The following is a 115,343-nucleotide window of genomic DNA, read 5'->3' as shown; positions in this document are numbered from 1 at the left end:
GCCCGAAACTTTTTCTTTTAAAAACCACATTCCAATCGACAGACTGGAATGTCTTTTTAAAATCATTATTATTTAGGTTCAATCCAGGGAAGTCCATTCCATGGCATTGTGTAAATAAAAGGAAGTCCTCCAATAGGTTGTTGCGGATTAGTTGCAATAGGAGGCTGGGGTTGAGGGATTGTTCCTGGGTTGCTTGGGGTAACAAATGCTGTTCCTCCGGCAATGGATCTCATTTGATTTCTCTTGAGTACTTTTCTAGTGATTTTCATGATAATTTTTTTTTGTTTAACATGACGAAAGTAGAGAAGAGTCTTAACAAAAAACAACTCCAACTAATAAGTGCGGAGGTTGAATAAGTAAGTGCGAAAGAAAATATTTTATTCGGGTTTCCCTATGGTGGAAAGGAAGTCATTCTTCTTGCGGTAGGAGACATCCAGAACGGATCCGTCGCTCATTACTACCTGTCCGCCTCTGCCTTTAATATATTCCTGAAGATGATTAATATTAATAAGATGCTTATGATGTATCCTGAAAAAATGATGTTCCATCAGAATGGGTTCAAACTCATGAAGCGTTTTGGATACCATTATTTTTGATTTATCGGCAAGATAAAAAAGGGTATAGCTCGAATCTGCTTCACAACGGATGATATTGGATATTTCTACCAACTTAAATCCCTGAAGGGTAGAAAGAATGATTTTGTTATCTTTAAGAAGAGTAGGATTGGGAGTCTGTATTTTTTTAATATTGTCCAGGGCTTTATTGACAGCAATCATAAAATCCATTTTTTTTATAGGCTTTAAAAGATAATCTGTAGCTCCATTTTTAATTGCCTGAATGGCAAAATTTTCGTAAGCTGTGATGAAAATAATCTGGGAATGAACTTCATTCAGCTTTGAGAGTAAATCGAAAGTGGTTCCATCACCCAACTGAACATCGAGAAACAGAATGTCGGGAGAGTTTTTGATAAGGTAAATATAAGCTTCTTCCACGGAGGAAGCCTGGAATTCAATATTGATTTCAGGAAATTCATTTTCCATAAGTAATGCAATATAATCTCTTCCATCTTGTTCATCATCAACAATACATGCTTGTATTTTATTTCTCATAAGGTTTTATATAAAGTTTGATTTGGGTTCCCTGTCTGTTGCTTTCCGGAAACGCATTGATTTCTAAAAATATATTGGTATCAAAAAGCTGTTTAAAAGTCTCAATTCTTTTATGAGAAAGCTTTACCCCAAAGGAGTTGTCTTTTTTCAAAGATTCCTGGTTGGGGATTCCTACACCATTATCTTCAATGGTGATGCATAAAGAAACATTCGTATAATCAAAGCGGATAAGAATTTCTCCTTTTCTGTCTTTTAACCCTGAAATGCCATGCTTTATCGCATTTTCCACAAAAGGCTGAATCAGTAAAGAGGGAATCGTCCAGTTAGGATCTACCTGTTCAGAAATAATAATTTTATAATCAAAAAGATCTTTTACACGAAGCTTTTCCATGTCAAGATACAATGTGAGATATTCAACTTCATCTTTAATAGGCATGAAGGTTTTTTCTGAATAATAAAGCGTTTTTCGGATCATCTTGGCGAAAATATCCAGATAGTTTTCTGTTTCTTGATAATCTTTTTTATACAATAAAAATTGAATGGAGTTCAGGCAGTTATAAATAAAATGAGGATTGATCTGAGCTTTAATAGCCTGGAGTTCAAGTTCGGCAATCTTCTTTTCATACTCCATTTTTTCCAGTTTCTTATTCCTTTTTTTATGCAGATAAGAAAATATAATCATCAATAAAGCTCCGATGATGAAGATGGCCAGTATCAGCCTGAACCACCATGTTTGCCAGAAGAGAGGCTTTATATAAAAAGTAAGGTCAGAAGAAGCATAGGATTGTTTTCCGTTATATCCTAAACCGTAAACCCGGAAGGTATATTTGCCTGGAGGAATAGAGTTGAAGATGACTTTAGAAGAATTATTGATTTGCCATGAGCTATTTAACCCTTCCAGCTTATATTTATAGCTTATTTTTCCCAATGAGGGATAATCAAGAAAGCTGAGATTAAAAATAACGGTATTGTGGGGATAAGCAGTCAGGCTTTTCTGCAGGTCGTAATGCTCATTATTTTCAATAGATACAGAGTTAATAACTACTTTTTTGTGAATGAATTTTTCCTGAGTCAGTAATTTTTTGATGGAAAATATTCCAAGTCCTTTAGAAGTTCCAATGAAGATGGTGTCATTTTTTATCACGCAACCGGCCACTGCATCAGAGGGAAGTCCGTCTGTCTGGGTGAAGTTATTGATATGTTGATTCTTTGCTGTCAGTTCAACTCTGGATATCCCTGAATTGGTGCTGGCCCAGAATGTATTTTTATTTTCTACTTCTATTTTTTTTACCTGGTCATTGATTAATCCATCATTCTTTCCGATTTTTCTTATAATTCCTTGAGTATTAAAAATAATAATCCCGTGGAGATTAGTTGCTCCCAAATAAGTATGATCATCTAATTTTTTAATATCTGTAAAATAGTATCCCTTTAAGAATAAAGTTTTTTTCCGGTTTCTGATATTGTATTTGTACAGATCACTGAAGCTGCCGATAAAGAGATTCTCTTTATCATAGGGAAAAACGGTGTATACCCGCTCCTGAAAAAGAGTGGTTGTTTTTTTAGTTTTTAAACTGTAGGTCAATAAGCCGCCAGATGTACAGAAAAATAAGGAATCCTGGGTGTAAGAGACAATGTTCTTTAAGGAACAATATATCTTTTTAGAAGTATTATTGGTCATATCATGAACAATAACTTTACCTGATAAACCGAAAATGGAAATATTACCTTTTAAATAAACCGAGATGTTTTCATCTTTATCACCCTTATCCAGGATAATATTTTGTATTTTATTGTTTTTGCTGATAAGAGCACCGGCAGATTGATTGTAGCCGAGAAGAATATTGCCGTTATCTTTTGCAATGGCTTTTATATACTCAGAATTACTTTTTACAGGCAAATTGATATGATTGGCAAAAAGGGATTTTGATATGAAAAATACACCATTATTCCGTGAATTGAACCATACGTTATCATCCTTGTCTACAAGAACATTATTGATCACATAACGGTCCAGTATTTTGATAGGCTTACCAAGGTTTATCTTTTTTTCAGTCAGTGATTGGTTGAAATATAAAACGCCTCCATTACTTATATTCAGCCATAGTTTATTGTTTTTATCAATAAGCCCGTAGAAAACATTCTCTTGTTTACCACAATCATAAGATAGAATCTTTTTTATACCTGAAGGAGCAGAAAGTTGATACACTTCAATTGTATTTTTATTTAAGAAGACAAAAAGATCATCCTTTTCACAGATCATACTTCCGGTTTCTGCTTTTAAATATTGCTTTTTTCCGGTGAGGATATTGTAGACAAGTATATTTCCCTGATGAGAATCATGCAAATAGAGATTGTAAGTATGCGGCTCAAACCTGAGCGTTGCAAAATATCTTTTCCCGTAATCTAATGGGATGGGGATCTTTTTAACTTTTCCGCTTTCATAGATGAAAATATTCTGAGGGTTTAAATTTCCATAAAGATAAAGTCGGTTTCCATCACGGGTAACTTTCGGAATAGAGCTTGAAAACTGATTTTTTACATAGTCATTGATGTTCAGATTGATAACACGACCGTTTTTTAAATAAGCAAAATCATTCAGAAAGGGAAGAATGAATACCTCGCCGTTGGGCAAAGGCTCACAGGATATAATATCAATATTCTTTAACCCTTCTTTCTTACCGTATTGTTTAAATTCTTTTCCGTCAAATCTGAATAAACCATTATCGCTGCCTATCCAGATGAAGCCATTTTTATCTTGTCTCAGATGATAGGTATAGGAGCAGTTTAATCCTTCCTCATCGCTATAGTTCACCATCCCGGGGATCTGTGAAGAAAATAATGAGGGAAAGAATAAAATTACAGATAATGTGAGGAAAGTAAATAAATTTTTCACATGATAATGATAATTTCGTAAATATATAATTTGATTGAGAATAATACAATGTTTGTAGTAGAATATTGAAAAAAAACAAGAGGAAAAAATTCGGATAATTTTGGACAATTTTGTACTTTTGTATGTTTGCTGAAATCATATATGTCACAAGAAATAAATCCAACCTACTCCGAAGATAATATCAGAACCCTCGATTGGCAGGAACACATCCGTTTGCGCCCCGGTATGTACATCGGGAAGCTCGGTGACGGTTCTTCCGCTGATGACGGTATTTATATCCTGTTAAAAGAAATCCTTGATAACTCTATTGATGAGTTCAGGATGAGATCAGGGAAAAGAATTGAAATAAAACTGGACGATGGTAAAGTTACCATCCGTGACTTTGGACGTGGAATTCCACTAGGAAAAGTGGTAGACGCTGTCTCAAAGATGAATACCGGTGGTAAGTACGACAGTAAAGCGTTTAAAAAATCTGTAGGTTTGAATGGTGTCGGGACCAAAGCGGTAAATGCCCTTTCAGATTACTTCAGAGTTCGTTCTTTCCGTGATGGGAAAATGAAAGTTGCTGAATTCTCCCGTGGGATGATCACTGAAAACTTTGATGAAAAAGAAACCTCAGACAGAAATGGTACTGAAATTTCTTTTATTCCTGATGGAGAAATCTTCCTGCATTTCAAATACAGGAAAGAGTATATCGAAAGAATGCTCCGTAACTATGCGTACCTGAATCCGGGACTTAAAATTCTTTTCAACGGAGAAACCTATTATTCTGAAAACGGTCTTAAAGACCTGTTGGAAGAAGAACTGGAGAGTGAGATTCTTTATCCAATTGTTCATTTGAAGGATGAAGATATTGAACTTGCTATTACCCATTCTGATAAATCACAGACTGAAACCTATTTTTCATTCGTGAACGGACAGAATACAACGCAGGGTGGAACACACCTTAATGCATTCCGTGAAGCATATGTAAAAACGATTCGTGAGTTTTTCAATAAAAGTTTTGATGCCTCTGATATCAGAAAATCTATCATTGCTGCGATCTCGATCAATGTAGAAGAACCGGTTTTCGAATCCCAGACCAAAACAAAATTAGGGTCTAATGATATGGGACCAAACGGACCTACCGTAAGAACATTCATTATTGACTTCCTGAAGAGTAAACTGGACAATTTCCTGCACAAAAATCCGGAAATAGCTGAAGCAATTCAGAGAAAAATATTAATTTCCGAGAGAGAAAGAAAGGAACTTTCAGGAATCCAGAAACTGGCAAGAGAGAGAGCAAAAAAAGTATCTCTTCACAATAAAAAACTTCGTGACTGCAGACAGCATTATAACGATCAGAAAGCCGAAAGAAAAGGAGAGAGCCAGATCTTCATTACCGAGGGAGATTCTGCATCCGGATCTATTACAAAATCCAGAGATGTAGAAACTCAGGCCGTATTTTCACTGAAAGGTAAACCATTGAACTGTTATGGTCTTACCAAGAAAGTGGTGTATGAAAATGAAGAATTTAACCTTCTTCAGGCCGCTTTAAATATTGAAGAAAGTCTGGAAGATCTGAGATACAATCAGGTAATTATTGCTACCGATGCCGATGTGGATGGGATGCACATCCGTTTGCTGATGATTACTTTCTTCCTGCAGTTCTTCCCGGATCTGATTAAAAACGGACACCTTTACATCCTTCAGACTCCGTTATTCAGAGTAAGAAATAAAAAAGAAACAAGATATTGCTATACAGAAGCAGAAAGAATAAAAGCACTAAACGAACTGGGGAAAAATCCTGAAATCACCCGATTTAAAGGATTGGGAGAAATTTCTCCGGACGAATTTAAACACTTCATTGGTAAAGATATCCGTTTAGAACCTGTAGTAGTGGGAAAAGACCAGACGATTGATCAACTTCTGGAATTCTACATGGGGAAAAATACACCGGATAGACAAACCTTCATCTTAGAAAACCTAGTGGTAGAAGATGATACTGATATTGATAAAAAAGAAATACTGAATGAAGTAGAAAATTAAAAAAAAACTTATAACTTAAAAAACTGGTTGTAAGAGCCATTGCAGACTGAAAAAAAGCACAATTTTGGATGAAGTAGGAAATTATAATACTTACACAGCCAAAAAAATAAAATGAGACTAAGTAACCGTAATAAAGCATCAATTTATAACTCTTTGAGTACACTGCTTTTGATGATTGCAGTGTTTGGGATAATTGCGTTTGTCGCTAATGAATACAGATTTCATGCGATGGGTAAAGAAAGTTATTTATTAATTATTGTTCCTGTTTTGCTGCTGATTATCTTTTATATCAGCGGAAGACAGATTTTTGAATACGACAGTGACGGAGAAGCTTTGAATTTTAAAAACAGGAATGTGATTCCCTTTTTAAACAAGCCTCTTCATGACGAATTTCCAAAATACAAACTGATAAAATATGATGTGGTCAGTATTCTCTTTTTCAAAAGATTATACATTACCGTTTCCAGTAAAAATAATGGTTCTACCATACTCAAATACCAGATCTCTTATTTGAGCAACAAAGAAGTAAACGATTTAAAACTCTCTCTGAACAAAGTAGTGAAAGCTAATAAAGAGAAAAAAGATAAAATAGATGACGACAGAAGAATATTCGCATGAGGGTGAAAGCTTAAAAAAAGTTTCCGGGCTGTACAAAGACTGGTTTCTTGATTATGCTTCCTATGTAATTCTGGATAGAGCTATCCCTTCAATATATGACGGTTTAAAACCCGTTCAACGAAGAATTATGCACTCCATGCGGGAGCTGGAAGACGGCCGTTACAATAAAGTGGCCAATATCGTGGGAAATACCATGAAATATCACCCACACGGTGATGCTTCCATTACAGATGCCATGGTGCAGATTGGGCAGAAAGAACTGTTAATTGATACTCAGGGAAACTGGGGAAATATTTATACAGGTGACTCTGCAGCTGCCGCGAGATATATTGAAGCAAGACTGACTCCTTTTGCCCTGGAAGTAGTCTTTAATCCTAAAACTACAGATTGGACAAAGTCCTATGACGGAAGAAATAATGAACCTATTGATTTACCGGTAAAATTCCCCTTGCTTCTTGCACAGGGAGTAGAAGGTATTGGAGTAGGACTTTCCACAAAAATCCTTCCTCATAACTTTAATGAACTTATTAATGCATCCGTAGCCTATTTAAAAGGTAAGAAATTTGAACTGTATCCGGACTTTTTAACAGCCGGTTATCTTGACGTTTCCGAATATAACGACGGTCACAGAGGAGGAAAAGTAAGAGCAAGAGCTAAAATTACCCAGACGGATAAGCATACATTAGTCATTTCTGAACTTCCTTACTCCAAAACAACAACGGATCTTATTGACTCTATTCTAAAAGCCAATGAGAAAGGAAAGATCAAAATCAAAAAAATTGAGGATAATACTTCAGATAAAGTAGAAATCCTGATTCATATTCATAATGATGTTTCACCGGATAAGACCATTGATGCACTGTATGCATTTACAGACTGTCAGGTGACGATTTCTCCGAATGCCTGTGTGATTGTAGGTGATAAGCCTATGTTTCTGAATGTATCCGATATTCTGAAAACCAATACAGATCATACCGTTTCATTACTGAAGAAAGAATTGGAAATAGAACTTCATGAACTTCAGGAAAGCTGGCATTTCTCTTCATTGGAAAGGATTTTCATCGAGAACAGGATTTACCACGATATTGAAGAGGTGAAAACCTGGGAAGATGTATTAAAAACCATTGATGCCGGATTAAAACCTCATACCAAACATCTTTTAAGAGCCGTTACAGAAGAGGATATTTTAAAACTGACAGAGATCAGAATCAAGAGAATTTCAAGATTCGATTTAGATAAGTTTAAAGAAAATATTGCATCGCTGGAAGGTAAAATAGAACAGGTAAAATACCACCTGGCTAACCTGATCGCTTATGCTATCGATTACTATTTAAATATTCAGAAAAAATACGGCAAAGACAAACAAAGAAAGACTGAACTTAGAATCTTTGATACTATTGATGCTACAAAAGTAGCCGTAGCCAATGAAAAATTCTATGCGAATTTCGAGGAAGGCTTCATCGGAACTTCTCTGAAGAAAGATCAGTATTTGTTCGACTGTTCTGACATTGATGATATCATCATATTCAGAAAAGACGGAAGTATGAAGGTGGTAAAAGTAGAAGCAAAAACCTTCGTAGGAAAAGATATTCTTCACGTTGCTATATGGAAGAAAAACGATAAGAGAACTGTGTATAATATGATCTACCGTGAAGGAAGGGAAGGACCATATTATATGAAACGATTCTCTGTAACCGGAGTTACCCGAAATACAGATTATCCTTTAGCTTCAGATAAAAAAGGTTCTGAAACACTCTATTTCTCAGCCAATCCTAATGGAGAAGCAGAAACTGTAACCGTGCTTTTAAAACCAAATCCTAGAATCAGAAAGAACAAAATGGAGATCAATTTCTCCGATCTTGCCATTAAGGGGCGTGATTCCAAAGGAAACCTGGTGACTAAGTACGCCGTAAAGAAAGTAGATATGAAGGAAGAAGGAGTTTCCACTCTGGCTCCTAGAAAAATCTGGTTTGATGATACAGTAAGAAGATTGAATGCCGATGTAAGAGGAACATTGCTGGGAAGCTTCAAAGGAGATGACAAAATCCTGACCATAAATACCAATGGTGAAGTAAAACTGGTGTCTTTTGACTTAGGTAACCGTTTTGATGATGAATATCTGGTATTGGAAAAATGGAGACCTGCACAGCCGATTACCTGTATCTATTACGACGGGGAAAAAGATATTTATTTCATTAAGAGATTCTTACTGGAAAATACAGTGAATGTACAGACTTTCATGCCTTCTGAACACCCGAAATCATTCATCGAAAATGTAATTGTTGCCAACGATGTTACTGCTGAAATTATTTTTGCGAAAGATAAAGGAAAAGAACGCGATCCGGAAACCATTAATATTGATGAATTTATAGCGGTAAAAGGAATAAAAGCCATTGGAAACCAGTTTACCAAGTTCAAAGTAAAAGCCATCAATATTACCATTCCTGAACCTGTAGAAGAAGAACCCGAAGTATATGAAGATCCGGAACCAACAGGAGATATGGATGAGGACGGAGGAATGATCGGAGATCTTTTCAAGGATGACGGGAATAATGAAAATGAATAGACTAAAGATGTCTGTTCATATATAACATAAAAAGAACACAATGGATATAGTTGTTATCATTATCATTGCAGCCACATGTATTTTTAGTTACATGGGGTTCAACAATACAGCATTATTTGAAAAATATAAATTCAATGTCGGAGCGATTGCGAATCGTAAAGAATATATAAGACTTATCAGTTCTGCGTTTTTGCATGCAGACTTTATGCACTTATTTTTTAATATGCTTTCCCTGTATTTTTTCCAGGGAGTAGTTATTAGTTTCTTTGGAGAAATAGGATTTTTGATTCTATATTTCGGATCAATGATTCTGGGGAATTTATTCAGCTTACAGATTTATAAAAACCAACCTTGGTATTCAGCGATTGGAGCATCAGGTGCGGTTTCCGGAATTATTTTTGCATCCATAGCGATGGCTCCGAATGAGATCAGTGTCAACTTCTTACCGGGATGGTTATTTGGAACACTGTATTTCGGGTATTCAGTGTATATGATGCTGAATCCTAAGCAGTGGGATAATCTGGGGCATGCGGCTCACCTGGGAGGAGCATTTTTTGGGTTGGTTTACTCTATTGTAATGCATCCGCAGCTGGCTATGAGCAATATTCTTTTCTTAGGAATCATGTCACTTCCACTCATCTATTTAGGATATGAAATTTTTGTAAGGAAACGAATAGGATAAAAGACTATTTTTAATTAAAATATCAAAACCAATGAACACATCAGAGTTAAACAGTTTCATCGTGATACTTATCTATGGTTCATTGGTTTTGCTTTCTCTGCTAAAGCTGGCCAATCCTTTACAGGTAAATCATAAAGCCAATTTCTGGTTTGGAATATTTCTCTTTCTGTGGTCTACCTTCTGGCTGGATGAAGTGCTGTTTCTGATCACCGGTTCAATTGTGGAGTTTCATTCCCTGTTCTGGGTTAGACTTATTCAGTTTTTTACTCCTGTGGTTTTTTACTTGAGTGTGCTGTTCTATACCAATCCATCTTTTACTTTTAAACTTACAGCGTTTAAGTTTTTAATCCTTCCGGTAGCTTTTCTGGTTTGTCTTATATTGATTAAACTGGGCTATGAAAAACCATTTGAATATCTCAGTATTATTCTGATCCTGATTCAGGCTCTCTTCTATACGGCACTTTCCTATATTACCATCAGGAAGCATCAGAAAAAGATCCAGCAGTTTTCATCTAATACGGAAGGAATCAATCTGAATTGGCTGGAATATATTATTCTGGTGCTTCTTATGGTGAATATCATCTATGTGATTTATAATCTGTTCTATGATCCAAAATCGCTGAATTTCTTTATCAATGCCGTCTTTTTATCCGTTATTTACTGGGTAGGGTATTATTCTCTGAAACAGAAGGAAATTTATCCTTTAGAAGAAAAACAAAGGCAGGAACTGATCTCTATTGATGAAGATTCCGATCCGGAAGAAGTAAAAAGAAAACTGATCTCTGATGAAGAATTACTAAAGATTAAAACCTCACTGGAAAGAATCATGGAACTCCAAAAACCTTATCTTGACAGCGAACTTAACCTTATCAAACTGGCTGAAATGCTGTCCGTTTCTACCCATCATCTTTCGTATGTGATCAATACAGGCTTTGGAAAAAATTTCTTCCAATATGTGAATGAATACAGAGTAGACTACGCCAAAAAACTTCTGAAAGAACCCAACAGCAAATTATCCATTCTCGGGATTGCTTACGAATCCGGGTTCAATTCTAAAACATCTTTTAATACAACCTTTAAAAAAGTGACCGGACAAACACCTTCCGAGTTCAAAAAATAAGTTCCGATTTATAAACTTTTACTTTTTGTGTTTTTAATTAATTGATTTGTAGTCGATTGATTGTTTTTGTTTTTCTGGGTTAAAATCGGTTCGTTCAGATAATCCGGAACATTCAAATCCACCTTTCCCAATAGTTTTGTACCATAAAATGTAAACTTATGGATACCCAAGAATCATATGCTGTCGTTACGGGAGCAAGCCAGGGACTCGGAAAATCATTCGCTGAACATCTGGCCAGGAAAAAGATCAATGTCATTCTTATAAGCCTTCCGGATCAGAATCTTAAAGAATTTTCCAGAGATCTGGAAGAACAGTACGAAATAAAAGCCCATTATTATGAAACAGATCTTTCAGTTCATGAAAATGTGATGAAGCTTACAGAATGGCTCAATAGTTCTTTTGATATTCATATTCTGATTAATAATGCAGGACTTGGCGGAACGAAGAAATTCACAGAAGCTTCTTCGGATTATATCAACACCATTCTACAGGTGAATGTAGCGGCCACTTCACTGATTACCCATCAGCTGCTTCCCAACCTTTTAAAACAACCCAAAGCCTATATTCTGAATGTTTCAAGTATGGCGGCCTTTTCACCCATCGGTTTTAAGACGGTATATCCAGCTTCTAAAAGTTTTATCCATTCATTTTCAAGAGGGCTTCATGAAGAATTGAAAGGGACCAATGTCTTTGTAAGCGTTGTAAATCCGGGAGCAATGAAAACCAATAAAGATGTTTGTGAAAGAATAGAAAAACAAGGCCTTATGGGAAGATTAACCCTTTTAAATCCTGATAAAGTAGCTTCATACTGCATCCGGCAATTGTTTAAAAAAGATTCCGTCATTATGGTGAACCCAATCAGCTGGCTGGTGATGAAAATTTTGCCCATATGGATCAAACTGCCATTAATGACTCAGGCTATAAAAAGAGAAATCGAAGCATGAAAAAAGTGTGTGTAACCGGAGCAACAGGGCTTCTGGGAACTAATGTTATCCTTAAATTATTACAAAATGGTTATTCTGTTACTGCTCTGGTGCGCAAAAAAAGCAGCTGGCTGGGCGAAGAAAACAAAAATCTGAAGCTGTTGGAAGCAGACCTGTCGTCCGATATCTCAGTACATCTTACCGATATTGACTGTATCATTCATATTGCGGCAGAAACACGCCAGAATCTCATCCGTTATGACGAATACAGAAAAGTGAATTATGAAGCGGTTGTGAATCTGTTTACCCATGCAGAATTGATGGGTGTAAAGAAGTTTTTATTTGTAAGTACCGCAAATACTTTAGGATTTGGAAACACAGCCTTCTGGGGAAGTGAAAAAGCACCACAGATTTATCCTTTTACCCATTCATTCTACGCCCAAAGTAAACAGGCCGCAGAAGATTATCTTTTAAAAAAATGTAAAAATACAGAGGTTATTATCGTTAATCCAACCTTTATGATCGGAGCTTATGACAGCAAACCGAGTTCCGGAAAAATCATCTTTTGGGCCTGGAAGAAGAAACTGATTTTCTATCCGAAAGGAGGGAAGAACTTTGTACATGTGGAAGATGCAGCCAACGGAATAGTAAATGCCGTTGAAAAAGGAAAGAATGGCGAAAAATATCTTTTAGCTAATGAAAACTTAAGCTACAGAGATTTTTTTAAGAAAGTAAACCGGATTACGGAACAAAATCCAATCATGATCCCCATCCCCAACAAGCTTTTGAGTTTCCTTGGATTAATGGGTGATGGTTTGAGAAAATTAAAAATAAAAACGAATCTGAGTTCTGCTAATATGAAAGCCCTGCGGATCTTTAATTATTATTCTAATCAGAAATCAATAGAGGAGTTGGGGGTTCAATACCAGCCGATTGATAAGGCGATTGAAGAAGCTGTACAGTATTTTATTGAAAATCCTGTCAGGAATAAAAAAACCAGCTCTTAAAAGCTGGTTTTATCAAATTATCTTGTTATCTTCTGAGTTACATTTTTATTGGAAATAACGCAGGCTTTACTGCAGTTATTGGCACTTGAAATATTAACCTGTACCAATGCCGGCAATGATCTGTATTCTTCCTTATTGTAAGGTGCTTCAGTACCATTGCTTCCGCCACCTTTAATATCATATTGTACCTGGGCTACTCCCGTGAATCCCGTTGCAGGTTTGAAAGAAAGTGCTCCGGTAGTGGGAAAATAAGTCCATGTTCCCTGGCTGTTGGTATAAACTCCGCCTGTTATATTGGGAATTACAGCTCCGTTGCTATCCAGAAAACGGAATGAATTAAAATCAAGGTTGTTATATGAAAGTGTTGGCGGATTCTGGCCATTTGCTGACGAATAAGCCGCATCATTAAGCAAAGGGTAATAGATTGACTTTATCCCTGGGCAACCCGCAAACAAATCATCCGTTACTTCCGCAGCATAAGGTCTTGTAACCCCTAAGTTTTTCAATAAATGGATATTTTTGGCAGCTCCGGTAGAAGCGGCAAATCCAATTCTGAAAGTAGAAGGTGCTGAGGTATCCAGCGTTCTTACCGTAGTGTTGGATATCGTAGTTTCAGTGTATTTCAGAGATGTTGGATAGTAATAATTATCAATCACTTTTTCTTTTACCGTTCCATGCTGTATTTCCAGGGTTATATTATAACCGCCGGCAGGATTGGGAACTAATGTAATATAGGCTTTACGGAATCTTGCATCATTTTCATTTTGAGGAATTGTTGTTCCTCCACTTTCAATGCTGAATTGCTGAAGAGTCGTATTTTTAATACCAATATATTTTCCAGTTGCAGGATCCAGATAAGCGGTTCGGTTGCTGCTGGAAGGTGAGGCATTGGTAGCTGTACTGTAAAGTAAAGGATAGCCATTATATCCTACCGGTTCAGCAGACGAAAGATATTGGTTTCCACGTTTACCTCTTAAAGATATGTTACTTCGTCCATCGGCTAATGTTACCCCAAATATTCCATTTCGAACCCTTTCACCCTGGTTAAAACTGGTTTTAAAATTTCCGTATTCATCCAGACCTATCCCCAGATAAGCACCTCTCAGTCCTTCTGTAGATTCTCCACCACGTACAAAACTATATCCTAATCCTCCACCAAAATATCCGAGATTAAGCTGGTCTTTAGGAATAGATCCATCTACTAAGAATATAGAAATCCCATCTCCTCCGTTGGTATTTCCTCCATAAATAGCAAATTCGAATTCAAACTTGATTCCCTGATCACTTTTGAAAATTTTATCTGCAAGGATAACTCCTCCCGAAATATTATTGACACTTCTGGTAAGTCTTAGCCCGTCTGTAGTAAACGTTGCATCATTCTGAACACCACTGGTAGCCACCTTATAGGCTTCCTGAGGCTGTAATCCCTGTGTGAAATTAACAAAGTACGGATAACCGGTTCCCTGTTCATTTTGTGCCTGAATATTTTGTGAGAAAATAAATAAGGAAAAAGTAAACAGAAATCTTTTGTATCGTAAAATTGAGCTGTTTTTTATCATCACTCAATTATTTAACAACGAAAACAATATTGATAAAAGAGCAGTCAGTTGCTGCAGCTTTTACATCATAAGTCATTACTCCATCATCAGAAATAGAAATATTACTGAATACATTAGGATCTGCATCTGTTACATAATAGTAAAGATCTTTACTGGATGGGAAAAAAGGTATTGCCGCAGGAGCGCTGGTACTCTTCGCTTTTGGGGAACCAAACTGAGTTTTATACAATGTATATAAATCTTTGGTTCTGCCATTGGCTGTGGTGGAAGTATCAAAAGAAACACTAGGCATATAAAACATTTTTACGGCATTACTGCTGATACAAAGCCAATCAGGTTTGGTAGGAGTTCCAATATTCTGACTTAAGCATTTCTTATCAGTATCATAGATAAGAAGCGAGTTGGCCGGATTCGCAATTGCATCTCTTTTTGCTGTGGTCAATCTAGGGATCAGCATCCCTTTATTTTGGCTGTAAACATCCAGAATTGCACTTTGATCAGGTGTGGATATGTTAATCCCTACTTGAGCGAAAGAAAATGAACTGGCAAAAATGATTGGTAGAAATAATTTTTTAATCATGATGTCTTAATAATTTTTTATCTGTGTGTATGTTTTTTTAGAGAAAAGAATATTTTTAGGCTTAATTCTACAAAGGCAATAGTTATCACTGACAAATTCATTAAAACAATGAATTGTTCTGCTCAAATAATAGCCAAATGAGACCTTTGGTTCAAAAGCTCATCAACAGATATAGCAAGTATACTTCATCAAGAAATATCTTATGCCTACCTGGGCGGTTAGTCGAAAAAATAAATTGATTATGTAGCCGTATAAGCTCTTAAATAAGTAAGATTCATATTCCCTCGTGTTTTTTGCAAATATACAAAGAAATATTCAGTAGTTTGTGTTTATAGAATTAATTCTAAACTTCTCTTAATAATTAACATATTTTGGTTTAAATTTTTACATAATTTGCAAATCAATAAGATTGTTTTTATTATGTAAATCTTTCTATTCTATTGAGAAATCTTAAAAAAGGATGATATTGAGGTGTAGATATTTTAAAATAAAGAAAAATATTACTATTTTTAATATAAAGGATTGAAAAAGAGTCTATTTTGAAAAATTATTCAATGCGTCATTCAGAGTGCTTACAAAATTGACATGCCTTGTTTTATTACTTTCAAAAATAAAATCTTTCATACTTTTACTTTCATATTTACTGAAATCCCCTACAATAGCTAATCCTATACGATAGTTTGAGAATTTTTGAAGAATTTCTCCGGCAATTTTGGTCTTTAAATCGAAGAATTCAGGGGTAATATTTCTTTCATAGAGAATCACTTTATCAAATCCCTGATAATAGATGTTTCCCATCAAATCCAGTCCGTCCTGTGCAGATTGGATAATGAGGTCATCGGAAATAATTTCTGCGATTTTTATATTATTAATTTCGTGAGATTGGATATTCATTTTGTTATTGAATTGTTTTTTTTATATCATGTAAAAAGTTTTCTAAAGGAAATGCATCTCCCTGATTGGTAAGTGCAATGATACAGCTGTTATGCTGCAGATCTCTCCAGAATAAGGCTTTAAAACCATTCAAACCACCTGTATGCATTGCGTTTTTTCTACCATTATTTTTCTCCAAAAACCACGCAAATCCATAGTTTGAAATCTGTCCGTCAGATAATTGAGAAGGGGTGTGCATAAGGGCTGTGTTTTCTTTACTGATAAGAGTATAATTTCTCAATGCCTGATCATATTGATAAAGATCTTCAGGAGTAGAGTAGATCCCGCCATCTCCGGTTGTTGCAATAGAATAATCATCAGGTTTTTTCTTTTCATTATATCCTAATGCAATATTCGGAATAATTGTACCTGGTTCATATACATGGGTATTGTTCATTTTTAAAGGAGTGATAATCTGCTCATTGATAAAACTCGGATAAGATTTTCCTGATACTTTTTCGATAATCTGAGAAAGAATAATATACCCGCTGTTGCTGTATTTAAAATTACTGTCAGGAACAAAATCAAGACCATTAAGATTGAACAGCCAGTTAATGACATCCTGATTGGCCAGTCCTTTTTTTGAAAATAGATTCTCATAATCTCTAATCCCCGAAGTATGATGCAAAAGCTGTCTGATCGTAATACTCTTCGCATATTCAGGAAGGGAGATGAATTGAGAAGCCTTGTCATCAAGTTTCAATAGCCCTTTTTGCTCTAACATTAAAATAGCAACAGCAGTGAATGATTTACTGAGAGATGCAATATAGAACGAAGTTTTTTTATCTGCTTTCAGTCTTTTTTCTATGTTACGGAAGCCCAGCGCTGTATCACAGACAATTTTGCCGTTTTTTACAACCAGAACAGAGCCGTTGAATTCTCCTTTATTGTAATAATCATTGACAACATCATTAGGCTGCTGCTGTTTGCAGGATATCAGTTGCGTAATCAGTGAAATAGCAATGAGAACATTGCCTGTCAAAGTTTTCATAGGTTAGATGTATAGAAGTAAAATTACTTATTTCTTTCCATAAATAAACCTGTCATTCTCTGATAAATCCTTCAATAATTGTGCGTTAGAAAAATCCTGATACAATTCCAGTGTTTCAGGACCCAGTTTCTGGTTAATCTCTAAAAACAAAAGACCATTTTCTTTCAAATGCTTTTTGGCATCTTCCGCAATTTTTCTGTAAAAGATTAAGGCATCTGAAGTAGGAGAGAAAAGAGCCATTTTAGGTTCAAATTCTTTCACGGAATCGGCAATTTCAATCTCTTCTTCAATTCCTATGTAAGGCGGATTTGAAATGATGATATCATAGTTTTCAGCCAGTTCAAAATGGAGATAATCAGCGTGAATGAATTGTATTTTCAATTGGTGATATTCTGCATTCTTTTTAGCTGTATTCAAAGCTTTTTCAGAAAAATCAATGGATGAAACTTCCGCTTCCGGAAAATGTTTCTTTAAAACCAAAGGAATAATTCCGCTTCCGGTTCCTATATCCAAAATCTTTAAACCTTGAACCTTAAACCTTGAATTTTGAATTTCTCTGATAGCCATTTCCAACAGCTCCTCAGTTTCAGGGCGGGGAATCAGAACATTTTCATCCACAAAGAATTTCATTCCGTAAAATTCTGTTTCACCCAATATCTGCTGATAAGGTCTTCCGGTTTTAAGTTCCGAAACAAGATGATAAAGTTTTTCTTCATCACCCTTCAGAAGTTCCTGCTCAGCGAATCTTCTTTGCTGAAATGGATCAAAATCTACGATTTGATGAATGAACAAAGACGATAAAAACATACTTTCCGACTCTGTATAAAGATCGGAAAGTTCTGTCTTGAAATATTTTTTAAATGCTGAAATTGTCATTTATCTTGTAAAAACCAGTTTTGTATCTGTAGACTTCTCTTCATCAATTCTGTACCCTTCATAGTTGAAGGCTTTCACATCCTCCAGTGTTTTGGCATTGGTTTCTGCACAGAATCTCACTACAAGACCTCTGGCATGTTTGGTATACACAACAATGGTCTTCAGTTTTCCATCCTTTAATTCATAGAAATCGAAATCAATTACGGTATGGTTAAGTTTCTTTCTGTCGATTACTTTTCCATATTCATTACTGGCAAGGTGAAGAAGGATTTCTCCTTTTTTCATTTCAGAATTCAATTGTTCCGTAATCTTTTCTCTCCAGAATTCATACAGGTTTTTGTATTGCTCAAATTCAAAAGGGCGACCCATTTCGAGCCTGTAAAGCATCACTTTATCAGAGGGTTTCAGTAAACCGTAAAGTCCGGAAAGCATTCTGTAGTTTTTCTGCAGGTAATCTACAGCATTTTTATCCAGTGTTTTGGCATCCAGCCCTCTGTAAACCTCTCCTGTAAAGGCAAACATTGCGGGAGCAGATTCTTTTGCTGTAGGTTTGGATTTCCATTTTTGATTTCTTTCCCAGTTTTCATCAGCAAGCTTAGGTGAAATTTCCATAAGCTCGGAAAGATATTTAGGCGATTTTTCTTTTAAATAAGATTGTATCAATGCTGCATCTTCAATGAATCTTGGAGTAGAAGATTTCAACAGATCTGTTGAATTTTCCACGTTCATTAATTTGGCAGGAGATGTTATAATTTTCATAATGTTAAAATACAGATAAGTGTTTAATATCCATAAAATTCATCATCATCATGGCAATAAAATCAATCATAAAATGACAGATGATCAGAATTTTAATATTTGAATAGCGTTTATTATAAAATACAGCAAACACGATTCCGATAAAGAAAGGTCCAAGAACCTGGCTTATGGTACCGTAAGTACTATGTAAAATTCCAAATAAGACCGATGAAATAACAATTGCAACGGTGGGGCTGTTGTAGATTTTTTCAAGCCTGGACTGTACATAGCCCCGCATCAGGAATTCCTCTACAATAGCAGCGGTAAGGCATGTAAAAATAACTAAAAAATAATTATTTCTAAAAATGGGTACAAGGTTGAGAAGTTTAGTGCTTATTTTTTCCTCTATAAAAAACAGGATGACCGCATTCAGAATCCCTCCGCCAATCAAACAGATAAAATATAAGCTCAGTACAGCTTTGACATAAAATGCAGCTGAATATTTTTTCTCTTCTTTAAGTAAAAAAACACTTTTTTCAATAAAAATAGTGTAGAGAAATACGAGAATGAGAATTATCCATAAAACAATTCTGCTGAGAAAGAAATTGACTTCTGTAATTCCTTTTATTCCGGTTATCATGATGACAGCTGGAAAAGCATACAGCATGGCTGCAGCCAAAATAGTAAACGTGAGTAAAATTCCTACAGCATATTTCCCGGTAAGACTCATCATTAAGTACTCTAAACCTTGAACTTTGAATTAAATGATCCCTTTTCCCTGACGGATAATCTCCGGTTCACCTGACGTAAGGTCTACAATAGTGGAAGCTACATTATCTCCATACCCTGAATCAATAACAATATCTACCAGATGATCATATTTTTCAGCAATAAGTTCAGGATCGGTAGAGTATTCGATAATTTCATCATCGTCTTTAATGGAAGTAGATGCAATCGGGTGGCCCAGTTTTTCAACAATAAGCTGTGGAATCGGATGGTCAGGAACACGGATACCAATTGTTTTATGCCCTTTATAAGCTAAAGGTAAACTTTTATTAGCTTCCAGAATGAAAGTAAACGGTCCGGGAAGATGACTTTTCAGAAATCTGAAAACGGAGGTGTCGATAGGTCTTGTAAAGTCTGAAAGATGGCTAAGATCATTACAGATAATTGAAAATTTTGACTTCTCAAGCTTCATTTTTTTGAGCTGAGCCAGTTTTTCCATGGCTTTTATATCAAAAATATTACAGCCTAAAGCATAAATTGTATCAGAAGGATAGATAATCAGCCCGCCGTTGTTTAAAGTTTTAATAACCTCATTCACAAGATTTTCCTGTGGGTTGTCCGGATAAATTTTTAATATCTTTGCCATAAAACAAAGATACAAATAATAAAATAGTTTTCATAAAAGTCCTTTATTTAAAAGAAAAATTAGGATTTGTGAAAAATATTCGTACCTTTGCAATCCAATATCGCGGGATGGAGCAGTAGGTAGCTCGTCGGGCTCATAACCCGAAGGTCATCGGTTCGAGTCCGGTTCCCGCTACTAAGTAAGTGCTTTCGGTAGGCACTCTAAAAATACACCGCGGGATGGAGCAGTAGGTAGCTCGTCGGGCTCATAACCCGAAGGTCATCGGTTCGAGTCCGGTTCCCGCTACTAAGCAAGTGTTTTCGGTAAACACTCTAAAAATATACCGCGGGATGGAGCAGTAGGTAGCTCGTCGGGCTCATAACCCGAAGGTCATCGGTTCGAGTCCGGTTCCCGCTACTAAACGAAAGAGAAGCAATATTTATTGCTTCTCTTTTTTATTTACTATCAGTCATTGCGAACAAAGTGAAGCAATCTCAGGTAGAAATAATGCGTAGAGACAAACTTTTATAACTGAATTTACATTTTGGGTAAGACCCAAAGATTTTATCTTGGGTAAAATAAATAGGGAGAAGGGTTATAGGGTAAGTACTACTGGTTTTTCCACAGCTTATAGGCCTCTTTCATACAATGTCCACACGGACGATAGCCATTTTCTAAAGCATCTTTCTCATCTGTGAAGAAAACTCTGTTGTCCATTTTCATTCTCTTTCCTGAGCGGCAGCTGAGCAATCCATAGATTTTCAGTTTTTTATTTCCTCCAAAACGAATTTGTCTGTGGTGGATTTTACTTCTAAGACTTTCTGCTGGTATCTGAGAATGCTGAATCATAGTTCAATTATTTAATAATTAGTTGGTTGCATCATGAAAGATAATTCCTAGCGCATAACGGTTTCCCTCTCTCACTTCACTTACTCCATGTTTCATATTGACTCTGTAGTATCCTTTGGTTCCTTTTTCGGGTTTAAATTGAGTCGTAAAAATAAGAACATCCCCTTTTTTAGGTTTTAAAACAATAGCTTTTGACTGTGCCCTCGGAATCTGTTGGGTAAGTACAAACTCACCGCCTGTAAAATCTTCGTCAGGTTCGCTGAGCATTAATACAATTTGAATAGGAAAATAGATGTCTCCATATAAATCCTGATGTAAGGTGTTAAATCCGCCTTTTCCATATTTCAAAATTAAAACCGTAGCTTTTTGCTGACTGTTAAGATGACATAGGTTCAGGAACTCCTGATGGTCTAAAGGAAATTGAGTGTCAATATGTAACGCTTTAAACCACGTATTGGCAATAGAAGCCAGATAGGGATACATTGTTGTTCGTATGGTTTGAATGATTTCAGGTAATGGGTAAGTAAAATATTTATATTCCCCCAAACCAAAACGATGTCTGGCCATGACAACTGTTTTACGATAAAGAGAAGAATGATTATAATTTGATTTCAATAGTTCACATTCTTCTTCAGACAGCAGATCAGGAATGATAGCATATCCGTTTTGATGCATTGCTTCTGTAAGGTGTTGCCAGTCTGTATTTTTGAGTGTATGAAGAATATTTTTCATTGGTTTGATTTTATTCTGCAAAAATCTATAGTTGTTCAGAACAATACAATCCGAAACGTGCGGTATTCATTGTGTAATTTAATAAAGATCACAGTAAATCTATCTGGACTATAGTTTTAATATGATTCTGGATGATATCACTGGTCCTGTTTAAGGCTATTTTTGCCCTGTTAATAAAAATAGATATAACGATGAATTACATGATTAAAAAGGCAAGTCTTGAGGATCTTGATGAAACGGCTGAATTGTTCAATCTTTACCGTATTTTTTACAGACAGGAATCAGATATTGAAAAAGGGAAGGCTTTTCTTAAAGAACGGTTTTTAAATAGTGAATCCGATATTTTCCTTGCATTTGCAGACGGAAAAGCCGTAGGATTCGTACAGCTTTACAAATTATTTCATTATACCAGATTGCAAAAACAATGGCTTTTAAGTGATCTTTTTGTTCATCCTGATTATAGAGGGAAGGGGCTTTCTGTGGCATTAATTGACCGCAGTAAACAATGGTGTGAAGAGACAGGAGCGTGTGGGCTGATGCTTGAAACCGAAAAAACAAATGATATAGGAAATACGCTGTATCCACGCTGCGGGTTTGAATATGACGGACTGCATAATTACTACCACTGGTGGAAGAATAAAGCGAGTAAAACGTAATTGTAGAGCACCTTTTTTGAGGTGCTTTACTTCTATAATGAGAAGTAGTATTAGTTCTACAGTTTTGAACATTTAATTCTACAGGTATTTTCAGCCAGCAGAAGGCTATAGTCCTATTTTTGTAAAGCTCTTACAGATCATGGGTAGGACAGTTGATCTGTAGAGTGTATGCAAAAAAATCTCTGCCTAATTTTCTACTTTTTCCCCAAGGGTTTTATGATTAGTACCACAAAACTGCTTTTTCCGGCGGAGATTTTTTGCTTTTGAATAAAAAAGAGAACCACAATTGAGGTTCTCTTTTTTTATTTTTAAATATGATTTAGATATTATTGTGCCAGTTGAGCGTAAGGAGTAAGCTTGTTGTCATCAGACATTGTCTGTCCTAAAAAGTCTCTTTTCTGATCCGCTTTCATTCTTCCTGCAGCATCGTTTGCATTGAAATACGCTTCACTCAGCTTTGTAGCAATATCAGCAGGTTTGAATTCAAATTTTGTATCTCCTTCAACACCCAGATATCCGTTCTTTCTTGTAAGGTTGGTAATATAATTGTTGTAATTGATCATCGTACCTCTCAACATATTGTTGTGGTATTCCATACATTTCTTAGCTTTTTTAGAAGAATTGTTCAGGATACAGTTTTTCATATTGTTTCTGTATAAAAACCATTCAGACTCTAAAATACCATATTCTCTACCCAAAGCAATCTTTCCGTTATTCACAATATTATTATCTCCTTCTTTTGTAGAGATCGTTTGAAGATGCTGAATAACCAATGGAACGGTAGCTTCGATTTTTGATTTTGTATCTTTTAATATACTAAGATCAGCAGCAGGAGAACCCTTCTTTTGTGCTGTAGTAACATTGAAAATAAGCAGTAATAGTACAATCAATAAATTATATCTTTTCATGAGAAATTTTTAAAGCACTAAAATAAATATAATTTCCCGGTTAAAACAAATACATTTTAATATTTATTTAATAAAATTTAACAATTCTATAATGTATATGAACCATTGTTGTAAAAATGACGTCTTCAGGGTCTTTATTGACATGATTTTTGTAATTTAAATTGTTAATACAACTCAATTTGTGCATTTGAATGGTCATTCACAATCAAAATAATTTTGTGTGCATGGATAAAAAAAACACTACTCATAATGATAGTAGTGTTTTGCAAAGATTATTTATTTGAAATAATGAGTGATTTTATCACTTTCAGGAACTACTTTAGAGTCAAAATGTTCTAATAATTTTCCTTCCGGGCTGATCAGAAACTTATTGAAATTCCAGCTTATGGTAGCGTCCATTACTCCGTTTTGAGATTTATGAGTAAGATAATCGAATACAGGAGTGATTTTTGAACCTTTTACATCCACTGAAGTAGTAAGCGGAAATGTTACCCCATAGTTCTTTTCGCAGAAAGATTTGATATCAACATTGTCATGAAACTCCTGATCTGCAAAATTATCAGAAGGGAAGCCAACCACAACCAGTTTATCACCATAATCCTTGTAAAGTTGCTCCAAGCCTTTGTATTGAGGAGTGTATCCACACTTGGATGCTGTGTTTACAATAAGAATGTATTTTCCTTTGTATTCAGAAAAGTCAATTTTTCCGCCGTCGATGGATTCAATCTTAAAATCATAAATTGATTTTGCAGGTTTCGTACCTCTGGAATCATCCGATTTAATAAATGATGAAAGGCTTATAATCCCTATAAGCACCATTCCGATAAAAAGTATTTTTTTCATTGAGAAAAGATTTTAATATTAATGTATGTATTATGTTATTTATTTAATGGTAAAGGCATTTGATCTGCTGCCCATATTTTACCTTCTTCATCTTTAAAGATTTTGCCTTCATTTTCTATTTTTTTCAGCACTCGGCTTACTACTTCCCGTGAAGTTCCCAGGCTTCCTGCTATTTCTCTGTGTTTGATTTTTACAGGTTGATTTCCTGCTAAAATCACTTTTCGTTTAATATAATTCAGAACGCGTGTATCCAGATGATGAAACATTGCTTCATTAATCATATCCATCACGGCTGAAAATCTTCTTTCATATTCATGAAAAAATATTGTATTAATGGCAGGAAACGCTACCAGCCACTTACTTATCACTGCCAGAGGAACAAGAAGAACCTCAGAGTCCTCTTCCGTAGTAGCATAAACCTTACTGATGTTATTATTAAAAATTGATGAAAAGGTCATCAGACAGTTCTCTTCATCACTGATATAATAATATACAAGTTCACGGCCATCATTCAGAGAATACACTTTAATAGCTCCTTTTATTAAAAACAAAACATACTTGACGCGGTCTCCTTCGCGGATGATTTCCTGCCTGGCTTCTATTTTGTCGTAGATTCCATGAGTTTTGAGCTCTTCCAGAAAGTCTTCACCAAGAAAACCAAATTTACGGCGAATAAATCCGTCTGCAATAGTATTTTTTTGATCCATTTTATTTGTTCTTTATTTTGAGCTGGAGTTGAGCTCAGTTGTTTATTGCTGTATTCCAAAACGATTTCTGATTGGGCAAAATATTAGCTTTCTCCAATGGTAATCAGAGATTAAATTATTTTATATACTGCTTTTAGTTAATTGTTTTATCGCTCTTCCAGCCACTGGAGAAAACGGGAAGCTTTATCTTTAGTGACCAATGGCTTTTCGGGGGTAGTAATTTTCAGGCTGACAAGAAGTTTTCGGGAGAAATAATGTTCCACTTCAACAATAGCTGTAAAGCTGATCAGATATTGCCTGTTAATTCTAAAGAATTGAGCTCCTGAAACCAGCTGTCCAATCTCATCCAATGACTGTGGAACTGAATATTCTTTCTGATCGAAAGTCACCAGTACAGTACTTCCAAACTGGCTGTAAAAACAGGCAATTTTGTCAACAGGGATATTATTGTATTTATTATTGGAAAAGACCAGGAAATTGGTTTTTCCTCTTCCTGTTGTCAGATTATTCAGAATATCTTCCAGTTTCTGGTCGGGAGAAGGAGCGTGCTGAAAAAAGTTTTTAAGATTATTGATCTTTTCAAAAGCGGACTGAATATCTTTTTTCTCAAAAGGTTTCAAGATATAATCCACTCCGTTACTTTTAAAAGCTTCTATCGCATATTCATCAAAGGCAGTACAGAAAATAACGGGCACTTTTATCCTGACCTTGCTGAATATCTCAAAACAATTTCCGTCCGCCAGTTGAATATCCATAAATATAATGTCCGGAGTTTCAGTGCCAGAAAGATATTCCACAGCCATAGCAACACTTTCAATGTACTGTACTATGGTAGCTTCCGGCTGTACTGCAACGATCATCCGTCCCAATGCCTTTGCGGTTTTTATCTCATCTTCTATTACTAAAACTTTCATCTACTATGGGTAATTTGACTGTGAAATTATGATCATTATGCAGGATGGTAAGTTCCTTTTCAGCAAAATGCTTGTAACGTTCTCGGATATTTTCAATTCCTATCCCTGCGGATTCCTGTGGTATATTCTTCGGCTGGAAATTATTTTCAATAATAATATATTCGTTATCACTGTATAATTTTATGATTAACGGATTGGCCAGTGATACAATATTATGTTTGATACAGTTTTCACACAAAAGCTGCAGTGTAAACGGAGGAATGTAAGAATTTAAGATCTCTTCCGGAATATCTATTTTAAACTCTATACCATCTTCAAACCTAGATGTCAGAAGAAAAACGTAGGCATCCAGTATTGTAAGCTCCTTTTTTAAGGGAATAAGATCCATTTTTCTGTTGTCTAAAGTGAAGCGATAGAAATCTGCCAACCTCACCACAAAATCCCCGGAACTTTCATCTTTTATGTCAATCATAGATTTCAGTGTATTGAGACTGTTGAATAAAAAATGAGGATTAATCTGCTGCTTCAGCAATTCATATTGGGCATTGAGATTATCCGTTCTGATTTGTTCAAGTTCAAATTTAATCTGCTGAGAATTATAAGTCTGATACAAAAGGTAGAGAAACATATAAATCGTAAGATTGATCAATACGCCCCGGAATTCGTACATCAGCACCATAGTATTAAATCCATACTTGGGAAATATAATATGATGAATAAGCACTATGGCTGCCATGACAACTACTCCGATGGATAAGCTGATCACCAGTTTTTTATTGAAAAATCTCGTAGATATATTCTGAATAGAAAACTTCGGCAGACTGTAGATATTAAAATACCATACAAATAATGAGAATAAAAAGGAGATGGAAAAATCTATCGTCAGCTCTCCCAGTGTAATATGCATACGGAGTATTTTGGGCACTGAAGCCAGAATCCCCATAAAAAGAGAGCTGAAGAGAATGATTCTCGGATCAATCCTGAATACCTTTCTTCCGTTGGTATTTATATATTTTGCATAGATCATAAATAAAAATCAGGCAGTTAAGCAGTAACAAAGATACAAAAGCTAAATAACGGCACGGCAGCACGTCCGTTATTTAGCACTGAGATTTCTATAAAAACACAAAACTAGGGCATAGCTGCTGCCATATTTTTCACAGGTACAGGCCAAACACCGCCCGGAGTAGGAAATGAAACACCTTTATTAGAGCCCATCACCATATTATCCTGTCCAAAACGGTAAAGAGGCCATCCTTTATACGTAAGCTGTTTTCTTCCGAATACTGTAATAGATCCAAAAAGCGTTTTATCAAGCCCGGAAGGAACTACAATTTTATCTGTTTCATAAATGGGCCAAACGCCATTATTCGAAAAATCAGAGGCGGTAAAATTGTTCTTATTTTGTTTGTCATTCTTAAAGGTGTAGAGTGTTACTCCTTTAGCATCTGTAAAATAGAGCGTTTTTTCCGTCCCTTCCGTATACGTTGAAGTATAGTTTTTTCCGTCATGTCCTACAAGTTGTGCATTGGTAAGCATAATAGTATAATCAGGTTTTGCAACAAACCATACGCCTCCTACGTTTTCTCCGCCGGTTTTCCCTGCATCTTCTTTTACATTGGTTCCGTTCACCAAAGGTGCATAGTAATAAAGAGGTCTTCCTTTATAGGTTACCTGCTTTTTCCCTGAACCCGTTGTTATTGTCGTAAAATCTGAAAGTTCCAATCCGGAGCCTAGTTTTTCGGCAGAAAGATTATCTACATTGAAGATAGGCCATACCGGTTCGCATCCTCCGGTACAATTGTTGGTGGCAGTAGCATCATTGGCAAAATAATAAAGAGTATGGCCCTCTTTATCAGTCAGTACACTTCCAAGACCGGCATCATTTCTCAATTGTACTTCTTTAACGGCAGGATCAGACGATTCATCCTGATTATCCTTTGAACAGGCCACAGAGGTGAAAAGCAATAACGCTGCAGAAACGCATCCGGTAACCAGACTTGAACTGAATGTAAATTTTTCCATTTTTTTAATAGTTTTTAATGAATATTATTTTTTTATATGTGATTTTAAAATCCTATGTTAAGGCATGATTGAAGGTTTCATACTTAGAATTGTAGAAACTCTGTTTGCCCCATCTGCCTTCACTTTCTTAAGTTCTTTCCCTTCATATTTTTGATACAGAATTTCTGAGTTTTCGGAGAAAGGCAGTTTACTTTTGATAACTTCTACAGACAGAAGATTATTGGGGATTTTAGCTCCATACCAATAAGGATCATCCTTCTGCGACCAGATAACCAATGCCAGTATTCTTTCTTTACCATTGACTTTTCCAGCATTATCCTTCAAATCATCAATTGCTGAATCAGTGCCGTAGAGCGTCATCATCGTCTGTTTTTTATGATTGATCGAAGAGGTTACCACCTTTAAGTTCATAGCATTAAAATCAAAGCTTTCAGGAAGGGACGCATTTTCATTCACGGGTTCGTATTGTTTTTTGGAATTGCAGCTCACAATAAATACGCACATTATTAAATAAACAGTCAGATTCTTCATCACTTAATGGTTTATAGGAGAGGTAAATACAAAATCATTGTCTTTCATAGGACGATGGCAGCTGATGCACTCGTTGCCGAAATCTGCTGTCTTTCCATAGGGGTCAAGTTTGGGAGATAAAAATCTTGCCCATCCCCATCCTTTTGTAGAGGCGAATTTTTTGGAATCCTTAATCATATATTCCACCTGTTTAAAGGCTCCGGTAGTGACATTCCCGTCACTATCTATTATCTGATCCCATGCTACTTTCGCAAATATGGTTCCGTCCGGCCATGGATTGGTTTTATGCTCTTTTGCCGCTTTTACAGCAATATCATTTCCGAATATGATACGCATTGTACCATTATCAAATCTTTCTGTAGAACTTATCGGTTTCCAGTTTTTATAATCAGGAATATAGCTGATCCCATTCAGTGCAGTAGGGAATGATGGTTTAGATGCATTAGTATGCATTTTACTGACTTGCTGAAGCTGTTTGTTATAAGTAGAAACCTTTGCAGTGTCAGGTTTTTGCTTGGGAGCAAGAGAAGTCACATAGTTTTTCAGGATGCGGATATCATTTTCAGAAAGTTTTGCTTCGGGATGAAGTAATTTGTAGCTTTTTAGAGGCATTGCTTTCAGGTTAATCTGATTAAAAGCTTCCCAAAGTTTGGCATTTTGTGCAGGAGGAGCCAGTTTATCCCATTCAGAAAAATTGAGTCCTTGTTTTCCTTTTTTAATATGATTTTCTACCAGCCAGTAAGCAGGAGCAATCTGATCAAACCACTTCAGATCTGTCTGATTAGAATGACAATCGAAACACGAACGCTGCAGGATCGCTCTTACATCACTGGGCACATGAATCTCACCAGTTATAGGCTTTTGTACAATTTCAGGTCTGTAAAACTGAATTCCAATAAAGACAACCAGTACTATTACCAGGATATTTTTTGTTTTTAATTTTTTCAAAAAACGATTCATATCTCTTTGTTTTTATTCAAATTTCAGAACTTTTTGAGGTATGTTTTTCTGAAAATCTGATCAATCGGACAAATTTTACTTTGAATCTGACATTTGTGATTATGAATTTTTTTAGTCTTTCATTTTTTATATATTGACCCTTGTCAAGGTTTAAAACCTTGACAAGGATTGCTACTAAAAGAGTTGAAAATCTTTGAGCAACCGGACCTGTTTAGTGTAAAAAAGTAATACTATTAAATGATTTTCTACAAAATAAACAGCAAATATTCCCATTCATTAAAAATTTAATAAATTTTAACTATTTTTATTGTGTTGATTTTCAAACGATTAGTATTTAAAACGTTTTATCACTAAAAAAATAGTTGTTTGATTCATTTTTATTTCTACATTTGTATAACTAATTTATTAGTGATATAGGATAATATGATTGTATATCACTTTAATTGATAAATGAACAGGATATGAAAATTCAGACTCTAACAAAAGCAGAAGAACAGGTAATGCAGTATTTATGGAAATTAGAAAAAGGCTTCCTGAAGGATGTGCTTGATCTTTTCCCGGAACCAAAACCACATACGAATACTGTTTCTACTATTTTAAAAGTATTGAAGGATAAAGAATTTGTAGACTATCATGTATACGGAAGACAGCATGAGTACTTTCCGCTGGTTTCAAAAGAACAGTACTCCGGGAAAACAATGAAGAGCCTTGTGAAAAACTATTTTAAAGGCTCCTACAAAAGTGCCGTTTCGTTTCTGGTAGAAAAAAATGAAATGACTGTAGAAGATCTTGAGATGCTATTGGATGAACTCAAAAAGAAAGACTAGTACCTATGGAAACAATACTTTTATACTTCGGGAAAACAATTTTATGTTCGGGTGTAACATTTTTGTATTACCAGTTGTCTTTAAAAGACAAGACATTCCATCATTATAACAGATTTTATCTGTTGGCCGCAATTGTGATATCACTGCTGCTGCCACTCATCAGAGTAGACGATTTTACGATAGAGGTAAATAGTGATATATACGTGCTTCTTGATAAGATTCAGAATTTTAACACACAAAAAAACATAGACAATGGTAACCTTTATTTTAACATTATTTTTTCAGCTCTGGGACTGGTTTCTCTCTATTTTTTAGGGAAACTTATCTATGGGATTTTCAAAATCCAGCAGTTTAAAAAACAGTTTCAGAAAGAAAGTTTTGACGGGATCAATTTTTACCGTACAGACCTTACCGAAGCTCCATTTTCTTATTTTAAAAACCTGTTCTGGAAGAATACAATTACACTGCATTCTGATATCGGAAAACAGATTTTAAAGCATGAAATGGTACATATTGAGCAGAAACATTCCTTTGATAAGATCTTTATCGAGATTATTACCTCTGTTTTCTGGTTCAATCCGTTCTTTCATCTCATTAAAAGAGAAATTAATCTAATCCATGAATATCTGGCTGATAAAAAAGCCGTAAAACAATCGGACACCAAAGCATTTGCGCAGATGCTTTTAGCAAGCCACTTTTCCGGAACACAGTTGCCTGTTACCAGTCCGTTTCTAAGTTCAAACCTTAAAAAAAGACTTAAGATGTTACAAAAACCAAAAACCAAATTCGGATATGCGCGAAGAATTTTTGCCCTGCCGGTTGTATTCTCTATCGCTTTTGCTTATCTGGTAAATGCGAAGAACAGAGAAATTGAAGAAACAAACCTTTCTATAAAAAAAGTAGTTTCAGAAATCAAGAAAGATACGATAAGACCTGAAAAATCAGGTCAGGAAAAAATTGCAGAACTGAAAACCGTATCGCCTGAAGACCACACAAAAATTTCAGGGCTTGAAAAGAAAATAAAAGAAAAAGAGAAAGAGCTGGAAGGTTTGGATCCCGAAAGTGATCTCTTCAGCGATAAAATAGAAGAAATAAGCAATATGGCTTCAGAAATAGGAGAAATTGCTTCAAAAGTGGAAGTTGATAAGTATTTCAATTCTGTTGAATGGAAGAATCAGATGAAGGAGCTCGAAAATATGGAACCTCTTAGTAAAAAAGAGCTTCGAAAAATAGAAAGAGCGGCAAAAAAAGCAGAAAAAGCGGCTGCAAGAGCAGTAAAACAGTTTGTTCCTCCTACACCGCCTAAAGAACCTAAAGAGCCCAAAGCCCCGAAAGTAGTTTATTTTAAAAACAGTAATACAGTCTACTATAAAGACCTTAGCCCTAAAGAAAAAGAAGAAGTACGCAATGCAATGGCTGAAGCTAAAAATGCTATGAAAGAAACAGCAAAAGCCAGAGTGGAAGCAGCAAAAGCCAGGTTAGAAGGTGACAAAGCTAGAGCTGAAGCGGCTATATTCTTTATCAATGGAGAAAAAGCCAGAGTGGAAGGAGAGAAAATAAGGATTGATGGGGAGAGAATCAGAAGAGAAGTTGAAAGAGCCCGTGCAGAAGCAGAAAAAAGATCATTCAGCTTTATAGATGGTGGTTTTATTAAAGTAACTAAAGGCTCACCTGACGTTATTGTAATGAACGCTGATTTCATCAAAAAAGATGGCAATGGAAATATTGCCATGAACGGGGTGAAAAATTTTAGAATCGACAGTAATGATGATGCAAAATATAAATATTATATTGACGGGAGAGAGGTTTCTAAGGATGATATCAATTCATTAGATACAAAAAATATTTCCAAAGTAAATGTCAATACTCAGAAAAAAGGAGATGTTAGACAGGGAGAAGTAAGAATTGAGACAAAGAAATAAAGTTCCAAAAAAAAGCTTTGTCAGTTGTAAAATGACAAAGCTTTCCTAGAGATAAATTTAAAAACATAGATAATGAGAAAAAATTTTTTATTTTTACTTTTACTAAGTGTATTTGCTCATGCACAAATCAACAGATTTTATTATGAATATAAATCTATTCCGGATTCTACAGAAAAAACAAAAATTCAAAGAGATCTGATGGTACTGGATATAGACAAAATTGGGTCTGTTTATTATAAGAGTAAGGAGAGGGAGCTTACAGACTCTCTAAAAAGTATGGTTGGAAAACAACATGTAGGTGAAGCAGAAAATCTACACCCCGATGGCAAAGTTATTAGCCAAGAACGTAAGAGTGGAGGAGTGTTTATGATGGGAGGAAATAATAATTATAAAATAGCAAAGCAATATCCTGGTTATAAAACATATCTTATAAGAAATCTTGGAATGGACCAATATAAGATAAGAGAGGATCAGAAACCAATGTGGAAAATTCTTTCAGATAAAAAGAAAATTGGTGAATATAATGTGCAAAAAGCAACTACTGAATTTGGAGCAAGAAAGTGGATTGCATGGTTTACTACTGAGATCCCTTTTCAGGATGGGCCGTACAAATTTTGTGGATTACCAGGACTTATTGTAAAAATAGAAGATGAAACAGGATCTCATATTATGACTTTGGTAGGAAATAAAACTATTCAGGAAAATAATGAAGACAACTTTGACGTATCTTCTTTATTGAAGGGAAATATCATAGAAGTGAATAAAGACAAATTTCTGAAAGCCCAGAAAGATTATTATAATGATCCAGCTAAAAGCCTTAAACAATTAATGAGTAGTAATAATATGACTACTGTAAATGCGGATGGTAACAGAACACAGACAAGAGTGATAATGAAAGGGGCAGATGGAAAAGAGATTAATATGAATGATGTTTTCAAGAAGATAGAAGAATCTGCTAAAAAATCATCGAAAAAGAACAATAATCCGATAGAACCGGATCTGGTGAATTAAAATTATATATTTTCTAATATCTGCAGGATGGCATATTTGTCATCCTGTTTTTATTTTTTAGAACATATTTCTTATCTTTCATAAGCAATAAGCAATAAGCAATAAGCAATAAGCAATAAGCAATAAGCAAAAAATTATATCTCATGACAGAAAAGGAAAAATGTGCAGCCGGATTTTTATACAATGCCAATTATGATAAAGAACTGATTCAGGAGCGTATTGCCTGCAAAGATCTGTGCCAGGAATATAACGGATTGAAAAACTCAGATGCAGAAAGAAGATATGAACTGCTCAGGAGAATACTTGGAAATATAAAAGAAAATATCTGTATAGAGCCCAATTTCTGGTGTGATTACGGATACAATATAAAAGCAGGGGAGAACTTCTATGCCAATCATAACCTTGTTATTTTAGATTGTGCTAAAGTAGAGTTTGGTGATAATGTTTTTATCGGTCCAAACTGCAGTTTTTATACAGCAGGCCATCCGCTTGATGCTAAACAAAGAAACGAAGGTCTTGAATATGCACATCCTATTAAAGTAGGAGATAATGTATGGCTGGGTGGCAATGTAGTTGTACTTCCGGGTGTTTCTATCGGAAATAATTCTGTGATTGGGGCAGGAAGTGTTGTCATAAAAGATATTCCGGATAATGTAGTGGCAGTAGGAAATCCGTGTAAGGTGGTTAAAAATATAACAGAAGAAAAAAAATAAAACACCCATTAAAAAATAAAATCCCGGATAGTGTTCCGGGATTTTTTATATCTGAATAAAAGGCAGTGATTATGCTAATTTCTGAGAATCTGCAATAAACTGAGCCAATCCGCTGTCTGTTAATGGGTGCTTCAATAAGCTCAAGATCGGAGGCAGTGGAGATGTAATCACATCAGCTCCGATTTTAGCACAGTCGATGATGTGCATTGAGTGACGGATAGAAGCTGCTAAAATTTCAGTTTCAAACATATAATTATCGAAAATCAATCTGATTTCCTGAATAAGGTTAAGACCGTCTGTAGAAATATCATCCAATCTTCCTAAGAATGGAGATACATAAGTAGCTCCTGCTTTTGCAGCCAAAAGTGCCTGCCCTGCAGAGAAGATTAATGTACAGTTAGTTTTGATTCCTTTATCAGAAAAATATTTTAAAGCTTTGATTCCGTCTTTAATCATTGGAATCTTTACAACGATATTAGGGTGAATAGCAGCCAACTCGTCTCCTTCTTTAATCATTTCTTCATACGTTGTAGAAAGAACTTCCGCAGAAATATCTCCGTCTACAAGTTCGCAGATCGTTTTATAATGGTTTTTGATCGCTTCAGCTCCCTGAATTCCTTCTTTTGCCATTAATGAAGGATTGGTAGTTACACCATCTAAGATCCCAAGATCTCTTGCTTCCTTGATTTGCTCTAAATTAGCTGTGTCAATAAAAAATTTCATTTTGATAAATAGATTTATTGATACAAAGATAGGGAATTAATTGGGTTCTGAGGTATGAATTTTGAGTTACGGGGTTCGGGGTTTCGAGTTACGAGATTCGGGATTTTGGGTATACGCGTGATAGAGTTGGAGAGTTTGAGAGTTTGAGGGTGAGAGAGTGGGTGCGGTATAAAGGATGAGAAAAAAATATGTTGATTTAAACCAAATAGTTAATTTTGCATCTAGCATCTAGCATCTAGCATCTAGCATCTAGCATCTAGCATCTAGCATCTAACACCCAGCATATTATTCATGAAAAGCAGCACTTTTACAGCCACATTGGAAATCATAGGAATTAATCCTTTCGTATTTGTTCCGGAAGAGATTCTGAATATGGTTTTTGAAAAATCCGGAAGAAATAAAAGTCCCATTGCTGTAAAAGGAACTGTGAATGGGAAAGAATTTAAGCAAAACCTGATGAAATATCTGGGAGAATGGAGGCTGTATGTGAACCTGATAATGCTGAAAAACTCCCCAAAAAGAATAGGAGAAGTTATTGAAGTTGTTCTGGAATATGATGATTCTGACAGAAGTATTTCTATCCATCCGCAATTAGAAAAAGCAATTAAAGAAAGTGCTGTGGCAACAGCAAATTTTGAAAACCTGATTCCTTCAAGAAGACATGAGCTGATCCGGTATATCAATAATTTAAAAACCGAAGCCAGTATTCAGAGAAATATTGATAAAATTATCAGACATCTGCATGGTGAAACAGATTTTTTCGGAAAGATGATTGAGTAGGATCATAGCAAGACAAAGTTTCAAATAATGCAGGAAATCTGGAATTAAAAAAGAGTAACTCTGCACAAAAAATATATTTTAAATTTAACGCAAAGATTAGCTTAAATTCTCTTATTCCTAAGTGTGCTAAGAAAGCGACAATGTCGCTGATGAAGTTTTATGATATACATATGCTTAGAAAGAATCAATGAAATTGATTCCATCCTTAGCTTCCTCAAAATTTAACAGCAGGTACTTAATCTTTGCGTTTAATTTAAATAAAACCTGAACATTTCATCATTTATAATTAAAAACAAAAAGACCGGAAAAATTTTCCGGTCTTTTTTATTTACTAAGAATTTAATGTTTTGCTAAGCTTTACAGCATCCTCGTTAGTAGGGTCATACTGTATAGATTTTGCAATGTGTTCTTTTGCTTTATTAGGATCAGTTTGCTGTTCTGTAAAGGCAAGATAGAAATAAGCGTATGCCAGATTCTTCTTATTTTGCTCTACTTCTTCAGGTTTTACTGTTGCAATATACTTTTCGTAAGCAATTTTTGCATTGGCATCATCTTTTGCAGACTGATAGGCATAAGCCTGGCTGTAATAAGACGGAGCCCAGTCCGGTAATAAAACAGATATTTTCTTCCATGTATCAATGGCATTGGGCCAGTCTGAAGCTTCCTGATAAGCATTAGCCAGTTTTGCTAATGATTCTGCATCTTTTGGATTGGCTGCGATCTGTTTTTTAAGACCCTCAATAGTTGGATTAGTGGTTTGACTCGTTGATGCCGAAGTTTCCGGCTGAGTCGTTTGTGCATTTACAAGACTTACACTTCCTGCTAGTATTAATCCTAAAAATAGGCTTCTACTATTAATTTTACTCATTTTCATAATCTTATATTTTAAATTCGAAAATCTAAAATTCAATAATAATTCCACAAAATCTAAAATTTTAGAGGCTTTAAGTTTTTTTAGAAAATATTAACGGGATTCGTGTTTTTTTTAGTTTAATTTTTGATTCGTTCATCTTTGAAGCTATCTTTGTAATTCATTTTTTATTAATACCTATAATTTCGCCATATGAACATTATATTAGCTTCAACATCCACCCTTTTTGGTGGGGAATATCTGGAATACTTAAGAGAAGAATTAATCCAACTCTATAAAGGAATTGACGAAATTGTGTTTATCCCTTTCGCAAGACCAGGCGGAATTTCCCATGATGACTATACGGCTAAAGCACGCTCTTTTTTTGAAACCATCCATATAAAAGTAAAAGGGCTTCATGAATTTGAAGATAAAAAAGAAGCCATTCATCAGGCAAAAGGTTTCTTTACCGGAGGAGGAAATACTTTTTTATTGGTTAAAACATTACACGAAGAAGGATTGATGTCTGTCCTGAAAGAAAATGTATATGAAGGAAAAGCTTATCTTGGATGCAGCGCAGGAAGTAATATCGGAGGTCAGAATATGAAAACGACGAATGATATGCCGATTGTATATCCGCCAAGTTTTGACTGTATGGGATTGGTTCCTTTTAATATCAATCCACACTATCTTGATCCAAATCCGGATTTGAAACATAACGGAGAAACCAGAGAAACCCGTATTCAGGAGTTTCTTACTCAAAATGATATCAAAGTGGTAGGGCTTAGAGAAGGAAACTGGATTAGAAGAACAGGAGAATCAATAACAGTGGAAGGAAGTGAACTGACAAGGATTTTTGAAAAAGGGAAAGAACCTTACGAAATAGAAGCAGGAAGTAGTCTTTAATGAACAAAGAAGAAATAAACCTTTTCATAGAGCGTAATCTGACTAATTTTTCAGTGAACAGTACCGGATGGAGTGATCTTATCCGGAAATTGCTGTATGAATTTGCTGTTGCAGGCTGGAATATGGAACATCGTGTCTTTGGAAAGGAAAAGTTTGGAGAATTGAGATGCTACACCTATTCTGAAGATGAAACGCTCAACGACAAACTTAAAAAGATCAAAAGTAAATATTCAGAACTGTCTGTCAGGACGTGTGAGATCTGTGGAGAAGAAGGTAAACTGAGAACAATTGGTTCATGGCAGACCACATTATGCCTGAATCACTTTCTGGAGCAGCAACCCGTTATTGAAATTGATGACAAACAGAATGTCAAAAGAAACAATGAGACTGTTCTGAATATTAAAAATATTGTTAAAGCTGAGGTAGAATATGACTTTCAAAGACTATGGCTTTTTATAAATAAAACGGAGTCGGTGTATTTTTCATGGCAGGAACCGAATTATTATCTGCTTCTGAAAACAATTCCTCTTTCCCTTTTTTCGGAAGAAAGCCAGCATGAGATCTCAGTATTGTTTCAAAACTTACAGGATTGTGAAGTATGTGGTCATAAAGCGGTTTACCGAAAAAGCTGTTTACGTTGCCATAATGAAACCTGGAATGATTCCGGATATTTTGTTCAGGATTATGGGGTGAAATCAAACTATATCAAAGAATGTCAGATGGATATTTTCATAGATGAAGATGATTATGAGAAATATTTCAAAAATGATCGTTCATTTGAAAAATCTCCTGACCATCAGATTCTTTTCACTTCCGATGACCTCATTGAGTATAAAAAGCTTTTATTTTAACTATATTTGATTAGAATTAAATAGAGCAAAAGGTTCAGCCATCGGCAAGCATTAATAGTCTTGCAAACTGTATTTGATACCTGCTTGCTTAGATCCAAACAACAATGCAATGAAAAAAACACTTGCTGTTCTCATCCTTTCTGTACAGATAGTTGCTGCACAGAATATAGCCCAAAAATTAGATAAAGTAACAAAGGATCTTATGGATTCTTCTGGGGCGGTTTCTTCTAGTTTATCATTTTATGTTTCAGATGAAAACGGCAATTTTATATATGAATATCAAGGAAATAAGGGGCTTTCTACTGCTTCTACACAAAAGATTTTCACGGCAGGAGCTGCATTGGAAACTTTAGGGAAAAATTATACTTTCACTACTACTTCAAGCTATTCCGGAAACATCTCCGGAGGAACACTGAACGGAAATCTTTTCATCAGCTCCAATGGCGATCCTACATTAGGAAGCTGGAGGTACGATGCCTATAAACCCGAAAATTTTAAAAAGAAACTGATTGATGCCATTAAAAACTCAGGAATAACAAAAATCTCAGGAGATCTGGTGATTGATGATTCTTATTTTGATCATCAGACGATTCCGGGAGGCTGGCCTTGGGATGATCTGGGTAATTACTATGGAGCCGGAGTCTGGGGAATCAACTGGAAAGAAAATCAGTTTGATATCAATATCAACGGAACTGATTTTAAAAGCTTTTCTTATCCGCTGGAAGGCGTAAAGTGGCTCAATGACCTTAAAGCAGGAGGAAACTCAGATCAAAGTCTGATTTTTACTGCTCCTCATTCTGATGTTGCTTTGATTAATGGAATGCTTCCGGCGGGAAAAACTGTTACCGTTTCCGGTTCTACTCCTAATCCGCCACTCCAATTAGCCACAGAAGTAAAACAATGGCTGAAGGAATCAGGAATTGAACTTTCAGGAAAAGCAGTAACGAATTCAGAACTTGAAATAGAAGGGAAAACGGCTTTAGCAGCTCCTAAAAATAATATTCTCCTGACTTATCAATCTCCAACTTTAGATAAAATTGTCTATTGGTTTTTAAGAAAAAGTATCAATCTTTACGGAGAGATTTTGATTAAAACATTAGGAAAAGAGAAAAAAGGAAATTCAAGCTTCAAAAGCGGCGTTTCTTATCTGAAAGAATTCTGGAAATCGAAAGGAATTAATCCTAATATGATCAATTTTGCTGATGGAAGCGGACTTTCTCCACAGAATTATGTAGCGGCAAAAGCAGAAGTTCAGGCTCTTTTATATGCTAAAAAACAATCATGGTTTGAGGCTTATTACGACGGATTCCCGGTTCAGGATAATGGAATGAAGATGAAAAGCGGGACGATGAGAGATACCAAGTCCTTCGCAGGATATCACACTGCAAAAGATGGGAAAAAATATGTATTTTCGATTATCATCAACAATTATCAGGGAAGTGGAAATACAGAGCTGCAGAAAATCCTGAATGTTTTAAAATAAAATACTTTGAGAAAATCCATACTCACCAGACTGAATAACTGGATCATTTTTGTTGTGATGACTACTTTGGTAATTGCTATTGTAGTAGCCTCAACATCGCTTATTAATTTTCTCAGAAAAGAGGAGATCAAAAGGATTAGTCTTCTTTCCAAAGCAATTAGAATACAGCAGGAAGTGAAAACTCCAGACACAGACGTTCTGGATTTGTTGCCAGATATCCTGAATATCAACAATACCATTCCGTTTATTGTAACAGATAAGTTCAAAAATCCAATCCTTGATCTCGGATACTACAGAAATATTCCTGAAAGTACGATTAAGGATCCTGAGAAATTGCAGGATTTGATCCGGAATATGGAGAAAAATTATGACCCTATTGAGATCAAAGTGCCGGATGGCAATAATCAGTTTGTGTATTATGATAATTCACGTCTGCTTAATAATCTTCGATATTCACCCTATATTTTAGGACTGTTTATTTTACTGTATTTTGGTTTTTCTTTCTGGTTTTTCAGAACGATAAAAAAAACAGATGAAGGCTATCTTTGGGCAGGTTTGGCTAAGGAAACAGCGCATCAGATTGGAACTCCTCTGTCATCCATGATCGGCTGGATAGAAATTATGAAGCTGGATAATCCGGATTCAGACGGAGTACATGAAATTGAAAAAGATATTGAAAGGCTGAGAACAATTTCAGAGAGATTCTCAAAAATTGGTTCTATTCCTGAGCTGAACGACAGAAATTTCAATGAAACCATTCAGGAGAATTATGACTATTTGAAAACAAGAATTTCAAGGAAAATCAATTTTACACTTAATCTTCCAACATATATCGTTTTGGTTCCTCACAATAAAATTCTAATAAGCTGGGTGATTGAAAATCTTGTAAAAAATGCTGTGGATGCGATGAAAGGAGAAGGGGCAATCACCATGTCTGTTTTTGAAAGAAATAAAAATATTCTCGTTGAAGTAAAAGACAACGGTAGCGGGATGACAAAACAACAGGCAAGAAATGCTTTTAATCCTGGCTATTCTACCAAAAAAAGAGGGTGGGGATTGGGATTGTCATTGGCAAGAAGGGTAATTCATGAATATCACAATGGAGATATCAAGATTTCCCAGACTGAAGTAGGAAAGGGAAGTACTTTCAGGATAACAATCAGAAAGGAGGAAAATCTTTAACGGCAAATTTCTTTTACAAACAATAAACCTAACAGGTTTTCAAAACCTGTTAGGTTTGAATATTCAAGAATAAAGTTATCTGAGTAAGAAAATAAAAAGCGGGGAAAATTTCCCCGCTTTTATCTTTATTTTTTACCAGTAAGCCACTGGGTCTGTAGTTTCAGTTCTTCCGGAGTTGGATTCGCCTTAAATGTAGGGGTTTCCATGGTCATTTTATCCAGAATAGCCTTTCCTTTCAATGTCATTTTCTCTTTCTTCCCGGCATTATCTCTTAAAATAGTTACCGTAACTTCCTGTCCTTCTTTAATGGTTCTGGTATAACCAATAAAATCCTGTACTTTTTTGATGTCTACTGTTCTTCCGTCTAAAGCAAGTACCTGGTCAGTGATTTTAAATCCGATACTTTTTGCAAATGGAGATAGTGCTGAATGATCGTCAAAAGCAAAAGCATTGGTCTTTTCATCAAAACCAGTCTGGTTCGGGTCTTTGATAAACCAGAAAAGAGGGTGGCTTTCCTGCTTTTTAATATCCACCCCTACCATGCTCAGATATTGTGCATAAGGTGTTGGCTGGTTTCCTGCAATATATTTGTTATAGAAATCTTTTACCTGAGGATATCCGGTTACCGTTACCAGTTCGTCAATCAGTTTATCATCTTTGAAAGGTTTGTTTTCACCAAATCTCTGAGACAGTTTTCTGATCATATCACGATATCCCATTTCTCCGTTGGACAATTTTCTAAGCTCGATATCTAGACACATTGCTAAAAGCGCTCCTTTCTCATATACGTTTCTGTACTGATCTTTGTAAGGCTCTACCAATACATTTTTACTCATTACTGTAAATGGCATTGTATCATCATAGCTCTTGGAGTTGGCAATTTTTTCACCGATTCTTTCAAGGAACTGATCTTTATTAATCAAACCTTCCTGAATCTGGAATAAGTTGGCAAAATATTCTGTCCCGCCTTCATACATCCATAAATGCTGAGACATTTTCGGATCTGCATAATCGAAATAGTGAATTTCTTCAGAGTGGGTCTTCAGAGGGTTTACAGTATGGAAAAATTCGTGGGAAACTACATCTGTAATGGTATTGTCAATAGCATCTTTCGGCATTCCTTCCGGAAGCACTACACTTGTAGATTCATGGTGTTCCAATGCTCCGAAACCTTTTATTTTAGGCCCGTCACCACCGGAAAGATAGAGCATGATAGCATACTTCTTATTGGTGTTCATATCACCCAGGAACTTCTTTTGGGCAACAACCATTTTCTCAAGATTGTCTTTGAAATCTGCTGCTTTATATTTTCCTGTCGGAGAATATACACCCAATACAAGATCCATTCCTCCGGCATTGAAGGTAATATAATCCGGTTTTGTATACATTAATGGAGAATCTGTCACCTTAGCATAATTGGCAAGAGTATAGGTATCTGTAGATTCAGATTTATCCTGATCTACCAATGCTGTGGTTCCATAGAAATCAGTTGGTTTCTGAACGACAAGCTGATAAGGAACATCCTGCATATTCTCAATATATCCTATGAATCCGTGGGTATTGATCATGTATACTTTTCCTTCTTCAATATCAGTTCCTGAAGGAGAAAATACGGCTTTATGCTTTGATGTATCTAATTCATCATCAAAACTGTCATTCACTAGATATGAAATTTTGGAAAGTGCCTGAGCATTTTTCAATGAATAGGTATTGTCATTTACTTTAGTATAAGTAAGTTCTTTTCCTTTATTATCGTAAAATTTGATTCCTTCGATGAATCTTCCATAGTCGTCTACAGAATAAGTACCTGGAACCGTTTTTGGGAAATGAAATTTAATATCCCCCGATTTCATTTTCGGAAATTCCATGGTAACGGCTACTTTATCATCTTTTACATTGACAAGGTCAATGGTGGTTTTTATAGACTGAGCATTTGCTAAAAAAGCAGCAAAAATACCAAGGCTAAGTACTGTTTTTCTCATTAGGTTTGAATTAATAGTTAAATAGTTGCTTTTTTTCTGAGTTTGTTACGAAGAAAGTATTAAACTTTTCTTAAAATTTTAATAGCAAAAAGCAAAAAGGCAAATCTGCTGATGTGCGGATTTGCCTTTTTCTTTATTTAGTTTCCTTATAATTGATATAATAGTTCGTATTTAGCTCAACAGGAGTGCTCTTTTTAAGCTTTACAGTCTGCCATTCTTCCGTTGGATTTATGGTTTGATCGCCATTGATGATGATAGGTAATTTCAGGTTCTTTACCACATCTGTATAACGGAACTTTAAAGTATCACCATTTTGAGCATACTCAAGGGTTGGTATTTTTATGGTTCTCAGATACTGATCAAAAACTGTTGAAAAATCGATTCCTGATTTTGAGGAGATATAATCTTCTATCTGCTGAGTGGTAACAGTCTGATGATAAAAGTCTTTATTCAAACCTCTTAAAATCTGTCTGAATTTTTCATCATTATTGATAACTTGTCTTATCGTGTGAAGCATGTTGGCTCCTTTCGGGTACATATCTCCGCTGCCTTCATTTCTTACACCGTAATGGCCAATAATAGGAATGTCATTGTCTATCAATTTTCTGATCCCCTGAACATAGATTTCAGAAGATTTTTTGTCCATATATTTTTCCGTGAAAAGAGTCTCGGAGTAGTTGGTGAAACTTTCATGGATCCACATATCAGCCTGGTCTTTTGCGGTAATATTATTGGCGAACCATTCGTGGCCGCTTTCATGGATAATAATGAAATCCCAGTTTAGCCCAACTCCCGTCCCTGAAAGATCTCTTCCGAGATAGCCGTTCTGGTATTTATTTCCATAGGCTACATTGCTCTGATGCTCCATGCCAAGGTGAGGTGATTCTACAAGTTTGTATGAATCTTCATAAAACGGGTACGGACCAAACCAGTATTCAAAAGCTGATAGCATAGGTTTTACTTGCTCAAACTGTTTCTTTGCCTTGTCCAGATTATAGTCAATTACCCAGTAATCCAGGTCTAGTTTTCCTTTTTCACCCTCAAATGTATCTTTGAAATTTACATATTTTCCTATACTCGGGATAATGGAGTAGGCATTTATAGGATTTTTAACCTCCCAGGTATAAGTAGTTTTAGTGCCGGTTGTTTTTTTATCAGTGAGTCTGCCGTTCCCTACACCTACCAGATCATTAGGTGTTACAATTTTCATAATGATCCCGTTATCAGGTTCATCGCTCCAGATATCTTTGGTCGGAAGCCAGATGGAAGCTCCTATTCCTTCGTCAGCAGCAGTCATCCATGGATTTCCTTTTTCATCTTTAGTGAAAACCCATCCGCCATCCCAGGGAGCATTTTTAGCTATGGTAGGTTTTCCGGAATAGGTAACGTTTATTGTATATTTTTCACCTTTTTTGAACTTCTTATTCGTTGTAATGAAAATAAAGTCTCCATCCTGCTTATAATTGGCAATAGGGAAATTTCCTTCCACCTTATCCGCTTTCATTGGTTGTTGAAGGTCAATCTGGAAAACAGGATTGGTAACATCTTTGATGATCTCAAAACTGATTTTATTATTTCCTTTAATACTTTTCTGTTCAAAATCAGGTTCTACAGAAAGATCATATTTTTTGACATCCCAAAAATTTCTGAATTCAGTATTAGAACCTTTTAAAGTATCCTGTTTGGTGAAAACCTTATCTTTCTCAAAGAACTGTCCGAAAACCAGCCCTGATGCAAATAAGAGTGTATATGACAATTTTTTCATTTAAACTTATATTAAATCTTTTCAAAAGTATAAAATTAAATTAATAGGCCCATGCCGGAAATCAAATTAAATACAGATTTTAAGAAGGCATAAAAAAAGCCCGGTCATTGCCGGGCTGTAAAAACTTATTAGGTTTTATTTTTTGATGAATTTCAGATTTGAAGTAGTTCCTTTATCTTCAATTGAAATAATATAAGCTCCTGTACTTAGGTTGGATACAGAGATTTTATTATCATTAATCTGGCCATTCATTACTTTTTGACCAGCCATATTTGTAATAATATACTGAGCTTTAGATGAAATCTGAGTTACATTCAATACATCACTTGCCGGGTTAGGGTAGATCTGAATTGAGTTTTTGTCTTTCACCGTCTCACTCGTGGAAAGCTGCTGCTGAATCAGTACCGGATAATCCTCAACTTCACCATATTGCTGGTTGCTGCATCCGCTACTTGGCTGGCTTTCATATCCTAATACAACTCTCATAATTACGTTTCCTCCGGTATAAGCATCTGCCGGTACGGAGAATGTTCCGGAAACAGGTGATATGGTACTAGCTGCGCTGGTGTAGATTACTTCAGAAGAAGAGAATACTCCGTCTTTGTTAAAGTCTATCCATGCTGTTACTCCGTCATTATACTGAGCACCTGTCCATCCTTTGGTTATACTTACATTATTTCCAGTAGATCCGGACATAAGGGTAATCAGTTTTGAAGGATCTGTAGTATAGTCTGTGTAAGGAGTATTACTGCTGCTGTTTGAAACAGGGCTCATTCCGGAACCAGTTACTGTAACATTGGAAATATACTCATCAGCAGCATTTGTTCCGGTTATTGAACATTTAGCAAATGATGAAGTGGTAAAATTCGTTGATGCAGAATAAGTACCAACAGAAGCGCTACAAACATTAGCTACCTGTACTTCATATTGAGTGGCTTCAGTAAGCCCTGAAATGTTATAAGCATTTGTTGAAACAGGTACTGTAGTCCATGTTGCTGTTCCTACTTTTCTATACATTACAGAGTATGTTGCTCCTACTAATGCGGTCCAGTTTACAGACGCAGAAGTTCTTGTAATACCGGTTACTGTAATACCTGTCGGAGCAGATGTTGTACAAGCACTCGCAGATGCGGATACGGTAGCATTTCCAACAGCGTAGAATACATTATCAATAGCACTTACTCTAATTTTCAGACTGGCACCAGTTGCCAAAGAAGAGAAAGAAAACGGCTCAGATCCGTCATTAGCTGTAGATGGACTAATAACGGTCCATGTAGTTCCGTTGTCTGTAGTATAATCTATTTTAACATTTTGTACATTATACGGAGCATTATTGGTGTTTACCACATCCCAGGTAACAGCTCCAGGTGTATTATTATAAACGGTAGTTGAAGTTACTTTGAAAGGTCCTTCATTTCCTATATCCACTTTCATCAGACTGCTCTGAGTTTGCTGTTGCGCAGCATCCGGATTGTTATCTCTTACCGTTACCTTGAAATTCATTGTTCTCGGGATATTGGATACAGTTTCCCAATCTACTGCACTGGTAAGAGTACCGTTAAGAACATTGGTGAATTTAGGGAAATAACGGGTAGGCGAGGTTGTAGGCATTAGAGATCTGAAATTCGCTCCATTATTTCTGGTTGCACTTACGGGGCCAAAAGCAGATGTAGCCAGATCATATTGTTCCCAGGTATAAGTCATAGGATCATTTTGTGTATCTGTTGCAGAAGCTGTTAACACAAAAGCTGTTCCTTTAGGGATCATTTTATTAGCCATTGGCTGAATAGAAGGAGGAGTATTGGCTACATTCGTAATAATTCCACAGTCCTGAGCATTAACATAGGTACCTACTTCTTCAATATTTTTAGTATGAAAATAAGCATCAGAATGCATCTGAACATTATAGTTGGTAATACCGGCATATCCCATAATTGAAGATCCTGATCCCGGCTCCATATGGGCACCGTGCAATGCAATAGACATGGTATGTGCTGCACCGAACTGGTGGCCAATCTCATGCGCTACAAAATCGATATCATAATTGTCTCCAAAAGGCTGATCCGGAGTAGAAGGTGAAGTAATTCCCGCTCCTTTAGAAGTTGCATCATTGTTATTTGCAGGGTTTCTGCAGACATTTCCTACATCTCCGGCACTTCCACCACCACCTCTGTGACCAAAGAAATGTCCTATATCATATGCTGCGTTACCTACACCGGCAGTATTGGTAAGCGTTTGCTGAAGCTGAAGGTTCCATGCTCCGGGAGCGCTATAGGTTCCGTTTGAATTAGCGATTACATTTGAATAAGGGTCAGTAGCGGGATCTGCAAATATAAGTTGGGGAAGATCCTGTACAATCATATGGATTCCAAAATCTTTTTCAAAAACACCATTCACACGGTTCATGGTAGCGTTAATACGGGCTGCTGCTGCAGGAACACCTCCGGCAAGTTGCGTATATTCACCATTTACAGAGATCGCAATTCTGTAGGTTCTGTATTTTTGTTCATTACTTTTGTTAGCATTTCCTAAACCCTTTAAAACATTTTTTGTTTTAAGCAGTTTATTCATTTCTTTCTTTACCTTCTCAGGTTCAGAAGTTCTACATTCGAAAGGATCTTCATGAGATTTATTAGATTTGAAAAAGACTCCATATACATCCTTTTCTTTATTGATGGGTTCTATGAATTCGTATTTTCCTGTATCAGTATTGAATGTCATAGACTGAAAATCGTTTGGTGCTGTACTGAATCGGATTTGTTTATGTGGATTATCCAGCCCGATACCTGCATATGCTCCCAATTCATATCTGTCTGCCATAGATTTTTCTACTACCGGCGAACTGTACACTGAAAACCTTTCAATTCTTCCATCTGCTGTAGGAAGGGAAATAATTACAGCGTTTCCTCCTTTTCCTGCTTCAGGAGCATTCTTTAGTTGATCTCTTAATGCAGAAAGATCAAATTTGTAGGCATATTCTACTTTTACTTCTTTTCTTACTGGCGTAACTTTTTCCGAGACAGGTTCCCAGCGTTGTGCCTGCAAACCACTTAGACTTAAAGCCAATGCACAGACGAAAATAATTTTCTTTTTCATATTTTTTTATTGATTGTTATTAAAGTTTTTAAAGATAGTTTATTTTTTTAAATCTTTAGTTAGTGATACATTGTTAATTACTCCCAACTTTATAATTTTAGTTGAATTTTATCGTTGTTTTTAATTATATTAAGAATAGATATAATTAAGGTTGATTTTTTTTAATAAAAAAAGTGCTACTATTCAATTGAATAGTAGCACTTAGGCTTTTATTAGTAAAAAATACTTTTATTTCTGTACTGCCGGAAGATTTCCGTTGCTTTTCTGTACTTTTTTATAAGTGAAGGTACACATCATAATACTGAATTCATATAAGATAAGCAGCGGGAATGCGGCCATCAGCATACTTAGAACATCCGCCGGAGTAATAATTGCAGCCACTACCATAATCAGAACAATAGCATGACGACGGTAGGTCTTCATAAATGTAGGCGTAAGAATTCCAATGCTGGTAAGGAAGTAGATCAAAATCGGGAAAAGGAAAATAACACCCATACCCAAAACCACCTGTAAAAATAAAGTGGTATAATCACTTAAATCATAAAGCGGAACGATAATGTCTGAGATTTTAAAAATGACCCCGAAATTAACGGCAAACGGAAGAATCAGGAAATAACCACATAATACTCCGGTCATAAAAAGAATCCATACCGCATTAATAATATAAATAGAATTTTTTCTTTCTCTCGGATGTAAAGCAGGGCCAATAAAACGCCATAGCTCCCAAACAATATAAGGAAATGCAGCTACCATTCCACCAAAAATTGAAACAGCCATCATTACATTGAACTGCTGATACAATCTCTGTACACGAACAGGGAAGTCCTTTGGAAGATGAATACTGTCTTCTCCTAAAATCATTCTTGAAAAATGATTAACAACTCTGAAAGTCGGGAAATCATTTCTGGTAGGCCCAAAAAATATATGGTCCATAATCCAGTTGATATTAAAACCAACCACAAAAGCCGCAATTATGATAGCAATAATCGAACGGATCAGATGCCCTCTTAATTCTCCTATATGCCCAAGGAAGGACATGTCTTTACCATCACTCACAGAATACAATTTTTAAAGCGCAAATTTATAAAAAAAATGACAGAAGTAAGAGTCTGCAGGTTATTAGTTAAATTTTACTTTTAATCCGCAAATTTTCTTTTATTTATTAACCTCTAACTTCTGAATTTCTATCTTCTAGTTAATCCCTTCGTCCAGCAGTTTATGCAGGTCTATAATTCCGAAATACTTGCCGTTTTCCGTTACTACAAGCTGGCCGATATTATTTTCTTTCAGAACTTTCATGGCTTCTTTAGCCAGAGCTTCCTTTTCAATTGTTCTCGGACGGGCAGACATAATGTCTTTAGCCGATACCTTACTGATATCTTCTCCTTTCATCAGCATTCTTCTCAAATCTCCGTCTGTGATAACGCCAATAATCTGGTCTTCATTGGTTACTACAGTGATTCCATGGCTTGAAGCACTGATGGAAATGATGACATCTCTTATGGAAGAATCTTCTGTTACCTGAGGCTTTTGGGAAGAAAGAAACTGTTCTACTTTAGAAGTAAGATTCTTTCCTAGACTTCCTCCAGGATGAAATTTGGCAAAATCATTAGCTTTAAAATCGTTCAGTTCCATTAAAGCAACAGCTAAAGCATCTCCCAACGCCATTTGTATCGTTGTAGAACTTGTAGGTGCCAGTTTATTCGGACAAGCTTCAACGTCCACATGAGTATCCAGAATAACTTCTGAAAATTCAGCCAGTTTACTGGATTTATTTCCCGTCATTCCGATCAAAGCCGAAGAATAATCTTTTAAATAAGGAACCAGATTAGCAATTTCAGGAGAATTTCCGGAGTTGGAGATGCATAAAACAACATCCTGCTTCTGAATGACTCCAAGATCCCCATGAATAGCTTCTGAAGCATGTAAAAACTGAGAAGGTGTACCCGTAGAATTTAACGTAGCAACAATTTTGTTACCCACATGGGCAGATTTTCCTATTCCTACTACGATGAGCTTCCCTTTTGCTGAGTGAATGATCTCTACAGCCTGTGCAAATTGGTCATCAATTCTGTTTTTTAATTTTTCTAGTTCAGAAATTTCTATTTCTAAAGTGCTTTTTGCAATTGATATAATGTTGGTTCTATCCATTTTACGATGATAAGGTATACAAAAAAGTTTATAAAAAACGTTATATTTTAAAAAGAATATTTAATATAAATTTTATTTTTTATAAATTCGTTCGCTTTTATTTTAAGCAGAATTTTTATAACTTTGGGTGAGATGCAAATTTAGCAATAGAAAATTAGATGAGCGCAAAAAAAGCCAATTTATCAGGCGAATTGAAAAAGTATTTTGGGTTTTCTACATTTAAGGGCCAGCAGGAACAAATTATAGACAACCTATTGAATGGGAAGGATATATTTGTTTTAATGCCTACAGGTGGCGGAAAATCATTATGTTATCAGCTTCCGGCACTTATTTCGGAAGGAACAGCAATAGTAGTTTCGCCCTTAATAGCGTTGATGAAAAATCAGGTAGATGCGGTGAACGGTCTTTCATCAGATGATGGAGTAGCACATGTACTGAATTCATCATTAAACAAAACGCAGACCAAGCAGGTTTTTGACGATATCAAAAGCGGCAAAACCAAACTTCTGTATGTAGCTCCTGAATCATTAATTAAAGATGATTACCTGGATTTTTTGAAAGAAGTGAAAATTTCTTTCTTTGCTATCGACGAGGCCCACTGTATTTCAGAGTGGGGACATGATTTCAGACCGGAATACAGGAATCTGAAACAGATTATTGACAAAATCGCCAATGTACCGGTGATTGCTTTAACGGCTACTGCTACTCCTAAGGTTCAGGATGATATCCAGAAAACTTTAGGAATGACCAATGCATTGGTGTTTAAAGAAAGTTTCAACCGTCCTAATCTATATTATGAAGTATGTCCTAAAATCAACGTAGATAAGGAAATCGTTAAGTTTATTAACCAACATAAAGGAAAATCAGGAATTGTTTACTGCCTGAGCCGTAGAAAAGTTGAAGAATTTGCCCAGCTTCTGCAGGTGAATGGAATCAATGCGCTTCCTTATCATGCCGGTCTTGACCAAAAAGTGAGAGTAGCCAATCAGGATAAATTCCTGATGGAAGAAGTGGATGTAATTGTGGCCACCATTGCCTTCGGGATGGGAATTGATAAACCGGATGTCCGATTTGTAATTCATTACGACTTCCCAAAATCATTGGAAAGCTACTATCAGGAAACCGGAAGAGCAGGAAGAGACGGAGGTGAAGGCCATTGTCTGGCATTCTATGACCCGAAAGACATTGAAAAACTGGAGAAATTCCTGGCTCAGAAACCTGTTTCAGAAAGAGAAATAGGATTACAGCTTTTGAATGAAGTGGTAGGCTATGCTGAAACTTCCATGAGCAGAAGACAATATATTCTATACTATTTTGGGGAAAGTTTCGATCCGGTAAACGGAGACGGAGCTAAAATGTGCGACAATTCATCCAATCCTCCAAAATTAAAAGATGCTACGACAGATCTCGAAAAGTCATTGGCGTTGATTAATGATACAGGAGAAAAATTCAAATCTAAAGACCTGATTTCGGTTATCGTAGGAAAAGAAAATGCAGTAACGAAATCTTATAAATTGGAGCAAAGTTCTCACTTTGGTTTTGGAAAAGACGAAAAAGATAATTACTGGAAAACAATTTTGAGACAGGCGACTGTTCAGAATTTTTTACAGAAAGATATTGAAACCTACGGGGTTTTAAAAATTACAGAGAAAGGGAAAAGTGTCCTGAATGGTAAATCTAAAGACATCTTTTTAATTGCTGAAGACCGTGAATTTGATCTTACTCAGGCAAAAGCTGAGAGTGATCAGGTACAGCAGCAGGCTGGAGGAGGACTGGATCAGAACCTTTTCAATCTGTTGAAAGAATTGAGAAAAAAAGTAGCCAAAAAACACGGTATTCCACCATACACAGTATTTATGGATCCAAGTTTGGAGGATATGACGGTTCAATATCCAATAAGTGTAGATGAGATCACCAAAATCTATGGTGTAGGTGAAGGAAAAGCCAAAAAATACGGTAAAGAATTCGCAGATTACATCAAAACATACGTAGAAGATAACAACATCGAACGTACTCAGGATATGGTATTGAAGCAGGTGGCCAATAAATCCAGCCATAAAGTTTTCATCATCCAGAGCACTGATAAAAAGATTGACCTTGAAGATATAGCAAGAGCTAAAAACCTTTCTATGGATGAACTTCTGAAAGAAATGGAAAGGATTGTTTATCAGGGAACAAAGCTGAATATCGACTATTATATTGAAGATAATTTTGATGAAGACATTGTAGACGGATTCATGGAATTCATGAACGAATCTGAAAGTGACAGTATGAAAGTATTGCTGGATGAATTCGGGGATGAACTGTCTGATGAAGAAGTAAGAATGTTGAGAATTAAATTCATTAGTGACGTAGCGAATTAAAAAAAACAATGTTTTTTAGGATATTAATTAAATAAAGTAAGCTTTTCATCAGAAAGGCTTACTTTATTTTTATAGCGTGTTACGTCAACGATGAATAGTAAAATCAAATCAGATTTTAAAGCTTAGTTAATTTCTGTTAATTACCATCAAAACAGTAATCTTCACCCTTCCGATATTTGACTTTTAACCAAACTTTTTAGTAACTTTGATAAGATGAAAAAAATATCTGTCATATTTATTCTGCCGGACTTAGAAACCGGGGGCGCAGAAAGGATTGTTACCACAATAGCGAATCATCTTTCCAGAGATCGGTTTGAGCCTAAGATTTTGCTGTTACGTAAACAGGGCGGATATTTGAATTTTCTGAAAAAAGATGTCGAAATTATCGATATCAATACCGAAAGAATAAGACATTCTTTAAAACCTATTTTAGGAGAAATCTATAGAAGAAAACCTGATATTGTATTCTCCGGTTTTGGTGAAGTCAATGCTTATTTATCATTATTTATAAGACTTTTTCCAAGAACAAAATTCATTGCAAGGGAAACCAATGTGGTGACTCAGCATGTAACCCGCAAAGAGATTAAGTTTTTCTATAATTTTTACAATAACTATCAGAGAATCATTGCGCAGAGTGATGATATGATGAAAGATCTTGTGGATAATTTTAATATTAAAAAGAAAAAAATTGTCAAGATCAATAATCCTGTAGACTTTGACTTTATTGAAGATAAAATGTCTATTTCTTTAAAACCGGAATGTTTCAAATACAATTATAAAAATGTAGTGGCCATTGGAAATCTGTCTTCCAGAAAAGGGTTTGATAACCTGCTGAAAGTTTTTTCAAGGCTGAAGAATGAAAATATTATGCTTCATATTTTAGGAGATGGAAAAGACAAAGATGTTCTGCTTCAGACAAAAGAGCTTTTAGGATTAAAAAAAGTGATTTTCCATGGCAGACAGGACAATCCTTATCAATACCTGAAATATGCAGATTTATTTGTGCTTTCTTCACGATACGAAGGTTTTCCCAACGTTCTTCTGGAAGCAGGAGCCTGCGGAACTTATTCTTTAGCCAATAACTGTCCCGGTGGAATCAATGAAATCATCCAGCACAATGTAAACGGTGAAGTTGCCAATATTGAAAACTATGATGGCTTTGCCCAACAGATTGTGAATGTTCTTCAGAATAACTATAACAGAGATGCCATAAAAAACTCTATTAAATCAAGGTTCTCTAAGAATATTATTATGGATAAATACGAAAAAGTTCTACTGGATTTGATCAAACCTTCATAGCCCTATTTGTTTTGTAGGGTGTTAATTTCTTACTTTTGGAGTTATAAATTTTATCTGAAAACCAATTTTTTCATTCATGAATAAAATCCAAAAATTAGGATGCGCCTGTGAGAAACCGAACTCCAGTTATACAGAATATAGAAGCTCGGCATTAGGAATTGATCATACCAACGGAAGATATGGAGAAGTAACGATTCAACAGTGCAAGTTGTGCCAGAGAATATGGATTCATTATTTTGTGGAATATGAAAGCTTTTCCAAATCAGGAAGATGGTACAAAGGAATTGTTTCGAAAAAAGATCGTCCTCAAATCACCCCGGAAAATGCAGTAGAATTTCTTGAAAGCCTTGAATGGTATGTGTATGGCGGGTCGTTTTTTGAAAGTACAGGCGAATTTGGACAAGGAAAATTGAATATAAGTTTGTAAAATTTATGCTGATTGAATTAGAATAAGTCATAAAAATAAACATCCAATCAATGAAGCCATTTATAATCGTTATTTTGATGCTGAATGCTGTTCTCATGAATGCTCAGCAGAAGACCATCTCCAGAAAAGAGTTATTAAAAACAGCTCTTGATCAGAAAGTGAAATCTACAGAGATTCAGGAAATAACAATGGCTGCCGGACAAGGAGCTCCTGAACATCTGCATCCCTGTCCTGTTTTGGGAATCATCAATTCCGGTGAAGCTGTTTTCCAGATCGAAGGGAAAGAAAAAGTAGTACTTCATGAAGGAGATGCTTTTTATGAACCTAAAAATGTGAAAATTCTTCATTTTGATAATGCCTCTGCCGAAAAACCACTTGTCTTTACCGCAATTTACCTGAAGAAAGGGAATGAGGAAAATATAAAGTTCATAAAATAACACTTTTCATAAAACTAAAGCATATAATTATCATTTTTAAAATTGATAAAACTCACTTTGGTGCTTGGTAATTTATATGTAAATTTGTGAGAATTAAGATAGATAATAATAAACAAATTCATACAATAACATGAGTCAATTCGATGTTACCGTAATAGGTTCTGGTCCCGGTGGTTATGTTGCTGCTATCCGTGCAGCACAATTAGGTTTCAAAACAGCAATTATTGAAAAATATTCAACTTTAGGCGGAACTTGTCTTAACGTTGGATGTATTCCGTCAAAAGCGCTTCTTGACAGCTCTGAGCATTTCGAAAATGCAAAACACAATTTTGCAGGTCACGGAATCATCATTAACGAGCCTCAAGCAGATATCGCTAGAATGATCGAGCGTAAAAACGAAGTGATCAAGCAGAATACAGACGGAATCAGCTATCTGATGAACAAAAATCAGATTACTGTTTTTGAAGGTGTAGGAAGCTTCGAATCTGCTACTCAGATTAAAGTTACAAAAAACGACGGTTCTTCTGAAACGATCGAATCTAAATATACAATCATTGCAACAGGTTCTAAACCAACTACACTGCCTTTCATCTCTTTAGATAAAGAAAGAGTGATTACTTCTACGGAAGCTTTAAACCTTAAAGAAATTCCTAAGCATTTAGTAGTAATCGGAGGTGGAGTTATCGGTCTTGAACTAGGTTCAGTATACCTAAGATTAGGAGCTCAGGTAACGGTTGTTGAATTTATGGATAAAATCATCCCTGGAATGGATGGAGCTTTAAGCAAAGAATTGACTAAAGTTCTTAAGAAACAAGGAATGAAGTTTATGCTTTCTACTGCGGTTTCTGCGGTTGAAAGAAACGGAGATACTGTAAAGATCACTGCTAAAGATAAAAAAGGAGCAGAAGTAGTAGTAGAAGGAGATTACTGTTTAGTTTCTGTAGGTAGAAAACCTTACACAGATGGTCTTGGACTTGAGAAAGCAGGTGTAGAGCTTGACGAAAGAGGAAGAGTAAAAGTAAACGACCACTTACAGACAAATGTTGCTAATATCTATGCGATCGGTGACGTTATCAAAGGTGCGATGTTGGCTCACAAAGCTGAAGAAGAAGGTGTTTTCGTTGCTGAAACATTGGCAGGACAAAAACCTCACATCAACTATAACCTGATTCCTGGTGTTGTTTATACATGGCCCGAAGTTGCAGGAGTTGGTAAAACTGAAGAGCAATTAAAAGAAGAAGGTGTTGCTTACAAAGTAGGATCTTTCCCAATGAGAGCTCTAGGTAGAAGCCGTGCAAGTGGTGATATCGATGGTCTTGTTAAGATTATTGCAGACGAAAAAACAGATGAGGTTTTAGGAATGCACATCGTAGGAGCAAGAGCTGCTGACCTTATTGCTGAAGGGGTAATCGCTATGGAGTTCCGTGCAAGTGCTGAAGACATTGCAAGAAGTTCTCACGCTCACCCAACGTATGCAGAAGCTATTAAAGAGGCTGCATTGGATGCTACAGCAAAAAGACCTATTCATATGTAATATTTGATTAAAAAATTTAATCATTTAAATATTTAAAAATTAAAGGCTGTTTCTTATTGAAGCAGCCTTTTTTGTACTGCTTTTGGCATGAAAATGGAGATGGTTTTTGAAAATTTCATGTATGAAAAAGATTTTTATCAGTTGGATGCTTTTGGCGGGAATCAGTTCATGGGCACAGGAAGCAGGAAAAGCAGGAGAATTATTAAAAAATGAGGCTTCCACTACAGAAATGAGAACCTCTAAAAGTCCGGATGAAAGAAATAAAACTTTTGATCAACCTAGATCTGGAAATAATACAATTCCCCAGAGAAGTGGAAATAGAATAAAAAATCCTAATTATCAATGGAACAGAAACTATGGGTATGCAGAAGTCTTTCTGCGAATTCCAGAGCAGGGATTTTTTACTGTGGAAGTTGGTGATCAAATGATGGCAAACGGCTCCGGAAAGTACAGGTTCTTTGATCTGTCATCAGGAAGAATGCCTATTTCAATCTACGAGAATGGTTTTCTGATCTACAGAACAACATTGATGCTTCGAAATAACAACAGAATGGTGCTTGATTTCTTTACCAACGAAGGCCTATACCTCCTGGATTCTTATCCTGTTCAAAATCAATATGGTTTTAATGACTGGAACGATATCTGGAATAATCCTTATGGAAATCATTCCGGAGACTGGCCTCTGCAGGGAAATGTGATGGATAATCATTCTTTCCGTCAGTTTTTTGATATGATGATGAGCAATGAGAGTTTTGATGATGGAAAAATTAAGATGATCAATCAGCAGATGCGTACATCAATGTTTACTTCGGCACAAATAAGAGATCTGGTAAAAGCGATCAGTTTTGATAATAAGAAATTGGTTCTTGCGAAATCGATGTACCGCAATTGTGCAGATAAAGACCGTTATTTCATGGTTTATGATGCTTTTGATTTTGAAAGCAGCAAGCGTGAACTGATGGATTATATCTCGAACTTATAATATTCCATAGAAACGGGCTTTAGCCCGTTTATTTTATACAACAAATCCAATGGCTTTAGCCAAAACGTATTTTTTACATGACTTTCAGTTTATCATAAAACTTAGAATGTTTCGGAGCGATATTAAACTGGATTCCAAAAGTTATCCCTTTAAAATACTTTTCTCTGTGGATAGGAAAGGCATAGCCCGTATTGAGAAATACTGCATTGAACAATGAAACACCAATTCTTGGTTCTACTGAATATGGATTACCGGATATTCCCATCAATAGTCCGGCACGGAGAAGATTGATGTTGATCTCTGGAATAAATTTATTGGTCTCATTTACACGCGTATAAAGTAGGGAAGGACCAATAATAATAGACCCTTCATAGCTTTCGCCCCATCTGTATTCTAATCCAGCCTGCAAAACATTTCTTCCGGTATAACGATATGAAATATTGACCGCTGTTTTCTCAAGCAGTTGAGCTTTTGAAAAGACAGCAGAAAGAAACAGAAGCAGGATGAAATATTTTTTCATGATTATTTTTCTTTGTTCAAATGTAAGTGTTTTAGAGGTTTTATAAAAAATAGAAATGAGTCTTTAAAAGAATTATAATGGTATTAACTAGGATAGCATCTTCAAATTTCCGTACCTTTGTCAGCTAATTTTATCATCAATGCAACTCGGAAAAACTCAAACTTTAACAATTTCAGAAAAAATTAATTCAGGATGGATCCTCGTAGATGAATCCGGTGAGAAGGCTTTTCTACCTAAAATCTTTATTCAGGACGAAAAAGAAATAGGTGAGGAAGTTGAAGTTTTTGTATACCAGGATGATGATAAATTAAAAGCAACTACTGAGATTCCGTTAGCTGAAGTCGGTGAATTTGCGGTAATGAGCTGTGTACAAAGTCTTCCAAGCGGAGCTTTTATGGACTGGGGAATCATTAAAGATTTATTTATTCCTTACAAGCAGCAGAAAACCAAAATCATCGAAGGAAAAAGATACCTGGTTTATATCTATGTAGACGAAGATATGGAACTGATTACAGGTACTACTAAGTTCAAGAGAAACCCTCAATATGATGAGCTTCCGTTCAAGAAAGGAGACAAAGTAGACCTGATCATGATGAATGAAAGTGAACTGGGCTGGAATGTCATCATCAACAAACAATACATTGGTTTGATCTACGCTTCCGATGTTTTCAAAAAACTGTATCCATTATCAGAAGAAACAGGATTTATCAAAGCTATTCGTGAAGACGGTAAAATAGATGTCTCTTTACAGCCGGAAGGATTTGAAAATATTGATGAGTTCAAACAAAAGATTCTGAACAAACTGGAAGAAAACTACGGACTTCTGTATGTATCTGATAAATCTTCACCTGAAGAGATTAAGGACGAACTTCAGATGAGTAAGAAAAACTTTAAAAAAGCGATCGGAGGACTTTATAAAGATAAGATCATCGATATTTCAGACGATAAGATCAAATTATTATAAAACAAAAAACGAGCAGAAATTTCTGCTCGTTTTTATTTTACTATCTGTTCTTAATCAGAAGCCAGCCGCTGTAGACTCTTCCGTCAGAAACTTTTATAGTATACCAATAATTTCCTGTGGAGATAGCATGAGATTCATATTTTCCATCCCATTGAAAAGGATTCTTTTTAATAATCTCTTTGTAGATCACAGCACCTCTTCTGTCATAAAGGCTGACTTCTGTTCCCGGATAATTTTCCAATCCTGCAATTCTCCATGTATCATTGATGCCATCACCGTTGGGGCTGATTGCATTCGGAATGTTGAATATCGAGAAGTTCTTCTGTCCGATAATACATCCTGATTTTGTTCTCACATACACAGTATATTCTCCCATATTTAAATTAGTGAATATATTAGAATCCTGCCATGTGAAATTATCTAAAGAAAACTCATAATTTCCGCTCTGAGAAAGAATCACAGTTGCTGTATTGTTTGTAATATTCACAGAAACAATATGAGCCAAAACAGAATAACTCACCTGAGTAGAGCTTGTACTTTCACATCCAAAAACGTTGGTTACTTTCACAGTATATGTTCCCGGAGTAGATACTGTAATAGTTTGAGTGGTTGCTCCCGTATTCCATTCATAAGACTTAAATCCGGGACCCGGATCTAAAACAACTGATTTTCCTTCACAGAAATCAAGCGTATCAGGAAGCAGAACAATAGGTTTTGGATTAAGCGTAAGGTTTAATCTCACCACTTTAAAACATCCGTCTGGAGTTGAAACCCTTACGTGGATAAGGATTGTTCCGATATTTAAAACATAAGCTGAAGGATTAGAAATAGGGTTTCCTGAAGTGTCAGTATAAGTAAAAATATAATTCCCTGGGTTATTAATAATATTTGCTTCATAAGAATGAAGATTAACGACCATAGAATTGGCAGTCGTCGTATTACATTGTACCTGTGTAATGTCTTTTGCCGGTACATTATCTGAGGAAAGTGTTACGGTAATAGCCAGTTTTTCAGATTCACAGTTATTGACTGTTTGGGTTACAAAGTATGTTTGTCCGTTCACAAGAGGAGTTGACATTGGAATTACATTTCCTGCTGTATCATAGAATTTAAGGGATGTTCCCATTGCAACTATCTTTTCGAGTGTAGGATTTGCAGAAGCACAGAAATCCTGATTAACATTGGCTGTAGGTTTAGGAGTATTATTTACCGTTACTTGAACCGAAGTTTTATTACTCTCACATCCGTTAATAGTCTGGGAAGCATAATAGGTTTGTCCATTGATAAGAGCCGTTGTTGCAGGTAAAGTATTTCCTGCTGCATCATACCATTGGATGTTCTGTCCTGTGATCTGAATGTCAGAAATCTTTGGATTGTTGGTAGCACAGAAGCTCTGTTGAGTGTTTGCAGGGGTCGGAAGAGCAGGAGATGATACAATTACATTCTGATTCTGAGTTGCAGTATTACCATTTCCATCGTTATAAGTCCAGTGGATGATATAGTTTCCTGGAATTGAATAAGATAAAGGATCAGTTGTTGTTGCGGTAATTACTCCTGCACAATTATCGGTAGCAGTAGGAATAGTAGCAACCGTTGTATGACAGTCTCCTGTGATATCTGTCAGAACAGGAATATTCGGAACAGGAGCGATATGATCACCTACAACAACATTTATGGTAAATGTTCCACTGCAAGTTCCTCCTGAAACCTGGCAAGTATAAGTTCCTGTATTATTTGTGGTTGCATTAGGTATGGTTGGGTTCTGCTGATTTGAGGTAAAGCCATTTGGACCAGTCCAGCTATAGTTTGTTCCGCCAGAGGCATAAAGTTGAAGGGTGGAGTTAGTACAAACAGGAGAGTTTGATGAGAGTGTATTGGAAGAGTTGGTTGTACTATATTTATACAGTAACACATCCTCAGCACCATTTCCACTGTTGTTATTAATTGTTGTTCCGTTCAGTATGATCGGTATATTTCTAAAGTTTGATGAAAGATAAACATTATCATTATTGATGAAGATTTCATTTGCTGCATTTAAGTTTTGATAGGGAGTATTTTGTGGAGCATCAGACTTAAACAGGTATTCAGCTTCAAAATTGACCAAATTAATTTTAAAGAAAACCAAATCTTCGCCATAATAAGTGTTATTGGTATTAGAACTGGTAATCGTAGTATTACCCAGCGTCATCGTTTTTGAAAAGGTTCCAAAGGTGTACAGGTAATCATTGGTTTCAGCAAAATAGGCATTATTTAAAGTTCTCGTATTATTATTGGTTTCCTGAGGAATTTGTAAAAAACTGTTATTGTAAAACTTTAAATACCGGAGAAGATTTAAATTATTAATATCAAACTCGGTAATAATACTTTGCTGTATTCCATTACTGGTGCTGCCTGTAGAAAATGAAGTGTTGTCTACTTTTGTTGAAATAGCAAAAGTTCCATAAACATACATCTTATCATTAATTTTGTTATAATGAAGATTTGTAGGGCAATATGCCCAGTAAACTCCTGCATTGTTGGAGATCTCTTTGGAAAGAATTAACTGTAGGTTATGATCAAACTTTTCAATCTTACTATAAGCAAAATTCGCATGAACTTTTGATATATAAATATTGCCGGCATTATCCATTTCAGAGTCTTTAAAAAATTCCATATCCTGACCTAGCTGGATGGCATTGTAGAAATTTCCATTGGTGTCAAATTTGGCTAGAAATCCTCTGCGATAAGGCTGTGTAAGACCACTGTTATTAGTTAATGAAACTTGATTGAAAAAATCCAGTGTATAACTGAAAACTCCTGTTACAATGACATCATTCTGATGAATAAATATGTTTTTTGCCAGTCTTCCAATCTCTCCAGTGAATTGTTTCTCCCAAATTAAAGTACCGTCTGCGCTGTATTTTTTTAATTTGTTGACATAGTTCATATAATAACCAGACGTTCCAAGCGTATAGATATTCCCGGCATTGTCTACTGTTAAAGCCTGTATTACATCATATTTTTCCCAAATCAGATTACAGTTAAAATCATATTTGAGCATTTTGGCATACGTATAAGACTGGTCAGCCTGATAAACATATAAAAAACCATCATTTGTTTTTTTCATGCCTACCATATTATCCTCAATCCAGCCTCCAAAATTTTTTGCACAGTTATTACATTGTGAATAACACAGAGTTGCTATCAATAGAACGAATAGCAAGAGAAGTTTTCGCATTGGGTTATTAATTTTGCGGCAAAGATATAAAAATAGACTTCTCGTGAAACATTAAGAAATCACAAACTTAAGTTGGGAAACATGATGGATGTCATAACATTTTTGTTTAATTTTTTTGTTTAACAATTTTGTCAAAAATATTTTTTACTATAAATTTGCACAAATTTGTTTAACAAAAATGTCAAATCAAGCAAAAAAAGACCAAACACAGGAATTGATCAAGGAGACAGCGAAGAATTTATTCTTTGTGAAAGGAAAGTTTGATGCTACTACGCAGGAGATTGCCGATGAAGCTGGAGTGAACAGAACCCTTATTAATTACTATTTCCGTTCAAGGGATAAGCTTATCCAGATCATCTTTGATGAAGCACAAAGAGTAGAACAGGAAAAATCGAAGATCATTCAGAATTCTGATCTGCCTTTTAAAGAGAAGATCAGTCAATTCATAGAAAGCAGTCTTTCTACAAGTCTTCAGTATCCGTATCTGGAAACGTATATCGTATCCCAGATCAATAAAGGAACCTGCCATCAGAGAGAAATTGAAGAAGATATCCTGAACGATATGTACAAGGATATTGAAAAAGAAATGGAATTGGGAAATATTGAGAAAATGGCACCTGTTCAGTTTATTCTGAATATGGTTGCCCTATTGGTATTCCCAAGTGCGATAAGACCATTATTTATGGAGAATCTTTTAATTAATGATGAAGAATATGATAAGATTATTTCTGAAAGAAAAGAGATTATTATCAATATGTTGTTCAAAAACTAAAAAAAAACTAAAGTATTTCTGAAAATGATTCGTCAAATAGAAATAAATAATGACTGAAAATTAAATAAAAAATAAACGAAGTATAAAATTATGAATAGAAAACGTATAACTGCTACAAAGCTAAAAATTGGGATAGCTTCAGCATTTATGATTTTCGGCTCAACACTGATGTCTGCCCAGCAGCAGGTTTCTCTGCAGGAAGCAATAAAACAGGCACTCCAAAATAAAGCAGAAGCTAAAAAAGCTGCTTTACAGGTCAAAAAAGCCGAATACAAGATAGATGAAGCCAGAGCTGGTGCCCTTCCACAGGTGACTGCGACGGCAGGATTAACCTATAATCCAATTATTCAGGAATCTTTACTGGAATTTGGAGGAGAGAAAATCAGAGCTCAGTTTGGGCAGCCTTGGGGTTCAACAGCTTCTGTACAACTTCAACAGGCGATTTTTGATCAAAGAGTATTTACAGGACTTAAAGCGGCAAAATCAACAAGAGAGTTTTATGTACTGAATGCCCAGTTAACCAATGAACAGATTATTGAAAATGTAGCTACAGCTTATTATCAGGTGTTCGTACAGGAAGAAAATCTTAAAACGGTAACTGCCAGCTATGCCAACACTGAAAAAGTAAGAAATGTTATTAAAAGTCTGGTTGATAACGGTTTGGCAAAATCAATCGATTTAGACAGAACCAATGTCCAGCTTACCAATATTGGTTCCAATAAGCAGACCTTAATCAACTCGGTTGAACTTTCAAAAAATGCCCTGAAGTTTTATATGGGAATCCCGATTTCTACAGACATCGAGCTTGAAGAAAAAGAAATCGAACCAAAGCCTGAACTGATTGCGAGCAACGTAAATCTTAATGATCGTACAGAGCTTAAAGTTTTAAATAAAAACAGAGAACTTTTGGTTTTCAATAAAAAGGCGACTGAAGCTTATCTTTATCCATCAGTAAATCTTACAGCGAACTACGGATGGGGAGCAAACGGAGCCAAATTCCCGTTGACAAATGGTCTTAGCAAAGGCGTTCTTTGGAGTGATTATTCAGCCATTGGTTTGAATGTAAATATTCCTATTTTCACGGGAGGTGCTACAAAAGCTAAGATCAACCAGGCAGAAATTGATATTCAGGATCTTGATGTTGATATTGAAAATACTCAGTTGAGCTTAAGTTTAGATTATAAAAATGCAGTTACCAATATGGAAAATGCATTGATTAATATCGAAAGCATGAAAGATAATGTAGGATTGGCAGAAAGAGTTCAGAAAAATACTCAATCTAACTATCAGTATGGCTTGGCAACACTTACAGAAGTACTGGATTCTGAAAATGCTTTAACACAGGCAAAACAGAATTATTCTAATGCATTATTAGATTACAAACAGGCAGAGATTAAGCTGATAAAAGCTAAGGGTGAACTAAACACACTACAAAACTTATAATAAACTAAAATGAAAAAAACTGTAATATATATCATCGTAGCAGCTGTACTGGTAGGGTTAGCCGCTTACAAAATTGCTGGTAACAAAGAAAAGCAGACGCAGGAAGTAAAAGAAGTTGCCAAGCAGGTAGATAAAATCAATGTAAATATTGTAACGGTTACAAGAGAAAATATTGATACAGACTATTCAGCCAATGGTACTTTCATTCCAAAACAGGAAATGAACCAGTCTTCTGAAATCTCAGGACGTATTGTAAGCGTTTTGGTAAAAGAAGGTTCAAGAGTTGGAGCAGGCCAGGTTTTAGCAACCATTAAAAGAGATGCTATTGAAGTGGATGTTACCCAGGCTCAGAATAATCTTCAGAATGCTATTATGGATAACCAACGCTATGAAAATGCTTACAAAACAGGTGGAGTTACAAAGCAACAGCTTGATAACTCAAGATTACAGCTGAAAAATATGCAGGCTGCAGTTAGAGCACAAAGCGTAAAAGTAAATGACACAAGCATTCGTGCGGGAATCAGCGGTACCATCAACAAGAAAATGGTTGAACCTGGAACAGTAGTTTCTCCTGGAACGTCAATGTTTGAAATCGTAAATATCAACAGCCTTAAACTTTCTGTTTTAGTAGATGAAAGCCAGATCGGAAAAATCCAGTTAGGTCAGGAAGTTCCGATTAAAGTAAATGTTTTACCTGAAGATTCTTTCGTAGGTAGAATTACTTTCATCGCTCCTAAAAGTGATGCTTCTCTGAATTTCCCTGTAGAAATTGAAGTACAAAACAGAGGAAACCTGAAAGCAGGTATGTACGCAACCGCTAAATTCAGTACAAACAACGGTGCAGAAACTCAGAATATGCTGACAGTTCCTGCAGAGGCGTTTGTAAATGGAGTAAGCTCAGGACAATTATTCGTTGTTCAGAATGGTGTTGCTAAATTGATCAAAGTAACCATCGGAAAAGTTTACGGAGATAAAGTTCAGGTGTTAAGCGGATTGAATGGAGGAGAGCAGGTAGTAACCAGCGGACAGATCAATCTGGATAACGGATCTAAAGTGAACATTATAAAGTAGTAGATCTATGAAGTTAGCAGAAATATCGATTAAAAGACCCTCGCTGGTAATTGTATTATTTACAATTCTGACGCTGGGAGGTATCCTGAGTTATACGCTCATGGGATACGAATTGATTCCAAAGTTTGAAACCAACATGGTAACCATTTCTACGGTCTATCCGGGAGCTTCACCTGCAGAGGTGGAAACCTCCGTGACCCGAAAGATTGAAGATGCCGTAGGTTCTTTGGAAAACGTTAAAAAGGTAGAATCATCTTCATACGAGAGTTTATCCGTAATCATGGTTCAGCTGAACGATGGTGCCGATGTAGACTACGCCTTGAATGATGCCCAGAGAAAGGTAAATGCAATTCTGGCAGACCTTCCGGAGGATGTGAAAGCGCCGTCTTTGAATAAATTCTCCTTAGATGACTTACCTATTATCACGATGAGTATTTCATCGGATAAACTGAACAGTAAGGACCTTTATGACTTATTGGATAAAAAGATTGAACCTATTTTCTCCCGTGTAAACGGTGTGGCTCAGGTAGACCTTGTAGGTGGACAGGAGAGAGAAATCCAGGTGAATCTTGATGAGAAAAAATTACAGGGGTACGGACTTTCAATCGGAGACGTACAACAGGCAATTCTTTCATCAAACCTTGACTTCCCTACAGGAAGTTTGAAAACGAGAACTACAAAATCTACGATCAGACTTTCAGGAAAGTATAAATCTACAGAGGAAATGAACAACCTTGTTGTTTCTAACAAAAATGGAGCACAAGTACGTTTATCTGATATCGCAACCGTTTTTGACTCTCAGAAGGATGTTGAAAAAGTAGCGAGATTCAACCAGTTTCCTACTATTTTGATGCAGGTTAAAAAACAATCTGATGCGAATGCCGTAGCAGTATCTGAAAGTGTTCAGAAAACAATTAAAACGGTAGAAGAAGCTTATAAAGTTCAGGGAGTAAAAGTAAAAATCGTAAACGATACTACAGAATTTACCCTTGAATCTGCCAACCACGTTATTTTCGACTTATTCTTAGCGATTATCCTCGTGGCAATTGTAATGTTATTATTCCTTCACAGTATCAGAAACGCATTCATCGTAATGGTTTCTATCCCGGCTTCATTGGTAGCAGCATTCATCGGAATGAACCTGATGGGATATACTTTGAACTTAATGAGTTTACTGGGACTTTCGCTTGTGGTAGGGATCCTGGTGGATGATGCGATTGTAGTACTGGAAAACATTTACCGTCACATGGAGATGGGTAAAAGTAAGATCAGAGCAGCGTATGACGGAGCTTCAGAGATCGGATTTACCGTAGCTGCGATTACCTTGGTAATTGTGGTGGTATTCTTACCGATTGCGATGAGTTCAGGTCTTGTAGCCAACATCCTTGCACAGTTCTGCGTCACGGTAGTTATTGCCACCTTGTTATCATTGTTGGCATCATTTACCATCATTCCTTGGTTGTCATCAAGATTCGGTAAGCTGGAGCATTTAACAGGTAAAAACTGGTTTGAGAAATTCATTCTTTGGTTTGAAGGATTAATTGACAAGTTTACACACTGGATCACTGATATTCTTGAATGGTGTCTGAAAACGACATTGAGAAGAATTTCAACAGTGGTGATTACCTTCATTGTTTTAATCAGTTCATTCATGCTGGTAGCATTCGGATTCATTGGAGGTGAGTTTTTCCCGCCCATCGACCGTGGTCAGTTCCTGGTACAAATGGAATTATCAAAAGATGCAACCGTTGAAAAAACAAACCAGTTAACATTAGATGTTGAGAAATTCTTAAGAAATGATAAAGATGTTGTAGATCTTATTACAACAGTTGGACAGCAGTCTACAGGTTTTGGTGGAGCTCAGGCAACAACATACCAGTCTGAGGTTCAGGTAAACTTAACAGATAAATCTGAGCGTACAGAAAGTACCAATATCAAAGCTGCAAAAATTAAAAGACAACTTGAGGAGAAATTCACAGGAGTTGAATTTAAAACGGCTCCAATCGGTATCATGGGTGCAGAAAATGCTCCAATTGAGATGGTGGTAACTGCTCCGGATAATGCTACAGCAGTAAAAGAAGCAACAAGAATCCTTGAACTATTGAAAAAAGTTCCTGGAGCAGTAGATGCAGAATTGTCAACAGATACAGGTAGCCCGGAAGTTCAGGTAAGTATTGACAGAGATAAAATGTCTGCTTTAGGTTTAAACCTTTCAAGTGTAGGACAGACAATGCAGACAGCGTTCAACGGAAATACTGACGGAAAATTCAGAGCCGGAGAATATGAATATGATATCAATATCCGTTTCGGAGATGTGAACAGACAGTCTATTGATGACGTTAAAAACCTTATGTTTACAAACCCTCAGGGACAGCAGGTTCGTTTAAGCCAGTTTGCTGATGTAAAAATGGGTTCAGGACCAAGCTTACTTGAACGTAGAGATAAATCTCCTTCGGTAAAAGTAAGAGCTAAAGCAGTAGGTAGACCAGTAGGGGACGTAGCTAATGAGTGGGCAAATCAGTTCATGAACAGCACCAAAAAACCTGTGGGTGTAGATTACATCTGGAGTGGAGATATGGAGAACCAGCAGGAAGGTTTCGGTACATTAGGAATTGCATTATTGGCAGCTATCGTATTGGTATACCTGGTAATGGTTTCCCTATATGACAGTTTCGTATATCCTTTCGTGGTATTGTTCTCAATCCCGTTAGCGATGATCGGGGTAATGGTAATTCTTGCCTTAACTGCCAACTCGTTAAACATCTTCACCATGTTAGGGATGATCATGTTGATTGGTCTGGTAGCGAAGAACGCGATCCTTATCGTTGACTTTACGAATGCGAGAAAAGCAGCAGGTGCCAATACTCACGATGCCTTGGTACAAGCCAACCACGCTCGTCTTCGTCCGATCCTGATGACCACTATTGCGATGATCTTCGGTATGTTACCGATCGCATTGGCAACAGGTGCCGGAGCTGAGATGAACAAAGGTCTTGCATGGGTAGTAATCGGTGGTTTGACATCATCACTATTCCTTACATTGATCATTGTACCGGTAGTATACTCTCTATTTGACTCTGTTCTAAGAAGAATGGGTAAAGATACTAAAGTAGACTACGAAGCTGAAATGAAAGCAGATTACGTACACAGAGAGCTGAATGAAGACGGATTTACTCCTAAGCATTTAGACAAATAAATTAAACCTTTAATTAACCGAAAGCGCCTCAGATTTTCTGAGGCGCTTTTTTGTTGATATTTGATGATGTAAAATTGGATTATATAGGTTTTGGCTAATGCCGCTGAATGGTTTTTATTATTGTAAATGGGCTTCCTTCGTCTAAGCTCAGGATTAGGGACCATTTCTATTGATGATTATTGCGAATTAAGAAAATATTCAATAGGAGCGGGCTTTAGCCCGCTTAAATTTATAACAGCCAATATTGGCTTTAGCCAAAACATAACATCCGGTTTTGGCAACAAAAAAAGCTTCCAGTAAAACTGAAAGCTCTTCTATATTGTAGTAGAAAAAATTAATCTGCCATAGCCTCTCCGGACTTTCTGTAAACAAAGTTTCCGTAGATGTGTCTTCTTGCAAAACGGCTTGGTGAATCAGCGTTAACCATTTTGATGTACGTGTTTCTTGGAACTCCCATATACTCATACATATTTCCGTTCAAATGCTGAACCATTAAAATTGATTTCTCCAGATAAAAATCCTGAATATTAGATTTTGTAATGGTTTCAGTATATTCTTCTTTATATTTTTCCTGTGTTTCAGGATTAATACTTACCAAAAAGTGGTATGCCTCAATCACAGATTTACTTTTTTCTTCTGCTTCCTGCTTTCCTGCTTCATCATTAATGAATTTATCAGGATGGGTATCTTTCATCACATTTCTGTAAATCGTCTTTAATTCTCTTAAAGTAACGTTTTTATCAACTCCAAGAAGCGTTCTGTGTTCACCAATTTTTTTCATATCTCTAATCCTTATTTTCGGGGTGCAAAATTAAGAAATTAAATCCATAAAATCATAACTTATTCATTATTAATTTGTTTTAATTTAAATAGCTCTGAGAGTAAAGGGAATAGATATTAAAGTTTCAAATGTCATACTTTTATTCTCCGTGAAAATATTCATACGCATAACCTTCTAAATCTCCATGAGTTGATAATAAATTATCATTTTCATCATAAATTTTAAAAGACTCTTGTATACCACCAATGCTTGCGGAGCCATCTAAACCCAAAAGGATTGTATAAAAAGTGTCAGTAAGAAGACCTGAAACGATCTCTTTTAATTTTTTGGTTTGAATTTCGTCCAAATTTAATTCTTCAATTTTTATTGAAGTCATGCTTTTATATTCCATTTGATAATCGAAACTGGAATCAAGAATATTTTGTTTCTCTAAATAAAAGTTTTTTACAAATTCTTCTGGAGACATTTTATGTAAGTTTGTTAAAGTTGGAATAAAAGTATAAAATTTAATCTTTATGTCAATTATGACCTTATTAATAGTACTGAAGAATATCCTAATTTGGTTTTACAACTAATTAAACGCTGAATACAAATTTTTATTCAGTTTAAAATAAATAAACCCATTCTTAAAATCAATAACGGTATTGAACCTTTTTAAAAACTGATTACCAAAAAATCCAGCCATTTTTTCTGTAGAATCAATTCCTTCTGTAGAACCGGAAAGTGTAATCGGAAGATTATAAAGATATTTCTGAGCGAATTGAACAGTCGGACAAAGAACAACAGGCATTTCATATACAGAACCGTCAGAACCTCTTGCTGTGGCTTTACCTATTGTTTTCATGGTTGTTACCAGAACATTCTTTTTTGCAAAAGGAGAAGCAATCGTAAGCACATCATCCGCTCCGCTGTCGAGCCCAAAGAATCCTGAATATTCTTTATTATTCACAATGATACTACTTTCCACAGCAGGGTAGTTGTCGATCATATGAAGTTTTACCTTTTCATAGCCTGTTAAATCCACAGACAGGTCATCTTCTTCATAAAACCGGATTTCATTTCTATGATAATTTATTTCAATGAGTTTGCCCTTCATCAGATCTGTTCCGAAAACTCCTTCAAAATGGGCAGATTCATAAGGAATAAGAGTAAATTGTATTTCCTTTTTCTCAATATCTCCAAATTGTACTGTATTATGACTGCTGTAATCTACACTATTCACTCCATTGGAACCTCTGTTCTCAGACTTTCCATCAATTTTCAACGGGATCTTTTTCTTTGAATGGCTATTAATCACGGAGCCATCGGCACCTGTATCAAACAGGAACTTAATACTGTCGGTTTTGTTCACTTTACAATACACATACACAGAATTGTTTTCCAGAGAAAAAGGAAGGATAGTAGGTGTTTTTTGAGCAGATACTGTTAGACACAATACTAAGGTCAGGAGAATAACAATTGACTTCATGGAGTAGTTTTAAAGACGAAAATAGAAGTAATGATGGCTTTTACAAAGAAATAACAAGCCATTAACCCACTTTTAACCGTTCCTTAACCGTTCTCTGCAAACTTTACCAATAAAAAACAGCACCCAATCTGGGTGCTGCTATTCTATTTCTTAATGATTCAATCTTTCAATCTTTTTAATAAGTCTACGGCTGATCACAAGTTCTTTTTAACTTGGTGAAAATCTTATCAAAATCTTTATAAGTTGTCTCTTCATTATTACGCTTTTGTCTGAAACTGCTGTTGGCACAGTTGTGAAAACCAAGACCAATCATATCAATTAATGCATAATCTTCTTTTTGTGGGTCGTTCATTTTGGCATCAAATCTTGCCATTACGCCTTTCGGGTCAGCATTATTTTTGCTTTTAAGTTCAGTATACGCTCTCCAGGCTGCAAACATCTTTTCTCTGTCAGGAGAGGATATAGCATCAATCTGTTCTCTGCAGGTATCGTAATATTTACTGTTTCTCAGCGTGGAAGGATCAGAATAGGCTAGGATTTCTTCTTTGTTAAGCTGGTATTCATTTTCAAAAGAATCAATGGTTTCTTCCATTAATTTTTTCCATTGGGGAAGATCAATGACTTTAAGACTGTACAATTCCTTTTTCTTTTCTTCATACTGCTTTTCCAGTTCCTGTAGATAAGTTTCTCTGTTTTTACGGATCTCGTCAAGCTGGGTAATTTTAAAAACAGGTTGGGTGTCAAATACAACACCATTGAACTGATACAAAAGTTTATTTACTCCGTCTATTTCTTCTTTGTTATATTTAGCCGGGTCAAAATACCCTTTATTGTCACAGTTAAAAGTCTGATAGCTGTAAGGGGTCAGATTGTTTGCTTTTGCAGGGTTTTTTTGCCCCCAAATAGTAATGGATAAGGCCAAAGCAAGCCCGATCATCATTTTTTTCATGTACATAACCTGTTGAAAGAATCCGAATTTTTCTGAATTTCTATGCAAAATTAAGGCTTTAAATTCGAAATATAAAGGATTAAATAGATTTTCTCAATGGTTTTTGCAAATTTTATATGAATTTTATACTGAATGGTTTATGTTTTAAAAATCCCAGCTCGTTAAATTCTAAAAAATGAATAGCAATAAACTGATACAGAGCTTTTTCGTTAATAATAATTGCTTACTTCAATAAGATTATAATCCGGATCACGGAAGTAAACTGATTTGATTTTTCCTACTGCCCCTGTTCTTTCTACAATCCCTTCAATAATTTCTATATTTTTCTGTCTGAGCTCTTCCATTATCTCATGAACATCTGTCTCTGCAATGAAACAAAGATCAGCAGAACCACAGGTGGGAATCTCTGCTTTAGGTTCAAATTCATGTCCTTTCTGATGCAGATTAATCTTTTGATTTCCAAAGATGAGTGCTTTTCTATTCTCTCCAAAAGTAACGACTTCAAATCCCATAATATGAGTGTAAAATTCAATAGTCTTATCAATATCTGCCACCGTTAAAACAAGATGGTCAAGGTTTTTAATTTTCATACATTAATTTTTAGACAATAATGCTGATCAAAATTAAGGCTATTTAGACAATTGTTGTCCTGTAATTGATTGTTTTTTTAGATTTAAAATAATAGATTTACACCCATTAACACGAAGCCATGATATATTATTTTTTTCTTCTTTTTATTATTGCCGTTTTCGGAGGAATCGCTTATCTGATTATGCGTTTTTTCAGTAAATGGACCCGAAATAGTCAATATGAAACATTTTTTAATACCCTGATATTTATTGCATCATTTTTTCTGGTGTCATTTATCAGTCTTTTAATCTTCTTTTCCACCGTTGATTTTTCCAGGTAGTAATGATTCTTTTCTGAGAATTAAATAAGCTATAAAAAGATTGATAAAAAGGGCTGCCCAGACATTCAAACCATAAAAAAGTTCGTAGTCATGAAGAGTTTCATTATAAAACAGATTCTTAATGATTCTGAAAGTTATGGCTGTGGTGGTGACGGCATAGCTTAGAATCATATAAATTCTATGTGTGCTGATATTTCCTTTTTTGATGAAAAGTACGGCAGCAATAGTGAAATAGGCCCAAAGGACATCCTGGATCAGAAATCCTGTAATTCCGATAATGCCGCCATTGGAAAAAAGTCCCAGTACAAAACATGCCGGAACATTGATAATAAGGATATTGTAGACATATATTTTCCCAATCATCTTATGAAGCCCTTTATTTTCAGTCAAAAACCGATTTGAAAATTGTGTCAGACCTGCCAGAAGACAAAGCGTTATGGAAAAGATATGAATGTAGAAAAAAGTCATCCAGTACGGATTATTCACTACCTGCTGCTTAAAAGCCAGAAATCCTATGTTTTTTTCAAGAGAAATATACTGGGAAATGGTTTTCAGCATCAGAATACTGAAAAGAAGGACCAAAAATAAAGCACTTACTTTAATGATCTTTATTCCCAAAGACTTCATATGGCATAAACAATTAATCTTCCAATACTTCTCTGATCTGTTTTTCAAGATCTTCCATGTTTTCAAATTTTCTCAATTCCAGTGACTTTCCTGAAGACCTAAGCTCTTCAATAATATCAAGGATTAATTCTAAAGGTTCAGCTTCGTAGCCAAACAGATTGCTGTCAAAATTAGTTCCTACCAATAACCCGTCACTATTCATTCCCAGACACCAGTTTTCTACAAACTCGTTGAGAGGAATAGGAGAGGGCTCATAATGATTCCACTGGTTTTCTATGCATGATTTTGCTCTGGCAGTATCAGACCAGAAGCAAATGATCTGTACCTCTTCACCGTCTTCGTATTCTGACTCGTTGGAGTAGGAGGTAGCATAGCCATTACCATCTTTTAAAGCATATACTGTTTCTGTCTCAGTAATTTTTTTAATAAAGTCTTTATGACGGTTCTCTACCGTAATATGATCTTGAAGCATTGTAATTAATTATGAATGATAAGTTATGAATGATGAATGGGATGTCTTATGAAATTTCACTCCTGTTGATATGAATAATTTCGGGATTTTGACCATCTGAATCTCTTTTAGATCTACCATAAAGTCCTATTTCAAGATCATTTGGAGAATCACTGTCCAGTTCGGAAGGATGTACATAGGTATACATACCATATCCATGCCCGGAAACCAGCCATCCTTCAGTAAGGTTTAAATGAATTACATTGAAATCTCCGGCAGGACCTCCGGCATAAACCGGACCGAATTCTTTCATTAATTGTAATGCTTCTTTTTTTACATCTTCGATAATACTGATGTCATCAAAAATAATATAAGTGCCATTTTCAAAAAGAACCCAATCCTGAAATTTGGGATTAATAGCAAGCTTCACATGTTCAATCATCTGTTAATAGTTTAAATATGAGTTATAAGTTAATATTTTTATTTAAATATAAAGTTTTTAAGCATCAATCATCATTGATATCTTATTTTACAGTATTCCTTTGATTCTCAAATGCTGAAGAAGCATAATGGTTTTTGCATCTTTGATTTCTCCTGTATCAATCATTTTCAGGCTTTCTTCAAACGGTAATTCCAGAACTTCGATATTTTCACCTTCTTCTTCCAATCCGCCTCCGTCATTGATTTTCATTTCATTTGAATACTCAGCAATGAAGAAATAAAGAATTTCCGTTACAGATCCGGGAGACATATAGGCTTCAAATATTTTTTCAACCTTTGAAATTTTATATCCGGTTTCTTCTTCTGTTTCCCTTTTGATACAGTCTTCCGGATTATCATTATCCAGAAGTCCTGCGCAGGCTTCAATGAGCATGCCTGTAGAATTTCCGTTAATATAAGTTGGTAAACGGAATTGTCGGGTAAGAATTACTGTGTTTGAATCTGTATTGTAAAGAAGGATTACTGCGCCGTTTCCACGGTCATAGGCTTCTCTGCTCTGAGTTTCTGTAGTTCCGTCTTTTTTCAAAACAGAGTAGGTGACTTTGTTTAAAGTATACCAGTTGTCTGAAAGGATTTCTGTGTTTAATAAGGTGATATTCGGGTTTTTCATGAGAATATTTTCTGAGTTATAATAAATAGGTGTTGAAATATTTTTTTAATTAATCTTTTCTTGAATTTACTTCTTTAATAAATCTTTTAAAGCGTTCTCCAGATCCGGAAATTTGAAATGGAAACCTGCATCCTGAAGTTTCTGGGAGGAAGCCCTTGAACCTTCCAATATAGCAGTAGCCAGCTCTCCGAATAAGAGTTTCAGGACAAATCCGGGAACATTAGGCATAAATAGTGGTTTCTCAAGCACCTGGGCAATCTTTTTTGTAAGCTCTTTATTGGTAGCATGTTGTGGAGATACAGCATTATAAGCGCCATCTATTGCTGGGTTTTTTAAAGCAAATTCATAGATAGAGCAGATGTCTTCAATATGAACCCACGGCATATACTGTAGGCCACTTCCCAGCGGAGATCCGATATAATACTGAATAGGAGGGATCATTTTCTTTAAAGCTCCGTCTTTTTCAGAAAGCACTACAGCAGTGCGTATTTTGACCACTCTTTCTGCCAGATCCTGTTCCTTAAAATCGTCAGCAGCCCTTTCCCATAAAACGACCACTTCACTTAGAAAATCGTTGCCTGGTGGATCGGTTTCCGCGTAAATTTTTTCTGAAGTTTCTGTACCGTAGAAATTAATTCCTGAGGCTGAAATAAAGGATTTAAGCTTGATCTTGTTTTTTCTTAAAGTTGTTCGAAGCAATTCTGCGGAATCTACACGGCTGGAAATCAATTCTATTTTTCTTTCCTTTGTCCAGCGCTTTTCCGAAATATTGGCACCTGCAAGATGAATAATATGAGAAACATTGTCAAAGGCAGTTTCATCGATAGTCTTTTTTTGAACATCCCATTCATATTCATGATCATGCACTTTTTTTCGGGTCAGAAACCGGATTTCGTATTCCTTACCTATTTTTTTTGCCAGTTCTTTGGCAATCATACCGCTGGCGCCGGTGATCAGAACAACTTCTTTCATAGTATTATATTTGTGGTGGATAGATTATGCCTGATTTTTTACAATCAGTACAAAATCATCTTCCAGAAGTTTATAACCGTAATCATAAATGAATTTGTATTCAGAGCCGTTTTTATAAACTTTCAGGTTGGTAAAATAATCGAAATCAAAACCTAAGCCATCCAGTCTGGATTTTGGGACTTTTGTTTTACCATCGGTATTTATTTCCATCAGGATACGGTAATTCTTACGGAGTTTGTTATTAACATTCCGCATCAGATTACTAGAATCCTTATTCTGCTTATTGTTATAGGCGTTCCGGCAGGCATCGTTGCAGAATTTTTTATCTGATCTTCCGATGATTTTCTCGCCACATTCCAGACAATTCATGATTTTTATTTTAAGTGATGGTTGTGTCTTTTTTTCAGCAGTTTTTTGAACATACTGTGGGTAGGATAACTTCTGTTTGGTGTAATATTATTAAAAAATAATGCAACAATCAAAAGAATAATGCATCCGGAAAGAACAGGGGAGAGAACATACCAATATCCCAATTCCGGAATTTTCCCTGTAGAACTTACTGCAATCAGAGCTGTAGCTCCGCCTGGTGGATGCAAAGTTTTTGTATACTGCATCAATACTATGGAAAATGCTACTGCCAAAGGTGCCGAAAGCCAGATGATGTCCGGAACAAACTGATACACAGTAACGCCTACCAATGCAGACAGAACATGTCCGCCGATAAGATTTCTCGGTTGTGCCAGAGGACTCTGTATTGCTCCATAAATCAGAACACTTGATGCTCCAAAAGAACCGATCAGAAAGATATTCTCGGTTTCAGTGAGTGAATGAGACTGGATAAATGCAATAATTCCGATCCCAAAAAATGCACCTAAAAATGACCAGAAATGCTCTTTATAGTCAACAAGTGTTTCTTTATAGATCACATATTTTGAAACTCTGAATGTTCTTTTGATAGTCTTCTTCATTTATTCTTCTTTATTTTTTATAATTTGAATTAAATTGTCTACAAATGGACGTGTATACGTTCCGTTTTCATCATAATCGGGATCTAAAATGGTAATCTCTATTCCAAAGCATAAAGGATTTTCGAATAAAGGTTTCAGCATTTCCCCGAGATCATCATAGCTGATTCCATCTTCCATTCTGCTGTCTACGGCAGGCATGATTTCGTCTTTCAGAATATCTACATCAAAATGAATGAAAAATCCATCTAGGCCTTTATCATTCACCATTTTCAAAAAGTCTTCAGCTGTTTTTCTAAAACCATTTTGTCTCAGACGGTATAAATCAAAATAATGAATATTGGAATTAATAATCTGATCAACATATTCTTTATCATCAGTTTCTGCATTTCCACAGCAGAAGATATTTTCTTCAAGCAGATAAGGCTTTAAACCATCAATATCAGTCAGTTTTTGATGTCCGGTACCGGTAATGATGGCGAGATCCATTCCTGCAGCGCCTCCGGTTTCAGAAAGTTCTGGCGGAATAAAGTCTGTGTGTCCGTCAAGATAAAAAAGCCCGAAATTCCCCAAACGTTTAAGAGCGATAGCATTTCCTATGAGAATACTGCAGTCACCTCCAAGAATAATATTGAATGTATTCTTTTCGTAATGATGGAGAATACAGTCTGCCTGTTTTTTAGCATATTTAACAATCTGATCTGCATTTCTGACTTTTGATTCCTCATCAAAGTCCATAGAATATTCAGGAGCTTCCAGTATGAAAATGTGGGCAGGATTAATTCTGCTATGGAAATCAAATTTTCTGAGCCAATCCGGAAGTTTTCGAACACCGGGTTCTGTCTCATGTTCCTTTTTGGTAAGTCCCAAATTGAGAGGAAACTCAAAAATATTGATGCTCCTTTTCATAGATGAATTTTCACAAAGATAAGGAATTATCCGTTTGTAAATGGATAATTGAAAAGCGCTGATCAGTATTACAATATATTTTACAGAAAAGAGAAAGTTTATGGATTTAATGAATTTTTAGAATACTTATGTTTGTGTTTGTTTAATTTTTTATGTTTTTAAAAATATAATATTCATCGGTATTTTAGATTGAATTTTTATTCATAAAGTTATATTGTTGAATATAATTGTTTTATTTTCATGTAAATAAATGAATTTTTATTTCACTGTATTGTGTTTTTTCGTAATTTTGATAGCAACATTCAAAAAAACAAACCATGAAAAAATCCAATTTATTACTCAGTATTCTGTGTTCCTCATTTATATTTGGGCAGGTAGGGATTAATACCACTTCTCCACAAGGAGTTTTAGATGTTACCTCAGCTAATTCAGCAGTTGTACTCTCCAGAAATGCCAATCCTCCAGCTAATGTAACAACACCCACTGCGGGAATGATCATCTACGATTCCACCAATAAAACCTTAAGGTATTATAACGGAACCCAGTGGAGTACAGTGATCTCTTCAGCAACATTAACAACAGCGAATGAAGGAGTTGTTAAACTGAATAGTGGAGCAGGTGTGAAGCCTTTCTTTGCTTTCAAATCTTCAGGAGGAGTTCCTTTAATGACGTACCAGAATATTGTTTATCAAACACCGATGAATATTGTAACAGATTTTGCGGCTCCTCCTACAACCACATGGCCGGAAAATATTACCAGCCCGGTACCTGGAGATATTTACGATCCGGCAACAGGACGATTTCTGGAAAACCCTATTGCAGGACAGGTTCACATGTGGAGGGTTATTGTAAGTTATGCTAATAAAAATAACGGTTCGGTAGCCTTCGTGACAGTGAATCTTTCAAATCCTGTTCCCCCTTCAACATTCTCCATAGATCAGACAGCCGTGGCTCCCAATGGGGTAACCTCCGGAGATCTTGTTTTTTATCTGGTGAGTGTTGCCGATCCTTTATCTATTGGTAGCGGATATATTATTAAAATAAAATCTGATACTACAATGGATGCTACTATTAATAGTATAACAAGGATCTCTCAAGCCAAAGATTAATCTCATTATTAAAGCTTATTTTCAAACTTGACAAATGTCAGACAAGAACAAACTCATCAGGTTTGTTCTTGTTTTCATGCTCAGTAAATATAACTATTAATTAACCCAATACTTGCTATGGAAAAACAAGCCGTTAAACCTGAGTTTACTTTTAAAATGTATGAAATATTAGGCGGTTTATGGTTAACCGGATGTGTAAAAACAGCTGCTGAACTCAATATTGCAGATTTGCTGGCCTCTGGTCCGAAAACAATTTCCTTCCTTGCTGAAGAAACTCAATCACATGAAACGCAACTGTACCGGGTGATGAGAGCATTGAGTGGTGCCGGAATCTTTGAAGAATCAGAAAACAGAACCTTTGCTTTGAATGATTTTGGAGCTGCTTTGCAAACTGATGTGCCAGGAACTGCAAAAAACTTTGTATTAACCATTATGAATGAGCACTTTCCTGGTTATGGGGATCTGACGTATGCAGTTCAGAAAGGGAAAATACCATTTGAACATATTCATGGGAAAGATCTTTGGGGGTTTTATAAAGAATTTCCTGAAATAGGGGAAAACTTTGGAAAAGGAATGACAGGAATGTCCGGTATGGAGCTAAAAGGTATCATAGAAAACTATGATTTTAAACCTTATAAAAAAATTGTTGATATAGGAGGTGGAAACGGGGTAATGATCCATACCATTCTGAATAATGCTCCGGAAAGCTCCGGGATTATCTTTGATGAAGCCAATGTGATTGAAAAAACAGTTAACATGATTCCCGAAAACCTGAAAGGAAGATGTTCTGTCGCTACAGGAAGTTTTTTTAATGAAGTTCCCCAGGGAGCAGATTTATATACGATGAAATGGATTATGCATGATTGGAGTGATGATGAGTGTATACAAATTCTTAAAAATTGCTATAATGCAATGCCAAAAGGGGCAAAGCTATTAATCATAGATGCCGTTATCCCTGATGATTCTTTAAATAAACCGCATATGGCTAAACTTCTGGATATTGTGATGCTGGCCTGTCTTACCGGAAAAGAAAGAACTTTAAGCGAGTTTAAAATGATCATTGAAAAAGCAGGTCTTCAGTATAAGCGGCTTATTCATATTGGAACAGAAGCAAAAAGCATTGTCGAATGTGAAAAAATATAAGTTTCAAATTTTAGTTGCATGATTAAGTAGGAGGCGCTCAATAATTTTGTTGAGCGCCTTTTTATTTTTTTCCATTCTCAAAATTTAAAATTTATTCTCTAACATAGCTGTAATTAAAATTATGTTTTACAAATATTACATAAAACTATATTTTTTTAATTTAAATATGTTTTGCATAGTTAAAAAATTGTATTTCAAATATTTAACATAAAAAACTAATTCACTATTAGTTTGATTTATTGTGTATTTTTAAGATGCGTTTTTAAATTGAAAACTAATCATTAAAAAAACAAATATTAAAAAAACATTATTAGTAGGTGCGTTATTTATTGCTGGTATAGCTAGCGCATTCCCTTTTAGAACCTCATGCGGTCGCGTTGTAAATGTAACGCAAACTGAAGGATATACTATGGAGCAAGTAACGAGCTTTTTAGAATTTGTCAATTATAATGAATGTGGTATTAGGTCTAAAGGAATAACTCTTTATATTCATTAATTAACTTTAATTCAAAACTTTCAGGCAGAGTATAAATAATGCTTTGCATGTATTATTTAAATTATGAAAATTTACTACAGCCTACTTTTCTTTTTCTTTATAATTATCGTTAAATCTCAAGGAGGGTAATGTTGTATATGAAGCTGATTATAAATTGGTTTATAAAAATCAAACTAAAAATGCTATTATTCAGGAGGCTGCGTTTGCTCTTTTAATGAACGAAAAAGAATCTTATTATAAAAATATGAATCAATATGTTGGGGATTCCCTTCGTTTTGAAAAAAAGTTTCATGAAAACAGCCCGATTGAAGAACAAATGAAATACACTTCTGACTTTCCGGAAAATATAGGAATAACAACAGGAAAGATTTATGTAACTTTTAAAACATCTAATGAATACTTTAAATATGAAGAAACAAATACTATCAATTGGCAACTTATAAATGAATTCAAAACAATTGGAAAGTATAAATGTCAAAAAGCTATAACAAAGAAATACCCTTTTCCTTTGGTTCATATAAATTCAGTAAATTACCAGGGTTGATTATAGAAGTATTTGATGACAAAGATGATTATCATTTTATGATGTATAATTTCAGAAAAAGGAAATATTATTGTAATTCTGCTAATTTACATCCCAATGCTAAACTAGTAAAAAAAGAAAAAATATTTGACTATCGACGAAAAGAACTAACAGACCCAGCACTTTATAATAAATTCATTGAAGATCCTGAAGAACGTCGTTCTCTCCTTAAAAAGGCTGGTGAAAGAGCAAAAAATTACAATCCAATTGAATTAAGTATATATTAAAAAAACATCTTTAAATAGATGTTTTTTTATTTATTCAGATATGTTGATCTGATAAATAGCTGTTAATCCTGAAGTCACAGGAGGCAGATTGTTATCCTGTAGATAATTTCCGGCTTTAAAATAAACCAATTCGGGCTTCCAGCTGTCTCCAAAATGGAAAGTAGCCGTCTGCTGATTTACTTTTACCAGAACATCAGAATTGTTTTGCTGGATGCTGTAATCAAATATTTGACCCAAAGGAACATTTTTCTGAAGCGTAATTCTTTCTTCTTTATCATTCACTTCTTTTTTGAAACCAGCCTGAATCTCGCCATTATTCCACCAGATTTTTAATGCTTCAGTTCCTTTAGAGTGGCCATGTATCTGCCCAATAATGATTTTTCCGGTACCCGGCTGCTGCAGAACAGCCATTTTTACCTGTAGATGATGACGTTTTTCAAAATGCCATTCTTTGATCTGTCGCAATTCTGTTCTCGGGTAATGAGACCCTTGGGTAGCTTTGCCATCAGAAGAGCAAAAGAAATGTATGCTGTTATCCTGAGGAGAGAAATAAAAGTTTTCAGAAGAAAAATCTGCAATATCACTTCCTTTGATAAGGGTAATGGAATTGTTTTTTTCAACGGGTAATTGAAGATTAAATTCTGTCAGATTAAACTTCGACTGAGGAACAGGAGCATAGCTCTGCTGAGCAGATAATGGTTTTGAGAACAAAATAAATAACCCTGTTTTAAATAGAATTTTAAAATGAAATTTCATAACGGATCTATTACAGTTGATTGATTACTGCGAAATTATGCTATTTTGTTGTTACAATTTTTATCGGCTCCGGATATTAATTTTTTTTTAATCACAGTCAAAAGATCATGACTCGATCATATGTATAATAGCAGTGTCAACCCATACATTATATGGATTGACACTTAGCTATCACTATGTTTTATTAACCAGCGTACTTAGAAGCCCATTTTGCTTTATAGTCGGCACGGGCATTAATAAAGTCAATATCAGTTCCCTGAGCAATGGCATCAAGGGGAAAACGTAACGGACGTGAACCCTTCTCCATTTCTATCAATTCTAAAATACCATCTGCTATGGTTTGTGGATTCATATTGAATTCCTGCATTTTACCAAACAGTCCTGCGCCGATAGCATTGAACATTTCACTTGCTACAGGATTATATTCTTCTGCAATTTCGGTACGGTCTGCATTATTGCCTTGTTTCACTCCAGAATTCATTTCAGTAGGATAGACTCCCGGCTGGATGGTTACATTTTCGATGTTGAACTGTTTCAACTCATCCTGTAATGATTCTGTAATGGCCTCTACACTGAACTTGGAAGCAAGATAAGGTCCCATAAAAGGTAAGGAATGGGCGCTTGCTCCGGATGTCAGATTGATTATTAACCCGTTTTTAGCTTGTCGCATTGAAGGTAGAACAGCCTGATAGGTACGGATGATCCCATAAAAATTAACTTCAAAGAATTTTTTTATCTGATCTATTGAGTAGGCTTCTACCAACCCAAATCCTGCTAAACCGGCATTATTTATCAAGACATCAATTTTTCCATATTTATCCAATGTATTTTTGAAGGCATGCTGAACAGAAGAATCATTGGTAACGTCTATATCTACCACTTCTACATTGGGAAGAGCAGAAAGTTCTTTTGCAGCAGTCTCATTTTTTCCATTGATTTCACGCATTCCGGCAATAACGGTATAGCCTGCTTTTGCAAGAGTAATTGTGGTTAGTTTTCCAAATCCAGTACTTGTTCCTGTGATGAATATTGTCTTTGTCATTGTTGTAAAATTTTAATTTATTTAACAAGACAAAGATGGAAGATTACCCTTTTATTTTTCATTGATAATTGCTTGAAAAAAAAGCAGACAAATGTCAATGAAATTCTCAATAATTATTTTTTTAGATTACTTTTTCTTATTCTGGTAAGGGTTTCAGGGGTTACCCCAATATAAGAGGCAATCATATGCTGCGGAATTCTATTGACCAGCATAGGGTATGTCTGTATAAAGTTCTGATACTTTTCTTCAGCCGAGAAACTGATATTGGCATGAATTCTATTCTGAGAAATCACGAAACTTTTTTGTAAAATTTTATTAACCAGATCATTTAATGCTGGAATTTCCCTGCAGAGCATATTAAAATCTTCCTGTTTTATCAAAATGATTTCCGAATCTTCAATAGCATCTATATTATATTTAGAGGGAGTTCCACCAAGTAAACTTTCACGGTCGCCCGTCCAGTAGTTTTCCGGAGAAAAATTCATAATATGTTCTTTACCATTCGTGTCAATAGAGAATGTTTTCAAAAATCCACGGCATACAAAGGCATTATATTTCCATATTTCTCCTTCGTGAAGTATATATTGTCTCTTTTTCAATTTTTTAAGGATACATACAGATTCAATAAGCATTAATTCTTCGTGGGATAAATGTATTTTGTCTGTAAGATAGCTTTTGAAAATCTCGAACATTCATAGTAATTTACTGCAAATATAGGAAAGGGTATTTATTAAATTTAAACCATTATGCATAAATTGATAAGAGCTCCAAAAAAGGAGCTCTTATGTTTTTAAATTTTATTCTTCAACATTTTTTAAGGACATTAAAAGATTGTATGCTCCTTTTGTAACAAGCTTTTTATTTGCAAGATCATTCTGTAAAATTTCTGTAAACCCGTTTTCTGAATTTCCTACTTTAACTTCTTTCATCTCGAAAATATTTTTTCCTTTCATTTCAAAAATATAATTTTTGTTCTCAAATCTGACAACGGCATCATTAGGTAATACTGAACCATTGCTTGTATGTGCTTCTATGTCAGCATTCATATACATGCCGGGAATAAGCTCTTTGTCATAATGATCAAAATGGCAATGTACTTCAATGGTATTATCTGCAGAAATATTCTTGCTGATCAATATAATACTGGCGCTGTATTTCTTATCAGGAGCTGTATTGGTATATGTAATTACTTTCTGCCCCACTGATAGCTGGTCTATATCTTTTTCATAGATGTTCAAAGCTAAATGAATATCGGTAGGATTCACCAGTTCAAAAAGTACTTCAGTAGGGTTGACATACTTCCCAATATTGACATTCACAACGGATACAAAACCATTAATCGGAGAATAAATATTAATCGTTTTAGAAATATTGTTGGGCGTTAAGGTGGAAGGATTGATGCCAATTAATCTAAGCTTTTGCTCCAAAGATTTTACCAATACATTTTGTGTTTGGTAATTGGATTTAGTTTGTTCATACACTTTATCACTGGTAGCTTTACTTACATTCAGCTGTTTCTGTCTGTTATATTCGCTGTTGTTGTATGCATATTGTGCTTTGGCTACAAGATAATCCTGTTGAATCTGGATGTATTGAGGATCTTCAATAACAGCAATTACCTGACCTTTTGAAACCTGCATCCCGGGAAGAAGTCTGGTATATTTCAGATATCCTCCTAAAGGAACACTTACTGAGATTTTATTTTGAGGGGGAACATCAATTTTCCCGTTAACTTTCAGTTTTGATGAAATATTTTGATTTCCAACACTGCCAAGTTCGATCCCTGCATTTTTGTACTGTGCATCAGTGAGGGTAACCCTATTGTTTTCTGTTTTTGCCGTTCCTTCTTCTTTTTGTACTTCTTCCTTCTTTCCTTTGCAAGAACTGAGGAGAAGAGCTGTGCATATAATGAGAATTAATCTGTTCATAATTAATTATTTGATTTTGAATTAAATGTAAATGATGGCTTCAAAGGCAGAAAAGTATCTGCTAACTTTTGAGCAAATGTCCTTTGGTCTTTAGTTTCCATTGGTATTGAATTTTGGATCGAACGAATTAATCTCAATAAGACTATTATTTCTGTTCTTTAATGCTTCTATATATTGATTCTGAATATCAATTGCCTGATTGGTTAAGATTACCCATTGAAGATAATCGATATCTCCTCCTAAAAACTGTTTCTTAGCAGTGGAATTGATCGTTTGTACATGCTTCATCCCTGTATTTTGGTAATACTCAACGGCTTCATTGTATTTCTGAAATTCAATCAGAGCAGACTGATAATTGACCTCAAAATTTTTCAGATTATATTCATATTCAGCGGTAGCAACGGCCTGATTGGCTTCAGAAGCTTTTATCTTGGCCTTCTGACCACCATTAAAAATAGGAATCCCAACACCAACAATAACAGACTGAAAACGCGGTGTGCTGTTGTATTCCTTATTATCAGCTCCCATTCCCTTCATTCCCATAATGTTATAGCCCAAAGAAAGACTTGGAAGAAGTTTGCTTTTTTCAACCTCGGTTTCAGCAATAGAAATATCTTTTCTCTGCTTTAAATATTGGAGATAAGGATGTTCGGTAACGGAAACTCCGTTTAACGAGGTTTGCTGAAGCAAATTATTATCTTCAACATTTACAGTATGAGCTGTTTCAGTATTCAACAATAATTGGAACTGAAGCTGGGAAATTTCTAAATCTCTTTCCAGCTGTTTTAACTGAATAGCAATTTGTCCACGCTGATTTTCTGCAGTGGTTTTTTCTAAAATATTACTTTCCCCAACCTTAAAACGAAGATGAGCCTTATTAAGAAATTCTGCGTATAATGCATCATTTTCCTGAAGCAGGCTTTTCTTCTGCTGAAGATAGACCAGATTATAATATACCTGGGCAACACTCTTACGAAGTTGTGCCTCTTTAACACCAACGTTTAGTACACTGTTTTTCCAAACTTCAGTCAAAAGATTTTTATGAGCTGAATAAACTTTCGGAAAATCTACTGATTGAGAAATCCCGGCTCTTATATCTGTGTAGAAACTGTTGATTTGTCCAACTTCTGCAGTAAGATTGGTTGCTGGAATAAGCGCATTCGATTTGATAAGAATTTTATTATAATCAGCTCTCAATTTTTCGTTTTTCACGGACAAATTGTTTTCAAGCGCAATATCTGTTGCTTCTTTTAAAGATATGATTGATTGTGCTTTTACACTGAAAAGTCCTAGAAATAGACATACAAAAAAGAGTTTTTTACCAGAATTTCTTTTGAATGTAAATTTTCTTTTTTCCACCATTATATAGAGAATTGGTAATACAAAAAGAGTAAGGAACGTCGCCACGATGAGCCCTCCAATAACTACTGTGGCCAAAGGTTTTTGTACTTCAGCGCCCTCTCCGGTACTTAAAGCCATAGGTAAGAAACCTAACGATGCTACAAAAGCAGTCATCAAAACAGGTCTTAAACGGACTTTTGTTCCTTCAAGAACAATGTCACGCAAGTTGGTCATTCCCTCTTTTTTGAGTCGGTTAAATTCCGATATCAGAACGATTCCGTTTAATACTGCAACTCCAAATAATGCAATGAATCCAATTCCTGCAGAGATACTGAAAGGCATTCCTCTTAGAGCAAGCGCAAAAACTCCGCCGATAGCCGAAAGTGGGATTGCTGTGTAGATTAAAAAGGCCTGTTTCATAGAGTTAAAAGCAAAATATAATAGAATAAGAATTAGAGTTAAAGCTACCGGAACGGCAATAAATAATCTTGATTTTGCTTCCTGTAGATTTTCAAAAGCACCACCATATGTCACATAATAGCCAGGAGGAAGTTTCATTTGTGTTTCAACTTTATTCTGTAGTTCCTGAACCATCGTCTGTACATCTCTTCCTCTGACATTGAAACCAACGATAATTCTGCGCTGTGAATTTTCTCTTTGAATTTGATTAGGTCCTTCAATAATATTGACATCTGCAATTGAACTCAAAGGAATCTGCTGCCCATTAGGTGTTGATACCAATAAATTCTGAACATCCTCAAGATTTTGTCTTTTATCTCCCGATAATCTTACTACAAGATCAAAGCGTTTCTCGCCTTCGAAAACAGTTCCGCCAACAGCTCCTGCAAAGGCAGAATTCACGATATTATTTACCGTTTTAATATTCAGACCATATTGAGCAATCGTTGATCTGTTAAATTTAATGACGATCTGAGGCATTCCGGTAACTGCTTCTACATAAACACCGCTGCTTCCTTGAACTGAACCTACAATTTTCCCTAATTGGGCTGCATATTTTGCTAATGTATCCAAATCTTCTCCGAAAATTTTGCAGACAACATCTTGCCTTGCTCCCGAAATAAGTTCGTTAAAACGCATAGCAACGGGATACTGAAAACTGAAAGTTACCCCTGGAACAGCTTCTAATTCCTTTGCCATTTTTTCTTCTAATTCTTCATAAGTATCTGCGGATTTCCATTCTTTTCTGTCTTTAAGAATAATCATCATATCTGTAGCATCAATGGGCATTGGATCGGTTGGAACTTCACTGCTTCCTGTTTTCCCAACTACTTTTTCAACTTCAGGGAATTTCTCCAGTATAATTTTGGAACCTTTTGAAACGGCATCAATAGATGTATTCACATTGCTTCCGGGTAAAACACGGGTTTCCACTGCAAAATCACCTTCCGGTAATGATGGAATAAATACGCCTCCTAATGTTGACAAAATGAAAATAGCGACAACAAACATGGCAACAACTGAAGCCAGAATAACTTTTGGAATTCCAAGAACTTTCTCCAAGAGATCTTTGTAGGACTTTTCCAACCTTGCCATAATCCTGTCAGAGAAATTTTCCTTTACCTGAACTTTTTTACTTAAAAATAAAGCAGTCATCATAGGAACATAGGTTAATGATAACACAAATGCACCTGCCAATGCAAAAGCGACTGTTTGAGCCATTGGAGTAAACATTTTCCCTTCAATTCCTTTTAAAGCAAAAATCGGGAGATAAACAATTAAAATAATGGCCTCACCGAATATGGCTGCATTTCTCATTCTTGCTGAAGTACCCAGCACTTCAGCATCCATCTGTTTTTGAGATAGAATATTGATACCCGAATACACTTTTGAATGTCGTATCCTGTGCATAACGGCTTCCACAATAATGACAGCTCCATCGACAATTAACCCAAAGTCTAAAGCGCCTAAGCTCATAAGGTTTCCGCTGACCCCAAATGTATTCATCAAAATCACTGCAATCAGCATTGATAATGGAATAACAGAAGCTACAATAAGTCCTGCCCGCATACTTCCCAAGAAGAATACCAGTACAAATACTACAATTAATGCACCTTCAATAAGATTTTTAGTAACTGTACTGATGGAGTTATCCACCATTTTGGTACGGTCCAGAAATGCATCTATGACAACACCTTCCGGAAGGTTTTTTTGAATTTGATCAATTTTTTCCTTAATATTTTTGATAACTTCGTTGCTGTTGGCCCCTTTCAGCATCATTACAACTGCACCGGAAACCTGCTGTTCTCCATTGTAGGTCATTGCTCCATATCGGGTAGCACTTCCCAATCTTACCTGAGCAATGTCACGAATAAGCAAGGGAATACCATTGTCAAGATTTTTAACGACAATATTCTGTATATCTTCCTGAGTTCCCACAAGACCTTCACTCCGAATAAACAAAGCGGTTGGTCCTTTCTCTATATAAGCACCTCCTGTATTCTGGTTATTATTTTCTATGGCAGTAAATACATCACTGATAGAGATATTATTAGCTTTCAATCTTGCCGGATCAACAGCAATTTCATACTGTTTCAAAAGACCTCCGAAACTGCTTACTTCGGCAACGCCTTTAACGCCAATAAGCTGACGGCGTACAATCCAGTCCTGAATCGTACGGAGTTCCATCGCATCATATTTGCCTTCGTATCCTTTCTTAGGACGAACAGTATACTGATAGATCTCTCCCAAGCCTGTAGTAACGGGAGCTAAAGTTGGCGTACCAAATTCTTTGGGTATTTGGTTCTGTACCTGCTGTAGTCTTTCAGAAACCTGTTGTCTTGCCCAGTAGATGTCTGTATTATCATCAAAAACTATTGTTACTACTGATAATCCGAATCTGGAAAAACTTCGAAGTGATTTTAATCCGGGAATATTATTATTGACCTGTTCAATGGGAAATGTAATTAATTGCTCTACATCCGGAGCTCCAAGAGACGGTGCAACAGTAATTATCTGCACCTGATTATCTGTGATATCGGGAACTGCATCTATGGGGAGTTTTTTCACTTCATACACCCCATAACCTATTAAGACTATGATAAAAAGCCCGATAATGAGTTTATTCTTAATAGAAAACTCAATTATTTTATTAAGCATATTTTATTTGTTAAGCATTAAACATTCGTATCGACATAAGCCGAACGTGTAATGGCTCAAAAGAAAACTTCTTCTGAGAATGTAAAATGATTAACAAGAACGTGGAGGTTGCCAAATGCCTTTGAGGTGGGCAGAAGGTATAAAGGAATTTGTATAATATAGAGGTTTCTCTTTAATCTCAGCAATAGTCTTTAAAAAAGAAAACGTACTGATCTGAAAATTGAACACAGCAATATGAGGAGCATGAGCATCTATACTTTTAAAAGGTAGATTCTTATGACTGTGTTTTGTTGAGTTGTAATGAGAGTTGTTATAAGAATAATGTTCTTTCAAAAATCCGATAAAAGAACTGGCTTCATCATCATGTTCTTCCTGATGCAATAAAAAATGTTCTATAAGTTCCGGGAGCTTCAAGAGTTGTTCACCTATGCTACTGGTAGATAGGAATATGATAAGAAAGAATATGGATAAAGCTCTTTTCACTTACACAAAGTTAAGAAAAGAAATAAACTTGATGAATTTTTTATGAAAGTTCATCATTAATTTTTTTTAATAAGAAACTTGAAGAAACTTATCAGTAAGCGATGAACAAAGATTTTAAAGATTCCTAAAATAAATATTATCCGACTACAAACGACTACAAATGGATTTAAATAGTTTATAACCGACTATAAATAGGAACCATCGCAATCTTTGCAACAGAGATTTGAGAAAAACAGTGAACGTCTCTTATCTGAATTATTAATCTTTAAAATATAAAAGTTATGTCACTAAGAAACAAAGTAACATTAATTGGTTACACAGGAAAAGAAGTTGAAATGGTAAACTTCGACAATGGAAACGTAAAAGCAAGTGTATCCTTAGCCACCAGTGATCACTACACGAATGCTAAAGGAGAAAAGGTAGAAGAAACACAATGGCACAATCTGATTGCCTTTGGGAAAACAGCAGAAATTTTTGAAAAGTATGTTACCAAAGGAAAAGAAATAGCTATTGAAGGAAAGCTTACCTACAGATCTTATGATGATAAGGATGGAGTGAAGCGGTATATCACGGAAATTCGTGTAGATGAAATCCTGTTGCTAGGAGGAAAATAATTTAAAAAACACAAATGATGAGAGTGAAAATTTTTAAAATCAGGTTGCCAGAAGAGTTTCTCTATAAAGATCAGAAAATGCTGGATGATTTTCTGGAAGGCAATGAGATCATGAAAGTAGAAACAGCTTTTGTGAGTGAAGAAAAATATTGGTCTGTAATATTGTATTTTGAAGATTTAAAACTGACAAAAAATACAGTAAAAGAACCTAAGGCAATTAAATATTCTGCAGAAAATGATCTTTTGAATACAGATGAAGAAAAGATTCTGGATGCTTTGAAACTCTGGAGATCAGAAAAGGCCAGGGAGCAGAATCTTCCCACTTATTTCATTGCGAGTAATAAAGAACTGATATCTGTAGCCAAGTATAGACCTGCCAGGAAAGAGGAGTTACTTGAAATCAAAGGGTTCGGAAAGCATAAGATTGAAAATTATGGTGAAGAAATCCTGGAGATTCTTGAAAGCGTATGATTTTTTGGAATAATTGATAATATTAAAGGAAAAGCTGAGGGAAGTCTTTCTTCAGCTTTTTATACTATGTAAAATTCCTTTCAATTCCTTACTTTTGCATTTATCAAAATGACATACAACAAATGAAGCCAAGTTTAGCAAAAGGGACGAGAGATTTTACGGCACAAGAAGTTTCCAGAAGAAAATATATTATCAATATTTTACAGAATAATTTTGAATTATTCGGTTTTCAGCCATTGGAAACTCCAAGTTTTGAAAACCTTTCTACGTTGACAGGAAAATACGGAGAAGAAGGTGATCGCTTGATTTTTAAAATTTTAAATTCAAGTATCAATGAAGCAAAAGAAGAGAAAAAGAATCAGATGCTTCATGACTTTCAAAAAGCATTAGACAAACCATTCAGTGCGGAAAGTCTTACAGATAAAGCCCTTCGTTATGACCTTACTGTACCTTTTGCAAGATTCGTGGCAATGAATCATGGTAAACTGACGTTTCCCTTCAAACGTTCTCAGATCCAGCCGGTTTGGAGAGCAGACAGACCTCAGAAAGGAAGATTCAGAGAGTTTTATCAGTGTGATGCTGATGTAGTAGGAAGTGAGAGTTTGCTACAGGAAGTGGAGCTGGTTCAGTTGTATCTGAAGTCTTTTGCCGATCTGAAAGTTCCCGTAACCATTCATATGAACAACAGAAAGATTCTTTCCGGATTGGCAGAATATGCAGGAATCACAGATAAACTGATTGATTTCACTGTAGCATTGGATAAACTGGATAAGATTGGTAAAGACGGAGTTGTAAAAGAATTATTGGAAAGAGAAATTTCTCAGGAATCTATTGATAAACTGGATTTCTTATTCAGCCAGTCAGATGATGCACTGGAAAACCTTCTTCAGTTGAAAGAAAAATTTGCAGGAAATGAAATTGGTCTGAAAGGAGTAGAAGAGCTTGAATTTGTTCTTACACAATCTCTGAACCTTGGTGTGGATATTCAAAACCTGGTTTTCAATATTACTTTGGCAAGAGGTCTGGACTATTACACCGGAGCTATTTTCGAAGTGAAAGCAGATGAGGTTGCCATGGGTTCCATTGGAGGTGGTGGAAGATATGATAACCTGACTGAAGTTTTTGGAGTGAAAAACATTCCGGGAATTGGAATTTCATTCGGGTTAGACAGAATTTATCTGGTAATGGAAGAATTAAATCTTTTCCCTGAAGAAGCATCAGCCAAAATAGAATATCTGTTTGCCAACTTCGGTGGAGAAGGGATCACAGAAGCATTAAAATTGATCATGAAGCTAAGAGCAAAAGGTATTTCAGCTGAATTATATCCTGAAAATGCAAAGATCAACAAACAATTTACCTATGCTGAAAAGAAAGGCATAAAAAATCTTGTTTTCCTGGGTGAAGAAGAAATTAAAAATAATACAGTTACTTTCAAAGACCTTGAGGCTGGAGAACAGAAAACTGTTTCTTTAGAAGAGTTTTTAGGAGAATAATAGTAAACACCTATAAAAAACAAAACAACCACAAAAGTAATTTTGTGGTTGTTTTGTTTGATGGATGCTAAGATTTAAATACTTTTGATCTTTACAATCGGTCCAGAATTTGTAATTTGGAGTCGACGTTATAAGACAGGGTAAAAATGATGCTCTGTATTCATAAAAACTTTTAAACATAAAAACCAGATGAATATTATTTGTGCATTGTGTGGAACACCACTAACAGCTACTGATATGTCCGTGGGTAAAAATAAACTTGCTGATGGCGGTTACTTGTGTGCAGGATGTTTTACTAAAGCCATTAGGATCAATAGAGACCTCATCAATAATCTTGACCAATTCTATTTTGCAGAAATTACAGGAATGATTCTGAAAAGTAAAATTGATGCGAGTCAGAATGCGGGAGGTTCTCAGTCTGCGACTAACAATCACTACCAATATGATGCGCCTACCAGATTAGATGAAATAAAAGATCAGATTGTTGCACTTAATGCAAGACTGAGCGTTTTGGCGAATGAGGAAGTGAATGAATTGGCTAATGTGTTGGATAGAGATGAAAGATTATTGGCTATTGCAGAAGGCATAGACCTTCAGAGTAACAGAGAAGGAATTATATTTTCAACCCAAAAGAGAATTGCTTTTATTGATAAAAAATTTCTGGGTGGTGTTGCAAAAAATGAATTCTTCATTCAGGATATCTCTTCTATCGATCATACTGAAAGTCTTTTGTATTCTGTGTTGAAAATCAATACCTATAGAGGTGCTGCACAGTTTAAACTGCATAATAAAAATGATGGAAGAGCATTTTCCAATGTTCAAAGCAGAAGTACAACTTATACTGAAAATGAATTCAGACAAGATTCTAGTCCATTACAGGCATTTACTCAAACAATTCCGGATCTGGTACAAGAAGATGTATATTCTGCAGCTCAAGAAGATTCAAATACAATTTTTGAACAGCTGGAAAAATTGGGAAAACTGAGAGAAAACGGAATTTTAACAGAGCAAGAGTTTGCAGAGCAAAAGAAAAAATTGCTTGATAAATTATAAAAGAAGAAGAAATGAGCAATAATTGTGCATTGTGTACTACAGAATTAACATCTATGGATACGCTTTTGGGAGCAAATAAGCTTTCAGACGGTAATGTTTTATGCAATAAATGTTTAAATAAAGTAACCGATATCAATGATGAGTTGCTTTATAACCTTAATAAATTCAGCATTAATGATATCAATACCATGCTGAGTGCAGAAAAAACTGAAGCAGTTCAGGCTGTCATAATGACAGAATCGAATCTTCCTGCAGCAGTAAATTATGGTTCTCGTCAAATCTCAAAAGAGGTTTACAAACGAAGACACCAGAAAATAAAGAATGAACTGGAAATGCTGAATGCGAACCTTTCCATCTTTACCAAAGGAGAAATCAAAGAACTTCCTTATCTTATCTCTGAAGAAGAACAGATCATCGCAATTACAGATGCACAGTTTGCCAATACCTTAGCTGCCGGAATATTAGTGGCAACTCCTACGAGATTAATTTCTGTATCAAAAGCTATGTTTGGCGATGCAAAAATCAATGATTACCCTAATGAAACCATTAAAGCTGTAAGCTTTGTAGCAGATCCGAGATCACCCATTATTAAGCTGCATCTTGATGAAAGAGTGGTAGAGTTTGAATGTTTCATGGATAAAGATGATGCAGAAAAATTCTACGATAAGATAAAAAATACTTATAATAGTCCTCAGGAACAACCTTCAAAACAAATCGGCTCTGCAAACAAAAGTGTTTCAGTTTCATCAGAAGAAGTTTTTAATCAGCTTGAGAAATTAGGAAAGCTGAGAGAGAACGGAATTTTAACCGATGCGGAATTTGCAGAGCAAAAAAAGAAATTATTGGAGCAATTAAAATAAAACTTTTAACACCAAATCATGAAGGATAAAGTATCTTCAAAAATAGTTGAAAACTGGCTGAAAGGATGGTGCCTGTCAAGAGAAACATCTTTTCCTGTGTCCTATAAATCAGGATTTCATGTGACTGTAGGAGATGAAAAACAGAAAGAACGTTTCGTATTTCCTGCGCTTAATGATGATTTTTTCAAGCTTGCTGCTTCCATTGATGAGCCCTGGATTTATCTGAAAGTATCCACTTCTCCTGATGAATTTATCAGTAAAATCCCTGAAAGATGGCAACTGCAGTCACAAGGATATATGATGACCTGTTTTCACCCGATGGAATTTCCGGAAACCAGTCTTGCAGAAGGATATCACCTTGAGTTTTCTGAATATAATACAACCTTTGTGATCAGAATTGTAGCCGAAAATGGTGAACTAGCTTCCATAGGCCGTGTCTCTCTTATAGATGATTGTGCTATTTATGACAGGATCATTACCGAAAAAAATCATCAAAGGAAAGGGCTTGCCCGTTTTTTATTGAAAGAATTGGAGAAGATCGCTTTGTCCAAAGGATGTCCCAATAATCTTTTAGTGGCCACGGATGAAGGAAAACTATTGTATGAAACCTTAGGTTGGAAGCTATACAGTCTGCATACTTCCATTGTGATACCCTCAGAAGATTAATATTATCATTGAATTAAATTTTTATTGTTAATAAACAGTAAATTAGACCTATAAACTAATGCTATGAGTGAAAAATCAAGACTTGACGAAATAAGAGATGAGCTTAAAAATCTCGATATCAGCCCTACCATATTTGCCCGGAAAGAAATTCATGAATTGCCGGATATCCTATCATCAGACGAAAGAATTGTCTATCTCGTAGAAGGCAGAAACAAACTGAACAACCATCATATCATCTTAGTAGCTACAGAGAGAAGGCTGATTTTTGTAGATAAGGAATTCATGTACGGATTGAAAGTAGAAGACTTTTCTTACAGCAAAATAAGCTCCATACAATATGAAAAAGAATTCTTACTGGCTTCTATAGATATTCAGGTTACTGATGATATTGTAGAGATTGATGGAGTAGGAAAGTACCATGCTGAGCTGTTTTGCGAAAAAGTAAGAGATTTTATGTCACGCCCGGAAACACATTTTCAGGGCAAAGTTGAACCTAGTGTTTTAGATCAGTTAGAACAATTGGGAAGATTAAAAGAAGCCGGAGTATTAAGCGAAGAGGAGTTTCTTGAGCAAAAGAAAAAATTGATGGAAAAATTATGATTGGTGTATACTGAATAATAAAAATCACTAACACTTTTTAAACTAAAATCATGGAAAATTACTTAGAAATCAATAAAAAATCATGGAACGCTAAAGTAGAACCTCATCTGAAATCGGATTTCTACTTTGTGGATGAATTTTTAAAAGGCAGAACCTCTCTGAATTCAATAGAACTTGATCTTCTGGGAGATATAAAAGGGAAAACTATTCTGCATTTGCAGTGCCATTTCGGTCAGGATTCTATCTCTTTGTCAAGAATGGGAGCTAAAGTTACCGGAATAGACCTTTCTGATAAAGCTATTGAGACTGCCAGAGAGCTTGCACAGAAATGTGGTACAGATACAGAATTTATCTGTTCAGATGTATATAATTTGCCGAACGTTCTGGATCAGAAATTTGATATTGTGTATACAAGCTACGGTACAATAGGATGGCTTCCCGATCTTGAAAAATGGGCTGGAATTATCAATCATTTTTTAAAACCGGAAGGGAAATTCATGATGGCAGAATTTCACCCTGTTGTCTGGATGTTTGATGATGACTTTACAAAAGTGGCTTACAATTATTTCAATGAGAAACCGATTGTAGAAACCTATGAAGGTACTTATGCGGATCAGTCGGCACCTATTGAGGAGGAATATGTCATGTGGAATCACTCTTTATCAGAAGTTCTCGATAATTTGATAAAAAAAGATTTACAACCGAATACTTTCCGGGAGTTTGACTGGTCGCCTTATCCTTGTTTCAGGCATGTAGAAGAATTTGAAACAGGAAAATGGAGAATTCCACAGTTTGGAAATAAAATACCTCTTGTATATGCGCTTATAGCACAGAAAAAATAAAACCTTAAGGGTTGCATTAAAATAAAAAGTCACCGTAGTACTACTACGATGACTTTTTCCTATATATGAATGTTAAAAAAACTGCTCTGTGTTGATTAGCTTAGGGAATCCTCTGCTTTTGTCTTTACTTCGTCTACTTTATTCTGAACCTGGGAAGCAACATCATTGGCTTTGCTTTTAAGATCATTTCCCCATTTGTTAAGATTGTCTTTTGCAGTATTGATTTTATCTTTTACAGCTTGTTGATCTTCAGGGCTTGAATTCTTATATTTCCAATAAGCTAATGCACCTAATCCTAGTAAAGCTAATAATCCTTTTGTCTTGTTTCCCATGATTTCTATTTTTTTATGTATTAATATTAAAATTTGTTGTTATGAATAATGTAAAATACGTGCCAAAAAAATAACTGGACTTATAAAAAAATGTTAAATTTAAGAGAAGACTTCAAAATTTTCACCATCAAAACTGGCGAAAACCATAGTAGGATATGAATCCTGATGATAAATATTTCCCTCTTTATCAATAGCAATAGCGCCTGCAAACCCATCAATGGCTGCAAGTTCATCAAATGTCTTGCTGAAAGCCTGTTCGAGACTCATACCATCTGTAACTCTCGTTACAATTTTTGCAGCAGTAGCATTACTCACAATATCTTCACCTACACCGGTACAGCTTACTGCACAAAAAGCATTGGCATAATTTCCGGCCACTGTGGCAGAATCCGAAATTCTCCCTGGAATCTCAAAACCTTTCCCTCCAGTAGAGGTGGCAACAGCTAGTTTTCCTTCCTGATCAATGGCTACACAGCCCACAGTTCCCTTACCTCCATTGGCAAGTTTAGCTTCATATTCTTTTCTTCTTTGAGGAATCTCCGTAGAAAAATTCTCAAATCCATTCTCTGTAGCATAGATCTTTGCACCATTTCCTCCTAAAACCCTGTCATCTTCATTGATAAGATCTTTAGCCACAAAAATAGGGTTCTGTACATTTTGAATATTAATTACACCACTTAGTCTCTGAGTATTTCCGTTCATAATGGCAGCACTCATACGGATAACACCATCACTCTGGATCTGAGAACCGATTCCTGCATTGTATAAAGGATCATCCTCCAGTAATGAAACGGCATAGGCAACCGTATCAAATGCAGAATGAGTTGTAAGATACTCAAACGATTTTTGAGCAATTTCTTTTAAAGAGTTCTGTTTTGCTGTTTTTACTTCATGACTTTGGTTGCTTTCAGAGAAAAAACCGCCGTGGATAATTATTTTCATAGTAGATATGGGTTTCGTGTTCCGGTATTCCGTTTTTATTTAAATCAATAATACAACCGGGGATTAATGAAGAAAGATAAGCATTTTATTGAAATACTGAGTTAATACGAGTTCCGGGTTTCGTGATTTCGGGTTTATTACCCTTGAAAAAAAGATCGTGGTTACTTATATACCTCGAATCCCGAATCTCGAACCCCGTATTGATATGCGTTTCGAGTTCCGTGATTATTTTCTTTTACAAAACAATCCCGGTTATTTTTATATATCTCGAACCTCAAAACCCCGTAACCTGCACTATTTATCCTGTGGTATCGGATTAAACTGAGAGTTTTCAATTGTTAATGTCTTCGTTGTAAGATCATAATGATCATTCATCGACATTACACCGCTTTCAGAGAAAAAACCGCCGTGGATAATGATTTTCATAGTAGATATGGGTTTCGTGTTCCGGTATTCCGTTTTTATTTAAATCAATAATACAACCGGGGATTAATGAAGAAAGATAAGCATTTTATTGAAATACTGAGTTAATACGAGTTCCGGGTTTCGTGATTTCGGGTTTATTACCCTTGAAAAAAAGATCGTGGTTACTTATATACCTCGAATCCCGAATCTCGAACCCCGTATTGATATGCGTTTCGAGTTCCGTGATTATTTTCTTTTACAAAACAATCCCGGTTATTTTTATATATCTCGAACCTCAAAACCCCGTAACCTGCACTATTTATCCTGTGGTATCGGATTAAACTGAGAGTTTTCAATTGTTAATGTCTTCGTTGTAAGATCATAATGATCATTCATCGACATTACACCGCTTTCAGAGAAAAAACCGCCATGGATAATTATTTTCATAAAATTATAGATGATGATTGATAAATGATATTCTTTTACGAAGTTAATTTATAAATTCTAATTAAACATTCAACCTTAAACTTTAAAAAAAAATGAAACCGAAGTTCCATTTTATACTAATAATGAAGTTGTTTCATGTTAAAACACTTTAGCCCACTTCAGTAAGTTTAAAATGTTTCCGGATAGAAGTTCACATAAGATGAAAATCAAAGATTTTCAGAATACTTAAGTGTACTTATTATACATGAAGCTTAACTAAACAAAACTTAAGTGTTTACAATATTATGAATTGTATGGTCAAAAAATAATCATTGCAAAAAGTTTATCCGCTTTTAATATTTTTTGATTATAGTCAGCTACTTATCCTGTGGAATCGGATTAAACTGAGAGTTTTCAATTGTTAATGTCTTCGTTGTAAGGTCATAATGATCATTCATCGACATTACACCGCTTTCAGAGAAAAAACCGCCATGGATAATTATTTTCATAAAATTATAGATGATGATTGATAAATGATATTCTTTTACGAAGTTAATTTATAAATTCTAATTAAACATTCAACCTTAAACTTTAAAAAAAAATGAAACCGAAGTTCCATTTTATACTAATAATGAAGTTGTTTCATGTTAAAACACTTTAGCCCACTTCAGTAAGTTTAAAATGTTTCCGGATAGAAGTTCACATAAGATGAAAATCAAAGATTTTCAGAATACTTAAGTGTACTTATTATACATGAAGCTTAACTAAACAAAACTTAAGTGTTTACAATATTATGAATTGTATGGTCAAAAAATAATCATTGCAAAAAGTTTATCCGCTTTTAATATTTTTTGATTATAGTCAGCTACTTATCCTGTGGAATCGGATTAAACTGAGAGTTTTCAATTGTTAATGTCTTTGTTATAAGGTCATAATGATCATTCATCGACATGACGTGTACCGTTAAATTATCAATAGAAATAGGTTCTCCAAGGTTGATATTGGTAAGGTTGGTATCTTTGATAAATCTTCCGTCAACTAAGATCACAAGACCTGAGCCCACAGCAGTCATGACATCGTTATGAATGAAAAGACCTGTATCTTCACCCAGACCGATTCCCAGAGTTCTCGGATTGTTGACTACTGCCTGGAAAAGACGTCCGATTCTTCCTCGCTGTACAAAATGCGTATCAATAATAACATTATCAATCAGACCTAATCCCTGAGTGGTTTTAATTTCTCCTTTTAATAGAGCTTCAGAGCTGCTTCCCTGGTAGATCATATTTTCAGAAGCTGCAGCAGCTCCCGCAGAAGTTCCGGAATAAATAAAATCCTGCTCCTGGTATTTTAATAAAACGGTATCATGAAATCTTGTGCCTCCAAGAATAGAAGTCAGTCTCAGCTGATCTCCTCCGGTGAACATCATGACATCAGCAGCATTGGCTCTGGCTACCATGGCGTCAGAATTGGCTTCCTCACGATTATGGATGTCAAGAACATTTACATTTTTAGCCCCAAGAAATTCAAATGCTTTTTTATATTCAGAACCTACGATCTGGGGAATTTGAGATGCAGTGGTAACGATTTCAATCACAGAATTTTCTTTCAGTTTTGATTCGTTAATGATCTTTCTTAAGATCCCACGTTCAAAAAAATTAAGATTCTTTTCGATATTCTGATCATAATCGGTTTCAGCAAAACTTCCTTTGTTTACAGCGCCTCCAATAACTATTAATTTTCCAACAGGTTTCGTCATGGTACAAAATTAAAAAATAATTAACATTCTTTGGCGAAATTCGTGCCATCTTTAGTTGATTTTTAATGTTTTAGGAATGTTAGTTAAAATTAATTTTTTTTTAACGAATCTTTAAATGTGGTATAGTTTCGTTTAGGGTTTTACATTATCTTTGGTTTTGAAAGGAGTTATTGTTAACTGTTAAAATGCCAATAGACTATGAAAATCGAAAAGATTCAGGCACTAAGAGGTCCTAACATCTGGAGCATCAGAAGAAAGAAGCTGATACAGATGAGGTTGGACTTAGAAGAAATGGAGAATTATCCTACCAATAAAATCGAAGGATTCCGGGAAAGGATTGAAAAATTAATCCCATCATTGATTACGCACCGATGCTCGGAAGGAGTGGAAGGAGGCTTTTTCCATAGAGTGGAAACGGGAACATGGATGGGACATGTCATTGAGCATATTGCTTTGGAAATACAGACCCTGGCAGGAATGGATGTAGGGTTTGGAAGAACCCGTGAAACAAAAACTCCGGGAGTATATAATGTGGTATTTAATTATATTGAAGAAAATGCCGGAATTTATGCTGCAGAAGAGTCTGTAAAGATTGCAGAAGCATTGATTGAAAGCAAAGACTATGATTTGAATGCATGTATTCACCGATTAAAAGAAATCAGGGAGCGTGTCCGTTTGGGTCCTTCTACCGGAAGTATTGTGGAAGAAGCTGCTTCCAGAAGAATCCCATGGATCAGATTGGGAACGAACTCATTGGTACAGCTTGGTTATGGAGTGAATCAGCAAAGATTTCAAGCCACCATTACCGGAAAAACAAGTTCTATTGCGGTAGATATTGCCTGTAATAAAGAACTGACCAAAAGAATGCTTCATGATGCAGCTATTCCCGTACCGATTGGGGATTTAGTAGTTGATGAAGAAGATTTAACCGCAGTCATCAGAAAAATTGGGTATCCGATTGTTTTAAAACCTTTGGATGGAAACCATGGAAAAGGATCATCCATTAATGTCAATGATTGGGATGCTGCTAAGATAGGTCTTGAACATGCTCAGAAATATTCAAGAAAAGTAATTGTTGAGAAATATATCACAGGTTACGACTTCCGTATACTGGTGATCAATAATAAAATGGTAGCTGCAGCCAGAAGAGTTCCTGCCCATGTGGTAGGTGATGGAGAACTGAATCTTCAGCAGCTGATTGAAAAAGAAAATAAAGATCCAAGAAGAGGCTATGGCCATGAAAATGTCCTTACTGAAATTGAAGTTGATAAAGACACTTTAGAACTGCTTGATAAGCTTCAGTACACGCTGGAGACTATTCCTCAAAGGGGAGAAGTGGTTTATCTTAAATCAACGGCTAATCTTTCAACCGGAGGAACTTCCATTGATGTAACAGATATGGTGCATCCGGAAAATATCACGATGGCTGAAAGGATTTCCAAAATTATCGGTTTGGATGTCTGCGGAATTGATGTGATGGCAGAAAACCTTACCCAGCCATTAAAAGAAAGTGGCGGAGCTATTATTGAAGTGAATGCAGCACCTGGTTTCAGAATGCATCTTGCACCAAGTGAAGGACTGCCAAGAAACGTTGCTGCGCCAGTGGTTGATATGCTTTATCCTCAGGGGAAACCTTTTACTATTCCGATTATTGCAGTAACTGGAACCAATGGAAAAACAACAACGACCAGACTTATTTCCCATATAGTAAAAAGCAATGGGTACCGGGTAGGGTTTACCACTTCGGATGGAATTTACATTCAAAATACCATGCTGTCAAAAGGAGATACTACAGGGCCGCTTTCTGCAGAATTTATCTTAAAAGATCCTACGGTAGAGTTTGCCGTTCTGGAAACAGCCAGAGGCGGAATTTTACGTTCCGGTCTTGGTTTTTCTCAATGCGATATCGGAGTTCTGACCAATATTGAAGAAGATCATCTGGGAATGAATGATATTCACAGTTTGAAAGATCTTACCAAAGTAAAGCGTGTTGTACTGGATAGCGTGAAAAAGAGTGGCTGGAGTGTTTTGAATGCTGACAACGAATATTCCATGAAGATTGTGAGTGATCTCGATTCTAATGTGGCTATTTTCAGTATGGATGAAAACAACCCTCATATTGTAAAATTTGCCAAAGAAGGAAAGATTACCTGCGTGTATGAAGAAGGTTTTGTAACCATCAAAAAAGGAGACTGGAAAATCAGAATAGGAAAAGCTAAAGACTTCCCGATTACGATGGAAGGAAAGGCCAGGTTTATGATTGAAAATGTATTGGCAGCCAGTTTGGCAAGTTATCTTTATGGATTCGGGATTGAGGATATTTCTAACTCTTTGAGGACGTTTATTCCGAGTGCTCAACTTACTCCTGGAAGACTGAATGTTTTTAAATTCAAAAACTTTAAGGTGCTGATTGACTTTGCCCATAATCCTTCTGGATACGAAGCCATTGAAGATTATCTGAAAAACGTAGAGTCTACGAAGAAAATCGGTATTATTTCCGGTGTCGGAGACCGAAGAGATAATGATATCAGAGAATGTGGAAAAATTGCCGGAAGAATGTTCGATTATATTATCATCCGAAATGAGAAACATCTTCGTGGAAGAACGGAAGAGGAAATCAACGGATTGATTATTGATGGGATTAATTCTGCAGGCAGAGACGTTAGTTATGAGATCATTCCTAAAGAGATTGAAGCGTTGAAACATGCAATAGGAATGGCAGAAGAAGGAACGTTTATTACTGCTTTAAGTGATGTTATTTCCAATGCCATTGATCTGGTTCAGGAATACCAGGCCAAGGAATTGCTGGAAGACGATAAAAACGTGTAATACCTCTTTATAAAACTTATTAAAATTGCAATACGGAACAAAAAACGTATTGCAATTTTTATATCTATTGTGTTGTAGCAGATTGAAGTTTGTTTGATTAAAAACAGATGATATATCTGTGATGACTGTTGTACAAACAATTAAAAGTTAATCCTTACGGTTTCCCGTAGAGTATACCAACAACCTCTCCGTATATTTACAATGTTTGTATAAACTAAAAGTACAAGTCAAGTTTTTTTAATGTCCTTCTTTTTTGGGAGGATTTTTTATTGGGTGTATTCAATCATTATTTTTAAACCTTCTTTGTTTACGGAAACCCGTAACAATTAATTTTTTATGTTAAATCTCTAATTGGAGAATAATATTTATATTTGACTTCTAAACTAAAATCAAAACCATGAAAAATTTAAAGAAAATCTCTAAGGAGAAATTAAGAAGTATCAACGGAAAAGGAGGATGTCCTCCGGGCTGGCATGATTGCCCGGTGCCATGGAATGATAAGGTATGCATTCCGCATGATAATGAAATGGCATGTCCTGATTTATAAAAAACGATCCCTCGCTAAGAGGGATTTTTTGTTCTTATATTTCAAAGTTTAAACATTTCTGTCCAGAGTTTATAAACTTCTTCCGGAGATATACTCTTTTCTAAATAGTTTTTATCAGGTTTTCCAGGTTTTCAGGCAGGAATATATATAGTTCTGCCTGTCAATTTAAAATAGGGTGTTTTTCCTTCACTATTTTGGGAGTTACAGGTTTAATTTTGCTCAACAATAAATAAAATTAAATCCATGAGAACAATCAATTACATCGTTATACATTGTACAGCAACACAGCCGGATGTTAAGATAGAGAGCATTAAAAGGTATTGGAAGGAAAACCTGAAATGGAAAAATCCAGGATACCACTATATGATAAAATCTGATGGAAAAATAGTAAACACTTTACCCATCGATCAGATATCCAATGGAGTTGCCGGGTGGAATTCTCAAATTATCAATATATCATACATTGGCGGTATTGATAAAAGTGGTAATCCAAAAGATACAAGAACGGAAGAGCAAAAAAAATCTATTGTAAAGCTGTTAAGAGAATTAAAATCAAAATTTCCTAAAACTAAAATTCAAGGCCATAGAGATTTTCCCAATGTCCATAAAGCTTGCCCTAGTTTTGATGCTAAGAAAGAATATGCTGGGTTATCATAAGGTGAAGTACTAGAAGACAGTTTTTAAATAATCCAGAGTTATTTGTATTCGATAGATAAGAAGAAACCTATAAGACTGAGAATCAATAAATAAAAATCCCCCACTTTAGGTGGGGATTATCGTTATAATTTATTCATCATATAATCTCTATGTAGATCAGTAGCTAATCCATATACTACAAAATCATCTTCACCTGTAAATGGTGTACATGCATCTTCCGCAATATCATATCTATTATCTTCATAGTAAGCTAAAAATTTAACTCTATCATTAAAATTTTTTGGGACAATTACAAAATTAAAATGAGATTTTGTGTACTCGCTAGCTTCGCGTACCAAATTATTTTTGTGTTCTAATGCTTCTTGATAATTCATTGTGTATTAATTTTAGATTACCAATATACAAACAATTCAAAATCAATCCTTACGGTTTCCCGTAGTGTATGCCTACACCATATCCGTATATTTACAATGTTTGTGAAAACACAGCATACATGTCAATTTTTTATCCTCCTTTGTTGGGGGATTTTTTTATGATTGGAGAGGCCTTCAGGAATAAAAAATAAAACCTCCAAAATATCGGAGGTTTGTTTCTATAAGTTTTCCCAGGTTGTCTTTATACTCTGCATTTTTTTAAGATAAAAATACAAAGGAATAAGTTCTAATCGGAGTGTAAAGCTAATTGTTGGGTACACAAACGGGATAATGGCCATCATCACAAGACAAATAGCAATGCCTATGATCGCATCTATTATTGCTGCCTGTGGAGCCCAATCTTGTTCAAACCAAAGTCCGTAGGCCACAATCCCTTTAAATAAAAACAAGACACAGATTAAAAGTCCGGTCATTGAATAAGGATGGTTGGCATCCATCCCATATAAAGATAAAGAGACATGAGTCATCAGTGAGCCTGCCATCAAAAAAATAGCAGCCAGTGCGCCTCCGATTAAAAAGATCCACAAGAAAACTTTAATCCAGGTGGGTAATAAGTTTCTTCTTCGTGTTAAAGTGTTGTTTTCAAATTCTGCAAAAGCGGTTGGCTTTTCTTCCATGGAGTATTAGTTTTATCAGTTTTTTATCCGAAAAAAGCATTCGAACTACCGATCCAGATGGCATCTTTTTTATTGAAATCTACATTTACCATGGCGGCTTTTGTCATTCTTCCAAGATTTTCCAGTAGGATAGGACGTTCGTCATTTTCCCGCCAAATATACAACAAACGGATCTCTGCTTTTGAAAAATCTCCGTTGATATCTTCAAAAATAGGTTCATAGTACACTTTTCTCTGCAAAATATAGTTTTCTTTATCCTGAATAGCCTCTGTGATTTCCTTTGTAGGATTTAAATTAACGCCACTTCCCGCAAATGAAAATAAAGGTTTCAATACAAAGTCATCCAGATTTTCAGTTTCCGGAAATTCATGCAGGAAATAACTCTTTGGAACAAACTCATGCTTCAGTAAAGGCAAAAGGAATTTTGAGATTTTAAAGAACCAGTTCGGGTGAGTGATCCATTTGACATCCACTTCTTCACGGAAATCGAACTCAGTAGTAAGATCCGGGATATTGTCCAGCTCATCAAATATGACACGGTTGTAAATTCTCCTGATTTCTACCAGATTTCCATTGTTTTCATAATACAGTTTTTTGCCTTCTTTCTTTACTTTGGTCAGACAAACTGTTTTTATTCCTAATAACTTCTCTGTTAAAGCAAAATCAATGGCTGTTTTTTGTTTTTCAGGAAAGATTTCAAGCAGAATTACATGTTCAGGATTTTCATCACCTACAATCAGTTCCTTCAAATAATTTTTAAAGGTTTCATGAGGCATAGGATTTCTGATTTCCGAAAGAAAAGGATACACTTCGCAGTAGGTTTCTTCATACACTCTTTGAAAAGCATACAAAGAGGGAAATGCCTGAAGTTCTATCAGCTGAGGTTCTATTGCTCCGTTTTCACTTTTGCAGACTCCAAAATCTATCGTGAAAAAATGAGGCTGATCTGTGTCATTGGGAACTCTGCAGTTATCAGGAACGGCTTTCTGAAGGAGTTCTGCAGGCATTGCCTTAATCTGGCTGATAATACTTTCGCTGGCATCTATAAGCTTATTCTCAAATTCTTTGGTCAAAAAAATAGGACTTTCCGAAACTCTGAAAGTGGGTGCTGTACCTCCTTTTTCTGCCAGTATATTTTTTAATTGATTGTATTTTTCATCCGAAAACTCCTGATTATACTGTTTTCTGTATTTTGGAATCATATTTTTTTCTTTTGTGATGGTAAAAAAATCGGACGTTTCTGCCCGATTGTTATAGGTAGCTGGAAGAGGGAAGTTCTTATAAACATGAAAATATTTACAAGATCAGTTCATGAATAAAAGAATATCTAGTAGTCCCAACTCATAATAACTTCCGGCATCCTTCTTCCAGCCTCCAACCTTCTAAACCAAAGTCTCTGCCTCTTTCAAAATGTTTTTTTTTGCAAACTGAAGGAACCTCGGAAGAATCTGATGTCTGGTCAGAATGATTTTATCTTCATCGTCTATTCTATCGATCGTTTCAAGATATTTTTCCATTCCGAAGCTTTCAATCATGGCTTCTTTGTTCTTTTCATCCTTCAGGTTTTCGATCAGAGATTCAGGGTTAGCTTCCGGATGAAACTGTGTTCCGAATATTTCCTCCGAAAAACGAACGGCCATTACCGCTCTTTCAAGATTGATATGAGGACGGAATTTTTCAATCGCCATAACAGTCATTCCCAGTTCTTCGAAACGAGCATGATCCGGTTCAATAAACTGGTAGGCTCTCGAATCTACCGCATAAAAAGGATCCTGAAGATTTTTGAACAAGAATTCTTCTTTACCTTCCTCTGTTTTATGAACAGGCATTACTCCGAAAGAGTAAGACTTTCTTTTGCAGATATTTCCCAGATTCCAGTGAATACTTGCCAGCTGGAATGAATGACAGATCAGGAAAAGGTATTTTTTTTCTTCATGGTGTTGATTATGTTCAAAAACAGAGTCTAAAAAATTTGCAAATCGGTCTTCCCATGCAAAACCTTCACGATGTGGGTTTCCCGGACCACCGGAAGAGATGAAGATATCAAAATCTCCGATCTCCGGCATTTCATCTTTAAATCTCACATCAAATGTCTTGATCACCACATTTTCTTCAGAGTTCTGCTGAAATGTTTCAGAAATTTCTTTAATGTTTCTAAAACCCTGGTTCACATGATTGTTGTTCATATCCAGCAGAGCAATTCGAATATCTTTCATTACATCATATTTTTTGTAAAGTTACCAAAAAAATTATGAAGCAGGTTCACCATGGGTGATGCCATATTCGGTTTCAGAGATCATATAATCAACTACTTTCGTCAGATCGCCTGTTTCCTTAAAGATCTGAAGCTGTCGGTCTGCACCCGTTCCGTTTTCAAGAATTTTCCATGCGTATTCCACTTCATGACGGCACCCCAAATCATCTACCACATCATCAATAAACTCTAGAAGTTCTTTCAACAAATGAGGATAAGGAACAGATTCTTCTTTTCCAAAATCGATGAGATGGGCTTCGATACCGCTTTTGGAGGCACGCCATTTATTTTCGTTCAATAATAATCTTCTGTAGCTTCTGAAACTCAGATTTTGCTGATGAAGTTTATAAATTTTAGCCACTAAACTCTGCATAATCGCTGCAAGACATACCGTTTCATCAATTCTCAACGGCATATCACAGATTCTGAATTCAATTGTAGGGTAGAACGGATGTACCCGCAGATCCCACCAGATTTTCTTGGCATTGTCGATAGTTCCTGTTTTTACCAGAAGATCTACATAGCTGTCGAACTCTGCCAGAGAGTTGAAATAACTCGGAATACCGGTTCTTGGGAATTTTACGAAGATTTCCTGTCTGTAGGATTTAAAACCTGTATACCTTCCAATCCAGAAAGGTGAATTGGTAGAAAGGGCATACACGTGAGGAAGGAAATACCTCATCACATTCTGAATTCTTACACCTTCTTCACGATTGGGAATTCCAATATGAACATGCAGTCCGAAAATAAGATTTTCACGGGCCACATCTCCCATATCATCTACGATTTTAATGTATCTTTCTCCCTGAGTGATATTGTTGTCAGACCAATGCGAAAAAGGGTGAGTACCACCTCCGGAAACACGAAGTCCCTGCTCATGGGCGATATTGATAAGGTGACGCCTTAAATTCGTTAATTCTGTTCTGGCTTCCTGGATATTCTGGCAGATTCCCGTTTCCATTTCAATCATGGATTCGTGCATTTCGTGCTTTAAATTTTCACTTAAAACTGCTTTGCCGCCTTCAATGATTTTTGAAACGTGAGAAACCAGATCTCTGCTTTCAACATCGATGATCTGATATTCTTCTTCAATTCCAATAGTAAACTGATGATGCATGTATTTTTGTGTTTTTTAATTCTTTTTCAATGTTATTTAATGGAATCCTTCACGAATGTTCCCCAGGCAATATTCGGTTTCCCCGGAACATATTCTTTAGCTTTTTCAATAGCCAGTTTGGCAGCGTGTTCTATAATCCAAGCAAAGTTTTCTTCTCCTACAGAATTGCGATCTGCATCAGGAGCGGGATTACAGAAGTCGATAGCATAAGGAATACCATCTCTTACCGCAAATTCTACCGTATTGAAATCATATCCTAACGCTTTATTCATTTTAATGGTATAATCATGAATGGTTTTCAATAATTTTTCAAGCTCTGCACCTTGTGTCTGATGGGTGGTGGCATATCTTAAATGAGGTGCATTTCTTGGCTCATAAGGCATAATGTGGACATATTTTTGGCCCAGACAGTACACTCTGTAATAATCATCAAAGATAATTTCCTCCTGTACCATCATCACCAGCTGTTCCGTCTCTCCCAATTTGTTCCAGAGATCATCCGGATTTTCTACTCTGTATACGTTTTTCCAGCCGCCACCGTCGTGAGGCTTCATGTATGCCGGAAATCCTACATAATTGAAGATATATTCCCAGTCATGAGGGAATTTCAGGTTTCTGAATGAAGTTTCTGAAGTATTGTCCGGTCTTTCGTGCGATGGAAGCAGAACTGTTTTAGGAAGTGGAATTCCCAGTTTTGACATCAGTGCATTGTTGAAAAATTTCTCATCAGCACTCCACCAGAATGGATTGTTGATAACATAAGTGCCGTTAAGTGCGGCATTTTTTAAATAAGCTCTGTAAAAGGGAACGTCCTGTGAAATTCTGTCGATAATCACTGCATAACCATAATCTGCTCCCTGTTCTAATTTATCAATAGTAACGGGTTCAGCAATGATATCTCCACCTCCCAGTTCATTTACTTTTTCTATAAATGCCCAGGGAAAAGTGTCTTCCATACCGAAAAGAATTCCTACTTTTTTTGTCATAATTTTTGTTTTTAAGGTGGTGTATATTTTTTCTATTTGTCTTTTTATTATTTTAAGAGAAAAAAGCTCCTACGAAGGTTGGGAAGACCATTCTCCACAAAGGCCAGTCGTGGCCAATCCATTTTCTTTCATCATACCAGAAGTCAATGCCTTTTATCCTGAGGATTTCAGCCATTTCAATATTTTTATCCTTGCAGATATCCTGATCAGAAGTGCTCAATACAATATGCATATGTTTGTATTTCCAGGCTTCATCATTTCTTACAAATTCCCTCGGGCAGTTGAAGTATACCAGCTCATCAGAATAACCATCCATAAAATTCCTTATGCTGAATGCTCCTGAAAGACAGAACAGGTGAGAAACCACATCCGGAAATCTGAAAGCAAAATTAGCAGCATGATATCCTCCGAAACTAGCGCCTGCTACAGCCACACGATGGGTCTTGTGAAGCTTTTGAATATAAGGAACAAATTCTTTGATCAGAAACTGTACATATCTTTCGTAGTTTCTTATTCTTTGCTGAGGAGATATGTTGTCATCATAAAAACTCCAGCTGTCGATGGTCTGTACATTGTAAAGCTTTACTTTTCCCTGTTCTATAAACCAGTTGATACTTCCGTTGAGATGAAAATCATGATTCTGGGTATACTGTCCCTGGGAAGTTGGAAACATGATGACAGGATGGCCGTAATGTCCGGTCACTTCTACTTTGAGGCTTGTTCCCAATATATTTGAATAATACTCTGTATGTTCTATGTGAGGCATTTTTCCTTATTTGGTTTTATCTTTTCTAAATTACATTTTAGTAGGGAATCTTGGAGCAGATTGTATATTATGAATTCAATAACATTTTGAATATCAATGTCAAGCTTCATTATTAAGAACTCAATTTATTGCTTTTCGGAGGCAGGATGTTCAGCATATCTGCATGAATCATTTCAGCAGCAGAATCCAGTCTGTCCTGTACAACGGAGGCGTTTCCGGATTTATACACAATTCCGACATGATAATCTATGGGAAGAAATTTGACAACTTCTTCGCATTCAAAACTGCTGTAATTCGGTTCTTTATCTTTAATGAGTGCCACAATTAAGCCTGAATAATAGCCTGTAGGAGGAGAAACGCTGTAATCATGTCCTCTCAGAAGAGCATCCTCAATTTTCGCCCATTCTCTCCAGATATTGATACCGCTTGACGCTTCAACCAGGTCCGGAATATGAGCACCGCCAACTCTTGATGACGTTTCAAGGAAATACCATTTTCCGTCTTCTTTTCCACGGATAAATTCTGTATGGGTTGCTCCGTTGATCAATCCGAAATTGGACAGTACTTTAGCATTTATTTCTTCAAGTGCTTTAAAATCTTCAGAATATCTTCCTAAAGTTTTGGAACGGAACACTCCACCTTCATGGGAAACCTGCATAGGAGGAGCAAGATATTTGGAGGCAGAAGTGAAAACAATTTTTTTATTAAAAGTAAGACTGTCTACATGGTAAACATCTCCAGGTTTAAAACTTTCCAGCAAAAAAAGATGACGTTCCTCTCCCAGAGTTTCCAGTGCTTCAAGAAGCTGTTCTTTGGATGTAATTTTCTTGATTCCGGATGCGGATGCTTCGGATCGAGGTTTCAGTACCCATGGCGCAGGAATACGGTCTGTAAATTCATCCACTTCATGATCATTGAATACAGCGGTAAATTCAGGAACACTGATCCCGGAATCTTTTGCTTTTTGGCGCATCGCCAGTTTATCTCTGAAATAGCGGTGGGTAGTCTGTCCCATCCCTGGAATACGGAATGTTTCTCTGATTAATGCAGCTTTTTCTACGTCATAATCATCCAAAGCTACTACAGCATCTACTTTTCTGGTTTTCATCAGGTGGGAAAATCCCTGAATTAAATGTTCCAGATTCCATACAGACGGCTTTAGTTCCGGCATGTAAAATGCCTCATCAATAGCATGCCAGGGCCAGTTTTTTTCTTTGAGGTTTTCGGAGGTTACCAGGATGATTTTATTGCCGAGCTTCTTCATTTCGTCCATAAAATCGTAGCCTTTGTAATAGCACGAAATACACACAATGGTTTTCTTCTCCATATAATGTTTTTTAAGATTTAGTGGATTTTCAAAAATAAAAGCATTTATTTATTATTTTATTAATAGTAAAAAATGCAATATCGTGAGTTTTTGAAAATCCACTAATCAATTATACAGAGTTTTTTTGTAAAAAACTAATTTTTAGTGATAATTTTCAATTAAATTCACGAGGAGCTGAACACCAAAACCTGTGGCTGCTTTTTCTTTAGCATATCCTACACTTCCAAAGGCTACTCCGGCAATGTCCAGATGAGCCCATTTAGGGTGATTTTCAATGAATTGCTCCAGGAATTTAGCAGCAATAATACAGTCTCCTACAGGTTTGAGAGAGATGTTTTTCATATCGGCTACATCAGACTGAATATCGTCTTTCCAGACATCCCATAAAGGAAGATTCCATACTCTCTGATTGGTCTGATCTCCTGTCTTAATCAAATTGTTTTTCAGTTCCTCATTATTGGAGAACATGGCAGCGCAAGTGTCACCGAACATTCTTACCGAGCTTCCCGTTAACGTCGCCAGGTCAATCAGGAAATCTGTTTTATAGTTCTTGGAAAGATAGGATAAACCATCTGCAAGAATCAGTCTGCCTTCCGCATCAGTATCAAGAACTTCAATAGTTTTTCCGTTGTAGGCAGTGATGACATCACTTGGAAGGAGAGCCTTTTCTGAAACGGCATTATCTGTGATGGGTAGCACAGCAACAATATTTACCGGAAGCTGCATTTCAGCGGCATAGATTAACGTTCCCAAAACCGCAGTAGCACCTCCCATATCAGATTTCATATAATGCAGATTGGCAGAGCTTTTTATTGATATTCCTCCTGTGTCAAATAATATACATTTTCCTACCAGTCCGAAAGTTTTGGCGTTTTTTGCTGTCGTTTTATATTCTAAAATAGTGAAAGCAGCATCGTAAGCACTTCCTTGGTTCACAGAGAGATAAGCGCCTAATCCAAGTTCTTCACATTTCTTTCTGTTGAAAGCAGTGTATTTTAAATCATATTTTTTAGCCAGATTTTTAAGATATGCACTTAAGATATCCGGTTTTTTCAGATTGGCTGGTTTGTTAAGCCAGTCCTGGCAGGCGGTTTGTCCATTAACCAGTGCTTCAGCTTTCTGGCTGATATGGTCTAGTTTTTTCTGGCTTAAATTTTCAAAATGCAACTCAAATTTTGTATTCCAGAACGCATGTTTTTTATCAAAAGGATAGTTGTAAGTTCCAATCAAAAGTCCTTTTACAAATTCTTCGAACTGTTTTTCGTTCATGAAATCGGCAAGGGCCAACGTAGGAACTGCCTGCAGTTTTTCTTTCTGTGTCTGTGAAAACTTGGCTGCTACCTGCTGAATTTCGAAATTTTGTAAAGTAGATTTCCCTAATCCAATGAAATAAGTAATTCCTTCTTCATGAGCATTGACAAAAACTTCATGTTTCTTTCCTGTAAAAAAAGTGGAAATATTTTTATTGAAATTTTTACTGGTTTTTGTCCATTCTTCCTCGGTAAACAGGTGAAAAACCTGAGTGTAATTTTTGTTTTTTTTATTGATTAGTTTCATAAATAGATGTTATATTTTCTAAATTCATAAAGATTGCTGTCTTCATTGGGTTCTGTCTGACTGAAATTTTTTACAGCAATTTTATATTTAGTTCTTTATGCTTTGTTGTTGTGGTTTTACTTCTACAGGATTTTCCGTATTATCATAGAAGAGCCATTCAATAGCCCTTGGAAACTCCTGAGACCAGTAAAACTCATTGTGAGTGCCTTCAGGATTGATATTGGTTTTAAATTCAAAATCAAAAAGTTTTTTCTCTTCCCATCGTTTCAGATATTCTTCAAAAATATGAATTCTTTTGACCATTTTTGATCCTTCCTGACCTCCGCCATAAAGATAAATTTTGGTTTTAAAAGGAACTCTGAAATTCATCATCGGGAAATTGTTATTCGGTTCTACCCAAAGAGAAGGAGAGAAGATCAATAACTTGGAATATACTTCAGGATAAAGAAATCCACTGTATATACTGATGAGCGCTCCCAGTGAACTGCCCCCGATTCCTGTATTGTCGCGGTCCTTTTTCGTTCTGTAATTTTCGTCCACAAAAGGTTTTAAAGTATCTGCAATAAAGCGGATGTATTTTTTTCCTTCAGAACCGTTGGCTACATGGTCATTATCAAAAATATATTCTTTGATTCTTTCCTCACTGCCATGTTCTATTGCTATGATGATAAGATCACCACGTCCGTACTCTGCAAGAATAGACAGCTTTTTGTCAATCTCCCAGTTCCCGAAACCACTTCCTTCATTGAATAAATTCTGTGCATCCTGAAGGTATAAAACCGGATATCGTTTATCGGTTGTGTGATAATCGTAGGGAAGAAGAGCCCAGACTTTGCGGTAACGATCCAGCTGTGGAATGTAAAAATTTTCGGAAATAACTTCTGCTATAGGATAATATTCTTCTTTGAACGGTCCCCAGTTCAGTCTCCATTTTTCTACAGAATCTGAAATTTTACCAGCAGATTTTTTCACTTTCCGGTTGGGCGTTATGTTTCCATACTGATCCAGTTCCACATTCTCCCAGCCGCCTTTTGTGAATTTATATTCAATTTCATCAGGAAGTACCTGATCTTCGATTTCTATGAAATAATTGGATGTATCAGTCTGTTTAAGCTGGAAATTATAATCTTTAGGATTCCATGTATTGAAATTTCCGGTAATAAATACCGGTCTGTCGTCTTTTTCTGCTGTATAAAGTTCAAACCTCATCGTTGTGTTTAATAAAATGTTGATGTTAAATTTATAAAAAAAGATTGTTTTGAAATCATAAAAATGTGAGGTAAAAAATGATATATTTGATAGATAGACAAAACACGGAGTGATGTTGACAATTATTTGATGAATAATTCATCGCTGTTGTCAGTATTTTTCGTAGTTTCAGCGAAAATATAAATACAAACTGATCTTGATGAATTCTGTTAAGACCTACACACTTTTCACCGATCATGATGTGTATCTTTTCAAAGAAGGTAGGCATTATAAGCTGTATGGCAAATTTGGAGCGCATTCTGCGGAAAAAGATGGTGTAAAAGGTGTCTATTTTTCAGTTTGGGCGCCCAATGCAAAGAAGGTTTCCGTGATTGGAAATTTTAATAACTGGAATCACAAAGATCATATTTTGTTTCCAAGATGGGACGAATCCGGAATTTGGGAAGGATTTATTGAAGGATTAACCTGGGGAACATTGTATAAATATGCTGTTGAAACGCAAGGAGGTGAAATTCTGGAAAAAAGTGATCCTTATGCGGTAAGCTGGGAACAGAATATTCAGGCAGCTTCTCTGGTTTCTACCACATGGTATGAATGGAATGATCAGAAGTGGATGGATAACCGCTGGGAAAAAAACAGGCTGGAAGCTCCGATCTCTGTCTATGAACTGCATTTGGGTTCATGGGTAAGAGAAGAAGATCAGCCCCAACGTTTTTTAAACTACAGAGATATTGCCAAAAAACTGGTTCCTTATATCAAAGAAATGGGGTTTACCCATGTAGAATTGATGCCCGTGATGGAATATCCTTACGAACCCAGCTGGGGATATCAGATTACCGGTTTTTATGCCGCAACTTCACGCTTTGGCTCGCCACAGGATCTGATGTTTCTTATTGATGAACTTCACAACAATGAAATAGGCGTTATTCTGGACTGGGTTCCGTCCCATTTTCCGGGAGATGCTAATGGTCTTCACCGTTTTGACGGTTCGTATCTGTATGAACATGAAGATCCGAGAAAAGGTTTTCATCCCGATTGGAAATCACATATTTTCAATTATGGAAGAAATGAAGTTAAATCTTTTCTGATCTCAAATGCCATGTTCTGGCTGGATCGTTATCATGCGGATGGTTTGCGTGTGGATGCCGTAACCTCAATGCTTCATCTTGATTATTCAAGAAATGAAGGCGAATGGGAACCGAATATCTATGGTGATAATGTCAATCTGGAAGCTAAAGCTTTTCTTCAGGAGTTCAATACGGCTGTTTATAAAGAATTTGGGAATAATATCATGACCATAGCGGAAGAAAGTTCAGATTTTCCTATGCTTACAAAACCTGTTCATGACGGAGGTGTAGGATTTGGAATGAAATGGATGATGGGCTGGATGCATGATACACTGGATTACTTCAAAGAAGATTTTGTTAACCGTAAATTTCATCATCATAAACTGACCTTTGCTTCTATGTATATGTATAATGAAAATTATATGATGCCTTTGTCGCACGATGAAGTGGTACACGGAAAAGCAAGCCTTATTTATAAAATGAAAGGCGATGAATGGCAGAAATTTGCCAATCTTCGTACCTTATATGTATATATGTATACCCATCCCGGAGCGAAACTGCTTTTTATGGGCGATGAATT

The 115,343-nt window shown here is 35.7% G+C and carries 109 protein-coding genes and 3 tRNA genes (1 of these 112 running past the window's edge); 47 read left to right on the top strand and 65 right to left on the bottom strand.

What is annotated here, in order from left to right; all coding sequences use genetic code 11:
- Window positions 1-68: 68 nt before the first annotated feature.
- The 3 genes from ACKTTZ_RS22400 to ACKTTZ_RS22390 all read right to left on the bottom strand — a co-directional run bounded on the left by ACKTTZ_RS22400 (window position 69) and on the right by ACKTTZ_RS22390 (window position 3,927).
- Window positions 69-269: a hypothetical protein gene (locus tag ACKTTZ_RS22400; protein WP_034696507.1), complete on the bottom strand. Its 201-nt coding sequence runs from the start codon at window positions 267-269 to the stop codon at window positions 69-71.
- Between the two features lie 108 nt (window positions 270-377).
- Window positions 378-1,109, bottom strand: coding sequence for a LytR/AlgR family response regulator transcription factor (locus tag ACKTTZ_RS22395; protein ID WP_407846648.1), 732 nt, complete (start codon window positions 1,107-1,109; stop codon window positions 378-380).
- On the bottom strand, window positions 1,099-3,927 hold the full coding sequence (locus tag ACKTTZ_RS22390) for a histidine kinase (protein ID WP_407846647.1): 2,829 nt from the start codon (window positions 3,925-3,927) through the stop codon (window positions 1,099-1,101). Before ACKTTZ_RS22390 ends, ACKTTZ_RS22395 begins: the two co-directional genes overlap by 11 nt.
- Window positions 3,928-4,146: 219 nt before the next feature.
- Here ACKTTZ_RS22390 and ACKTTZ_RS22385 point away from each other — a divergent pair, with 219 nt between their 5' ends.
- The 7 genes from ACKTTZ_RS22385 (at window position 4,147) to ACKTTZ_RS22355 (ending at window position 12,949) form a co-directional block, all read left to right on the top strand.
- A complete protein-coding gene (locus ACKTTZ_RS22385; RefSeq protein WP_079241968.1) occupies window positions 4,147-6,033 on the top strand; it encodes a DNA topoisomerase IV subunit B in 1,887 nt (628 codons plus the stop codon).
- 111 nt (window positions 6,034-6,144) lie between these two features.
- Window positions 6,145-6,651, top strand: a complete 507-nt coding sequence (locus ACKTTZ_RS22380) for a hypothetical protein (RefSeq protein ID WP_034696501.1) — start codon at window positions 6,145-6,147, stop codon at window positions 6,649-6,651.
- Window positions 6,626-9,217 carry a DNA gyrase/topoisomerase IV subunit A gene (locus tag ACKTTZ_RS22375; RefSeq protein WP_407846646.1) on the top strand — a complete coding sequence of 864 codons (2,592 nt, stop codon included), beginning with the start codon at window positions 6,626-6,628 and terminating at the stop codon, window positions 9,215-9,217. The genes ACKTTZ_RS22380 and ACKTTZ_RS22375 overlap by 26 nt, the downstream gene beginning before the upstream one ends.
- Window positions 9,218-9,257: 40 nt before the next feature.
- The gene (locus ACKTTZ_RS22370; RefSeq protein ID WP_407846645.1) at window positions 9,258-9,899 is read left to right on the top strand and encodes a rhomboid family intramembrane serine protease; all 642 of its coding nucleotides are present in this window, start codon (window positions 9,258-9,260) and stop codon (window positions 9,897-9,899) included.
- A gap of 31 nt (window positions 9,900-9,930) precedes the next feature.
- Window positions 9,931-11,019, top strand: coding sequence for a helix-turn-helix domain-containing protein (locus ACKTTZ_RS22365; RefSeq protein WP_407846644.1), 1,089 nt, complete (start codon window positions 9,931-9,933; stop codon window positions 11,017-11,019).
- Window positions 11,020-11,177: 158 nt separating this feature from the next.
- Entirely contained in the window at window positions 11,178-11,963 is a 786-nt protein-coding gene (locus ACKTTZ_RS22360; RefSeq protein ID WP_034696496.1) for an SDR family oxidoreductase, read from the top strand.
- Window positions 11,960-12,949, top strand: coding sequence for an NAD-dependent epimerase/dehydratase family protein (locus ACKTTZ_RS22355; protein WP_407846643.1), 990 nt, complete (start codon window positions 11,960-11,962; stop codon window positions 12,947-12,949). Before ACKTTZ_RS22360 ends, ACKTTZ_RS22355 begins: the two co-directional genes overlap by 4 nt.
- Window positions 12,950-12,966: 17 nt before the next feature.
- On the opposite strand, the gene ACKTTZ_RS22350 is transcribed toward ACKTTZ_RS22355, so the two are convergent.
- From ACKTTZ_RS22350 to ACKTTZ_RS22315, 8 genes are all read right to left on the bottom strand, one after another.
- Window positions 12,967-14,508 carry a lectin-like domain-containing protein gene (locus ACKTTZ_RS22350; protein WP_253317339.1) on the bottom strand — a complete coding sequence of 514 codons (1,542 nt, stop codon included), beginning with the start codon at window positions 14,506-14,508 and terminating at the stop codon, window positions 12,967-12,969.
- 7 nt (window positions 14,509-14,515) lie between these two features.
- On the bottom strand, window positions 14,516-15,088 hold the full coding sequence (locus tag ACKTTZ_RS22345) for a hypothetical protein (RefSeq protein ID WP_051934356.1): 573 nt from the start codon (window positions 15,086-15,088) through the stop codon (window positions 14,516-14,518).
- A 534-nt stretch (window positions 15,089-15,622) separates the two neighbouring features.
- Window positions 15,623-15,982 (bottom strand): DUF4180 domain-containing protein, encoded by a 360-nt coding sequence (locus ACKTTZ_RS22340; RefSeq protein WP_253317338.1) that lies wholly within the window; start codon window positions 15,980-15,982, stop codon window positions 15,623-15,625.
- Window positions 15,983-15,986: 4 nt separating this feature from the next.
- On the bottom strand, window positions 15,987-17,012 hold the full coding sequence (locus ACKTTZ_RS22335; protein WP_407846642.1) for a serine hydrolase domain-containing protein: 1,026 nt from the start codon (window positions 17,010-17,012) through the stop codon (window positions 15,987-15,989).
- A 27-nt stretch (window positions 17,013-17,039) separates the two neighbouring features.
- Window positions 17,040-17,888, bottom strand: a complete 849-nt coding sequence (gene prmC, locus ACKTTZ_RS22330) for a peptide chain release factor N(5)-glutamine methyltransferase (protein WP_407846641.1) — start codon at window positions 17,886-17,888, stop codon at window positions 17,040-17,042.
- On the bottom strand, window positions 17,889-18,647 hold the full coding sequence (yaaA, locus tag ACKTTZ_RS22325) for a peroxide stress protein YaaA (protein WP_034696491.1): 759 nt from the start codon (window positions 18,645-18,647) through the stop codon (window positions 17,889-17,891).
- Between the two features lie 4 nt (window positions 18,648-18,651).
- Entirely contained in the window at window positions 18,652-19,359 is a 708-nt protein-coding gene (locus ACKTTZ_RS22320; RefSeq protein WP_407846640.1) for a lysostaphin resistance A-like protein, read from the bottom strand.
- Between the two features lie 27 nt (window positions 19,360-19,386).
- Complete coding sequence (locus ACKTTZ_RS22315) at window positions 19,387-19,998, bottom strand: L-threonylcarbamoyladenylate synthase (protein WP_034696488.1); 612 nt, start codon at window positions 19,996-19,998, stop codon at window positions 19,387-19,389.
- 101 nt (window positions 19,999-20,099) lie between these two features.
- Here ACKTTZ_RS22315 and ACKTTZ_RS22310 point away from each other — a divergent pair.
- The 3 genes from ACKTTZ_RS22310 to ACKTTZ_RS22300 all read left to right on the top strand — a co-directional run bounded on the left by ACKTTZ_RS22310 (window position 20,100) and on the right by ACKTTZ_RS22300 (window position 20,394).
- A tRNA-Met gene (locus ACKTTZ_RS22310) sits at window positions 20,100-20,172 on the top strand.
- 38 nt (window positions 20,173-20,210) lie between these two features.
- Window positions 20,211-20,283: transfer RNA gene (locus ACKTTZ_RS22305), tRNA-Met, on the top strand.
- Between the two features lie 38 nt (window positions 20,284-20,321).
- Window positions 20,322-20,394: transfer RNA gene (locus tag ACKTTZ_RS22300), tRNA-Met, on the top strand.
- Window positions 20,395-20,586: 192 nt separating this feature from the next.
- On the opposite strand, the gene ACKTTZ_RS22295 is transcribed toward ACKTTZ_RS22300, so the two are convergent.
- Both ACKTTZ_RS22295 and ACKTTZ_RS22290 read right to left on the bottom strand, forming a co-directional pair.
- On the bottom strand, window positions 20,587-20,826 hold the full coding sequence (locus ACKTTZ_RS22295) for an Ada metal-binding domain-containing protein (protein WP_034695636.1): 240 nt from the start codon (window positions 20,824-20,826) through the stop codon (window positions 20,587-20,589).
- An 18-nt stretch (window positions 20,827-20,844) separates the two neighbouring features.
- Window positions 20,845-21,558: a 2OG-Fe(II) oxygenase gene (locus ACKTTZ_RS22290; RefSeq protein ID WP_034695635.1), complete on the bottom strand. Its 714-nt coding sequence runs from the start codon at window positions 21,556-21,558 to the stop codon at window positions 20,845-20,847.
- A gap of 191 nt (window positions 21,559-21,749) precedes the next feature.
- Between ACKTTZ_RS22290 and ACKTTZ_RS22285 the strand changes: the two genes are divergently transcribed.
- A complete protein-coding gene (locus ACKTTZ_RS22285; RefSeq protein WP_034695634.1) occupies window positions 21,750-22,214 on the top strand; it encodes a GNAT family N-acetyltransferase in 465 nt (154 codons plus the stop codon).
- A gap of 326 nt (window positions 22,215-22,540) precedes the next feature.
- On the opposite strand, the gene ACKTTZ_RS22280 is transcribed toward ACKTTZ_RS22285, so the two are convergent.
- From ACKTTZ_RS22280 to ACKTTZ_RS22245, 8 genes are all read right to left on the bottom strand, one after another.
- Window positions 22,541-23,122, bottom strand: a complete 582-nt coding sequence (locus ACKTTZ_RS22280; RefSeq protein ID WP_034695632.1) for a hypothetical protein — start codon at window positions 23,120-23,122, stop codon at window positions 22,541-22,543.
- A gap of 276 nt (window positions 23,123-23,398) precedes the next feature.
- Window positions 23,399-23,965, bottom strand: coding sequence for a glutathione peroxidase (locus ACKTTZ_RS22275; protein WP_034695630.1), 567 nt, complete (start codon window positions 23,963-23,965; stop codon window positions 23,399-23,401).
- A gap of 35 nt (window positions 23,966-24,000) precedes the next feature.
- Window positions 24,001-24,672, bottom strand: coding sequence for a Crp/Fnr family transcriptional regulator (locus tag ACKTTZ_RS22270; protein WP_253317492.1), 672 nt, complete (start codon window positions 24,670-24,672; stop codon window positions 24,001-24,003).
- 146 nt (window positions 24,673-24,818) lie between these two features.
- Window positions 24,819-25,586 (bottom strand): LytTR family DNA-binding domain-containing protein, encoded by a 768-nt coding sequence (locus ACKTTZ_RS22265; RefSeq protein WP_034695626.1) that lies wholly within the window; start codon window positions 25,584-25,586, stop codon window positions 24,819-24,821.
- Window positions 25,561-26,613: a sensor histidine kinase gene (locus ACKTTZ_RS22260; protein ID WP_051934318.1), complete on the bottom strand. Its 1,053-nt coding sequence runs from the start codon at window positions 26,611-26,613 to the stop codon at window positions 25,561-25,563. The genes ACKTTZ_RS22265 and ACKTTZ_RS22260 overlap by 26 nt, the downstream gene beginning before the upstream one ends.
- A gap of 104 nt (window positions 26,614-26,717) precedes the next feature.
- Window positions 26,718-27,611, bottom strand: coding sequence for a hypothetical protein (locus tag ACKTTZ_RS22255; protein WP_407846639.1), 894 nt, complete (start codon window positions 27,609-27,611; stop codon window positions 26,718-26,720).
- 57 nt (window positions 27,612-27,668) lie between these two features.
- Window positions 27,669-28,142: a hypothetical protein gene (locus ACKTTZ_RS22250; protein WP_407846638.1), complete on the bottom strand. Its 474-nt coding sequence runs from the start codon at window positions 28,140-28,142 to the stop codon at window positions 27,669-27,671.
- Between the two features lie 3 nt (window positions 28,143-28,145).
- A complete protein-coding gene (locus tag ACKTTZ_RS22245) occupies window positions 28,146-29,102 on the bottom strand; it encodes a heme-binding domain-containing protein (RefSeq protein ID WP_407846637.1) in 957 nt (318 codons plus the stop codon).
- Window positions 29,103-29,563: 461 nt separating this feature from the next.
- On the opposite strand from ACKTTZ_RS22245, the gene ACKTTZ_RS22240 reads away from it, so the two are divergent.
- The 4 genes from ACKTTZ_RS22240 to ACKTTZ_RS22225 all read left to right on the top strand — a co-directional run bounded on the left by ACKTTZ_RS22240 (window position 29,564) and on the right by ACKTTZ_RS22225 (window position 33,575).
- On the top strand, window positions 29,564-29,929 hold the full coding sequence (locus tag ACKTTZ_RS22240) for a BlaI/MecI/CopY family transcriptional regulator (RefSeq protein ID WP_034695620.1): 366 nt from the start codon (window positions 29,564-29,566) through the stop codon (window positions 29,927-29,929).
- Between the two features lie 5 nt (window positions 29,930-29,934).
- On the top strand, window positions 29,935-31,851 hold the full coding sequence (locus ACKTTZ_RS22235; RefSeq protein WP_407846636.1) for a M56 family metallopeptidase: 1,917 nt from the start codon (window positions 29,935-29,937) through the stop codon (window positions 31,849-31,851).
- A 72-nt stretch (window positions 31,852-31,923) separates the two neighbouring features.
- Entirely contained in the window at window positions 31,924-32,862 is a 939-nt protein-coding gene (locus ACKTTZ_RS22230) for a GLPGLI family protein (RefSeq protein ID WP_407846635.1), read from the top strand.
- Between the two features lie 143 nt (window positions 32,863-33,005).
- Window positions 33,006-33,575, top strand: a complete 570-nt coding sequence (locus tag ACKTTZ_RS22225; protein ID WP_407846634.1) for a sugar O-acetyltransferase — start codon at window positions 33,006-33,008, stop codon at window positions 33,573-33,575.
- Between the two features lie 69 nt (window positions 33,576-33,644).
- On the opposite strand, the gene fsa is transcribed toward ACKTTZ_RS22225, so the two are convergent.
- A complete protein-coding gene (gene fsa / locus ACKTTZ_RS22220) occupies window positions 33,645-34,298 on the bottom strand; it encodes a fructose-6-phosphate aldolase (protein ID WP_047374243.1) in 654 nt (217 codons plus the stop codon).
- A 291-nt stretch (window positions 34,299-34,589) separates the two neighbouring features.
- Here fsa and ACKTTZ_RS22215 point away from each other — a divergent pair, with 291 nt between their 5' ends.
- Window positions 34,590-35,078, top strand: a complete 489-nt coding sequence (locus tag ACKTTZ_RS22215) for a YdeI/OmpD-associated family protein (RefSeq protein ID WP_407846633.1) — start codon at window positions 34,590-34,592, stop codon at window positions 35,076-35,078.
- Window positions 35,079-35,409: 331 nt separating this feature from the next.
- On the opposite strand, the gene ACKTTZ_RS22210 is transcribed toward ACKTTZ_RS22215, so the two are convergent.
- Window positions 35,410-35,952 (bottom strand): tetratricopeptide repeat protein, encoded by a 543-nt coding sequence (locus tag ACKTTZ_RS22210; RefSeq protein WP_034695599.1) that lies wholly within the window; start codon window positions 35,950-35,952, stop codon window positions 35,410-35,412.
- Window positions 35,953-36,141: 189 nt separating this feature from the next.
- On the opposite strand from ACKTTZ_RS22210, the gene pepE reads away from it, so the two are divergent.
- From pepE to ACKTTZ_RS22190, 4 genes are all read left to right on the top strand, one after another.
- Window positions 36,142-36,834 carry a dipeptidase PepE gene (gene pepE, locus ACKTTZ_RS22205; RefSeq protein WP_407846632.1) on the top strand — a complete coding sequence of 231 codons (693 nt, stop codon included), beginning with the start codon at window positions 36,142-36,144 and terminating at the stop codon, window positions 36,832-36,834.
- Complete coding sequence (locus tag ACKTTZ_RS22200; protein WP_407846631.1) at window positions 36,834-37,685, top strand: hypothetical protein; 852 nt, start codon at window positions 36,834-36,836, stop codon at window positions 37,683-37,685. Before pepE ends, ACKTTZ_RS22200 begins: the two co-directional genes overlap by 1 nt.
- Window positions 37,686-37,794: 109 nt before the next feature.
- A complete protein-coding gene (gene dacB / locus ACKTTZ_RS22195) occupies window positions 37,795-39,168 on the top strand; it encodes a D-alanyl-D-alanine carboxypeptidase/D-alanyl-D-alanine-endopeptidase (protein WP_407846630.1) in 1,374 nt (457 codons plus the stop codon).
- Between the two features lie 6 nt (window positions 39,169-39,174).
- Window positions 39,175-40,350 (top strand): HAMP domain-containing sensor histidine kinase, encoded by a 1,176-nt coding sequence (locus ACKTTZ_RS22190; protein ID WP_034695590.1) that lies wholly within the window; start codon window positions 39,175-39,177, stop codon window positions 40,348-40,350.
- Between the two features lie 125 nt (window positions 40,351-40,475).
- Here ACKTTZ_RS22190 and ACKTTZ_RS22185 read toward each other — a convergent pair whose 3' ends face one another.
- The 5 genes from ACKTTZ_RS22185 to ACKTTZ_RS22165 form a co-directional block, all read right to left on the bottom strand.
- Entirely contained in the window at window positions 40,476-42,332 is a 1,857-nt protein-coding gene (locus ACKTTZ_RS22185; RefSeq protein WP_407846629.1) for a PDZ domain-containing protein, read from the bottom strand.
- 133 nt (window positions 42,333-42,465) lie between these two features.
- Window positions 42,466-44,097 (bottom strand): M1 family metallopeptidase, encoded by a 1,632-nt coding sequence (locus ACKTTZ_RS22180; RefSeq protein ID WP_407846628.1) that lies wholly within the window; start codon window positions 44,095-44,097, stop codon window positions 42,466-42,468.
- 135 nt (window positions 44,098-44,232) lie between these two features.
- Complete coding sequence (locus tag ACKTTZ_RS22175; protein WP_034695585.1) at window positions 44,233-47,193, bottom strand: reprolysin-like metallopeptidase; 2,961 nt, start codon at window positions 47,191-47,193, stop codon at window positions 44,233-44,235.
- A 228-nt stretch (window positions 47,194-47,421) separates the two neighbouring features.
- Window positions 47,422-48,249, bottom strand: a complete 828-nt coding sequence (gene tatC / locus ACKTTZ_RS22170; RefSeq protein ID WP_183037386.1) for a twin-arginine translocase subunit TatC — start codon at window positions 48,247-48,249, stop codon at window positions 47,422-47,424.
- A gap of 135 nt (window positions 48,250-48,384) precedes the next feature.
- Window positions 48,385-49,344: a KpsF/GutQ family sugar-phosphate isomerase gene (locus ACKTTZ_RS22165; protein WP_034695582.1), complete on the bottom strand. Its 960-nt coding sequence runs from the start codon at window positions 49,342-49,344 to the stop codon at window positions 48,385-48,387.
- A 158-nt stretch (window positions 49,345-49,502) separates the two neighbouring features.
- On the opposite strand from ACKTTZ_RS22165, the gene recQ reads away from it, so the two are divergent.
- From recQ to ACKTTZ_RS22135, 6 genes are all read left to right on the top strand, one after another.
- A complete protein-coding gene (recQ, locus tag ACKTTZ_RS22160; RefSeq protein WP_034695580.1) occupies window positions 49,503-51,707 on the top strand; it encodes a DNA helicase RecQ in 2,205 nt (734 codons plus the stop codon).
- A 213-nt stretch (window positions 51,708-51,920) separates the two neighbouring features.
- The gene (locus ACKTTZ_RS22155) at window positions 51,921-53,006 is read left to right on the top strand and encodes a glycosyltransferase (protein ID WP_034695577.1); all 1,086 of its coding nucleotides are present in this window, start codon (window positions 51,921-51,923) and stop codon (window positions 53,004-53,006) included.
- A gap of 76 nt (window positions 53,007-53,082) precedes the next feature.
- On the top strand, window positions 53,083-53,433 hold the full coding sequence (locus ACKTTZ_RS22150; RefSeq protein WP_034695575.1) for a hypothetical protein: 351 nt from the start codon (window positions 53,083-53,085) through the stop codon (window positions 53,431-53,433).
- Window positions 53,434-53,483: 50 nt separating this feature from the next.
- The gene (locus tag ACKTTZ_RS22145; protein ID WP_081906437.1) at window positions 53,484-53,870 is read left to right on the top strand and encodes a cupin domain-containing protein; all 387 of its coding nucleotides are present in this window, start codon (window positions 53,484-53,486) and stop codon (window positions 53,868-53,870) included.
- A 130-nt stretch (window positions 53,871-54,000) separates the two neighbouring features.
- On the top strand, window positions 54,001-55,404 hold the full coding sequence (gene lpdA, locus ACKTTZ_RS22140; RefSeq protein WP_034695570.1) for a dihydrolipoyl dehydrogenase: 1,404 nt from the start codon (window positions 54,001-54,003) through the stop codon (window positions 55,402-55,404).
- Window positions 55,405-55,525: 121 nt separating this feature from the next.
- Window positions 55,526-56,386: a DUF4476 domain-containing protein gene (locus ACKTTZ_RS22135; protein WP_034695568.1), complete on the top strand. Its 861-nt coding sequence runs from the start codon at window positions 55,526-55,528 to the stop codon at window positions 56,384-56,386.
- A 73-nt stretch (window positions 56,387-56,459) separates the two neighbouring features.
- Here the strand turns inward: ACKTTZ_RS22135 and ACKTTZ_RS22130 are convergent, their stop codons facing one another.
- Window positions 56,460-56,906 carry a hypothetical protein gene (locus tag ACKTTZ_RS22130; RefSeq protein ID WP_034695565.1) on the bottom strand — a complete coding sequence of 149 codons (447 nt, stop codon included), beginning with the start codon at window positions 56,904-56,906 and terminating at the stop codon, window positions 56,460-56,462.
- A gap of 139 nt (window positions 56,907-57,045) precedes the next feature.
- Here ACKTTZ_RS22130 and ACKTTZ_RS22125 point away from each other — a divergent pair, with 139 nt between their 5' ends.
- Window positions 57,046-57,870, top strand: coding sequence for a S1 RNA-binding domain-containing protein (locus ACKTTZ_RS22125; protein WP_079241922.1), 825 nt, complete (start codon window positions 57,046-57,048; stop codon window positions 57,868-57,870).
- Window positions 57,871-57,910: 40 nt separating this feature from the next.
- Here the strand turns inward: ACKTTZ_RS22125 and ACKTTZ_RS22120 are convergent, their stop codons facing one another.
- Window positions 57,911-60,976, bottom strand: a complete 3,066-nt coding sequence (locus ACKTTZ_RS22120) for a T9SS type B sorting domain-containing protein (protein WP_407846627.1) — start codon at window positions 60,974-60,976, stop codon at window positions 57,911-57,913.
- Between the two features lie 289 nt (window positions 60,977-61,265).
- On the opposite strand from ACKTTZ_RS22120, the gene ACKTTZ_RS22115 reads away from it, so the two are divergent.
- From ACKTTZ_RS22115 to ACKTTZ_RS22100, 4 genes are all read left to right on the top strand, one after another.
- Window positions 61,266-61,859 (top strand): TetR/AcrR family transcriptional regulator, encoded by a 594-nt coding sequence (locus tag ACKTTZ_RS22115; protein WP_034695556.1) that lies wholly within the window; start codon window positions 61,266-61,268, stop codon window positions 61,857-61,859.
- Window positions 61,860-61,949: 90 nt separating this feature from the next.
- On the top strand, window positions 61,950-63,302 hold the full coding sequence (locus ACKTTZ_RS22110; protein ID WP_034695554.1) for a TolC family protein: 1,353 nt from the start codon (window positions 61,950-61,952) through the stop codon (window positions 63,300-63,302).
- Window positions 63,303-63,311: 9 nt separating this feature from the next.
- Window positions 63,312-64,373, top strand: coding sequence for an efflux RND transporter periplasmic adaptor subunit (locus tag ACKTTZ_RS22105; protein WP_034695551.1), 1,062 nt, complete (start codon window positions 63,312-63,314; stop codon window positions 64,371-64,373).
- Between the two features lie 7 nt (window positions 64,374-64,380).
- Complete coding sequence (locus ACKTTZ_RS22100) at window positions 64,381-67,569, top strand: efflux RND transporter permease subunit (protein ID WP_034695550.1); 3,189 nt, start codon at window positions 64,381-64,383, stop codon at window positions 67,567-67,569.
- 334 nt (window positions 67,570-67,903) lie between these two features.
- Here the strand turns inward: ACKTTZ_RS22100 and ACKTTZ_RS22095 are convergent, their stop codons facing one another.
- The 13 genes from ACKTTZ_RS22095 to ACKTTZ_RS22035 all read right to left on the bottom strand — a co-directional run bounded on the left by ACKTTZ_RS22095 (window position 67,904) and on the right by ACKTTZ_RS22035 (window position 76,712).
- Complete coding sequence (locus ACKTTZ_RS22095; RefSeq protein WP_034695549.1) at window positions 67,904-68,350, bottom strand: KTSC domain-containing protein; 447 nt, start codon at window positions 68,348-68,350, stop codon at window positions 67,904-67,906.
- 139 nt (window positions 68,351-68,489) lie between these two features.
- Window positions 68,490-68,816, bottom strand: coding sequence for a hypothetical protein (locus ACKTTZ_RS22090; RefSeq protein ID WP_034695546.1), 327 nt, complete (start codon window positions 68,814-68,816; stop codon window positions 68,490-68,492).
- Between the two features lie 105 nt (window positions 68,817-68,921).
- Window positions 68,922-69,818: a retropepsin-like aspartic protease gene (locus ACKTTZ_RS22085; RefSeq protein WP_407846626.1), complete on the bottom strand. Its 897-nt coding sequence runs from the start codon at window positions 69,816-69,818 to the stop codon at window positions 68,922-68,924.
- A gap of 184 nt (window positions 69,819-70,002) precedes the next feature.
- Window positions 70,003-70,767 (bottom strand): hypothetical protein, encoded by a 765-nt coding sequence (locus tag ACKTTZ_RS22080; protein ID WP_407846625.1) that lies wholly within the window; start codon window positions 70,765-70,767, stop codon window positions 70,003-70,005.
- Window positions 70,768-70,976: 209 nt separating this feature from the next.
- Entirely contained in the window at window positions 70,977-71,357 is a 381-nt protein-coding gene (locus ACKTTZ_RS22075) for a VOC family protein (RefSeq protein ID WP_253317929.1), read from the bottom strand.
- Window positions 71,358-71,641: 284 nt separating this feature from the next.
- Window positions 71,642-72,304 (bottom strand): DUF2306 domain-containing protein, encoded by a 663-nt coding sequence (locus ACKTTZ_RS22070; RefSeq protein ID WP_407846624.1) that lies wholly within the window; start codon window positions 72,302-72,304, stop codon window positions 71,642-71,644.
- A 13-nt stretch (window positions 72,305-72,317) separates the two neighbouring features.
- Window positions 72,318-72,776 carry a DUF2750 domain-containing protein gene (locus ACKTTZ_RS22065; protein ID WP_407846623.1) on the bottom strand — a complete coding sequence of 153 codons (459 nt, stop codon included), beginning with the start codon at window positions 72,774-72,776 and terminating at the stop codon, window positions 72,318-72,320.
- Between the two features lie 46 nt (window positions 72,777-72,822).
- Complete coding sequence (locus tag ACKTTZ_RS22060) at window positions 72,823-73,197, bottom strand: hypothetical protein (RefSeq protein ID WP_407846622.1); 375 nt, start codon at window positions 73,195-73,197, stop codon at window positions 72,823-72,825.
- 87 nt (window positions 73,198-73,284) lie between these two features.
- Window positions 73,285-73,866 carry a GDP-mannose pyrophosphatase NudK gene (gene nudK / locus ACKTTZ_RS22055; RefSeq protein WP_253317925.1) on the bottom strand — a complete coding sequence of 194 codons (582 nt, stop codon included), beginning with the start codon at window positions 73,864-73,866 and terminating at the stop codon, window positions 73,285-73,287.
- A 66-nt stretch (window positions 73,867-73,932) separates the two neighbouring features.
- Entirely contained in the window at window positions 73,933-74,838 is a 906-nt protein-coding gene (locus tag ACKTTZ_RS22050) for a TIGR01777 family oxidoreductase (RefSeq protein ID WP_407846621.1), read from the bottom strand.
- A 24-nt stretch (window positions 74,839-74,862) separates the two neighbouring features.
- The gene (locus ACKTTZ_RS22045; protein ID WP_034695532.1) at window positions 74,863-75,207 is read right to left on the bottom strand and encodes a hypothetical protein; all 345 of its coding nucleotides are present in this window, start codon (window positions 75,205-75,207) and stop codon (window positions 74,863-74,865) included.
- Window positions 75,208-75,212: 5 nt separating this feature from the next.
- A complete protein-coding gene (locus ACKTTZ_RS22040) occupies window positions 75,213-75,806 on the bottom strand; it encodes an HPP family protein (protein ID WP_034695530.1) in 594 nt (197 codons plus the stop codon).
- Window positions 75,807-76,712 (bottom strand): arginase family protein, encoded by a 906-nt coding sequence (locus ACKTTZ_RS22035; protein ID WP_407846620.1) that lies wholly within the window; start codon window positions 76,710-76,712, stop codon window positions 75,807-75,809.
- Window positions 76,713-77,029: 317 nt separating this feature from the next.
- On the opposite strand from ACKTTZ_RS22035, the gene ACKTTZ_RS22030 reads away from it, so the two are divergent.
- The 4 genes from ACKTTZ_RS22030 to ACKTTZ_RS22015 all read left to right on the top strand — a co-directional run bounded on the left by ACKTTZ_RS22030 (window position 77,030) and on the right by ACKTTZ_RS22015 (window position 80,270).
- Window positions 77,030-77,821, top strand: a complete 792-nt coding sequence (locus ACKTTZ_RS22030) for a hypothetical protein (protein WP_407846619.1) — start codon at window positions 77,030-77,032, stop codon at window positions 77,819-77,821.
- A gap of 117 nt (window positions 77,822-77,938) precedes the next feature.
- Window positions 77,939-78,964 (top strand): methyltransferase, encoded by a 1,026-nt coding sequence (locus ACKTTZ_RS22025; RefSeq protein ID WP_407846618.1) that lies wholly within the window; start codon window positions 77,939-77,941, stop codon window positions 78,962-78,964.
- A 650-nt stretch (window positions 78,965-79,614) separates the two neighbouring features.
- Window positions 79,615-80,004, top strand: coding sequence for a hypothetical protein (locus ACKTTZ_RS22020; protein ID WP_407846617.1), 390 nt, complete (start codon window positions 79,615-79,617; stop codon window positions 80,002-80,004).
- Window positions 80,001-80,270 (top strand): hypothetical protein, encoded by a 270-nt coding sequence (locus ACKTTZ_RS22015; RefSeq protein WP_407846616.1) that lies wholly within the window; start codon window positions 80,001-80,003, stop codon window positions 80,268-80,270. Before ACKTTZ_RS22020 ends, ACKTTZ_RS22015 begins: the two co-directional genes overlap by 4 nt.
- 30 nt (window positions 80,271-80,300) lie before the next feature.
- On the opposite strand, the gene ACKTTZ_RS22010 is transcribed toward ACKTTZ_RS22015, so the two are convergent.
- From ACKTTZ_RS22010 to ACKTTZ_RS21985, 6 genes are all read right to left on the bottom strand, one after another.
- Window positions 80,301-81,026: a polysaccharide lyase family 7 protein gene (locus tag ACKTTZ_RS22010; protein ID WP_253317920.1), complete on the bottom strand. Its 726-nt coding sequence runs from the start codon at window positions 81,024-81,026 to the stop codon at window positions 80,301-80,303.
- Between the two features lie 184 nt (window positions 81,027-81,210).
- A complete protein-coding gene (locus ACKTTZ_RS22005) occupies window positions 81,211-82,068 on the bottom strand; it encodes an SDR family oxidoreductase (protein ID WP_407846615.1) in 858 nt (285 codons plus the stop codon).
- A 113-nt stretch (window positions 82,069-82,181) separates the two neighbouring features.
- Entirely contained in the window at window positions 82,182-82,760 is a 579-nt protein-coding gene (locus ACKTTZ_RS22000; RefSeq protein WP_407846614.1) for a Crp/Fnr family transcriptional regulator, read from the bottom strand.
- 105 nt (window positions 82,761-82,865) lie between these two features.
- On the bottom strand, window positions 82,866-83,996 hold the full coding sequence (locus ACKTTZ_RS21995; RefSeq protein WP_034695521.1) for an efflux RND transporter periplasmic adaptor subunit: 1,131 nt from the start codon (window positions 83,994-83,996) through the stop codon (window positions 82,866-82,868).
- A 90-nt stretch (window positions 83,997-84,086) separates the two neighbouring features.
- Window positions 84,087-88,454: a CusA/CzcA family heavy metal efflux RND transporter gene (locus ACKTTZ_RS21990; RefSeq protein ID WP_407846613.1), complete on the bottom strand. Its 4,368-nt coding sequence runs from the start codon at window positions 88,452-88,454 to the stop codon at window positions 84,087-84,089.
- A 90-nt stretch (window positions 88,455-88,544) separates the two neighbouring features.
- Window positions 88,545-88,937 carry a hypothetical protein gene (locus ACKTTZ_RS21985; protein WP_407846612.1) on the bottom strand — a complete coding sequence of 131 codons (393 nt, stop codon included), beginning with the start codon at window positions 88,935-88,937 and terminating at the stop codon, window positions 88,545-88,547.
- A gap of 281 nt (window positions 88,938-89,218) precedes the next feature.
- On the opposite strand from ACKTTZ_RS21985, the gene ACKTTZ_RS21980 reads away from it, so the two are divergent.
- The 8 genes from ACKTTZ_RS21980 to ACKTTZ_RS21945 all read left to right on the top strand — a co-directional run bounded on the left by ACKTTZ_RS21980 (window position 89,219) and on the right by ACKTTZ_RS21945 (window position 95,535).
- Window positions 89,219-89,551, top strand: coding sequence for a single-stranded DNA-binding protein (locus tag ACKTTZ_RS21980; protein ID WP_034695518.1), 333 nt, complete (start codon window positions 89,219-89,221; stop codon window positions 89,549-89,551).
- A 14-nt stretch (window positions 89,552-89,565) separates the two neighbouring features.
- Window positions 89,566-90,021 (top strand): HRDC domain-containing protein, encoded by a 456-nt coding sequence (locus ACKTTZ_RS21975; RefSeq protein ID WP_253317917.1) that lies wholly within the window; start codon window positions 89,566-89,568, stop codon window positions 90,019-90,021.
- 122 nt (window positions 90,022-90,143) lie between these two features.
- Window positions 90,144-91,514, top strand: a complete 1,371-nt coding sequence (gene hisS, locus ACKTTZ_RS21970; RefSeq protein ID WP_034695516.1) for a histidine--tRNA ligase — start codon at window positions 90,144-90,146, stop codon at window positions 91,512-91,514.
- 189 nt (window positions 91,515-91,703) lie between these two features.
- Window positions 91,704-92,567, top strand: a complete 864-nt coding sequence (locus ACKTTZ_RS21965; RefSeq protein ID WP_253317916.1) for an SHOCT domain-containing protein — start codon at window positions 91,704-91,706, stop codon at window positions 92,565-92,567.
- Window positions 92,568-92,578: 11 nt separating this feature from the next.
- Window positions 92,579-93,427: a PH domain-containing protein gene (locus ACKTTZ_RS21960; RefSeq protein ID WP_407846611.1), complete on the top strand. Its 849-nt coding sequence runs from the start codon at window positions 92,579-92,581 to the stop codon at window positions 93,425-93,427.
- Window positions 93,428-93,445: 18 nt separating this feature from the next.
- A complete protein-coding gene (locus ACKTTZ_RS21955) occupies window positions 93,446-94,093 on the top strand; it encodes a GNAT family N-acetyltransferase (RefSeq protein WP_034695514.1) in 648 nt (215 codons plus the stop codon).
- Between the two features lie 63 nt (window positions 94,094-94,156).
- Window positions 94,157-94,693 carry a PH domain-containing protein gene (locus tag ACKTTZ_RS21950; RefSeq protein WP_034695512.1) on the top strand — a complete coding sequence of 179 codons (537 nt, stop codon included), beginning with the start codon at window positions 94,157-94,159 and terminating at the stop codon, window positions 94,691-94,693.
- 50 nt (window positions 94,694-94,743) lie between these two features.
- Window positions 94,744-95,535 carry a class I SAM-dependent methyltransferase gene (locus ACKTTZ_RS21945; protein ID WP_407846610.1) on the top strand — a complete coding sequence of 264 codons (792 nt, stop codon included), beginning with the start codon at window positions 94,744-94,746 and terminating at the stop codon, window positions 95,533-95,535.
- Window positions 95,536-95,630: 95 nt separating this feature from the next.
- On the opposite strand, the gene ACKTTZ_RS21940 is transcribed toward ACKTTZ_RS21945, so the two are convergent.
- The 6 genes from ACKTTZ_RS21940 to ACKTTZ_RS21915 all read right to left on the bottom strand — a co-directional run bounded on the left by ACKTTZ_RS21940 (window position 95,631) and on the right by ACKTTZ_RS21915 (window position 99,396).
- Window positions 95,631-95,867: a YtxH domain-containing protein gene (locus tag ACKTTZ_RS21940; protein WP_034695510.1), complete on the bottom strand. Its 237-nt coding sequence runs from the start codon at window positions 95,865-95,867 to the stop codon at window positions 95,631-95,633.
- A 99-nt stretch (window positions 95,868-95,966) separates the two neighbouring features.
- Window positions 95,967-96,809 (bottom strand): isoaspartyl peptidase/L-asparaginase, encoded by an 843-nt coding sequence (locus ACKTTZ_RS21935; protein WP_034695509.1) that lies wholly within the window; start codon window positions 96,807-96,809, stop codon window positions 95,967-95,969.
- 294 nt (window positions 96,810-97,103) lie between these two features.
- On the bottom strand, window positions 97,104-97,235 hold the full coding sequence (locus tag ACKTTZ_RS21930) for a hypothetical protein (RefSeq protein WP_407846609.1): 132 nt from the start codon (window positions 97,233-97,235) through the stop codon (window positions 97,104-97,106).
- Window positions 97,236-97,529: 294 nt separating this feature from the next.
- Entirely contained in the window at window positions 97,530-97,661 is a 132-nt protein-coding gene (locus ACKTTZ_RS21925; RefSeq protein WP_407846609.1) for a hypothetical protein, read from the bottom strand.
- Between the two features lie 356 nt (window positions 97,662-98,017).
- Entirely contained in the window at window positions 98,018-98,149 is a 132-nt protein-coding gene (locus ACKTTZ_RS21920) for a hypothetical protein (protein WP_407846609.1), read from the bottom strand.
- A gap of 356 nt (window positions 98,150-98,505) precedes the next feature.
- A complete protein-coding gene (locus ACKTTZ_RS21915) occupies window positions 98,506-99,396 on the bottom strand; it encodes a cyanophycinase (RefSeq protein WP_253317425.1) in 891 nt (296 codons plus the stop codon).
- A 198-nt stretch (window positions 99,397-99,594) separates the two neighbouring features.
- Here ACKTTZ_RS21915 and cphA point away from each other — a divergent pair, with 198 nt between their 5' ends.
- From cphA to ACKTTZ_RS21900, 3 genes are all read left to right on the top strand, one after another.
- On the top strand, window positions 99,595-102,225 hold the full coding sequence (cphA, locus tag ACKTTZ_RS21910; protein WP_253317424.1) for a cyanophycin synthetase: 2,631 nt from the start codon (window positions 99,595-99,597) through the stop codon (window positions 102,223-102,225).
- Window positions 102,226-102,622: 397 nt separating this feature from the next.
- Entirely contained in the window at window positions 102,623-102,772 is a 150-nt protein-coding gene (locus ACKTTZ_RS21905) for a bacteriocin-like protein (RefSeq protein WP_156106441.1), read from the top strand.
- 243 nt (window positions 102,773-103,015) lie between these two features.
- Window positions 103,016-103,429 (top strand): N-acetylmuramoyl-L-alanine amidase, encoded by a 414-nt coding sequence (locus ACKTTZ_RS21900; RefSeq protein WP_407846608.1) that lies wholly within the window; start codon window positions 103,016-103,018, stop codon window positions 103,427-103,429.
- Window positions 103,430-103,551: 122 nt separating this feature from the next.
- Here the strand turns inward: ACKTTZ_RS21900 and ACKTTZ_RS21895 are convergent, their stop codons facing one another.
- The 10 genes from ACKTTZ_RS21895 to ACKTTZ_RS21850 form a co-directional block, all read right to left on the bottom strand.
- Complete coding sequence (locus ACKTTZ_RS21895) at window positions 103,552-103,803, bottom strand: hypothetical protein (RefSeq protein WP_407846607.1); 252 nt, start codon at window positions 103,801-103,803, stop codon at window positions 103,552-103,554.
- 218 nt (window positions 103,804-104,021) lie between these two features.
- The gene (locus ACKTTZ_RS21890; protein WP_407846606.1) at window positions 104,022-104,480 is read right to left on the bottom strand and encodes a hypothetical protein; all 459 of its coding nucleotides are present in this window, start codon (window positions 104,478-104,480) and stop codon (window positions 104,022-104,024) included.
- Window positions 104,481-104,503: 23 nt separating this feature from the next.
- The gene (locus ACKTTZ_RS21885) at window positions 104,504-105,682 is read right to left on the bottom strand and encodes a hypothetical protein (protein WP_407846605.1); all 1,179 of its coding nucleotides are present in this window, start codon (window positions 105,680-105,682) and stop codon (window positions 104,504-104,506) included.
- Window positions 105,683-105,862: 180 nt separating this feature from the next.
- Window positions 105,863-106,696 (bottom strand): type 1 glutamine amidotransferase, encoded by an 834-nt coding sequence (locus tag ACKTTZ_RS21880; protein WP_034695494.1) that lies wholly within the window; start codon window positions 106,694-106,696, stop codon window positions 105,863-105,865.
- Window positions 106,697-106,729: 33 nt separating this feature from the next.
- Window positions 106,730-107,851 (bottom strand): carboxylate-amine ligase, encoded by a 1,122-nt coding sequence (locus tag ACKTTZ_RS21875; RefSeq protein WP_114821309.1) that lies wholly within the window; start codon window positions 107,849-107,851, stop codon window positions 106,730-106,732.
- A 32-nt stretch (window positions 107,852-107,883) separates the two neighbouring features.
- Window positions 107,884-108,837, bottom strand: coding sequence for a RimK family alpha-L-glutamate ligase (locus ACKTTZ_RS21870; protein ID WP_034695492.1), 954 nt, complete (start codon window positions 108,835-108,837; stop codon window positions 107,884-107,886).
- Between the two features lie 52 nt (window positions 108,838-108,889).
- Window positions 108,890-109,603, bottom strand: a complete 714-nt coding sequence (locus ACKTTZ_RS21865; protein ID WP_407846604.1) for an alpha/beta hydrolase-fold protein — start codon at window positions 109,601-109,603, stop codon at window positions 108,890-108,892.
- Window positions 109,604-109,715: 112 nt separating this feature from the next.
- A complete protein-coding gene (locus tag ACKTTZ_RS21860) occupies window positions 109,716-110,930 on the bottom strand; it encodes an acetyl-CoA carboxylase biotin carboxylase subunit family protein (protein ID WP_407846603.1) in 1,215 nt (404 codons plus the stop codon).
- A 141-nt stretch (window positions 110,931-111,071) separates the two neighbouring features.
- Window positions 111,072-112,487 carry a leucyl aminopeptidase family protein gene (locus ACKTTZ_RS21855; RefSeq protein WP_253317415.1) on the bottom strand — a complete coding sequence of 472 codons (1,416 nt, stop codon included), beginning with the start codon at window positions 112,485-112,487 and terminating at the stop codon, window positions 111,072-111,074.
- A gap of 87 nt (window positions 112,488-112,574) precedes the next feature.
- Window positions 112,575-113,696: an alpha/beta hydrolase gene (locus ACKTTZ_RS21850; protein ID WP_253317414.1), complete on the bottom strand. Its 1,122-nt coding sequence runs from the start codon at window positions 113,694-113,696 to the stop codon at window positions 112,575-112,577.
- A 199-nt stretch (window positions 113,697-113,895) separates the two neighbouring features.
- Here ACKTTZ_RS21850 and glgB point away from each other — a divergent pair, with 199 nt between their 5' ends.
- Window positions 113,896-115,343, top strand: partial view of a 1,4-alpha-glucan branching protein GlgB gene (gene glgB / locus ACKTTZ_RS21845; protein WP_034695484.1) — the 5' portion only. 499 nt of this gene lie beyond the right edge of the window; only the first 1,448 of its 1,947 coding nucleotides appear in the window; it begins with the start codon at window positions 113,896-113,898; its stop codon lies off the right edge, out of view.

Source organism: Chryseobacterium sp. KCF3-3, assembly GCF_045865955.1.
GTDB lineage: Bacteria > Bacteroidota > Bacteroidia > Flavobacteriales > Weeksellaceae > Chryseobacterium.
This window is presented reverse-complemented; position numbering and strand designations above follow the sequence as displayed.

What these genes read in the sequence shown, in the direction of transcription:
- ACKTTZ_RS22400 (WP_034696507.1), bottom strand. Translation starts at nt 269, where the DNA reads ATGAAAATCACTAGAAAAGTACTCAAGAGAAATCAAATGAGATCCATT.
- ACKTTZ_RS22395 (WP_407846648.1), bottom strand. Translation starts at nt 1,109, where the DNA reads ATGAGAAATAAAATACAAGCATGTATTGTTGATGATGAACAAGATGGA.
- ACKTTZ_RS22390 (WP_407846647.1), bottom strand. Translation starts at nt 3,927, where the DNA reads ATGGTGAACTATAGCGATGAGGAAGGATTAAACTGCTCCTATACCTAT.
- ACKTTZ_RS22385 (WP_079241968.1), top strand. Translation starts at nt 4,147, where the DNA reads ATGTCACAAGAAATAAATCCAACCTACTCCGAAGATAATATCAGAACC.
- ACKTTZ_RS22380 (WP_034696501.1), top strand. Translation starts at nt 6,145, where the DNA reads ATGAGACTAAGTAACCGTAATAAAGCATCAATTTATAACTCTTTGAGT.
- ACKTTZ_RS22375 (WP_407846646.1), top strand. Translation starts at nt 6,626, where the DNA reads ATGACGACAGAAGAATATTCGCATGAGGGTGAAAGCTTAAAAAAAGTT.
- ACKTTZ_RS22370 (WP_407846645.1), top strand. Translation starts at nt 9,258, where the DNA reads ATGGATATAGTTGTTATCATTATCATTGCAGCCACATGTATTTTTAGT.
- ACKTTZ_RS22365 (WP_407846644.1), top strand. Translation starts at nt 9,931, where the DNA reads ATGAACACATCAGAGTTAAACAGTTTCATCGTGATACTTATCTATGGT.
- ACKTTZ_RS22360 (WP_034696496.1), top strand. Translation starts at nt 11,178, where the DNA reads ATGGATACCCAAGAATCATATGCTGTCGTTACGGGAGCAAGCCAGGGA.
- ACKTTZ_RS22355 (WP_407846643.1), top strand. Translation starts at nt 11,960, where the DNA reads ATGAAAAAAGTGTGTGTAACCGGAGCAACAGGGCTTCTGGGAACTAAT.
- ACKTTZ_RS22350 (WP_253317339.1), bottom strand. Translation starts at nt 14,508, where the DNA reads ATGATAAAAAACAGCTCAATTTTACGATACAAAAGATTTCTGTTTACT.
- ACKTTZ_RS22345 (WP_051934356.1), bottom strand. Translation starts at nt 15,088, where the DNA reads ATGATTAAAAAATTATTTCTACCAATCATTTTTGCCAGTTCATTTTCT.
- ACKTTZ_RS22340 (WP_253317338.1), bottom strand. Translation starts at nt 15,982, where the DNA reads ATGAATATCCAATCTCACGAAATTAATAATATAAAAATCGCAGAAATT.
- ACKTTZ_RS22335 (WP_407846642.1), bottom strand. Translation starts at nt 17,012, where the DNA reads ATGAAAACTTTGACAGGCAATGTTCTCATTGCTATTTCACTGATTACG.
- prmC (WP_407846641.1), bottom strand. Translation starts at nt 17,888, where the DNA reads ATGACAATTTCAGCATTTAAAAAATATTTCAAGACAGAACTTTCCGAT.
- yaaA (WP_034696491.1), bottom strand. Translation starts at nt 18,647, where the DNA reads ATGAAAATTATAACATCTCCTGCCAAATTAATGAACGTGGAAAATTCA.
- ACKTTZ_RS22320 (WP_407846640.1), bottom strand. Translation starts at nt 19,359, where the DNA reads ATGATGAGTCTTACCGGGAAATATGCTGTAGGAATTTTACTCACGTTT.
- ACKTTZ_RS22315 (WP_034696488.1), bottom strand. Translation starts at nt 19,998, where the DNA reads ATGGCAAAGATATTAAAAATTTATCCGGACAACCCACAGGAAAATCTT.
- ACKTTZ_RS22295 (WP_034695636.1), bottom strand. Translation starts at nt 20,826, where the DNA reads ATGATTCAGCATTCTCAGATACCAGCAGAAAGTCTTAGAAGTAAAATC.
- ACKTTZ_RS22290 (WP_034695635.1), bottom strand. Translation starts at nt 21,558, where the DNA reads ATGAAAAATATTCTTCATACACTCAAAAATACAGACTGGCAACACCTT.
- ACKTTZ_RS22285 (WP_034695634.1), top strand. Translation starts at nt 21,750, where the DNA reads ATGAATTACATGATTAAAAAGGCAAGTCTTGAGGATCTTGATGAAACG.
- ACKTTZ_RS22280 (WP_034695632.1), bottom strand. Translation starts at nt 23,122, where the DNA reads ATGAAAAGATATAATTTATTGATTGTACTATTACTGCTTATTTTCAAT.
- ACKTTZ_RS22275 (WP_034695630.1), bottom strand. Translation starts at nt 23,965, where the DNA reads ATGAAAAAAATACTTTTTATCGGAATGGTGCTTATAGGGATTATAAGC.
- ACKTTZ_RS22270 (WP_253317492.1), bottom strand. Translation starts at nt 24,672, where the DNA reads ATGGATCAAAAAAATACTATTGCAGACGGATTTATTCGCCGTAAATTT.
- ACKTTZ_RS22265 (WP_034695626.1), bottom strand. Translation starts at nt 25,586, where the DNA reads ATGAAAGTTTTAGTAATAGAAGATGAGATAAAAACCGCAAAGGCATTG.
- ACKTTZ_RS22260 (WP_051934318.1), bottom strand. Translation starts at nt 26,613, where the DNA reads ATGATCTATGCAAAATATATAAATACCAACGGAAGAAAGGTATTCAGG.
- ACKTTZ_RS22255 (WP_407846639.1), bottom strand. Translation starts at nt 27,611, where the DNA reads ATGGAAAAATTTACATTCAGTTCAAGTCTGGTTACCGGATGCGTTTCT.
- ACKTTZ_RS22250 (WP_407846638.1), bottom strand. Translation starts at nt 28,142, where the DNA reads ATGAAGAATCTGACTGTTTATTTAATAATGTGCGTATTTATTGTGAGC.
- ACKTTZ_RS22245 (WP_407846637.1), bottom strand. Translation starts at nt 29,102, where the DNA reads ATGAATCGTTTTTTGAAAAAATTAAAAACAAAAAATATCCTGGTAATA.
- ACKTTZ_RS22240 (WP_034695620.1), top strand. Translation starts at nt 29,564, where the DNA reads ATGAAAATTCAGACTCTAACAAAAGCAGAAGAACAGGTAATGCAGTAT.
- ACKTTZ_RS22235 (WP_407846636.1), top strand. Translation starts at nt 29,935, where the DNA reads ATGGAAACAATACTTTTATACTTCGGGAAAACAATTTTATGTTCGGGT.
- ACKTTZ_RS22230 (WP_407846635.1), top strand. Translation starts at nt 31,924, where the DNA reads ATGAGAAAAAATTTTTTATTTTTACTTTTACTAAGTGTATTTGCTCAT.
- ACKTTZ_RS22225 (WP_407846634.1), top strand. Translation starts at nt 33,006, where the DNA reads ATGACAGAAAAGGAAAAATGTGCAGCCGGATTTTTATACAATGCCAAT.
- fsa (WP_047374243.1), bottom strand. Translation starts at nt 34,298, where the DNA reads ATGAAATTTTTTATTGACACAGCTAATTTAGAGCAAATCAAGGAAGCA.
- ACKTTZ_RS22215 (WP_407846633.1), top strand. Translation starts at nt 34,590, where the DNA reads ATGAAAAGCAGCACTTTTACAGCCACATTGGAAATCATAGGAATTAAT.
- ACKTTZ_RS22210 (WP_034695599.1), bottom strand. Translation starts at nt 35,952, where the DNA reads ATGAAAATGAGTAAAATTAATAGTAGAAGCCTATTTTTAGGATTAATA.
- pepE (WP_407846632.1), top strand. Translation starts at nt 36,142, where the DNA reads ATGAACATTATATTAGCTTCAACATCCACCCTTTTTGGTGGGGAATAT.
- ACKTTZ_RS22200 (WP_407846631.1), top strand. Translation starts at nt 36,834, where the DNA reads ATGAACAAAGAAGAAATAAACCTTTTCATAGAGCGTAATCTGACTAAT.
- dacB (WP_407846630.1), top strand. Translation starts at nt 37,795, where the DNA reads ATGAAAAAAACACTTGCTGTTCTCATCCTTTCTGTACAGATAGTTGCT.
- ACKTTZ_RS22185 (WP_407846629.1), bottom strand. Translation starts at nt 42,332, where the DNA reads ATGAGAAAAACAGTACTTAGCCTTGGTATTTTTGCTGCTTTTTTAGCA.
- ACKTTZ_RS22180 (WP_407846628.1), bottom strand. Translation starts at nt 44,097, where the DNA reads ATGAAAAAATTGTCATATACACTCTTATTTGCATCAGGGCTGGTTTTC.
- ACKTTZ_RS22175 (WP_034695585.1), bottom strand. Translation starts at nt 47,193, where the DNA reads ATGAAAAAGAAAATTATTTTCGTCTGTGCATTGGCTTTAAGTCTAAGT.
- ACKTTZ_RS22165 (WP_034695582.1), bottom strand. Translation starts at nt 49,344, where the DNA reads ATGGATAGAACCAACATTATATCAATTGCAAAAAGCACTTTAGAAATA.
- recQ (WP_034695580.1), top strand. Translation starts at nt 49,503, where the DNA reads ATGAGCGCAAAAAAAGCCAATTTATCAGGCGAATTGAAAAAGTATTTT.
- ACKTTZ_RS22155 (WP_034695577.1), top strand. Translation starts at nt 51,921, where the DNA reads ATGAAAAAAATATCTGTCATATTTATTCTGCCGGACTTAGAAACCGGG.
- ACKTTZ_RS22150 (WP_034695575.1), top strand. Translation starts at nt 53,083, where the DNA reads ATGAATAAAATCCAAAAATTAGGATGCGCCTGTGAGAAACCGAACTCC.
- ACKTTZ_RS22145 (WP_081906437.1), top strand. Translation starts at nt 53,484, where the DNA reads ATGAAGCCATTTATAATCGTTATTTTGATGCTGAATGCTGTTCTCATG.
- lpdA (WP_034695570.1), top strand. Translation starts at nt 54,001, where the DNA reads ATGAGTCAATTCGATGTTACCGTAATAGGTTCTGGTCCCGGTGGTTAT.
- ACKTTZ_RS22135 (WP_034695568.1), top strand. Translation starts at nt 55,526, where the DNA reads ATGAAAAAGATTTTTATCAGTTGGATGCTTTTGGCGGGAATCAGTTCA.
- ACKTTZ_RS22130 (WP_034695565.1), bottom strand. Translation starts at nt 56,906, where the DNA reads ATGAAAAAATATTTCATCCTGCTTCTGTTTCTTTCTGCTGTCTTTTCA.
- ACKTTZ_RS22125 (WP_079241922.1), top strand. Translation starts at nt 57,046, where the DNA reads ATGCAACTCGGAAAAACTCAAACTTTAACAATTTCAGAAAAAATTAAT.
- ACKTTZ_RS22120 (WP_407846627.1), bottom strand. Translation starts at nt 60,976, where the DNA reads ATGAAAAAAACAAATGATGGTTTTTTATATGTTTATCAGGCTGACCAG.
- ACKTTZ_RS22115 (WP_034695556.1), top strand. Translation starts at nt 61,266, where the DNA reads ATGTCAAATCAAGCAAAAAAAGACCAAACACAGGAATTGATCAAGGAG.
- ACKTTZ_RS22110 (WP_034695554.1), top strand. Translation starts at nt 61,950, where the DNA reads ATGAATAGAAAACGTATAACTGCTACAAAGCTAAAAATTGGGATAGCT.
- ACKTTZ_RS22105 (WP_034695551.1), top strand. Translation starts at nt 63,312, where the DNA reads ATGAAAAAAACTGTAATATATATCATCGTAGCAGCTGTACTGGTAGGG.
- ACKTTZ_RS22100 (WP_034695550.1), top strand. Translation starts at nt 64,381, where the DNA reads ATGAAGTTAGCAGAAATATCGATTAAAAGACCCTCGCTGGTAATTGTA.
- ACKTTZ_RS22095 (WP_034695549.1), bottom strand. Translation starts at nt 68,350, where the DNA reads ATGAAAAAAATTGGTGAACACAGAACGCTTCTTGGAGTTGATAAAAAC.
- ACKTTZ_RS22090 (WP_034695546.1), bottom strand. Translation starts at nt 68,816, where the DNA reads ATGTCTCCAGAAGAATTTGTAAAAAACTTTTATTTAGAGAAACAAAAT.
- ACKTTZ_RS22085 (WP_407846626.1), bottom strand. Translation starts at nt 69,818, where the DNA reads ATGAAGTCAATTGTTATTCTCCTGACCTTAGTATTGTGTCTAACAGTA.
- ACKTTZ_RS22080 (WP_407846625.1), bottom strand. Translation starts at nt 70,767, where the DNA reads ATGAAAAAAATGATGATCGGGCTTGCTTTGGCCTTATCCATTACTATT.
- ACKTTZ_RS22075 (WP_253317929.1), bottom strand. Translation starts at nt 71,357, where the DNA reads ATGAAAATTAAAAACCTTGACCATCTTGTTTTAACGGTGGCAGATATT.
- ACKTTZ_RS22070 (WP_407846624.1), bottom strand. Translation starts at nt 72,304, where the DNA reads ATGAAGTCTTTGGGAATAAAGATCATTAAAGTAAGTGCTTTATTTTTG.
- ACKTTZ_RS22065 (WP_407846623.1), bottom strand. Translation starts at nt 72,776, where the DNA reads ATGCTTCAAGATCATATTACGGTAGAGAACCGTCATAAAGACTTTATT.
- ACKTTZ_RS22060 (WP_407846622.1), bottom strand. Translation starts at nt 73,197, where the DNA reads ATGATTGAACATGTGAAGCTTGCTATTAATCCCAAATTTCAGGATTGG.
- nudK (WP_253317925.1), bottom strand. Translation starts at nt 73,866, where the DNA reads ATGAAAAACCCGAATATCACCTTATTAAACACAGAAATCCTTTCAGAC.
- ACKTTZ_RS22050 (WP_407846621.1), bottom strand. Translation starts at nt 74,838, where the DNA reads ATGAAAGAAGTTGTTCTGATCACCGGCGCCAGCGGTATGATTGCCAAA.
- ACKTTZ_RS22045 (WP_034695532.1), bottom strand. Translation starts at nt 75,207, where the DNA reads ATGAATTGTCTGGAATGTGGCGAGAAAATCATCGGAAGATCAGATAAA.
- ACKTTZ_RS22040 (WP_034695530.1), bottom strand. Translation starts at nt 75,806, where the DNA reads ATGAAGAAGACTATCAAAAGAACATTCAGAGTTTCAAAATATGTGATC.
- ACKTTZ_RS22035 (WP_407846620.1), bottom strand. Translation starts at nt 76,712, where the DNA reads ATGAAAAGGAGCATCAATATTTTTGAGTTTCCTCTCAATTTGGGACTT.
- ACKTTZ_RS22030 (WP_407846619.1), top strand. Translation starts at nt 77,030, where the DNA reads ATGAAAAAATCCAATTTATTACTCAGTATTCTGTGTTCCTCATTTATA.
- ACKTTZ_RS22025 (WP_407846618.1), top strand. Translation starts at nt 77,939, where the DNA reads ATGGAAAAACAAGCCGTTAAACCTGAGTTTACTTTTAAAATGTATGAA.
- ACKTTZ_RS22010 (WP_253317920.1), bottom strand. Translation starts at nt 81,026, where the DNA reads ATGAAATTTCATTTTAAAATTCTATTTAAAACAGGGTTATTTATTTTG.
- ACKTTZ_RS22005 (WP_407846615.1), bottom strand. Translation starts at nt 82,068, where the DNA reads ATGACAAAGACAATATTCATCACAGGAACAAGTACTGGATTTGGAAAA.
- ACKTTZ_RS22000 (WP_407846614.1), bottom strand. Translation starts at nt 82,760, where the DNA reads ATGTTCGAGATTTTCAAAAGCTATCTTACAGACAAAATACATTTATCC.
- ACKTTZ_RS21995 (WP_034695521.1), bottom strand. Translation starts at nt 83,996, where the DNA reads ATGAACAGATTAATTCTCATTATATGCACAGCTCTTCTCCTCAGTTCT.
- ACKTTZ_RS21990 (WP_407846613.1), bottom strand. Translation starts at nt 88,454, where the DNA reads ATGCTTAATAAAATAATTGAGTTTTCTATTAAGAATAAACTCATTATC.
- ACKTTZ_RS21980 (WP_034695518.1), top strand. Translation starts at nt 89,219, where the DNA reads ATGTCACTAAGAAACAAAGTAACATTAATTGGTTACACAGGAAAAGAA.
- ACKTTZ_RS21975 (WP_253317917.1), top strand. Translation starts at nt 89,566, where the DNA reads ATGATGAGAGTGAAAATTTTTAAAATCAGGTTGCCAGAAGAGTTTCTC.
- hisS (WP_034695516.1), top strand. Translation starts at nt 90,144, where the DNA reads ATGAAGCCAAGTTTAGCAAAAGGGACGAGAGATTTTACGGCACAAGAA.
- ACKTTZ_RS21965 (WP_253317916.1), top strand. Translation starts at nt 91,704, where the DNA reads ATGAATATTATTTGTGCATTGTGTGGAACACCACTAACAGCTACTGAT.
- ACKTTZ_RS21960 (WP_407846611.1), top strand. Translation starts at nt 92,579, where the DNA reads ATGAGCAATAATTGTGCATTGTGTACTACAGAATTAACATCTATGGAT.
- ACKTTZ_RS21955 (WP_034695514.1), top strand. Translation starts at nt 93,446, where the DNA reads ATGAAGGATAAAGTATCTTCAAAAATAGTTGAAAACTGGCTGAAAGGA.
- ACKTTZ_RS21950 (WP_034695512.1), top strand. Translation starts at nt 94,157, where the DNA reads ATGAGTGAAAAATCAAGACTTGACGAAATAAGAGATGAGCTTAAAAAT.
- ACKTTZ_RS21945 (WP_407846610.1), top strand. Translation starts at nt 94,744, where the DNA reads ATGGAAAATTACTTAGAAATCAATAAAAAATCATGGAACGCTAAAGTA.
- ACKTTZ_RS21940 (WP_034695510.1), bottom strand. Translation starts at nt 95,867, where the DNA reads ATGGGAAACAAGACAAAAGGATTATTAGCTTTACTAGGATTAGGTGCA.
- ACKTTZ_RS21935 (WP_034695509.1), bottom strand. Translation starts at nt 96,809, where the DNA reads ATGAAAATAATTATCCACGGCGGTTTTTTCTCTGAAAGCAACCAAAGT.
- ACKTTZ_RS21930 (WP_407846609.1), bottom strand. Translation starts at nt 97,235, where the DNA reads ATGAAAATCATTATCCACGGCGGTTTTTTCTCTGAAAGCGGTGTAATG.
- ACKTTZ_RS21925 (WP_407846609.1), bottom strand. Translation starts at nt 97,661, where the DNA reads ATGAAAATAATTATCCATGGCGGTTTTTTCTCTGAAAGCGGTGTAATG.
- ACKTTZ_RS21920 (WP_407846609.1), bottom strand. Translation starts at nt 98,149, where the DNA reads ATGAAAATAATTATCCATGGCGGTTTTTTCTCTGAAAGCGGTGTAATG.
- ACKTTZ_RS21915 (WP_253317425.1), bottom strand. Translation starts at nt 99,396, where the DNA reads ATGACGAAACCTGTTGGAAAATTAATAGTTATTGGAGGCGCTGTAAAC.
- cphA (WP_253317424.1), top strand. Translation starts at nt 99,595, where the DNA reads ATGAAAATCGAAAAGATTCAGGCACTAAGAGGTCCTAACATCTGGAGC.
- ACKTTZ_RS21905 (WP_156106441.1), top strand. Translation starts at nt 102,623, where the DNA reads ATGAAAAATTTAAAGAAAATCTCTAAGGAGAAATTAAGAAGTATCAAC.
- ACKTTZ_RS21900 (WP_407846608.1), top strand. Translation starts at nt 103,016, where the DNA reads ATGAGAACAATCAATTACATCGTTATACATTGTACAGCAACACAGCCG.
- ACKTTZ_RS21895 (WP_407846607.1), bottom strand. Translation starts at nt 103,803, where the DNA reads ATGAATTATCAAGAAGCATTAGAACACAAAAATAATTTGGTACGCGAA.
- ACKTTZ_RS21890 (WP_407846606.1), bottom strand. Translation starts at nt 104,480, where the DNA reads ATGGAAGAAAAGCCAACCGCTTTTGCAGAATTTGAAAACAACACTTTA.
- ACKTTZ_RS21885 (WP_407846605.1), bottom strand. Translation starts at nt 105,682, where the DNA reads ATGATTCCAAAATACAGAAAACAGTATAATCAGGAGTTTTCGGATGAA.
- ACKTTZ_RS21880 (WP_034695494.1), bottom strand. Translation starts at nt 106,696, where the DNA reads ATGAAAGATATTCGAATTGCTCTGCTGGATATGAACAACAATCATGTG.
- ACKTTZ_RS21875 (WP_114821309.1), bottom strand. Translation starts at nt 107,851, where the DNA reads ATGCATCATCAGTTTACTATTGGAATTGAAGAAGAATATCAGATCATC.
- ACKTTZ_RS21870 (WP_034695492.1), bottom strand. Translation starts at nt 108,837, where the DNA reads ATGACAAAAAAAGTAGGAATTCTTTTCGGTATGGAAGACACTTTTCCC.
- ACKTTZ_RS21865 (WP_407846604.1), bottom strand. Translation starts at nt 109,603, where the DNA reads ATGCCTCACATAGAACATACAGAGTATTATTCAAATATATTGGGAACA.
- ACKTTZ_RS21860 (WP_407846603.1), bottom strand. Translation starts at nt 110,930, where the DNA reads ATGGAGAAGAAAACCATTGTGTGTATTTCGTGCTATTACAAAGGCTAC.
- ACKTTZ_RS21855 (WP_253317415.1), bottom strand. Translation starts at nt 112,487, where the DNA reads ATGAAACTAATCAATAAAAAAAACAAAAATTACACTCAGGTTTTTCAC.
- ACKTTZ_RS21850 (WP_253317414.1), bottom strand. Translation starts at nt 113,696, where the DNA reads ATGAGGTTTGAACTTTATACAGCAGAAAAAGACGACAGACCGGTATTT.